This is a genomic window from Pseudomonadota bacterium (genome assembly GCA_013285445.1).
Lineage (GTDB): Bacteria > Pseudomonadota > Gammaproteobacteria > Xanthomonadales > Wenzhouxiangellaceae > Wenzhouxiangella.
Genome location: CP053448.1, coordinates 801,146 through 916,488, shown reverse-complemented (window position 1 = coordinate 916,488; position 115,343 = coordinate 801,146). Strand labels below are relative to the sequence as shown.

The window sequence follows — 115,343 nt, the reverse complement described above, 5'->3', positions numbered from 1 at the left end:
ACCTGGCCATAGGGCTGCCCGTCGCGCTGAACCACGCCGTTGGGAAGCACCTCCGCAATGACCCGATGACCGACCTTGACCTCGAGATGACCTTGCTCGTTGGAAACCAGGTCGAATCGATTGCCGTTGGTGTCCTGGTAACTGTGACCGGGGATGATCTCGCCCATCTTGACGATGCCCTGGAGGTAGATGTCGCCCCGAAAGTAGCCGACCCGCCCGCGCCCGTAAAAGGCCGGAACTTCTCCGGCCGTCAACCGCCCCAGGCTGACGGCAAAGTCGTCGGTGCGCATGAATGCATCCGGATGGGCGTCACTCTCGATGCGACCGTCAACCAGGCGAATGCCCTCGGGCGCTTCCAGCTCGTCGACTGGGCACTCCATCATGGTGTGGCCCGACGCGGAGGTCGTTTCCACGCAGCCCTCCATGGCTCCGGCCGGGCCGGTAAGCATCGTAGCCGTCCTCCCGCCCCCAACCAGCAGCGAGCCGGCCAGCACAATGGTCAGTCCGAAGGCCGCCGCACCGAGCGCGGGGCGCAGTGGCTGCAAGCGCTGGTGCCCGGCCTCGAACCGCTTGGCCAGCGGTCCGCTTGTGGGCAGGAAACCGCGTGCGGTGTCCAGGCCGAAACTCAGGCCCAGAGCGACCAGCGCCAGAGCCGCTGCCAGGCCCAGAAACCAGCTCAGCGGCGCACTGAACAGTCCGCCAATACCGATGATCAAGCCAATCAGCCCGAGCAGACCCCAGACCGCCGCGGCGAGCCCCAGCCAGCCGGCGATCGATTCGAGTTTCTCGACAACGGGCCCGAGCGCGTCGAACCGGGTCTTGATGGGCCCGGCCAGAGCGACCAGGCCCAGCAAAAGCAACAGGGCAAGGCCAATGAGTTGCAGCATCTTGATCTCCTTGACAGCTCAGGCTGGCTCTGTCTTAACGACGCTGGCGATCGTAGATTTCCCCCCAGCCCGGACGAATGCTTTCATCGATGGCCAGATATTCGATCTGGTGGGGCATGATTTCGACCGAGATGCAGCCTTCGATATTGCTGATCTGACAGCCCCACTGCATGATGTAGCCGTCATCCGCGTGCGGCTCGCCCCAGCGGGCGATGATCTGCGCGCGGGCATCGGCGGCCGGCTCGCCCTTGTCGACATGGCGAATGCGATAAATGCGGCCGTCGCCGGTCGCTTCAACCTGGGTGTGACCCGTATCGGTGACAATGCCGTTGTAGAACAGCACCGGATCGGGTTCGACCGCATCGGGCTCGTCCGCGCCGTTGAAGCGAAGCCGGTGGGTTCCTTCCGTGTTCAGGTCGGCCAGCCAGCCGCGGGCTTCGAGCGTGTCGAAGCGCCCGCGCTGGGCGCGCAGATCACCAAGCAAGGTGAAGCCATCGATGACGAACTTGTCGTAGTCGATCGCCGCCGGCGCCGCCTGGAGCGACTCGGCATAGGCCTCACTGCAGATTTTCCAGTTGTTTTCGACCGCAACCGGGATGACCGTCGATTTGGCCAGATGACTGCCAACCAGACGCTCGGCCGTGTCGCATTCAGACACGCAGCCGTCCGCCCCGGCCGCCGCGCAGGCCGAGCGCATGTGCTCGATGGAGGCCATGACCTGGTCGGCGTCCGTGAAGTCCGACGGGGTCTCGACGGCAAAGGCAGCCGTCACCGCAAGGGAAAGTACTGCGCCAATGGAGCGCTGTATCGTCTTCATGGTCAATCTCCTCTAGTCATTCAATGAATGTGCCGAGCAACAATGCACCGCGCACGCTGCCCGGGTTTCGTTGCGCTGCCCAAACCCTCTCACAACCTCGCCATTGCAAGCCTGACCGGCTTGTGACCAATCATGACCGCGGCCCTGAAAGCCCGGCCTGATACTGCTGTTCGGGAAAATCCGGACCAGGAGCGCCGCTCCGTGCAAGCCCGTTTCAAGCCCGACGGCCGGCCCCTGCATATGTATTTCACGGGTATCGCGAGACGTCTTTGATTCCGCGATTCGTTTGACTCGGAGAGTGACTGGCGTCGGCGACTCAGGGTCTGGATCAGCACCCGCTCAATGATGTGCTCCGACGCTCAACGCCGGGGCGATGCACACGTCCGGATCGGCGGCATGGTGACATCTTTCCGGGCCGGCACGGCGGGCCCGTTATCCCGTCTTGTTCACCACTCGTGCGTCGCGTTCAGTGGTCAGGATGTTGGAGGGTTTCAGATCGCGGTGTACGCCTGCCCGCGCTCACGCGCGGGCAGGGCAAAGGGTAAAAGCACAAAGTTCAAAGCGCTACGGACCTGGCGACACGGAAGCCGAGGCTGCCGTAGCGAAAGCCGCGGGGGCTCCAGTGGCGGTTGGCGGAACGAACGTCCCTGCCGTCGTAGCTCCAGGAGCCGCCGCGCAACACGGCACGGCTGCAATCGCCGCTCATCCAGGCACTCCCATCGGTGGGGGCGCCCTCGTAGCTGCCGTTCCAGCAATCCTGCACCCATTCCCAGACATTGCCGTGGGTGTCGTACAGACCAAAGGCATTGGGGGCAAAGCTGCCCACCGGCAGGGTCTGGCCTCGGTATTCACCGCTGGGGCAGCCCTGGGCCGGATCGGGCCCGTAGAAATTGGCCTGGTCGGTAGTGATGCAGTCGCCGGTATTGAAGCGGCCGGTGGTGCCGGCACGGGTGGCGTATTCCCACTCCGATTCGCTCGGTAGGCGATAGGTGTGGCCGGTCTTGTTGCTCAGCCAGGTGACGTATTGCTGGGCGTCGTTCCAGTTCACAGCGATCACCGGGCGGTCGCCGCGGCCCCAGCCTTGGTCGTCAGGGGTGTGCGTGCAGCCGCCGTCGGCCACGCAGGCATCCCACTCGTCGAAGGTCACCTCATGCTGGCCCATGGCGAAGGCCGGGACGTTGACCGTATGCTGCGGGCGCTCGTCGCTGTAGCTTTGGGGCTCGTCAGGCGGGCTGCCCTGGGTGAAGCTGCCGGCCGGAATGATCACCATGGTCGGGCAGTCAGTACAGTCGCTGAAGACATCGCCCGGGCCGGACAGCTGGAATCGATCGTGGAAAATCGCGTCCTCCTGGGCAGCGGGGCCGCCCAGGGCGCGCAAGGTCCAATTGCCGGGGAACCCGACATCATCTATTAGTGCCAAACCTACTGTTGTCGAGCTGCCGACAGGATCAGCCGGATCCAGGGCACCGGATCCCGCAGCCCCAATCCAACTCTGTTGCTGGCTGGCGGTCTCATCCAGGGCCGCCGGCCACTGCCCACCGGCGTGCGTCATCACCACACCCACAAAGAAACCGCCGGAGACGGTGGCCGGGCCGATGGTGATCGACTGAAACGTCTCCCCGGACGCGTCGGCCACGGTGACGTTCTGAGAGGCGAGCAGATCCAGTGTGCCGGTGGTCGGATCGCCGTCGTCGTCGGAGTCCTCGTAGACGTGAACAGAGAACCCCTGCCCTGCCGTCACTGTGCCGTTGCGAAAAGCGATCCGGATCTCCTCGATCAATTCGCCTCCGGCTACGGCCGTGAACGAATTCGCCCACCAAACGTCGCCGCCCTCGGGGAGGCCGACCGCGTTCTCCGTCGTCCCGTCGTCGACCTGGTAGGTCACCTGGCCCCAGGCCGGAGCACACAGCATCAGAGCACAGGCACACACAACCATTCTGTAATTCATCATTTCCTTCTCCTTTGTCCGAGACCATGCAGCACGGATCAGCGCCTGTCAGCATATCACTGACCTCGATCGCCGGCCCAGAAGGCTGCGCCGACGGCCAAAGCAGTACGCTGAATTGATCGCATCGACTCGCTCGGCCTCAGTGAGAACGACCCCTGGAATCGGTCCTGAAAGATCGGGCTGCTGTCGGTGCAGCTCCATTCGGCAAAGTGAGCGGATGGCATGCCCCCTGCTTCACGGAATCCACCACCCGTGAAGAGTCTTGGACTGGCGCCGTGAGGAAAGGCCTGCAGGGCATAAACAGTGTCGTCCATCCCGCTTCCGAGCCCACTCCAGTTCAAGCCGTCCCAACGGGCCAGATAATTGACTTCCGTCGAACCCGAGAAAGTGAAATCGCCGCCCGCATAGAGCGTCTCGCCATTGCCGTCATCGATCACACCGAGCGCCAAGACCCAATTGTTCATCCCGTCCCCCAGTGCGCTCCAGGTGTTGCCATCCCAACTCGCGATATGATTGGCAGGCGATCCACCCGCAGTCGTGAACGATCCACCAGCATACAGGTCCTGGCCCATTCCATCGTCATGGACGGCAAGCGCCAACACGCTGAAACCGCCAACCCCGCTGCCCAGGGCGCTCCAGGAGGTGCCGTTCCATTTCGCCATTCGACTGGCTGCAACGCCCCCGGCTGCGTCGAAGAATCCGCCGGCATAGAGCGCCTCTCCATTGCCATCGTCCCAGACGGCAAGTGCGCGCACGATACCGCTCAGTCCGTCGCCCAGAGCGCTCCAGCTGCTTCCATCCCAACGAGCAATGTAATTGGCCGGTGTGCCGTACATCGTCGTGAAGTTGCCGCCTGCATACAGGGCTTCACCACTACCGTCGTCCCAAACGACCAGTGAATAGACGTCGCCGATCGAGAAAGCACCCGGACTCGTCCACTGATCGCCATCCCATTTGGCCATGGTCTGTGCCCCAACAGCCCAGAACAGATTTCCGCCGGCGTAAAGCGCTTCGCCGTTGCCGTCGTCGTAGACCGCCAGTGCGCGGACGCCGCCGCCAATTCCATCGCCCAGCGCGCTCCAGGTCGCACCATCCCACCGGGCCACACGGCGGGCCAACACGCCCGGAGCGGTGGCGAAGCCACCGGCGGCATAGAGTGCTTCTCCGCTGCCATCGTTCCAAATCGTGAAGGCGGCCACGGCACCGTCGAATCCCTCGCCCAGGGGCCGCCAGCCGCTACCATCCCAGGCCCCGACAAAGTTCGCCGGAATATCGCCGATAACCGAGAAGTCTCCGCCCGCATAAAGCGAGGATCCGGTTCCGTCATCCCAGAACAGCAGGGCCAGCACCGGCTGATCCGCTCCCGTTCCCAGCGCGCTCCAGGCGCTGCCGTCCCAGCTGGCGATCCGGTTGGCCGCAGCCCCCCCCGCCGAACTGAAATTACCGCCGACGAAGAGCGTAGGCCCAGGATTTCCCGGCTCGACCGTCAATGCCTCCACGGTATCGTTCAGTCCGCCGCCGAGCGCACTCCAGGATGCACCATCCCAACGGGCAATGTAATTTGCCGGATTACCGCCGGCTGCTTCAAACCGCCCACCGACATAGAGCGCACTGCCTGCCCCATCGTCGTAGACGGCCATTGATTCAACGATATCGCCAACGCCGGTGCCCAGCGGGCTCCAGGCGGTGCCGTCCCACTGCGCGATGTAGTTGGCGTTGACGATGCCGGCCGCCTGGAACCAGCCCCCGGCGTAGAGTTTGGATCCGCTACCATCGTCCCAGACCGCCAGGGCTTCCACGACATCGGCGGTTCCGTTTCCAAGGCGATCCCAGCCGGATCCGTCCCATCGTGCGACGAAGCGCACCATCTGGCCGCCCGCCAGCTCGAACTGCCCGGCAGCGAAGAGCACTTCACCGGTGCCATCGTCGTAGACCGCCAGATCCTCGACCGTGTCATCGGTTCCCATACCCAAAGCGGACCAGGACGTGCCGTCCCACTTCGCGATATTGTTCGCCGCGACCAAATCCGCTTCCGAGAAGTATCCACCCACGAACAGTGCTGGCCCACCGCCATCGTCCCACACCACCACGGCCTCGATGCTGCCGTCGATGCCGCCGCCGGGAACGGTCCACTGGCTGCCATCCCATCGACTGATACCCGAATCACCGCCAAGATAGAGCGCCTCGCCGCTGCCGTCGTCGAATACGGCCATGGCATTGACGCTGTCGTCCAGCCCGTTGGCCACGGCACCGGGAGACCACGCGCAGTCGCCGCTTCCCTCCCGAGGAATATCGAGGATGACCTCGTGGCCTCCATCGGCTTGCACAATCAGCCCCTGGTTCCGTACGCGGGCAGGAAAGTCGATCTCGATCACCGACATGCCCGGCTTGATTTGCATGGTCTGGAGGACCTGGTCGGAAATCGCAAGCGAGAGTGTCGTCGACGTCCCGGCTGACCAGTTCACCGCCAGTCGGGCGGGCTTGCCAGGAACCGGCCTGTCGAGCAGCGTCGCGCTCAATGACGGCTCGGACCTTTCAGCGTTCTGGCCCATCGCTGGATTGCCGATGAGCGCAAGCACGAATACGACCAGGCATCCCACCACCCGGACTTTGCGACAGACACCCGCCGGGCACCGGGCTTCAGACCATTCGCATGTACTGCGATCGATTATCGATGACATGGGTGTCTCCTCGTCCTCTGAACAATTGGATTCCGTCATGTCCAATAAAGCGCAGAAACGGGTCCAAGCCTGTCATGGGTCATTACACCGGGAGGCTCCCGGTCGCCGGCATCATCGAAGAACAACACATGACAGCATGAATTCAGGGTGCCCTGGAACTTCACCCTGGGATTTGCTCTACCATATTTCCGATGCCGGGCTTGGCCAGGAAAACCCCGGCACGGAAATACCTGTATTTTCGGCAGGCGTTCCCATCTGGCGCTTATGCATGTCGTCAATGTGATTCCAATTGCGACGATTGAAGTACTTCGCTTACCGGCGGCTCACCTATGACAACGAAAGGCTCGACTCTCATGCCCAACTTGCTCCGCAAATCCAAGGTAAAGCGCGCTGTCGGCGCCTTGGTTCTGGAATTCCTGATCGTGTTTCTTGGCGTTTATCTGGCTTATGTTTTCAGCGATATGCAGGAGCTGCGTCGGGAAAGACACATTCAGATCAAATACTGCAGAACGTTGATTCACGAGTTCAAAGTACTTGATGCCTTACTTGCAGCTCAACAGCAGCAATTGGAGCAGGGCTTTTTGCCGGTCATTGCAGCGATTGACGCGGGACAAAAACCGGCGCTTCATATCGAGCCCATATTTTTCGACTTTCGTGGCCTGACCCTGGAATCAGCCTTCATGGCGGAGAATTTCGATGCCCTGGATGAAAGCATATTGGCCAACCTGGCAGGTGGACACTCCTCCATTCTCGGCATCCAGCATCGCGTGACGGCACTTCGAGCCCACCTTCGCACCTTGCAGCAAAGCTCTGAAGGCTCGACCTATCTCTATCACCCCGACGGACGTCTGCGAGAAACCTTTCATTGGTATGTCAGCCTTCCGCAAGAAATTTCGGATTTCACTCGACGATTGAGAGGGGCATTGACCGTCGCCACTGAGGATCTGGAGCAGCGAATAGAGACGTTGAACGAGCAGTGGCCCTGAACAGCTTCAGGAACCCAGGGCACCCGCAACCCATGGGGGTTTCCGACGGAAGAAACTCAGTGCTAGTGGGCCATGCGGCTAATTAGGTAACACTCAGCCGTCGCACAAGCGTTGTGGGCAAGGCGCGCGAGCGCAGGTCTGGCTGTCGCCAATTCAAGCGAGTGCAACGCCGCCCACGGCGCTTGTGCGGCGGCCCTTCGGAAGCCGCTGTGCTGGCGCGACTCGGCGTTGCGTTTCTTGGAAAGGGAACAACCATTCCCTGCGAAACGCGCCTTGATTCGCACCAGCACAGTGGCTCTGAGTGTTACCTAATTAGCCGCATGGCCCACTAGGCCGTCGGATTCTCTCCCCTGTGCGTGAGCCTGGCGCCGAGCGAAAGGATCGCCACAACAACAGCGCCGATCGCAACGCCGAGGAGTCCATCGAGCAACAGCAGCGTGACCGGCTCCAGCGGGCCGGTCAGTGCCGCCCGACCCTCGAAGAAATGCTCGATCCGGGGGATGTTGTGCGAGAAGATGCCGCCGCCGACCAGAAACATGGCGATGGTGCCCACAATTCCGAGGCCCTTCATCACCACCGGTGAGGCGCCGATGAGCCACTCTCCCAAGCGACCGATCCCGCCACCACGCTTCGACAGATGGACACCCAGGTCATCGATCTTGACGATGCCGGCGACCAGTCCGTACACGCCCACGACCACGAGCGCGCCGATGGCGATCAATGCGCCGAGCTGAACACTCAGCGTCGCCGCGGCAACCGCACCCAGCGCGATGACGATGATCTCGGCCGACAGAATAAAGTCAGTGCGAATGGCGCCCTTGATCTTCTTTTTCTCGAAGGCCACCAGGTCGACCCCGGGATCTCGAAACGCCCTCTTCAGCTGCTCCTTCTCCTGCTTGTCGGCCTGGCGGTGGAAGAGCTTGTGGTGGACCTTGTGGGCGCCCTCGTAGCAAAGAAAGGCACCGCCGAGCATCAGCAGCGGCACGATCGCCCACGGGATGAACGCGCTGATCAGCAACGCGGCCGGGATCAGGATGACCTTGTTGAGCGCCGCACCCTTGGCAACCGCCCAAATGACCGCCAGCTCACGCTTGGCAGAGATGCCGGTGACCTGCTCGGCGTTGACTGCCAGATCGTCAGCGACCAGGGTCGCGGTCTTCTTGGCGGCGACCTTGGTCATCACGGAGACGTCATCGAGCAAGGTGGCGATGTCGTCGAGAAGGCTGAGTAGGCTTGCTCCGGCCATGCAATATCCCGTTCGGCAATTGGATGATCAGTCTGTCACAGTCGGGGCGGCTTGTGGCTCGTGCCGGGGCAGCCACCAGCGATAACAAACTCGAATGCGGCGCCTTAAAGGGACCGAACGCTGCTTCTGCCGGGCAATCGTCCCGGCCCAAGCATTGATGTTGAAGGCCGCCGATCCACCGGAATGAGCCGGATGCCAACCCGTGCCTGGATTCATCCACAGACGACCGGCAAACCGTGCAACACGGGGAATCGGGCCAATTCACCCAACATTGAGCAGATGCTGATGTCCAGCCGACCGAATCACAAGACCCGTGCAGACGGAAACATCGCGCGCGACCCGGTTTCGCTGGTTCTGGTCCTGGAGTTTGCGCCTGCAACCTTTTTGGACACTGCCGCGTCTTGAAGACATTCCAGTGTCGAATCGGAGCTTGCCATACGCGTCTACCCGTCTCTTGCCGCTGCCGTCTGCTTGCTGCTGTTTCACTCCGTTTCGGCCTTCGACTGGCCGGACACGCCGGCCGCACGGCGCCTGAGCGAGCTGACCGGACTGATCAAACACACCACCCCTGAAAGCGTTTCCAGCTACATCGGGGAGCACTGCTCCGCCGAATACGCGAAACTCCGGCCACTCGACCATCGCATCGGGGCCTTCATGGACTGGCGCCGGCGAGGCCGAGCATCAGCCGTTCTATGCGGTGCAGTGGCTCGGGTGGCTTGCCCACAGGGCACGAAGTCCTGGAGTGGAGCCGTCGCGCGTGAGCTGTGCAAACGAACGCTCCACTTGAGCTAGTTGCAGGAGCTGCGTGCGGGAATGCGCCGGACCTTGATTCAGCTCTTTTTTCTGATCACCCCGATGATGAGCAGCAGGATCACCGCCCCGATCACAGCCGTGATAATGCTGTTGATGATGCCAGTGCCGATAGCCACACCCAGCTGGCCAAACAGCCAGCCACCGATGACCGCGCCGACGATGCCGACAACGATATTGATGACGATGCCCTGACCACCGCCTTTGACGATCAGCCCCGCCAGCCAGCCGGCGACGCCACCAACGATCAACCAGATCAGAATTCCTTCCATAGCAGTCTCCCAAGAAAAAAAAGTGAGTGGCATTGCCTAAGGAGCCTCTGAACAACCAACAGACTCCTCAGCAGGCCTTGTCACAGCTTAGTGGCCTCTGTTCCCGCGATCTACCGAGCTCGACCTAACGCCGCGCTGCGCCCTCGAAGCGGTCGGCGAAGATCGTTTGGGGGGCAGCACCGCCGACCGAGGCCACTGCGCCGGAGAACTCGCTGGTGTTGCCGTCGGCGTCGGTGGCCGTGGCCAGCACCAGATCGCCGTCCTGAACCGCCGAGACCGGGCTGAACATCACCGTGCCCTGCTGCCCAGCCTCGCCGGCGGCGTAGCTGTCCGCGCCGAGAAACCTTGCGCCTTCCTCTCCGTCCGCGTCGGCGAGGAAGAACTCGATGCGCAGCGGATAGGCTGAATTGCCAGTGTCCGATGGCACCAAGTAAGCGATCGCCAGCGTGGACGCGTCGTCGCCCGTCACCGACAGGATCTCGGGTGTGTTTTGCAGCCGGTTGGCTCCCTCGTCCGCATCGCCGGGATCATTCGCGGTCATACCGTCGTCGCCCAGGTCGATACCGGGCCCGGCGTTCGAGTGCACGATGTTGCGCAATATGCGGTTGCCAATACCGTCCATGGCGCCGCTGCGCACGATCACTCCAACGTCGCCGTTGTGGGCGATCCTATTGGCGGCTGCCGCGTCGATGCCACCCACGATGTTGTCATCGGCGCGGATGAGCAGACCCGTACCCAGGTTGGGCAGTGGCGCGGCGCCGGTCACGTCGGTACCGACGAGGTTGCCGGCAACAGTCACGCCCGACACGCTCGTGATCTCGATGGCCGTGTTGCCGTTGCCCGAGACCAGGTTGCAGGCGCCGGTACAGGGTCCGCCCGGGGTCGTTCCCTCGGAGCCGCCGAACGTGATTGCACCCGCCGCGCCCCCGATTGCAGACACGATCTGAACCCCTCGGAATGCGTTGGGCAGGCTGTTCATGCCGGTGACGTCGGTGCCGATGAAGTTGCCCTGCACCACGCTCCCCGACGAACTGATCCGCATGCCAACGCTCGTGTGGCCGGAGATCAGGTTGCGGTCGGTCTCGGAGACGCCACCGATCATGTGGCCCGACCCATTGACCGTGAACACGCCGCCTCCGAAGTCGGGGATCGGCGCGGTGCCGGTGGCCTCCGTGCCAACGAAGCTGCAGCGCACCGTGTGGTTGGTGCCGTCCAGAGAGATGGCGAACACCGAGATGCCGCGCACCAGGCTGGCGTTGCCCTCCAGAATCAATCGCCCCTCGATCTGGATCTTCAGCGTCGGCGGCCAGGCGTTGCACGACGCGCCCGGCTGGGTCAGGCCATCGACGATCACCGTGCTGGTGATCGTCGGCGGTTGAAAGCCCTGCAGGATGCACACGCCGGTGCTCACGTTGCAGTTCGGGTCGCTGGCCGCGTCTATGTCGAAGGAAATCACGTCCGTGCCGTTGCTGGTGTTCGCGAACCCGATTGCCGCGGCCAGCGAGCCGGGGCCATCCTCCGCAGTCGTCGTGACGACAGGGCTGCCCGAGAGCGGCGCGCATTGCGACAGCTCGCTGGTGTCGAGCGGTTCGCCGCCCAGGCCCAAGCGCGTCGCCGTGGAAGTCACGACCCAGCCGGCAGGAACGCCGGTGGTGACGAAGGTCTCGTCGAAGATCGCATCGCCGCTGCCATTGGTCGTGACCGTGCTCGTGCCGATGAGCGTGCGGGCCTCGCCGAAGCCTGACGGGTCGCAGGCTTCGGTGGCGAAAAACTCGAGCCGAAAGTCGGTGTTGGAAAGCGAGTTCAGGCTGCCGCTCACGCTCGTCGTGCCCGAGCCGGTGGTCGTCGGAATGTCGTCGAGTACCGGAAAATTTTGCAGATCGTTCTCGCCCGTATCGCCGTCGCCCGTGTCGTTGCCGGTCGGGCCGTTGAGGCCAAGATCGATGCCGAGCAGGCCATTGGCGTGGATGGAGTTACCGAGAAACGAATTGCGGGCGTTCGACGGCGCGCCGATGTTCCGCGTGTGACCGATGCCGTCCTTGAGGTTGTAGGCGATGATGTTCCCCTCGCCGGCGCCCGTGCCACCGACGAGGTGGCCGGACTCGGACACGCGCACCCCGGAATCCGAGTTGCCAAGCGGCGTCATCCCATCGATGGCGGTGCCGATAAGATTGCCCTGCGCGACGATGCCGATGCCCTGAAGCTCGACGCCGATGTCGCCGTTGCCCGAGATCAGATTGCCAAGGCCAGGTGCCGCGCCGCCGATGAGGTGGTCGTTTCCGTCGATCTTCAGGCCGCCGTCGCCGTTCGGGACGGCGGCGTCGCCCGTCGCATTGGTGCCAATGAAGTTGCCCTGGATGGTCACGTCGCGCAGGATTGTGTCGTCCACACGGATGGCGTGCTCGTCGTTGCCGGAGATGAGATTGCAGGGGCCGCTGCACACGCCGGCACCGGTTGCTCCCCCCACCAGGTGGCCGCCGTGCCCGACCGTCCCTATTCCCAGATCGATCATGATGCCGTCGTCCTCGTTGGGCAGGGCGACCGCACCGCTGATATCGACACCGATGAAGTTGCCCTGGATCACCGTGTCGTCGCCGCCGTCTTCGTAGATCTCGATGCCGTTGTCGTCGTTCCCCGAGATCAGGTTGCATGAGTTGTTGCACACGCCAGCGTCACGATCGTCCCCGCCGATGAGGTTCCCCGGTGCCCCCAGGACATAGACGCCGGAGTTGCCGTTTTCGATGGAGCCGTCGCCTGCCGCGTTTGTGCCGATGTAGTTGCCCGAGACAAGGTTGCCCGTGGCGCCGTTGCGTAGGCGCACCCCGTCTTCATCGCTGTTGGAGATCAGGTTGCGGGCAGCTGGCGTCGTGCCGCCGATGAGATTGTCGGCCGCGCCGTCGATGACGATTCCGAACTCGTTGCGCAGGGCAAAACCGCCAGAGGCGCCAGCAGGGTCGGTGCCGATGAAACTGCACTCGACCGTATTTCCGTCGGAGTCGATCAGGATGCCGGCAGCGTCGTTGGAAGCGTCGCGGAAGCTGTTGATGACCAGCCCGCGCACGGTCGAGGCTCCGCCTGAGAGCCGCAACCCGTAGATGACCCCGGTCAGGTTAGTGCCATCGAGCTCAACCTGCAGGGTTGGCGGCCAGCTCGAGCAGTCGGCGCCGGACTGGGTCAGCGCGTCGATGACCACCGGATCGGTCACCGCCGGCAGGGGCGAGGTCGGCAGGATCTGGTGCGGCCCCGCGCCCGGAATGGCGAAAGCGATCAGGTCGGCACCGGGCGCAGCGTTGGCCTCCAGGATGGCCTGCCGGAGCGAGCCGGTGCCGGCGTCACCGGCGTTGGTGACGGTGAACGTTGCAGCAGTGGCCGGGCCGATGGTGGCGCAGAAGATAAGCGCGGCAAGATAAAACGGCTTATCGGTTCCAGTATGGGATCGGAAAAGAATCATGTTGGGTTGTCCGCGGCCACGCCGCGCTTGTTGGCGTCACCGTATGAAGCGTAAAGCGCGGCGATTCACTATCACGGCGCCGCGACAGGCGGTCAGAACCCACAGACCCTTTAGCAAGCCTGGACCGTGTAGGGCCGGTACACCGGTGATTCTGCCCTCTAAACGACTGCTCAGGTTGCCCTCGATCCGGGTGCGCCCGATGACGACCCGGTCGCACCTTGATCGCCAGCCGAGGCGGTTGAGAAACTGACGGCCAGCCACGCCGCCGGCTTTTTTTGTCTGTGCTTTGGCGGCGCTCAGCTTGCGTCGTTGAGAAAGAACACGTCCTCCAGCGGCACCTCGAAGTAGCGCGCAATTTTCAGCGCAATGGCGGTCGACGGCACGAACCGTCCCACCTCGATAGTGCTGATGGTCTTGCGGGATACACCGATCGCTTCGGCCAGCTCGGCCTGGCTGAGCCTGTGTTCGGCGCGGAAAACCCGGATCCTGTTGCCCAGTTCGTCACTCATCGCTGCTGCCCGTATGCGTAAAGGACACAAAGGCAATGCTGAACAGCAGCAGCATGATGGCCAGAACGCCCTGGATGACGATTTCCAGCGGCATTTCCGGAAGCCGCCCGAGCAGCAGCTTGTCCAGGGCCTGCAAGATCACCAGCAGCAGGAAACTCAGCATCCACGACCGGGCCATGGCCGCCCGGAACGCCACCTGAAGAAAACCGTCTTCGGCCAGGTGGCGCCGGCGCTGGGCGGGGCTCATCGACGACATGATGTCGATGAATTGGGGCGCAACCGCCGCGATCCTTCATGACCTGGCCTGCCGGGCCTCCGGTTCCTGAGCAGCCGGCTTCAATCTTCCTCACGCAATCCGAACAGCAATTCGACGCCACGTTTGTCATCCGGCCTGACCATGACATGAACGTGGTCATTGGCCTGAAGGACCGTGTCCCGGTCGACCGGCAATACCTGATCGCCGCGAACGAGCAGGAGAATGTCGGCGCCCTCGGGCAGCGGCAGCGCGCCGGCCCGGTTGCCGGTGGCCAGGGCGGCCGGCTCAAGCCGGAAGGAAATGATCTGTACCGGTAGCGACTCGATGGCATTGATCTCCAGCACCGGGCTGGGTCGGTCGAGACCGGCCCGTTCCACGCCGAACAGCCACACGGCCCAGCGAATGGTCGCCCCGGGAATCAGGGCATTGACCACGACCACGAAAAACACCAGATGAAACAGTTGGTAAGCCCCCTCGACGCCGGCCAGAACCGGATAAGTGGCCAGCAGGATGGGTACCGCACCCCGCAGCCCGACCCAGGAAATGAACCCGGACTCGGTTGCCTTGTAGCGAAACGGCAGCAGACACAGCAGCACCATCACCGGGCGGGCAATCATGGCCAGCACCAGGGCCAGGGTCAATCCCTGCAGGCTGGACCGGGCCAGAATCTCGGGTACGGCCAGCAGTCCCAGCACCAGGAACATCGAGATCTGGGCCAGCCAGGCCATGGCATCATGAACACGCAAAATGCCCGAACGATAGGGTAGCCGCTGGTTGCCGAGCATCAACGCAGCCACGTAGACCGCCAGAAACCCCGAGCCCAAAAACAGTGTGGGCATGCCAAAGGCCAGCAACGCCAGCGCCAGAGTTAGGGCCGGGTAAAGTCCGGCTGCCGGCACTCGTATTCGGGCCAGCAACTCGCTGCCCAGCCAGCCGGTGATCAGGCCCGCAGCCAGGCCGATGGTCAGTTGCAATGCCACATCGCCGAGGAAGGGCAGGACGGCAAAGGTTTCGGCGCCCAGCAGTTGAGTCGTCAGCGTCAGGGTCAGGATGACGGCCATGGGGTCGTTGAGGCCGGATTCCAGCTCCAGGGTTGCGCCGACCCGCCGTCGCAATTGCACCCCCGAACCGCGTAACGAGGAAAACACGGCGGCTGCATCGGTCGAGGAAACGATGGCGCCAAGCAGCAGGGCTGCCATCCAGCCCAGTCCCAGCAGCCAGGCGGCAACCGCCACCAGCAGCGCGGTTCCGGCCACGCCCAGGGTGGCAAGTATGGAGGCCGGCGCCAGGTACTGGCGAACCTGTCGAAACGGCGTGTTCAGGCCGCCATCGAAAAGGATCAGCACCAGGCCGACGGTGCCAACCCGGAAGGCCAGATCGAAATCGACGAAGTGTTCCGGCAGGTAGGATCCAACCAGCAGGCCGATGAGCAGGAACACCAGAACCACCGGAATACCGATTCGTTCCGAGGGTCGGCTGAACAGGACGCTGAGCACCAGCAGCAGCCCGGCGGCGGTCAGCAGTAGTGCAGTTCTGGCGGGTTCTGTTTCGAACATACCTGTACTAACGAGATCAGGCTTCCATCATACTGCACTGCCAGGGGCTGGCCAGGTTGTCGTGGCGTCTTCCGGGCAGGGGGGGACGAGCCGGAATGGCTATCGGGTTGGCCGGGGACGAACGACCGAGATCAGCGGGTATTCGACTCCTTCACTGTCGAGCAGAGTGACCGGAATTTCATCACCCTGTGAGAGCCTTTCCCCGGGGCGCATCAACATCAGGTGCTTGCCGCCCGGTTCCAGTGACACGGTCTCCCCGGGTTCGACGGTCAGTTGTTCCAGGCGACGCATGCGCATCACGCCCCCTGGCAGATCGTCGAAACCCGCGCCATGGGCGCCGACGCCCTGCTGCTGATCGTTGCCGCACTCGACGACGACCAGCTTGCCGAGCTGTCCGAGCTGGGCAAGGAGCTGGGGTTGGCCATGCTGGTGGAAGTGCATGACGAGGAGGAGATGGAGCGGGCGTTGAAGGTGCCGGGGGATTTGGTGGGGATTAATAATCGGGACCTCAACAGATTTGTCACCGACCTGGAGACTACGCTACGGTTGGCGCCGATGGTGCCTAAAGATCGGTTGGTGGTTTCGGAGAGTGGGATTCATTCGGCGGAGGACATCAAAAAGTTGCAGGATGGGGGTATTGGGGCGTTTTTGATTGGAGAAGCGTTTATGCGTGAGACAGATCCCGTCGATGCGCTGCATTGGCTTGTCAGCGGCTAGGCAAACTGGATGAAAACGCAAGAGGAATGCATGGAGTCTCACCTTCGAGGTGTCGAGTCTGCATTGTTGCGCGCCGCACAGCGGCCGCGTGAGCGGGCGATAGCCACGGGGACCCGATTGGTGGTGAGCCAAAACGGCGTACTGGAGTTCATTCCACCTGACCGCCTGGAGTCAAGTTCAAGGCTGACCGACGTGCCTGAGGCCTGCAAGCGTTCGGATGACGAGGAAGGCGAGGAGGCGTAAAATGGCCAACATGTCAACGAGCGAATTCAAGCAACAAGCCCACCAACTAGACAAATTTGGGAGACCCCCCAGCTCTGCTGGGGAGGCATTCAATGTTTGACGATTCCGGAAATCTCATGGTAACTCCGAAGCGTGAGCCGCCAAGCACCACGCTAAGGAGAAACCATGAGACAAGTCAGCAGTTTACGACACACACGATGGGAGTGTAAGTACCACATCGTTTTCATTCCGAAGTATCGTCGGAAACGCCTGTATGGCGTGATTCGGCGGGAGTTGATCGAAGTTTTCCGGTCCCTGGCGAGGCAGAAGGAGAGCGATATTGAAGAGGGTCACCTGATGCCTGATCACGTTCACATGATGATATCGATCCCGCCGAAGTACGCTGTTTCTCAGGTGGTCGGGTTCATGAAAGGGAAAAGTGCGATCCATATAGCCCGAGTTCACGCCGGTCGTTGTAGGAACTACGTGGGCCAGCATTTCTGGGCCAGAGGCTACTTCGCTTCGACGGTGGGGCGAGACGAACAGGTGATCAGGGACTATATCCGCAGCCAGGCGTGAAAGCCCAACCCGGCCACCCACAATCCGAGCAGTACGGAGTCGATCTGCAGATTCAATAGCTCGGCACGCTTTGATTCGCGAGCGCGTGCCGCAGCCCGGTAAACCACGTGTGGGTACACCAGAAAGGACACGGCGGCCAGCAACAGCGTCCCGGGCGGCAATGACTACTCCAGATATAACAGAACCACCACCACGAAGTTGAAAATATACCCCAGAACACGGGGCCAGTAATTGAAGCGCACAATCCTGTGGGGTCGTCGTCTTGCGCCAGCTGCTGTCATTGGTTCGTATCTTCCCCCACGGCTCGTCATCAGGCAAGAGCAGCGTTGCGGCCGATCCCGAGCGCTCGTTTCAGCACGGCCGGCAGTCATCGGGATGAAGCGGGCATTGCTCTGCAGGGGGCGGCCCCGGTTGCAGGGTGAGTTGGTCGATATTGAATCGCTCAAGCAGCCGCGCGTTGAGGATATCGACCGTCTGCCATTCTCACCACGAGAGCCGGGCCGCTACACGCGCCTCATCAGCGTACAACGAAAACGACCAGCCGTTGCGCTCGCACAGCCGTTGAACGATACCCAGGCCCAGACCATACCCGTGAGACGACGACGCTTCGGTCGGCGTGTGCCCCTCATCAGCCTCACTGCTCACCTGATTGGTAACAAAGAGCTCGTGCTCTTTAATGCGAATCGTGATCCGACCCTCCCCGTCGAGCATGTTCTCGAACGCATTGCGCACCAGATTATTGACCGCAATAGAAAAAGCTTGTTGATGTCCGCAGACTCTAGGGTCTGCAAGATCATAAATATCCACCTCGACGAACTTTCCACTCACTATGTAGCGTTGGTGGTCTATCGCCTGACGGACCAGCGGAGTTACCAAAAACTGCTCCTCATACAACCCATCATCGATCTCTCGAGCGAGGCACAAAAACATTTCAATCGACGCCTTCATATCGAGCGTCGCACGCCGAACTTGATCCAATGCCTTCAAATCGGTAGCCGACAAATCGCTTTGCTCTAGAAGCTCAAGAGTGCTGGTTATGACCATGATCGGCGTCCGCAACTCATGACTGGCTGAACTGGTGAAGTATCGCTCCCTCTCGAGACACTCGCCGATACGCTCAAGAGTGTTCTCAATTGTTTCAGCGAGCACGCCAACCTCATCATTGCCGAATCGACTGGCCTGTATGCGTTTATGATCTTCATCCGATAGATGCGCTACATCGATGTCCGCGACAACTTCGGCAAGTTGGGCAACCGGGGCGACGGCTCTACGCATCACAACAACTCCCAGCCAGAAACCAAGCGATCCGAGAGTAACCACGACACCGGTGATGACGAGCAGCCACCACCAATCCTCTGACGACGAAGACTCAATGCCGCCAACATCGAATACCACAAATGCACGCTGCTGCTCGTTGTCAGTTGGTATTACGGCGACGTGCAACTCTTCGGCAGTAAATTCGTATAAGCCGCCACCGGGATTTGTCTGCGCCCACCCCCTGAGTGATGCCGGCAACCTACGAACGTCCTCATAGCCGCGAAGGTTGGTTGTCAGATTAGGATAGCTTTCAGCGGCACGCTGTAGCTGGCGCACAAGCACACGGTCTTCGCTCAACCTGATTGCAGCGAAGAAAGCGAACCCCCAGGCTACGCTGAGTACAGCGACACAAATCGCGAATGCAATTGCGACACGCGTGCGCAAACTGTACCGGTACATTACTCAGTATCCACTGCAATTCTGTACCCGATGCGATGCACTGTATGAATAAGCGGATGCTCGAACGGCTTATCAATAGCCTGCCGCAGCTTGTAAAAGTGCGAACGAAGCGCATCACCGTCAGGGCGCTCGTCTGCCCAAAGCAACGTTTCGAGATCGTCGCGGGCCACAACACACGGCGCTTCTTCCATCAGCCTCTCCAGTAGTCTCATGCCAGCAGGGGCAAGACAAATTCGCCGCCCGGCACGATGGACTTGCAAAGTGGCTCTGTTCATGGTCAGATCTCCGACCCTTAGAACATTGCCTGACTTTCGGTGAGTCCTTTTATACAACGCCTGCAGCCGTGCATGTAGCTCCTGCAATGCAAATGGCTTGACCAAATAGTCATCAGCCCCTGCCTTGAATCCCTCAAGTTTATCATCAAGCGTATCCTTTGCCGTAAGCATAAGCACGGGCGTTTGTACGTCGGCATCCGATCGCAGCTTTTGGCAGAACCTCAGGCCATCCATCCTGGGAAGCATCAGGTCCAGGACTATAATGTCGTACATATTCGATAGCGCCAGGTGCATCGCGCTTACACCATCATAGGCAAAATCAACCACATGCCGATGCTTCTCGAGATACGTGGCAATATTGCCGCAGATGTCACGGTTATCTTCAACAACTAACACTCTCATCGGCCCGGAATCAAGCGTAGGCGACATCTGTCTGCTACTCCTTCTTACCAGGCGTAATCCAGACGCAGACCAATAAGTGGCTCGGCTTCGCCATCATCCTTCACTTCAATGCCTCGGCGATAGTCAAACTCGGTGTCGTCGCTCGACGCCGCAGTTAAGTTGATAACATCGAGAAACGCGGTTACGTCTACGGGGCCAAATGCGCGCCGATAGTCGACGCGCACGTTCAACAAACTGTACCCGCTCTTGCGACCGACATTGCGCTCAGTAATCTCTTTCGAGAAGCGACGAGGCTCCCCTGGACCCAACACGTCTGAGTAAATCACGAAACTGTCATCTGGCCTGCCGGAAAGATATTTGGACTCTTCCCGGTTTTGTGTGGGCTGACCGGTTCGGATAGCCTACGGGCTGGCCCTGCTGAGAGTCCAGTCCCATGCACGACCGCGAGCTTTACCGTCAGATTTTGGGTATCCAGACGCCGTGGGAGGTTTCTGAAGTGCAAGTCGACCTGCCGGCAGCCGGTGTGACCGTCCATATCCGACATTCCGGAGAGGGCTTGGCCTGTCCGAAGTGCGCGCAGCGCTGCCCGGGCTACGACACCCGTGAGCGCAAGTGGCGACACTTGGATACCTGCCAGTACAAGACCTGGCTGGTCGCGCAAGTGCCGCGCGTTCGGTGTCCGGAGCACGGCGTTCACCAAGTCCCGGTGCCTTGGGCGGAGAGCAACTCTCGGCTGACCGCGCTGTTTGAGGCTTTGGTGATTGACTGGCTCAAGATTGGCACGATTTCGGAGGTGGCCGAGCAGCTGGGTTTGAGCTGGTCGGCGGTCAGCGGTGTCCAGGAGCGTGCGGTGGCGCGCGGCCTGGCGCGTCGCGGCCAGGCCTTTCCGGACTCGATCGGCATTGATGAGACGGCGTTTCAACGTCGGCACCAGTATGTGACCGTGATCAGCAGTGGCGATCGGGTGCTGCATGTGGCTGACGACCGCAAGCGCGAGACGCTGGGGGCTTGGTACGTCGAGCAACCGGCTGAAACGCTGGCCGGCCTGCGCACGGTCACCATGGACATGTGGGGCCCGTTCATTGACGCCACGATGGCGCATGTGCCGGGTGCTGCGCACAAGATCGCCTTTGACAAGTTCCACGTCGCCCAGCATCTCGGCGACGCCGTCGACAAGGTTCGCCGCAGTGAACACAAGGCCCTGCTGGCCGCTGAAGGTGGCTCGCTTCTGAGCAAGAGCCGCTACCTGTGGCTGCAGCATCCCGACAACATGACCGACACGAACTGGAGCCGCCTCAAGGAACTCAAGGCCGCCAACCTGAAGACGGCCCGGGCCTGGGCGATCAAGACCCACGCGATGTGCTTGTGGGGCTACAAGCGCCGAGGCTGGGCGCGCAAGGCCTGGATGAGCTGGTATGGCTGGGCCATCCGATCGCGCCTGGAACCGATCAAGAAGGTCGCCAGAATGGTCAAGCGTCATCTTGAGGGCATCGTGACGGCTGTGGTGACCGGTGCAACCAACGCCCGGGCCGAGGGCTTCAACACGAAGATCCAGAAAATCAAGCGTGATGCCCGGGGCTTCCGGAACAAGGAGCGGTTCAAGGCTGCCATCTACTTTCACCTGGGTGGCCTCGACCTCTACCCGGCGGCGGTCCAGAAATGAACGCCACCCACACGATTCAGTGAAGAGCCGATATTTGTAGCGACCGGAGACCTTCCAGCGGTCACTGATTTCCCAAGTTAGACCGAGGGTTGCGACATGCTCGCGATTGAAGTCAGCGGCAACGTCACCGCGGCCGTCTCGCCGGTCGATGACGGCATCGTTATAAGAATAGGTTGCGGCACCGTAGAGGCCTTCGCGGATCGTACCGTTGACCACGAGATCGACGCCGTACGACGCGCCGTCACCGATGTTTGCGAACGTTCCGCTTGTCCGGTCAAGGTCTACCACCAGATCGTCCAGGCTTTGATAATAGGCCTCTGTTAACAGCGACCAATTACTGTTCAGGAAGTACTTGAAACCGACGCTACCATGCGTGATTTTTTCCGTCTCAAGGTCGTTTGACTCGTTAGCCGCAAGGTCCAGGAATCGCGGTGACTGATGAAACAGTCCTGCTGTCGCAAAATATCTAACCGCTTTACTCGGTCGCCAATTGACGCTAAACCTGGGCGATGCAAAACTTTCGTCTGCAAAACCGTCTCGTTCAAAACGTACGCCTGTACGAATATCCCAATCACCAAGCTCAAAAACCTGATCTACATAACCCGCATAGTTCGTTTCTTTCCGATTAAGTGAAGAATTGATGTTCTCCGGAGTCAGTACAATAAAGCGTTGATCAGGGTCTGGTCTAAAGTCATCCCCGTCGTAGACAAATCTGATCCATTCACCATCCAGGACAGTATCATAGTCCAGTTCTATTTGGGTTGTCCGAATGCCAGCACTGAACACGCCCCAGCGATTCACTGTCTCAAAGTCGCTTCGCCAGCCCACCTCTGCCTCACTTTCACCAATCGTAATAATGTCTTCCCGTACCGGAAAACTAGATGCAGGCGATCCCTCAGGCACGAGATCAGGAAATGCTTCACCCTCTGAGCTTGTCTTATCGCTTGTGCGGTAGTAAGCCTTGTTGGTCCAGACTGCTGTTTCACCAATCAATGATCGCAATGTCAGGCCATACAAATCGCTATCTTGTTCAGAATCCTGAAGCGCGGTATCTTCGAAATTGGGGGATTCAAAAACATGAGTCACGTCGCGCGTATAGTCTTCGTGTGTGTCTATTAACAGGATTTCGAGCGTGTGGTTCGGGTTGATCGGCATGACTGACTTTATGATGATGTCTCTTAAGACGGGCTCCCCAATGTCGAGCTCTTCAATGGTTTCGAATAAATCGCCGAAATCCAGTCGTCGAGCCGAAAAAAGCATCGTTGAGTCTTCAGTGATACCGGTGGGGCCGTCGTAACCCACTTCATAACCGGCAAGGTCGAAGCGCAGACTTGCGGAAGGGCTTGGGTTGCCGTCGGCAACCTTCAGCCTGAGCAGCGATGCCGCCCGACCGCCATATGCTGCACTCCATCCACCGGGTGAGAACTCTGCTCCACTGATAACATTCGGTGCGAAAATCGAGAAACGGCCGCCACCGCCGACATCTTCTTCTTCACCCAGTGTCGCATCAAAGTGAACGGCTTTATCGAATGGAAAGTCATCAACGAATAACAGATTATCTCTCGGGCCGCGCCCGCGTACGCTAAAGTTCGCGAATTCACCGGTGGATGCCAAGCCAGGCAAGCCGTCCAGCGAGAGAAGCGGATCCGCGCCACCGCCAACAGCACTTCGCAACTCCTCTCTATTGCGATAAGTACTGGAACCCGATGCGAATACATCGGCCTGTTGTGCTCGAACCGCCATTTCTTCAAGAACCACCGGCTCTCTAAGCAGTTCGAACTCAATCTGTATGTTCTTGCGCGTTATCACGCGCACGCTTGGCTCATATGATGAAGCGAACCCGCTTTTGGCTACGTTGACCGAATAGAGTCCGGGGTCGAGTTCTTCGATAACGACGCGACCTTGTTCGTCGGTTTGAATTGACCGCGTGGAATCGGTTTCCCGTTCCGTGATTGTTATCTGCGCACTTGAAACTGGCCGGTCAGTAATCTGATCCTTTACAAGTACAGTCATTCCACCGGGCGCTTCTGCGGCGTGGCAAAAAAATGGAATGCCCATCAGGAGAGTCGATAGAACAAACCATGATCCCTGTCTCAATTGCCTGCCCATAATTACTATCCCTCCAATCATCGTTTTTAATTGTCTGGCTAGACTCCGAAAAACTAGCAAAGCAAATGTGACTAAAACGTCGCTGCAGTGTGAACGGAAATCCAGCGGCGGGATTGCGGGGAATTCACGGTGTCCTGGTTTTTGGTTGGTTGGTGGTTTTTGGTTGGTGTCCTGGTTTTTGGTTTCCTGGTTTCCTGGTTTCCTGGTTTTTGGTTTTTGGTTTTTGCGCACCGACGCCTTGCCACGCACGCCGAGAGACAAGCTGCATGAGGCAATACTTCTGATTGTATTAGTAATCCATTACTTGAAATGCGACTTGAAGTAGTTGAACGAATTGCCCAGCGCATTCCAAAGGTGCTCGGCTTCATCCTTGAGATGCTGCCACTTCTCGTCACCCGCTGCCTCGATCTCTTTGATCTTGCGACTGGCCTCCCGGCGCTTTTCGCGCAAATCATGAAGGCGGCTCTCGTACTCCTTGCGCGCTTCATCCTGCATTTTTTCGCCCTTGCCCTTAAGCTTCTCGATTTTCTGGTCGAGGTCGTCCAGGCGCTCTTTCAACTTGCCGATGAATTCGTTGCGGGTGGTCATGTCAATTCCTGTGATGGTTGGTTGGGCAATGGCGCGATCCGCTCGAAGCGGCGCTCACCTCCCGCTAATCTTCTTCCTCCCGAACGTTTTTTCAAGCTGCCGGCCTGCCGGCCATTAGGCGTGCTGGTGGCCAATCAGTCCTGTCCGAACGTGGAATTCGGGTTGCTTCGAAACGACTCGATGAAGCGGTCCCGCAAGGTTTGCCATTGACCGGGGACCGGACAGGTAAACAATGCATTGGCGCTGTAGAGCCGGTCACCGAAACCGATGTGAAACTGCAGACTGCCAAGCTGTCCGTTCGGATCGGAGCCTGGCGGCTCGAAGAACGTCACCGTGCGATTTCCGCACTCTGCCTTACCGACGACGGTCAGCAGACCAGACCAGATTTCCTCCATCGCTTCCGCGTTCCGGTTGCCTCGCACTGCGACACTGAAGGACTGAGCCGGTCCGACCGGGCACGCTGCACCGCATTGAGCACCAATGACAGCGCTGATCAAGGCACCATCGTTGCCGAAGCGCGCGTCCCAACCGGCCGGAATATTGAACAGGCACGGCAGCATCGGAGGCGCTTGCAGGGCCACCGTGTCCGTTACCTGGCAACTGCAGCAGTCTTCCGACGGCTCCGCTCCGGGCCTTGCTGCGGCGGACTCAGGCACGGTGGAAGATGCCAGGCTGACTTTCACAGCGGCACGCTCATCGGCGGAGCATACGGGATTGGCACTTGCCAAAACGGCGAGCAAGACAACCGCGTATCTAAGCATTTCGTGAGTCATGATTGAAGGCTACCATGGTGGGAGGGCAGATCGATCGCACGCCGGCCAAAATCGCTCACTCGAGCTCAGCCAAATCGCCATACCAGTAGGCGGCGTATAGATTCTATGTTACCCGTCAACCCGCCATATGCAAATTTGCGTCAAATTCGACGTTTTTCTGGAGTAGTGCGAAGGCCACTCGGGCGAGCTTGCGGCCCAATGCCCTCGAATGTTGATTTGCACTTAAAACTGACCCGGGATTTGCATCTAAAATTGACCCACCCGTTGTTGCCAGATTATGGCCCAGATTTCGGTTTCTTGCCCGCCTCGCTTCCCTCCTGATTCGTTGTTGAGTGTTTCAGCCGGTAACTGTCGTTGCCGGTTTCCAGAATGTGGCAGTGATGCGTCAGCCGGTCCAGCAGCGCGGTTGTCATCTTCTCATCGCCGAAAACGCTCGACCATTCGCTGAAGCTCAGATTGGTCGTGATCATGAGGCTGGTGCGCTCATAGAGCTTGCTGATCAGGTGGAACAGCAAGGCGCCGCCGGCCTGACTGAACGGCAGGTAGCCCAGTTCATCGAGTATGACCAGGTCGGTATGTATTAGTCGATTGGCCAGCCGCCCCTGTTGCCCGGCCTGCTTCTCCTGTTCCAGCGCATTGACCAGTTCGACCGTGGACAGGAAGCGTACCCGCAACCGGTGGTGCTGGATGGCCTGGATTCCGGAAGCTGTTGATGACCAGCCCGCGCACGGTCGAGGCTCCGCCTGAGAGCCGCAGTCCATAGATAATCCCGGTCAGGTTCGTGCCATCGAGCTCAACCTGCAGGGTTGGCGGCCAGCTCGAGCAGTCGGCGCCCGGCTGGGTCAGCGCGTCGATGACCACCGGATCAGTTACCGCCGGCAAGGGCGAGGCCGGCAGGATCTGGTGCGGCCCCGCGCCCGGAATGGCGAAAGCGATCAGGTCGGCACCGGGCGCAGCGTTGGCCTCCAGGATGGCCTGCCGGAGCGAGCCCGCGCCGGCGTCACCGGCGTTGGTGACGGTAAACGTCGCAGCGGCAGCCGGACCGATGGTGGCGCAGAAGATAAGCGCGACAAGATAAAACGGCTTATCGGTTCCAGTACGGGATCGGGAAAGAATCATGTTGGGTTTTCCTCGGCCACGCCGCGCTTGTTGGCATCACCGTATTAAGCGTAAAGCACGGCGATTTCCTGTCACCGCGCCGCGACAGGCGGTCAGAACCCACAGACCCTTTAGCAAGCCTGGACCGTGTAGGGCCGGTACACCGGTGATTCTGCCCTCTAAACGACTGCTCAGGTTGCCCTCGATCCGGGTGCGCCCGATGACGACCCGGTCGCACCTTGATCGCCAGCCGAGGCGGTTGAGAAACTGACGGCCAGCCACGCCGCCGGCTTTTTTTGTCTGTGCTTTGGCGGCGCTCAGCTTGCGTCGTTGAGAAAGAACACGTCTTCCAGCGGCACCTCGAAGTAGCGCGCAATTTTCAGCGCAATAACGGTCGACGGCACGAACCGTCCCACCTCGATGGTGCTGATGGTCTTGCGGGATACACCGATCGCTTCGGCCAGCTCGGCCTGGCTGAGCCTGTGTTCGGCGCGGAAAACCCGGATCCTGTTGCCCAGTTCGTCACTCATCGCTGCTGCCCGTATGCGTAAAGGACACAAAGGCAATGCTGAACAGCAGCAGCATGATGGCCAGAACGCCCTGGATGACGATTTCCAGCGGCATTTCCGGAAGCCGCCCGAGCAGCAGCTTGTCCAGGGCCTGCAAGATCACCAGCAGCAGGAAACTCAGCATCCACGACCGGGCCATGGCCGCCCGGAACGCCACCTGAAGAAAACCGTCTTCGGCCAAGTGGCGCCGGCGCTGGGCGGGGCTCATCGACCGGAATTTCCAGAAGTAGAGCAGCGCCATCAGTCCCAGGATGGCAATCCCCAGGCCTTTGACGGCGATGTCTATGATAGCGGCTGCCGACTCGCTTGCAAAGAATTCGGCGACGGAAAGGCAGAAGACAAGCGCGACCGCGAACATCGACACGGCCAGGAGTTGCACGGTGCGATCGGCGAGCTCCGCGGGGGAAGATGTGCTTGGTGCGTTCATGGTTGTTCTCCAATGGTGTAAATGAATGTTGTGAAAGCAATTCAAGGGTGTCACAAAGTAACTTAATGGTTACTTAGTGACACCTTCAAGTTACATAATGCCAGGGTTTTCAGATTTGTCAACCATTGGTTACGGACCTCAAACTGTTCGGCAAGCCAGCGGTAAAGGACAGTCCCGAACCAGCAAAAAATCAAAAATCAGGACACCCATCAACTTCATCAACTTTGTAGCCGAATCGGCTGCTTCCGGGTTTGGGGATCTTCGGATCAGCTGTGGAGGGGCGCAAAAGTGGCGCGAATTGGGCGGTCGGGCGCCGCGTTGGGGGTCAGTCTGGCGCTGAATTCGCGCACTGGCTGGTGGCCGGCGCCGCCGGGTCCGGGGGAGGTCTCGGTCAGGAGGACGTTACCAGGGTATTGGTTGTTCTCGCAGCTTTTTGAGCGCGTACTTCCTGGAAACGCCTTTCATCCATCGCTGACCCAGGTCGGCGGCTTTGAGCATGAGCGCCTCGGCTGAGCCAATCGCCCGGTAGTAGCGGCTTTCGGTTCCCTGGACGCGCCGCATCCACTCGCGGGGATGGCTGGCGACGCTCCAAAGTCCTTCAGGCGGTGATTCTCGGTGGTTGTCAAGATAGATGTCGCCTTATCCATGCTCTGCGCCACCTGTCGCCGAGGGCTTCTTGGCGATAATCCGCAGCCCAAGGCGGCGCTGGCCACGCTGGCCAAGCTCGAAGAGCAACTCATCATCGCAGCGCGGCCCCAGCGCAGGCGCTACGTGTTCGATATGTTCAAGGCGTTCGCGCTGGTGCTGGCATTGGTGTTGACATTGAGCCTGTTCTACTGGCTCCTGTCGTCCCGTATTCCGAAGCTCGATAGCCTCGATCTCATCCTTGCGGTCCAGGCCAATACGATCACCGGCCTCTCCTTTGGTGTGCTGTTCGCCGGTATCGTTCAGAACCGCGTCCTCACATTCGACGCCCTGGTGAACTTCGACCCGGATGGATTCAGTCCGATGGAGCGGTTGTTGTACGTGTGGGTGGTCGCCAGCACTCTGGAGGTCTTCATCTATTTCGACGTGATCGTATTGGGCATTGGCGGTACGTCTTTCCAGGACGTCTTCACCGGCAATGCCTCACCTCATCTCGGGATACTGATCGGCGTCGTCACCGCGATTTCGACCGAGGCCGTCTCCGGACTGATCAAGAAGTCGGCCACGCCTTCGGACGTAAGCGCCTACGAACCGACACTCTTCTCAACGACGCATAGATCACTATGCTGATTCCATCGATTTTCAGGATGGAGCAAGCAAGTGAGCAGACGTTACCTCAAAGCCGATCAGTGGCGAGAGCTGATCGCGCAGCAGGCTGCCGGCGCAGAGTCGGTGGCTGAGTTCTGTCAGCGCCATGGCCTGACACCGAAGTCCTTCTACCGGCGCCGCAAGGCGTTGCGCGAGGCGGATACGCATCAGGGCCTGGTCGCGGTCGCGCCGCCGATGCCGTCTCAGCTCACCGGCCAGATAGCGGTGTCGTGGCGCGGTGTCGCGCTGGAGCTTCCAAGCTCGGCTTGTCCGGCCTGGGTCGCCCAACTGATGCGGGAGCTGGCCGATGCGTCTGTTTCGTGACCTGCCCAAGGTTTACCTGCACCGCGACGTGGTGGACTTTCGCAAGTCCATTGACGGCCTGGCGGCCATCGTCGAGCAGCAGATGGCCCTGGATCCGTTCGCCGATGCGCTGTACGTGTTCTGCAACCGCCACCGCGACCGGCTCAAGGTGCTCTACTGGGACCAGACCGGCTTTTGCCTCTGGTACAAGCGCCTGGAGAAGGCGAAGTTCCAGTGGCCGCGCAAGCATGCCGACGGCGTGATCCGCTGGGGCGAGCGTGAGTTCAACTGGCTGCTCGAGGGTTTTGATGTGATGCGCATGCAGGGCCATCAACAACTGCACTTTTCGGCCACTAATTCGTTGATTGGTGGTGCTTCATGCTATTGATTATGCTATACTTTCTGCATGTCGTCGGCCGTCAACAAAGCCTCTGTTGCAGATCCCTCAACGGCCGATCAGATCGCCGCTCTCCAGGCGCAGCTGGCCAGCCAGCAGGCAACCCTCGAGGCGCGCGAAGCGCGCATTCATCAGCTCGAAGAGATCATCCGCACTTTCCAGCGCAAGACCTTTGCCGGCACCAGCGAGCAGGCCAGTGCAGATCAGCTGGGCCTGTTCAACGAAGCCGAGGAGATCGCGGCAAGCGAGCCCCCCGAGGTCGCTGTCAAGCCGCACTCTCGCCAGCGTCGGGGCCGGCCGGCCCTGCCGCCGGAGCTGCCGCGCGAGGAAGTCATTCACGACCTGCCCGAGGCCGACAAGGTCTGTCCGCACGATGGTGCGGTTCTGGAGCGCATCGGCGAGGAGACCTCCGAGCAGCTCGATATCATTCCGGCGAGCGTCAAGGTCATCCGCCACGTCCGGCTGAAGTACGCCTGCCCCTGCTGCGAAGGGCATGTGGCCACCGCCACCAAGCCCGCCCAGCCGCTGGGCAAGTCGATGGCCGCACCGGGCCTGCTGGCCTACATCGCCACGGCCAAGTACGTCGACGCCCTGCCGCTGTACCGACAGATTCAGCAGTTCGCGCGGCTGGGCGTCGAGCTCGACCGCACCACCCTGGCCAACTGGATGATCCGCTACGGCAAGCTGGTCCAGCCCCTGATCAATCGTCTGACCGAGCAGATCCTTGATGAGCCGGTCATCGGCATGGACGAGACCACCGTCCAGGTCCTCGACGAACCCGGCAAGCCGGCACGAAGCAACAGCTACATGTGGGTCATGGGTGCCGGCCCGCCGGGGCAGCGGCTGCGGGTCTATCACTACGAGGCCAGTCGTTCCGGCGATGTGCCCGTGGCGCGCCTGGAAGGCTTCTCCGGTGCCCTGATGGCCGACGGCTATTCCGGCTATGGCGCGGCCTGTCGGGACCATGGCATCACCCGCCTGGGCTGCTGGGCCCATGCCCGGCGCAAGTTCTTCGATGCCGCCAAGCTCCAGCCAAAGGGCAAGATCGGACGCCCGGATCAGGCCCTGGCGCTGATCGGCAAGCTCTACCGGATCGAGCGCGAAGCCCAGGCGCTGAACCCGACCGAGCGCCACCGCTTGCGCCAGGACAAGTCACAGCCCGTCATCGACCAGCTGAACGCCTGGTTGACCACGACACTGCCGCGTGTCGCCCCAAAGACCAAGCTGGGCGAAGCGCTTCAGTACCTGCACAACCAATGGCCAGCGCTGGTGCGCTACCTCGACGATGGCCGCTACCCGATCGACAACAACGCCATCGAAAACGCCATCCGGCCGTTCGCCATCGGCCGCAAGAACTGGCTGTTCTCCAAGTCACCAGCAGGCGCTCGCGCCAGCGCCAACCTCCACAGCCTGATCGAAACCGCCAAGGGCCACGCCATCGAGCCCTATGCCTACCTGCGTCAGGTTTTTCAAGAGCTGCCACTGGCCGAAACCATCGACGATATTGACGCATTACTGCCGGGCAACGTCAAGGGTGGGGATTTGTAGGCGCTTACCTTGCAGCTGAACGCCAGCAGGTGCTCGGCGTGGCAGGTATCGCATCGAAGACGCAGGAAACCGTGCTCCAGCCGACCGCATTGCAGGTAGGCATCAAACGCCTGACGAACATGGCCGGGGAGTTGCTTTCCGGCATCGGCCAGATGTTCGACAAAGGCCGGATAATGACGCTCGACGATCTGGTAGAGCAGCGTCTGCTCGGGGTAGTGGCGCTGATAGCCGACACTGCCGATTTCCACACCGCTTGTCCCCCGCTTGCATCAAGCAAAACGGCAGGGTAGAAACACAACCATCCAGGCCGTGATGAAGATGAGCAAGAAATAGATCCGAAGACTACGGTTGGCAACAAACCACTCCTCCAGCAACCCCTTGTAAGGCATGATCACGCGGTCGTACAGCTCATCGGCGTTCGCGCTGTCGCCCATCATCTGATCCTCGCCCCGGAACACCACGAAACCAACACCGGACAAGCCGGGCCGAACCTTGATGATTGCCCGCTGCGAACGCGCCGGAAAGGCCTCGAAGCAACGCCGAGTCTGCGGGCGAGGTCCGATGATGCTCATGTCGCCTTTGAGAATATTGATCAACTGTGGCAGCTCATTGAGCTTTGTCTTGCGAAGAAACTTTCCGAACGGCAAAACCCGGGGATCATCCTTCACCGTCACAGTCCCTGTCGCAAGATTTGGTGAATCCTTCAACATCGTCGCAAATTTCAACAAGCCGAACATCTCCCCGCCACGCCCAACCCGTTCCTGCCGAAAAAACACCTCCCCCTCCCCGCTCAATCGGAGACAAGGAATCACGATCAACCACAGCGGTGTAAGCGCAACAATCGTGATCAGCGAAAACAGAATGTCAAAAACTCTGGTCATGCGAAAATTCAGCGAATCCTCCTGAAAATTCTCCGCGCGTAAAGCCCAGCAAGACCGAATTTCGAGCCCTGCGGGTAACGCTCGCGCATATGTGCGACCGGCGGAAACAGCGAGCGCCGCAAGCGTTGAATACGCGCATACCAGTCGGGCTCGCTTCGCAAGGCAAACCAGAAGGAGCGATACCGATTCGAGCTGACCGAAATCAGCCGAGTAGCTGGTTCATGCCGACCTTTTTCGGCCAGTTCGGCGAGCGTGGAATCGGATACCGGGGTCTCGAAGACGGCCCGTGTTCGTTCCAGAACATCGGCCAGCAGGCCAGCAACGCCCCGCTCGCTGGCAAGGGCGATTGTCTGCTCTCGTTGACTCTCATTCATCGCACGCCAGAGCAGGTCATTGTCGAGCAACCAGATCAGAGGGCGGCGATGCTCGTAAAGGTCGTCATACCAGTGCATCACCGAATTCAGCAATGCGTGCACATGATCCTGACCCCAAACGCCAGCAGCCAGGGAAGACAATTCAACGGCTTCCCCATACTGCTCCTCGAACGACAATACCTCGCGTAGCAGCGGATGGTCCCGAAGCCCCCAGTGCACGTCAATGTATCGTCGCCCGGAAGTCTCGTCGAGCCGCCAGGTCTCCTGCCGGATCGGCGTCCCCCCGGGAACACTATGAATGGGGACATGCTGCGTCGCGCGGAGCACATCACGCGCGGCGTTCATGCTTTCCGGGCAGACCAGAATATCGAGATCCGCCCTCAAGCGCTGCCCCGGCCCCGGATAGACAAGGTAGTCCAGCAGGCAACCTTTGAGCACCAGGCAACGGACACTCGCATCACGGAAAGCCTCGAGCACCTGCTTTTCGTATGCAAGCACATCGTTGCCAAGCCCACCACGCCGTTCGACCAGCGGACCGGCCAGCGCCGCCAGCCATTCCGGAATGACCTGCCGTTCCTGAAGCAGTCCGACAACAGGCAAAAGCCGATTCTCTATCAACCACTCAAGCGCCTTGGCCGGCTGACTTGGAATGGGGATCACATCCTTGCATCCAAATACTTGCCCGTTTCCATGTGTTTGAACTCCGGGATCATCCTATTAAACAACTCCACGATCTCAGGCTTGTCCCATTCATCCCCGCCCCTAATTGTTGCGATCTCTTCCAGAAAATACTCCAACCGCTCCTCATCAGAGTATAGATTCTATGTTACCTATCAACCTGCCGTATGCAGTTTTGGGTCGAAATCGGCGTTTTTCTGAAGCAGCGCGAAGGCCACTCGGGCGAGCTTGCGGCCCAATGCTACGAAGGCAGCCGTGGTGCTGAAGCCTCGTTCTCTGAGTGCCAGATAGTAAGGCTCCCAGAGCGGGTTTCTTCGCGCCTGCATGGCAGCGTTGAACAATAGCCTGCGGACCTCCGGGTCCCCCTTTTTGGTCAACTTGCTCTTCCCTTTCCAGCGCCCGGACTGGCGGACCCGGACGTCCATGCCCATGAAGGCAATGAAGGCATCGGCATTGCGGTAGGTGCCCTGATGGAAGATCGCGGTCAGCGCCAGCGCGCTGAGCGGGCCGATACCCGGGATCGCCTGGCAGCGCAGGCGGGAACGCAGGGGCGGTTTGCCCACAAAGCAAAAAGCCCCGGAGTGGAGCCGTTGCGCGTGGTCCAGGTCGCGCTCCCATCCGAGCCTTCTCGCCTCCGACAGCAGCGCCCGCTCCATCTTCCGGATCAGTGTGTTGAACCGCTCCAGCAGCGCATCGACCTCGCTGTTTAGCGCCTCCAGGCCGGCCAGGGACTGCTGCAGCTGGATCCGTGCGCGAACCACTGTGGCGCGTCGTCTCAGAAGCCGCCAGAAACGCTGCTGCCCCTGCGACAGGGGCTTCCAGGGGGCCAGGTCGTCGCCTTCACGCGCCAGGTAGCGGGCCAGCAGTTGAGCGTCCTGGGGGTCGGCCTTGACCCGCTGCCCGACACCGCAGCGGTAATGGCTAAGCCGGTGCGGGTCGACAAGATAGACCGCGTGCCCACGCGCATGGGCGCGCTCGGCCAGCGCGATGTGATACTGATTGGTCGGTTCCATCGCAAAGCGAACCGGCAGGTTGAAACGGTCCAACCAACGATCAATTGCATCGATGTCGTTGGCCATGGAATCAGGACACTTCGAGTCCCAGTCATAAAGGTCGAGGCGATCTTTGGAAACATCGACCCCGACGATGCGTTCGTTGCCGAGCTGTGTCATGGTTGTCTCCGGTCTGTGAATCAACAAGCCGGGGACTCACCGGGCGCAACCTTGCCGATATCGGCCATAAAAGCGGCTGGATTCTTCATCGGCGCTCATGGTGAGGGGTGGGGACGATTTCTATACGAGTCGGTACGCAACGGTCCGAAGGAAGCATTAAGTCCCTCCCACCCCGGCATCCTCCATCTTGACGATGTTGGATGCCCAAAACCATACAAGGAAGTATAAGCGCCCTATTTCCTGATTTCCAACGGTATCCGGAGCCGTGCCAGGCTGGCCCCGGACCCTTACCAAAGTCCCCAGCACGCCGAATTCCGTCCGATTCCGCCCCGTCGGAGCCAATCGAGCAGCTCGTGTAGCCCCGTCTTTGCCAGCATTGGCTCATCCGGCACGAGCGCCATCGGGCCGCGCCCGGATGCAACGCGGCCTGAAACCGGTTTCCTGCGTTTCAGTGATGCAAGCCGGTACGCTCGGCCGGCCTGCCGGCGCGATGCACGCGGACAGGCGGCGCACGACTTTCCGTCCACAGGCCGGGCAGATCCTTGCTGGCCAGGTGATTCAGTATCCGCTCGATCACGCGCAACGGCATTCCGGCTTCGCTTCATTCCGCTGGCGCGGAAAGTCGCAAAGCCTCCATTGCCTGCGCTGGCGGGTCTTCGATGCTCGCGATGATCTTGACCGTGCCACCGCAACTCGGGCAGGTTTCGACGTCGATCTGAAACACTCGCTTGAGCCTTTGCGCCCAGCGCATCGCTGAGCGCTGCTCGGCCGGCGTGCGCTCCTTTTCTTGAGCCGGCTTGACCGGCCTGGCACCCCGGCCCCGGCGGGCCGGTGTGATCCGCGCCCGGTACGGGCTATTCGGCGCAAACACCCCGTGGAAGCGGGCCAGATTCAGGCGCGGCGGCGGGACGAGCGCGGCCAGCCGGGCGATGAAATCCAGTGGCTCGCATCACAGGCGCTGGGCCTGAGTCTGCACACCGTGACGGTTCGCGAGCGCATGCTCAAGCGCTTCATCTTCTGGTGCGATGAGCGCGGGCTTGATCGGGTGCAGGACATCACCCGGCCGATCCTGGAGCGGTATCGACGCTACCTGTACCACTACCGAAAACCCGACGGCGAGCCGATCCGCTTTGCCACCCAGCAGCAGCGCCTGGTGCCCGTGAAAGCCTTCTTCAAATGGCTGACGAAAGAAAACCACCTGCTCTACAACCCGGCCAGCGAGATGGAACTGCCCCGGGTCCACCGGCGTCTGCCCCAGCATGTGCTGACCCACGCCGAAGTCGAGCGCATCTGCGCCCAGACCCTGCTGCACGGGGAGTTGGGCATCCGCGACCGGGCCATCATCGAGACCTTCTACTCGACCGGCATCCGCCGGGCCGAGCTGGCTGTCCTCAAGCTCTATGATGTCGACACCCAGAACGGCACCCTGATGGTGCGCGAGGGCAAGGGCAAAAAGGACCGCATGGTGCCCTTGGGGAAGCGCGCCTGCGACTGGATCGAGCGCTACACCCGCGAGATCCGGCCAGGGCTGGTGGTCGAGCCCGACGCCGGCTGGCTGTTCCTGCACGAGTTCGGCGAGCCGTTCAGCCACAACCGCCTGACCGACCGGGTCAAGAAATACATCGACTCGGCCGGCATCGGCAAGCCCGGCGCCTGTCACATCTTCCGCCACACCATGGCCACCCTGATGCTCGACAACGGCGCCGACATCCGCCACATCCAGGCCATTCTCGGCCACAGCCAGCTCTCGACCACCGAGATCTACACCCAGGTCTCGATCCGCAAGCTCAAGGCCGTCCACGCGCTGACCCATCCGGCCGACCGCCGACCGGACACGGCGGGCGATTGGGGAGAGGCCGAATGACCCAACGCCTGCGCCTGGACCTGCCCCCGGAATACCTGGACCTGTGCCGGGACTACGGCCTGGACCCGGCGGCCCTGCTACGTGGCTTTATCGCCGACCTGTGCGAGATGCCGGACTGGGCCGATGATCCCCGGCCAGACGGCTACACCAGCCACGGGTCCGATGAGCGGGACCTGGCCTGGGCCTGGTTCGAGCGTTGCGGCTATGGGATACGGATGGAAGATGAGCGACGGGAGCAGTAGAATGGAGACTATGGCAGCGAAAGCAGACACCGTGAAGGCTAGGGCTCGAGAACTGATCGAGCAGTTGCCCGACAACGCGACCTGGGATGACGTGGCTTATGAAATCGCCGTGCGTCGATCCATCGAGCGGGGGCTGGCCGATCTTGACGCCGGGCGCACTTACACGAGCGAAGCCCTGCTGGAATCCCTTGGCCTTCAGTGAATGACCGTCATCTGGTCGGCCGAGGCGCAGGCTCAGCTTGCCGCCATCCAAGAGCATGTAGCCGAGAACGCCCCCCGAGATGCCGATGCGCTGATCAGGCGCCTGGTTGCCCGTGTTGTTCAACTTGAGACCGTTCCGCACAGCGGCCGCAGGGTGCCTGAGTATCCGGACGACGACTTGCGCGAGCTGCTGTCACGACCTTACCGAATTATCTACCGCCAACGCGATGAGCATGTGGAAGTCGTGACCGTGATGCACTATCGGCAGCAGTTGCCCGCCAACCCCCGCGACTTGAGCTGACTTCAGAGTCGGCGCCGCTAAGCTAAAGCTGTAGCGGACGCAGGTAAGCTCCTGGCCGCTTCTCCCTTAGTTGCCAGACCCGGACTCCGTCCGGCTTCGGATCGGCCGTCACGCACCTTGCACTGTGCGCTCGCCGCAGCGGCTCCAGCCCGACGGTCTTCCGCCGGCGTCGAGCGCACGCAAGCTGCGTGCCGGCCTCGCTCGGTGCCAACCGAGACTTGGTCGACTCCGTTAACCGTCCGGGGCAGAGGTCTTGTGCAACACATGCTGACGCAAGTGTTGCGGTGCTTGTTCACGCCCGCTCGCAGACTTGGCTGCGCCAAGACTGCGGCGGTCGCCCCCCATCCCCCAAAGGGGGCTTTGAAGCGGCCAGCAGAACATAATGCGGGGGGATTATGCGCACTGTCCAAGAGGCACTCTCCCTCATCGGTCGGCGCCCCTTGGCCAGAGTCCGGCTGACGCTCGCATAATCCGCATTATGTTCCACTGGCCGCGTCGCTTCGCTCCATAAGGTGGCGGCACTGACGTGCCGCGCTTGAAGTTGTTCCCCGCCCGGGCCGGTCCGCGCCGGCGGGCTCCAGCCGCTTCGCGGCTTCCACGCGCGACGGCTTCAGTCGGGCGCTTCTTGCGCCTGACGGCGCAAACCGCACCCTCTTTCTCGCCTGCGCTAACCGCCTTGAGCGGGCCGCCCGCCCTGAAAAGCGGCTAAAGCGAGGATGCAACCGGCGCCGCGCTCCCGTAAAATCGCCTCATGGCAGCCGTGTTGACGTCCAATCCACCCGTCCGGCCCAACGGTCGGCTAAGCCGAAACCCGCGTCGGGGCCAAAACCGGCCCAGGCCCCGCCTCGTCTGGGTGAATCCGGAGCTAAGTCCACAGAGGCGCAAGGAAAAATCGGAATCTAGCCCGGTGGGATCGTATGGGCGAGTTCTTTACAACTACTTCCGCGACTACGAGCCGCAGACTGGGCGGTATGTGCAGAGTGATCCGATTGGCATATATGGTGGTATCAATACTTGGATTTATGCAAAGGATTCCCCTCTTCTTCATACTGACCGATTCGGGCTATCACCTGATTTTCCAGACATGTCCTTCTCATCTCCTTTCCCGTAAGCGCCTACGAACCGACACTCTTCTCAACGACGCATAGATCACTATGCTGATTCCATCGATTTTCAGGATGGAGCAAGCAAGTGAGCAGACGTTACCTCAAAGCCGATCAGTGGCGAGAGCTGATCGCGCAGCAGGCTGCCGGCGCAGAGTCGGTGGCTGAGTTCTGTCAGCGCCATGGCCTGACACCGAAGTCCTTCTACCGGCGCCGCAAGGCGCTGCGCGAGGCGGATACGCATCAGGGCCTGGTCGCGGTCGCGCCGCCGATGCCGTCTCAGCTCACCGGCCAGATAGCGGTGTCGTGGCGCGGTGTCGCGCTGGAGCTTCCAAGCTCGGCTTGTCCGGCCTGGGTCGCCCAACTGATGCGGGAGCTGGCCGATGCGTCTGTTTCGTGACCTGCCCAAGGTTTACCTGCACCGCGACGTGGTGGACTTTCGCAAGTCCATTGACGGCCTGGCGGCCATCGTCGAGCAGCAGATGGCCCTGGATCCGTTCGCCGATGCGCTGTACGTGTTCTGCAACCGCCACCGCGACCGGCTCAAGGTGCTCTACTGGGACCAGACCGGCTTTTGCCTCTGGTACAAGCGCCTGGAGAAGGCGAAGTTCCAGTGGCCGCGCAAGCATGCCGACGGCGTGATCCGCTGGGGCGAGCGTGAGTTCAACTGGCTGCTCGAGGGTTTTGATGTGATGCGCATGCAGGGCCATCAACAACTGCACTTTTCGGCCACTAATTCGTTGATTGGTGGTGCTTCATGCTATTGATTATGCTATACTTTCTGCATGTCGTCGGCCGTCAACAAAGCCTCTGTTGCAGATCCCTCAACGGCCGATCAGATCGCCGCTCTCCAGGCGCAGCTGGCCAGCCAGCAGGCAACCCTCGAGGCGCGCGAAGCGCGCATTCATCAGCTCGAAGAGATCATCCGCACTTTCCAGCGCAAGACCTTTGCCGGCACCAGCGAGCAGGCCAGTGCAGATCAGCTGGGCCTGTTCAACGAAGCCGAGGAGATCGCGGCAAGCGAGCCCCCCGAGGTCGCTGTCAAGCCGCACTCTCGCCAGCGTCGGGGCCGGCCGGCCCTGCCGCCGGAGCTGCCGCGCGAGGAAGTCATTCACGACCTGCCCGAGGCCGACAAGGTCTGTCCGCACGATGGTGCGGTTCTGGAGCGCATCGGCGAGGAGACCTCCGAGCAGCTCGATATCATTCCGGCGAGCGTCAAGGTCATCCGCCACGTCCGGCTGAAGTACGCCTGCCCCTGCTGCGAAGGGCATGTGGCCACCGCCACCAAGCCCGCCCAGCCGCTGGGCAAGTCGATGGCCGCACCGGGCCTGCTGGCCTACATCGCCACGGCCAAGTACGTCGACGCCCTGCCGCTGTACCGACAGATTCAGCAGTTCGCGCGGCTGGGCGTCGAGCTCGACCGCACCACCCTGGCCAACTGGATGATCCGCTACGGCAAGCTGGTCCAGCCCCTGATCAATCGTCTGACCGAGCAGATCCTTGATGAGCCGGTCATCGGCATGGACGAGACCACCGTCCAGGTCCTCGACGAACCCGGCAAGCCGGCACGAAGCAACAGCTACATGTGGGTCATGGGTGCCGGCCCGCCGGGGCAGCGGCTGCGGGTCTATCACTACGAGGCCAGTCGTTCCGGCGATGTGCCCGTGGCGCGCCTGGAAGGCTTCTCCGGTGCCCTGATGGCCGACGGCTATTCCGGCTATGGCGCGGCCTGTCGGGACCATGGCATCACCCGCCTGGGCTGCTGGGCCCATGCCCGGCGCAAGTTCTTCGATGCCGCCAAGCTCCAGCCAAAGGGCAAGATCGGACGCCCGGATCAGGCCCTGGCGCTGATCGGCAAGCTCTACCGGATCGAGCGCGAAGCCCAGGCGCTGAACCCGACCGAGCGCCACCGCTTGCGCCAGGACAAGTCACAGCCCGTCATCGACCAGCTGAACGCCTGGTTGACCACGACACTGCCGCGTGTCGCCCCAAAGACCAAGCTGGGCGAAGCGCTTCAGTACCTGCACAACCAATGGCCAGCGCTGGTGCGCTACCTCGACGATGGCCGCTACCCGATCGACAACAACGCCATCGAAAACGCCATCCGGCCGTTCGCCATCGGCCGCAAGAACTGGCTGTTCTCCAAGTCACCAGCAGGCGCTCGCGCCAGCGCCAACCTCCACAGCCTGATCGAAACCGCCAAGGGCCACGCCATCGAGCCCTATGCCTACCTGCGTCAGGTTTTTCAAGAGCTGCCACTGGCCGAAACCATCGACGATATTGACGCATTACTGCCGGGCAACGTCAAGGGTGGGGATTTGTAGGCGCTTACCTTCGGACGTCGACTAGGGTGCGATGCGCCCACGTGAGCGCTCGCGCAGCTTCGCAGCCCTGATCCCGTCGAACCGGTCCGCATTCTCGAGGCACGTTCCTCGGTAAGCCTGCCTTATTCGTCACAGTAGCCCAGAAAGAGAAATGGGGATCGAGGAGCGGGGTCGGACCAGCATAACCGGCTGAATTTCAATTCGAATTGTCCCACCCGAACCCGTTTTTACCCCTTAAACGCCCCACTTTTCCAGCAGAATTGGCGCTATAGGCCGACGGCATCTCGCGCAACGCCCACCGCCCTTGCTGTCAATCAATGTCACGCTGCCGCGCATTGCCGACGGATTGCCGGAAGGCGTCATTATTCATCATTCATCGCTGCTCTTGAATGGCAGCAATTCTTGTTCCAGTTTCAACCGTTTGAATTCCGGGTCCTTGTGGATCAGTATCGCGTCGTGTTTGATTGCCGCCGCGGCGATCCAGGCATCGGCCAACGACAATGGAAATCGCGCCTTGAGTTCCGCGGCGCGCAGCAACAGGTCATTGGATGACTCGATCCACTTGATCGGAAGCGCCAGACATTGCTGCAGTGCAAACTTTCCGGCCAGCTCGCCTTCGTCCTTCCAGACGCGGTAGAGCACTTCCATGCGCGTCATGAAGCATGCAAGGCAATGGATTTCGGAGTTCCGTAGAAGCTCGGCAACGCGATCAGCGCCCGGCTCATCGTCTCTGAGCGTCAGCAAGGCTGAGGTGTCGAGGAGATAGCGCTTCATTCCAGCTTGGTATCGGCGCGGCGCTCGTCGACCAGACGACGCGTGCCTCCGCCGCGGCCGCGACCGCGCCAGGCGTCAATCGGATCGGCCTTGACCGGGATGACCTGAATGCCGTCACTCGTCACGACCCATTCGAGCCGGTCGGCGGGAGAAAGGCCCAGCCGGCGACGGATCGCCGCGGGAACAACGGTCTGTCCTCGTTCGGTGATCGTGCTTCTCATCGTTGGTGGCTCCGGTTGTGTGAATTACTTGACCAGCAATATTGTAATTCAGTTGAGTGCCGGCGACAACCACCGCACCCGGCGGCGCCGGATGCCTGCGCATCGGCAGGATAACGATCTAGGATCCAGTCGCTGATCACTTCCAGCGCCGCCGGGGCGAAGGTTTCCTCAATGTCGCGGTATTCGCCCAGCGCGCCGGTTGTCGCGGTCTGGAACAGGTGGTTGAGCCCGGGCAGTTCGATCACCGTGGCGTCGGGGTGGTCCGCCAGCGCGGCGCGGATGGCGGCGAGATTCTGGGCGGCCGGGACCTGCACGTCCAGACCGCCATTCAGCGCCAGGACCGGCACTTCAAGTGCGCGCAGATACGGGGCGGGATCAAAGCGAAGCAGGTAGCGCAGCCAGGGTCGCAGCGACGATTGGACGATGACCGGCTTTCGCTCGGGGCTGGCGCCGAGCGTTTCGAGCACCTCCGGCGTTAACGCGGCTTCGAGCCTGGCGCGCGCCTGTTCGGCGTCTGCGGTTTCGGCAACGATACGCCAGATTCGGCGATTGACCGGCATGACACGCTGGAGCTCCCCGGTGCTCACGCCCTGGGTCAGCGCCATCGCCTCGGTCTGGCTGGCGACCAGCTCGAGCATATCGATCCCCGGTGCGGCCAGTAGTACGACCCAGGCGACGTTCGGGTTGTCGCGCGCGGTGATCGGTGCGACAAGACCGCCCTCGCTGTGGCCGATCAGGCCGATCGCATCGGTTCGGATGTCGGGCCGTTGTGCCAGCCATTCGACCGCGGCCGCCGCATCGGTGGCGAAGTCGGCCGTGGTCGCGGCCCAGTGATCACCGCCGGATGCGCCAAAGCCGCGGTCGTCGTAGCGTAAAACCGCGACGCCATTGCGGGTGAGATGATCGGCCAACACCAGGAACGGTTTATGACCCATGAAGGACTCATCGCGGTCCTGCGGACCGGAACCTGAAATCAGCACCGCGGCCGGAAACGGACCGGGGCCGTCGGGGACGGTCAGGGTTCCGGCGAGTTCGATGTCGCCGGCGCGCGGATTGGCAAGGCGCACCTCGCGGCGTTGATAGGGAACATCGTCACCGGGTTCCTGCGGGCGATTGCGGGCCGGGGGCTGCGCCTTTTCACCGGACTCGAGTTGCAGACACACGGTGGCGTCAGGCTGGCCGGGAAGAAGCCATTTTCCGCACATCTCGGTCGACTCCGCGTTAAGCCGCGCCGAGTAGCGCACCGAAGCCACCGGGACGCCGAATTCGACCTTGTCGGCGTCGCGATTCAGGCCGTTAACCGGCAGCCCGGTGGCGCCCATGTCGGGCGAGTCCAGCGTGGCGACGGTACCGGCTTCGCTGGTCTTTACGTTCAGCGCCAGCCGCAGTCGCGCGCCGTTGGCGGCGAGAGCCGATCGCTGCGGGGGCGGATCCAGGACCGGTACCGACCCCTGAGCCCAGCGCGCCGCGAAACTCGACAGCGGCGCCCCGAGCCCGAACGGTTCACGAGACGGGGTCGACCCGGCAGACGAAAGGAGGCGAGCGATCGCCTCCTTTTTCTCGTCTCGGAGAACGTCCTCCCGCCCCGCCGGACCCACCGAACCACGTCGGGGGCGCCGGCTCCGGCGCCCCCGATTCCGTGATCGCGACCGACCCTGAGGGTCGGGCCGAGGTCAGGGTACGGTGGTGGTCCAGGCGCTGGTGTCGCCCGACTCGAAGCCATCCGTGAAGATGTCGTCGGCCGCGCAGGCGTCGAACTGGAACGACGCCACCCAGTTGGCCCACTTGCAGGTCCCGCTGCTCAGGTTGCCGCTGTAGTCACCGAGATACCAGAACGTGGAGCCGTCCGGAGCGATGGTCATGCCGGTGTAGTCGCCCCAGCGGTACGGCACGGAGTCGAAGCAGCTGTACTGCCCCTCGCCGGCGTGGATGAGGGCCTCGCTCTGCAAGGTCCCGGCCGGGTCGCCGCTCTCGCGCCCGGTGACGTAGATGCTCGGGTACATCGAGGTCGAGCCCTTCGTGAAGCCGATCGCCAGATCGCCGCACCGGTTGACGGCGATGCTGGGGAACTGTCGGTACTCGCCGTTGGAGGCGAAGACGCCGGAGTCGACCACGGCATCGGTCACCGGGTTGATCTCCGCCCACCGAACGCAGTTCACGGTGCCGGCGCCCAGGTTGCACGAGATGGCCTGCACCGTGTAGATGTTGCCGTCGTGGTACTCGGTCTGATGGCCGCGGAAGTCGTTGCCCTGGATCGACGACCCGGTCTGTTGCGGGAAGCTGAGCGGCTGGCCCGCGCCGACGCCCGTCGAGGCGCAGAGGTCGATGTTGGCGCCACGCGTGAAGGTGTTGGCGCCGAACGGGTCGGTCCACGTCCAGACGGCGTGCACGCAGCCGTCGTAGAGCTCCGTCATGATGTAGTGGTCGTCGGTGCCGGTGGGCCAGGTGCCCTGATCGAACCCGTGGAGGTTGGCCGGCTGCGGAGTCGACCAGTTCCCCGTCGTCGACTGCGTCGGCACGCCTCCGAGCGCCAGGCCGGCATAGGCGTTCGCCTTGTTGATGGCGAAGACCCGTCCTTCGAACGACGGCGAGCCGCCGAACTGGTTGGATCCCACGAAGATCGCCTGCTCACCGATCCCGGCGTGCGGGAACTCGAAGAAGATGTTGACGCCGATGTCGGTGGCGAAGCAGTAGCGGTTCCAGGTGCTCGTCGGATCGGACCCGGTGGTGACCGCGAAGCAGTAGTCCGTGCCGTTGGCGTCGATGCCGATGAAGTACCGGTCCGCCGACTCGTCGTAGAGGGCGTTCGGATCGAAGGAGCCGCCCGGGAAGCCCGGCGTGCCGGAGAAGAAGGCGTCGAAGTCCGTCGGGCCGACGAGCGACGTACCGTTCTTGTCGTAGACCTCGAAGTCGGTGTTGACGACCGCGATCACGTGCGAGGGCCCGACCGCGATCTCCGGGTCCGGCGGAGTGCTCCCCGGAACCTCGTCGTAGTTGAGCGACTCGAAGCTCGCGCCGGCCGGCGAGGGCGCCAGCGTCGACGGGCCGGCCTCGTCCATCCGGAAGACGTTGGCCTGCGGAGGCAGGCTCATCGCGGCCGCCTGCTGGCGCTGGAACTCGGCCTCGCTGATCGGCTTCTCGATGTACTTGGGGCCGGTGTGGGACAGGTCGGGCGTGCGCCGCGGGCCGGGAACGACCTCGCGCAGGTCGACCAGCGACGGCCCGGTGGCCTCGACCTCGACCGACGGGGCCCAGCCGTACCGGCCGGTATCGGTGTGGTCGATGGTCGGGCCGATGGGCGCGCTCGCTCCGATGGTCGAGGCGTCTCCGCCGGGACCGGTCGACGCGCACCCGAAGGCGGCGAGACAGATGATCGTCGTGAACACGAACAGGCTGGTACTCTTCATGGCGTCCTCTCTGGGCATATCAGGGCGCTCTATAGATTCTATGTTACCTGTCAACCTGCCGTATGCAGTTTTGGGTCGAAATCGGCGTTTTTCTGAAGCAGCGCGAAGGCCACTCGGGCGAGCTTGCGGCCCAATGCTACGAAGGCAGCCGTGGTGCTGAAGCCTCGTTCTCTGAGTGCCAGATAGTAAGGCTCCCAGAGCGGGTTTCTTCGCGCCTGCATGGCAGCGTTGAACAATAGCCTGCGGACCTCCGGGTCCCCCTTTTTGGTCAACTTGCTCTTCCCTTTCCAGCGCCCGGACTGGCGGACCCGGACGTCCATGCCCATGAAGGCAATGAAGGCATCGGCATTGCGGTAGGTGCCCTGATGGAAGATCGCGGTCAGCGCCAGCGCGCTGAGCGGGCCGATACCCGGGATCGCCTGGCAGCGCAGGCGGGAACGCAGGGGCGGTTTGCCCACAAAGCAAAAAGCCCCGGAGTGGAGCCGTTGCGCGTGGTCCAGGTCGCGCTCCCATCCGAGCCTTCTCGCCTCCGACAGCAGCGCCCGCTCCATCTTCCGGATCAGTGTGTTGAACCGCTCCAGCAGCGCATCGACCTCGCTGTTTAGCGCCTCCAGGCCGGCCAGGGACTGCTGCAGCTGGATCCGTGCGCGAACCACTGTGGCGCGTCGTCTCAGAAGCCGCCAGAAACGCTGCTGCCCCTGCGACAGGGGCTTCCAGGGGGCCAGGTCGTCGCCTTCACGCGCCAGGTAGCGGGCCAGCAGTTGCGCGTCCTGGGGGTCGGCCTTGACCCGCTGCCCGACACCGCAGCGGTAATGGCTAAGCCGGTGCGGGTCGACAAAATAGACCGCGTGGCCACGCGCATGGGCGCGCTCGGCCAGCGCGATGTGATACTGATTGGTCGGTTCGATCGCAAAGCGAACCGGCAGACTGAAACCGTCCAGCCAACGATCAATTGCATCGGTGTCGTTGGCCATGGAATCCGGACTCTTCGAGTCCCAGTCATACAGATCGAGGCGATCTTTGGAAACATCGACCCCGACGATGCGTTCGTTGCCGAGCTGTGTCATGGTTGTCTCCGGTCAGTGAATGAACAAGCCGGGGACTCACCGGGCGCAACCTTGCCGATATCGGCCATAAAAGCGGCTGGATTCTTCATCGGCGCTCATGGTGAGGGGTGGGGACGATTTCTATACGAGTCGGTACGCAACGGTCCGAAGGAAGCATTAAGTCCCTCCCACCCCGGCATCCTCCATCTTGACGATGTTGGATGCCGAAAACCATACAAGGAAGTTTAAGCGGCCCATTTCCCGACTTCAAGCAGTATCCACGGCCCTGCCAAGCCGTAGTCTGGCGCAGATTTGAAGCCTCTTTCGCGCGGGCTTTGCCAACTTTCGCGCTGTCTCAGTCAACCCAGCCCTGAATCGCCCTGATTTCCGGTCATCAGGCTGATCGGGCACGAGCGGCGCTGGGCCGCGCCCGGGCGGAACGCAGTCTTAGGTCGGTTTCCTGCGATTCAGTGATGCAAGCCGGTGCGCGCTGCCGGCGGCGCCCGGCTGTCCGGCCACGTCGGGCCGGCGTGATCCGGGCCCGATGGGGACTATTGGGTGCGAACACCCCATGGAAGCGAGTGAGATTCTGGCGCGGCGGCGGGACGAGCGCGGCCAGCCGGGCGATGAAATCCAGTGGCTCGAAGATTACATGCGTCGTCCCGTCCCGGTACGGGGTCTTTAGCGTGTAGCCGATCTCGCCGCGTGCGGTCAGGAACAGGCGCTTTTCGGAGACGGGAGGCCGGCAGATGTATCGGCACAGCCGCTCAAGCTTGTCGCGCTGGCAGGCTTTGACCGCGACACCGGCGTGCAGAGAGAAGCCAGCCATGTTGCCGGGACCGCCAGTTGCCCAGTCCTCCTCATCACAGATCGGAAGTGTCTGGAGGGTGAATACTTTGCGACCCCGATGCGGGCCGACGGCAATGCGGTAGGTGATGGAATGCCCGACCAGGTCGGGGATCGGGTCCTCCTCGTCGGGTGCTTCGCCCAGATCGAGCTGTTCGGTATCGCGCTCCAGTAACCCTTCGCGTTCCAGCAGCCGCCCTACCCGCCGAGCGATGGTGTGGACCAGTTGCGTCAGTTGGGCCGATGTCGGTTCGCGCACCCACTGGAAGCGTGGCCAGGTGCCGTGGTGCGTATCCACCACGTAGACCCCATCGACAAACAGCAACGAGGACGCGCTGGCACGGCTTCGATTCATCCGCAGGGCGCGATGGCTGGGATTCAGTCTGGAGGAAATCGGAGAACTGCTGAAACTCGAAGACGGCACCCATTGCGACGAGGCCAAAGCACTGGGCGAGCGCAAGCTGGGCAACGTGCGAGACAAGATCCGCAGTCTTCAACAAATTGAAGGCGTGCTCGACCAACTCGTCGAGGAGTGCTGTACCCAGAAGGACAGTGTCACCTGCCCGCTGATCGCATCCCTCCACGAGGGGTTTGATACAGCTACCAAATGATGGAACACATGACAAAAAGATCGTCGCAACTAGTCGGATGCGATGTGCAAGGTCCAAACCAAAAAAAACGAGACCAGCCTTTGGGCAACCTACCCCCCCAGCTGGCGAAACTCTATTTCGGACAATGGCCTGAGTTGATCGAACCTTGACTTATGTTAGACTTCGGATCTCCTTCTAACCGAGTCGCTAGATAACCGGGCTCTTCACTGAATCGTGTGGGTAGCAGTCATTTTCGAACTGCCTCCGGGTAGAGATCGAGGCCACCGAGGTGGAAGTAGATCGCAGCCTTGAAGCGCTCCTTGTTCCGGAAACCGCGGGCGTCGCGCTTGATCTTCTGGATCATGGTGTTGAAACCCTCGGCACGGGCGTTGGTCGCGCCGGTGACCACTGCTGTGAGGATGCCCTCGAGATGAGCCTTGATCGTTCGCGCGACCTTCTTGATCGGTGCCAGGCGCGAACGGATCGCCCAGCCATACCAGCTCATCCAGGCTTTGCGGGCCCAGGTTCTGGATTGGTAGCCCCACAGGCACATTGCGTGGGTCTTGATCGCCCAGGCCCGGGCGGTCTTGAGGTTGGCGGACTTGAGCGCCTTGAGGCGGCCCCAGCTCTTGTCGGTCATGTTGTCAGGATGCTGCAGCCAGAGATAGCGGCTCTTGATCAGGACCGACTCGCCCTCGGCCAGCAAGGCCTTGTGCTCGGCCCGGCGAACCTTGTCGACGGCATCGCCCAGATGCATGGCAACGTGGAACTTGTCGAAGGCGATCTTGCTCGCCGCCCCCGGAACGTGGGCCAGTGTCGAATCGATGAAAGGCCGCCACATGTCCATCGCCACCGTGCGCAAGCCTGCCAGCGCTTCGGCCGGCTGCGCCGCGTACCAGGCGTCCAGGCTCGCACGCTTGCGGTCGTCGGAGATGTGCAGCACCCGATCGCCGCTGCTGATCACCGTCACATACTGGTGCCGGCGCTGAAACGCCGTCTCGTCGATGCCGATCGCGTCCGGAAAATCCTGCGTCCGGCGCGCCAGGCCGCGTGCCACCGCACGCTCCTGCACGCCGCTGACCGCAGACCAGCTCAAGCCCAGCCGCTCGGCAACCTCCGAGATCGTGCCGATCTTGAGCCAATCGATCACGAGTGCTTCGAACAACGCCGTCAATCTGGAGTTGTTCTCCGCCCAGGGCACCGGCAGCTGATGAACGCCATGCTCCGGACACCGAACCCTCGGAACCTGCGCGACCAACCAGGTCTTGTACTGGCAGGTGTCGAGATGCCGCCACTTGCGCTCGCGGGTGTCGTAGCCCGAACAGCTGACCCCGCACTGCGGGCAAGCCAGATCCGTGCCGGAATGCCGAATATGGACGGTCACGCCGGTGCCGGGCAGGTCGACTTGCACGTCGGACACCTCCCAGGGTGCCTGAATGCCGAGAATCTGGCGGTAGAGCTCGCGGTCATGCATGAAACTGGACTCGAATCAGGGCCAGCCGGTAGCCTATCCGAACCGGTCAGCCCACACAAAAACGGGAAGAGCCGATAACCGAATGGCAAAAAACTGGACGCTAATACTGTTTGCGGTATTGATGGTAGTGCAATCACTATCCATCGCCGCCGATGTATTGCCCATCCATTCGGATCACCAACCCCATGAGTTGGCGGATATGTCCGGGGGAGACGGTTCAACCCAAGCGACAGACCCGTCACCGGGATCAGACCACAACACACCGCCCGGCCATTGCCACTCCTGCCATTGCCATGGCTCTCATATGCTGCTGTCCATGCAGCTGCCCACGCTGTCTACTGCCTCTTCCGGCCAAGTCACGCTGCGCTATACCGTCGACCACCCCTCTCCCCACATCGCTGCGATACTCCGACCGCCCATAGCCTAACCTCACTTTCCGGTCATCGACCGGCACCAGGATTTTTCAAAAATCTTTACGTGAGGTAATTCATGTCCATGCTATTCCGTTTGCGTCCGGATTCAGGCCGAAGCCTGATAATCCGGACAACGCGCCTGCTGATTTGCGGCGCGCTGCTAAGCCTGTCCGGGCTTATCCAGGCCGCCGACCGCGACCCGACAACACTGACCCTACCCGAGGCCTTCGCCCGGGTGCTAAATGACAATCCCGAATTGGCGATCTATCCCTACGATATTCGCGCGGCCGAGGCGCGGGCTCTCCAGGCCGGGTTTCGACCCAACCCACAGGTCTCCCTCGAGGTCGAGAATATTGCCGGCAATGGCGAGTTCTCGGGCACCGATGCCATGGAAACCACCCTGGCGCTCAGCCAAATCATAGAGATGGGCGGCAAGCGCCCTCTGCGCCGGGATGTCGGCCAGTGGCGTCGCCAAACCGTCGAGCGCGATTACGAACTGGCCCGCCTCGACGCACTGTCGGCGGCGGCCAGCCGCTACCTGGAGGTGGCACAAACCCAGCGCCTACTGGCCTTTGCCCGGCAAGTCGTGGAGTTTACCAGCACCGCAGAAAACGTCGCCCAAAGGCGGTTTGACGCAGGCAGCGCCAGTCGGGCGGAACTGAGCCGTGCCCGCACGGATCTGATGCAGGCCAAGCTGGCGGTGAGCAATCTCACCGTGCGCCTGGGCAATACCAAGCGGCGCCTGGCGAGTCTATGGGGCGAAACCTCGGCGGATTTTACCGGCGTCGAGGCCGAACTCTTTGCCTTGGCGCCGACGCCTGAGTTTGTCAGCATCCAACGACAGTTGGAACAGGCGCCGCAGCTGCAACGGTTTATGACCCTGGAAAGACTGCGTAAGGCCGAACTGGACCTGGCGATTGCCCGGGGCCGACAGGACATCGAAGTCGGCGCGGGCATCAGACGGGTCGAAGGCACCGGCGATACGGGTGTGGTTTTTTCGTTTTCCATGCCTCTTGGCGTCTCTAACCGCAACCAGGGCGACATCAGGGCCGCGCGGGAGGATCTGGCGAAACTGGATCTCGAAGAGAAAGCCACCCGGGTGAAGGTTTTTACGGAACTGCGCAATGCCTTCGCCCAACTGGAACAGGCTCGCGAGCGGGTTACCCTGTTACGTGAGCAGATACTGCCCGAGGCACAGCAGGCACTGGCGCTGATTCAGGAAGGCTACGGCGACGGGCGTTTTTCCTATCTGGAACTGGTGGAAGCCCGGCGCCAGTTGCTGTCCTTCGAAACCGAGGCGGTTGCCGCCGCCACCGATTTTCACCAAACCCTTATCACCCTGGAGACCTTGACCGGCCAGCCGCTTACCGGGGAGCGCCTATCACTCTACCCCACCGACGGGGCCAATGATTTCCGGTCCAATCTGCGTCTGCCCACACTGGACAGCATCGATGATGAAGGGTCTCTTTCGCCACAGGATGAATCACAATGAACAAGTTACTGAATTATTTAATGAGCGGCTTGCTGCTTGCTGCCATGGCATCTCAAAGCGCAATCGCCGCCCCATCGGATCAAGCCGCTCACACCGAAGAAGGGGCTCAGCACGCAGATGAAAAGCACCACTCGGAAGAGGAACATGCCGGGGAAGATCACGCTGAAGATGAAGGCGACCATGCCGAAGAAGCCGGTCATGAAGGCCATGAAGACGAAGAGCCCGAGCTGACTTTTAGCGCCGACCTGCTACGGGACTTTGGTGGTGAAATCGCCACTGCTGAAGCCGGTGTGATTCGCCAACAGGTCTCGCTGCCCGGCGAGGTGAAACTCAACGAGGAGGCCGTGGCCCATATCACGCCCCGCTTTGCGGCAAAGATCGTCGAGGTACAGGCAAAAACCGGTGACCGGGTCAAGGCCGGCGATGTGCTCGCCGTGGCCGAGAGTTCCGAGACACTGTCCCGCTTTCAGCTGAAATCCCTGATCGACGGCGTGGTTATCAAACGCCACGTCACCCTGGGAGAACACCTGGCGCCCGACGATACCGCTTTTGTCGTCGCGAACCTGTCCACCCTGTGGGTGGATATTGCCCTCTATCCCAAGCAGGTGCCGCTGGTAAAAACCGGACAGCCGGTGCGAATCACCACCAGCCATGGCCCCGCACCCGTGGAGACCAGCCTGGACTATGTGGCGCCGCTGGTAGACGAGGCCACCCGCACAGGCCTGGCGCGGGTCTTCCTGGCCAATCCTGACAATGACTGGAAGCCGGGGATGTTCATTGAAGGCCAAATTACTCTGGGTGAATTTCCCGCCGCGGTCGTGGCACCCAGGACCGCCGTTATCGACCTGGAGGGCCAACCCACAATATTCGTTCAGCACGACGGCAGCTGGGAACCCCGTCCGGCCAAGCTCGGTCGCGGTGACAGCGACGCGGTGGAGATATTGGCGGGCCTCGACGCGGGTGAACGCTATGTGGCCAAAGGCGGATTCGTGCTCAAGGCCCAGCTGCAAAAAAGCGAATTCGAATCCGGTCACAACCACTAATCGCGGGAGCACAGTATGCAAACTCTTATTCGTTTTGCGCTGGAGAACCGACTGTTAGTGGTCGTGATCTCTCTGGCGATGCTTATCGGCGGTTACTTCGCCTATCGCACCCTGCCGGTTGACGCCTACCCGGATATTTCACCGGCGTTGGTGCAGGTCTTTGTGGAAACCGAAGGCCTGGCGCCGGAGGAGGTGGAGAAATACGTCACCTACCCCATCGAAAGCGCCATGAATGGCCTACCGCAACTGGATCACGTGCGGTCGATCTCCAACTTCGGCTTGTCGGTGGTCAATATCTACTTCGAGGATGGCACCGATATTTACTTTGCCCGCCAGCTGGTGGGGGAACGACTACAGGTGGCCCGGGAGGCTATTCCCGACGGTTTCGGCGAACCGGTGATGGGCCCCATCACGACAGGACTCGGCCAGATTCTGTTCTACGTGCTGGAGGATACCAGCGGGCAATACAGCAACACCGAGCTGCGGGAAATTCAGGACTGGATCGTCAAGTTCAACCTACAGACGGTAAAAGGCGTTACGGAAGTCCTCTCCATCGGCGGTGAGGTCAAGCAGTTCCAGGTGCGTATCGACCCCGACGCACTGATCCGCTACGACGTATCGCTGCCCGACATCAAGGAGCGCATCGAGGCCAACAATGCCAACGCCGGGGCGCAGTTCATCGTCAAAAACGATGAGGAGTACATCGTCCGCTCCGTGGGTCTGGCCACGGATCTTGAAGCCCTGCGCAATATCGTGGTGAAAACCATCGACGGCACACCCGTTTACCTGCACCAGCTGGGCGAGCTGGACATCGGCGGCGAAATCCGCCGCGGCCTCACCACCAAGGACGGCGAAGGTGAAGTGGTCGTGGGCATGGTATTGAAGCTGATCGGCAGCAATACCTCCCAGGTGATCGGCGCCGTTAAGCAGGAGCTAGCCACCATCAATGCCAACCTGCCCGAAGGCGTCGAGGTGCAGCCCTATTACGACCAGGCGACATTGGTCAAGGCAGCGGTGAGCACGGTGATCAACGCCCTGTTGCAGGGGATTATTCTGGTGGCCCTGGTGCTGTTGGCTTTTATGGGCGGCCTGCGGCCCAGCCTGGTGGTGGCGCTGTCGATTCCGTTCTCCGTCGGCTTCACCTTCCTCGCCATGAAATTCTTCGATATCTCCGCCAACCTGATGTCGCTGGGCGGGATTGCCATCGCCATCGGCATGATGGTGGATGGCGCGGTGGTCGTGGTGGAGAACATCGACCGGATGTTGCGGGAATCCTCCCCGGACGAATCACGCCTGCACCTGGTGGCGCGGGCCTGTCAGTCAGTGGCGCGCCCGATTCTGTTTGCCATCAGCATTATCATCATTGTGTTCCTGCCGCTGTTCACCTTGCAGGGGGTGGAAGGGGCGACCTTCCGGCCACTGGCCTATACCGTAGCCGTGGCCATGCTTGGCTCGCTGTTCTTTGCCCTGATTGTGGCACCGGTGGCCTCCTCCCTGTTGATGAAGCGGCCGGACGCAGACCCCGACAAACCCCGCAAGGACATTGTCAGTTTACTGCTGAAAGGCTACCAACCTCTGGTTCAGGCCATAGTCGCGCGCCGCTGGATTGCCGTGACCCTGGCGGCAGTGGTTCTGCTCATTGGCGTTGCCGTCGCGCCGCGGCTGGGCTCGGAGTTTGTGCCGCGTTTCAATGAAGGGGATCTGCTGATCCGCGCCACCATGGCGCCGTCCATCTCGCTGGAAAAAGCCGAGACGACCATTGGCGTATTCGAGCGGCAATTGATGGCAGCGTTTCCGGAGGTCACCCAAGTGGTGTCGCGCATTGGTCGGGGTGAAGTCGGCGCCCATGCCGATCCGGTGAATAACGCGGAGATTTTCGTCGCCCTTAAGCCCCAGGATCAATGGCAGAGCGCGGAGACGCTGGATGGCTTGTATGCGGCCATGAGTGAAAAATTCGCGGATTTCCCCGGCGCGCAATTCAACTTCACCCAACCGATCGCCGCCGCCGTGGATGAATTGCTCACCGGTACCAAGGCCGAACTGGCCGCCAAGCTGTTTGGCGATGACCTGGATGTGCTGGTGGAGAAAGCACAGGCTATAGAAAAGGTGATGCGCACCGTGCAGGGCGCCCAGGACGTGCAGCGCGACCAAATCGGCGGTACGCCGCAGCTGCGCATTTCGTTGAACCGGGAGGCCATTGCCCGTTACGGCCTCAATGTCAGCGATGTGCAACGCACCCTGAGCGTGGCCGTGGGCGGCAGCGAGGCCGGACAGGTGTTCGAGGGCATCCGCCGCTTTGATATCTATGTGCGCCTTGAAGAACCCGCGCGCAACCGGGCCGATGTCATCGGGCAGCTCATTATCAAGAACGCCGCCGGGCAGCGCATTCCCCTGGAGGAACTGGCTGCCATCGAGGAGGTGGTGGGGCCGCGCCAGATCACCCGGGAAAACAATCAGCGCTTTATCACCATCCAGACCAACGTTCGCGACCGGGACATCGGTTCCTTCGTGGCCGAGGCCGATGCCGCCATTGCACAGCAAGTGGATTTGCCGCCGGGCTATTTTCTCAAATGGGGCGGGCAGTTCGAACTTCAACAACAGGCCAACAAGCGCCTGATGATCGTGGTGCCAATTACCCTGGCGCTGGTGTTCCTGATGCTGTTCGTCAACTTCGGATCACTGCGCAACGCCCTGCTGATCATGCTCAATATTCCATTGGCGCTGGTGGGCGGCATTGTCGCCCTGTGGCTAAGTGGCCAGAGCCTCTCGGTGCCGGCCTCGGTGGGATTTATCGCCCTGTTTGGCATCGCTCTGGAAAATGGTCTGGTGCTGGTGAGTTACCTGAATGAACTGGTCAAGGACGGGGTGTCCATTGCCGAGGCCAGTGTCCGGGCGGCTTGTGCAAGGCTGCGTGCGGTAATCATGACCGCCGTCACCACCGCACTGGGGCTGTTCCCGCTGTTGTTCGCCACCGGCACCGGCAGCGAGGTGCAGCGGCCACTGGCCACCGTTGTGGTCGGCGGCCTGGTCACCGCCACCATACTGACCCTATTGGTTATACCCGCACTGTATCACTGGTTTGCTGACAAGCCCGCTGATATGAGCGAATCCCATTAACCTGGAGTGACTGTCATGCAAGAGATCAAAGCCTATATCAAACACCGCAAACTGGAAGCCGTGACCCTGGCCCTGCACCGCGTGCAGGGCGTCACCGGCATGAGCGTCGCCCACGTTGTCGGCTTTGGCCGCAGCAAAGTCAATACCAGCGCTGCCAACCCAATCGAGGGCGCGGGGGATTTTGTCAAGCACGTGAAAGTGGAAATCGTCTGTCACGATCAGTACGTGGACGAGGTCGTACGGGTACTGAAAAGCGAGGCGCATACCGGACTGCGCGGCGATGGTCGTATTTTTATCAGCGATGTCAATCGTGCAATCCGGATTGAAGACGGTGCCGAGGACGATACGGTTGTCTGAGAAAAAAACCCGCCCTCTTCAGGCGAGCGGGGGTTCCATTTCAGCTTTCGCTCCCTCTGCGCCTGATGATTCATCTCCAACAGGAGCTGTGGCTCATGACCTTGTACAGTCAGTTCAAGCCGTTTTGGATGGCTTTACTGTGCAGGGTTATGACGACAGGACAAGATTATGAGTGATCCACCCAAGCAACGAAAAGATGACCCGAAGGAAGCTCCACACTTTCGAACACATCGTATCCACGCCATCAACAGTGACTGGTATTTTTTAACCCGTGAAGGTCAAAATATCGGGCCATTCCCGAACAAAAAAGCGGCCGAAGACAGCCTTGCGGAATTCCTGAAAACTGTCAAAAAGGATGAGTAGCCAATGGCCCAAAATCCACAAAGTCGCCAAGGCACAGGCGACCAGGCACAGAGTAAGCCGAATACAGCAGATGCTTTTTTATACATAGACACCAAACGAGGTTAACCAAATGAGCCACGACCATGTGCATATGGCCCCCGAGACCAAGGATAAACGTGTTGCCATCGCCATCTGGGCGAACGGGATCCTGACCCTGGCTCAGATTGGGGGCGGTATCTTTGCCGGCAGTCTCGCCCTTATCGCCGACGCTTTACATAACTTCTCTGACATGGCATCACTCGTCATCGCGTTCTTAGCGCAAAAAATTGCGCGCCGCCCGGCTGACGCAAGGATGACCTTTGGCTACGGACGCATTGAAATCGTTGCAGCCCTCATCAATTACACTACCTTGATCATTATCGGGTTCTACCTGATTTACGAAGGTGGCATGCGGATAATCGATCCTCCAGAGGTAAAGGGCTGGTGGGTCGTCGGGCTTGGAGGTATCGCTCTGGCCGTGGACGCCTTGACAGCGTTGCTTACCTATTCGATGCAGAAAGACAGCATCAATATCCGCGCACTGTTTCTTCACAATCTGTCGGATGCACTGGCGTCGGTCGCCGTGGTCATTGGCGGAACCCTTATTTTACTCTTCGACATGCGCTGGGTTGATCCTGCCATCACCATCGGCATCGCGGGCTACATTCTCTACCTGGGTCTGACAGAAATCGGCGGTACCATCAGAACACTCATGTTGGGTAGCCCGGTGGACATCGATACCGATGCCGTCATTGTTGCCCTGTCCAACATCGAAGGCGTTATCGACCTTCACCATGTGCATTTTTGGCAGATGGGCGAACACGATGCCTCGCTGGAGGCTCATGTGATTATCGAGGAAAGTGCATGGGATCAGCTTGAGAATATCAAGTACAGGATAAAACAGGCTCTGGCGCAGGAATTCAACATACGTCATTCGACACTGGAATTCGAACACCCGGACCACATGCACAAGAATGCCCACACCTATGGGCATGGTTAAGAGAGATGTTCTCCGCAAGCACCGGCGAGAGCGGAGACTATTTCGAAGTTAATAGATGAAACCACACGCTCCACTATTTCATGATGGAACGTGTTCCTACTTACCTCATTTCTTCGTTGTTATTACGGTTGCTGCTATCTCACCCATCATGGGCTGGATCATTTCTACGGCCTATGGTACCAACAATCAAAATACATACCCCTATGAATATCGCTGTATCAGCCAGATTGAATGCTGGCCAATGAGAATTGCTCCAGTGAAAATCAAGAAAGTCCACTACCGATCCTCGCCATACACGATCAACCATGTTGCCCAATGCACCACCAAGCACCAACGAATAGCTCGCCGCTTCAAGCCGGTTTGGACACTGCCGCATTGTCCAAACCAACCAAACTGATACGCCAGATGCTAATGCAATAAAGAAATAGCGTTGCCAGCCACCAGCATCAGCTAGCAAGCTGAATGCAGCGCCAGGGTTCATCATGTGCACGATATTATTAACCCGGCAATCAAATAGCTATGCCGCTGCGTATTGAATGGGTTCCGCTTGAAAGTAACTCATAACTCTCGCGGGCAACTTTTGCAGTTTCTGCAGGTGAGCCATTGCCTTGCTCTTGAGCTGCTTTTTGTTGCGCGCCGGAGTACCAGTGTGGACTCCGGCCTTAAGGTCGCAATTCAAATACTCGTCGGGATTGAGCTCCGGAGAGTAAGCCGGCAAGTAGAACACCTCAATTTCGTCGCTGTGCTCGGTCAGCCAGCTTTTGACGACCTTGGCATGGTGAACCCGCAGGTTATCCAGAATCAGAAAGACTTTGCGGTCGGCATCCTTGATCAGCCGCTTCATAAAATCGATCAAAATATCGGCGTTCATGCTGCCCTCGAAGAACCGGAATCGAACCTTTCCCTGGTTGGTGACAGTCGAGATCAGATTGATGGACTCGCGTTTCGCACTCAGGCGAATGACAGGGGTCTTTCCTTTCGGTGCGTATCCACGGGTATGCTGAGAGTCACTGCGCAGTCCCGTCTCGTCGCCCCAGTGAATCTCTGCCTTTTCTGCCTTTGCCCGGGCCTGTATAGCTGGATACTCATCGTCCAACCATCGCTGAACCTCAGCCGGGCGCTGCTCATAGGCCTGCTTCTTCGGCTTCTGAACCGTAAAGCCCCACCGCTTGAGGTATTCGCCCACCGAGCGGATCGGCACCCTAAGGCCAGTTTCTTGCTTGATCAACTGCTGCACAGCTTGGCGCGTCCAAAGCGCGTATTGAAGCTTGAGCTGATCCGGTGTCTTGTCGATCAACAACTGCTGAAGGCGTTGTTCTTGCTCCGCGTTCAGCTGTCGGCCCGAACCCAGGCGACGACCACGAACCTGAGACAGCAGGGCCTTCATCCCGCCTTCCCGATACTTCGCCAGCCAACGTCCCACCGTCAGGTAATGAACACCAACCTGGTCGGCAATGTCTTTGTGAGTGAACCCGCGCTTGGAAAGACGAACTGCTGTTTTACGCTTCTCTTCCTGCGCGGCCGGATCAAGTGTGCGAGCGTCTTCTTTATCCATGCTCGCATTATACCATAGCTATTTGGTTGCCGGGTTAATAAGAGAGTATAGGAAGTATAAGCGCCCTATTTCCTGATTTCCAACGGTATCCGGAGCCGTGCCAGGCTGGCCCCGGACGCTTGCCAAAGTCCCCAGCACGCCGAATTCCTTCCCATTCCACCCTGTAGGAGCCAGTCGAGCAGCCCCAGTAGCCCCGCTTTGCCAGCATTGTCCTATCCGGCACGAGCGCCACCGGGCCGCGCCCGGATGGAACGCGGCCTGAAACCGGTTTCCTGCGTTTCAGTGATGCAAGCCGGGACGCTCGGCCGGCCTGCCTGTGCCAGGCGGTGCCCGGCTGTCCGGCCACAGTCCAGGAGAGTATAGGAAGTATAAGCGCCCTATTTCCTGATTTCCAACGGTATCCGGAGCCGTGCCAGGCTGGCCCCGGACGCTTGCCAAAGTCCCCAGCACGCCGAATTCCTTCCCATTCCACCCTGTAGGAGCCAGTCGAGCAGCCCCAGTAGCCCCGCTTTGCCAGCATTGTCCTATCCGGCACGAGCGCCACCGGGCCGCGCCCGGATGGAACGCGGCCTGAAACCGGTTTCCTGCGTTTCAGTGATGCAAGCCGGGACGCTCGGCCGGCCTGCCTGTGCCAGGCGGTGCCCGGCTGTCCGGCCACAGTCCAGGAAGATCGTTTTTGGCCAGATGATTCAGGATCCGCTCGATGACCGGCAGGTCTTCGATGCTCGCGATGATCTGGACCGTGCCCCCACATTTCGGACAGGTCTCCACATCTACCTGAAAAACCCGCTTGAGGCGCTTCGCCCATTGCATCGCCGAGCGTTGCTCAGCCGGTGTGCGGTCTTCGGTTTGGGTTGGCTTTGTGGGCTTCGCGCCCCGGCCCCGGCGGGCCGGCGTGATCCGGGCCCGATGGGGACTATTGGGTGCGAACACCCCATGGAAGCGAGTGAGATTCTGGCGCGGCGGCGGGACGAGCGCGGCCAGCCGGGCGATGAAATCCAGTGGCTCGAAGATTACATGCGTCGTCCCGTCCCGGTACGGGGTCTTTAGCGTGTAGCCGATCTCGCCGCGTGCGGTCAGGAACAGGCGCTTTTCGGAGACGGGAGGCCGGCAGATGTATCGGCACAGCCGCTCAAGCTTGTCGCGCTGGCAGGCTTTGACCGCGACACCGGCGTGCAGAGAGAAGCCAGCCATGTTGCCGGGACCGCCAGTTGCCCAGTCCTCCTCATCGCAAATCGGCAGGGTCTGGAGCAACACTAATGCAACCGGTGGAATTGCCGCATTCAGCTTGTCTCTCGGCGTTCGTGACAAGGCGTCGGCGCGCCGGTGTAGCCCGGTCTACATCAAGCGCCGAGAACGCAGTCCACGGACGCCGAGAGGCAAGCCCAACGGGGGCTCCGGACGAATCCGCCTGCGGCGTTAAAGTGACTCGACGTAGGTCTACTATGCCTTCGTCACTTTGCCTTGCAGGCGAGTCCGTCCGTAGCCCTGAATGAGGCAATTCCGCCGGTTGCATTAGTGGCATACCTTGCGACCCCGATGCGGGCCGACGGCAATGCGGTAGGTGATGGAATGCCCGACCAGGTCGGGGATCGGGTCCTCCTCGTCGGGTGCTTCGCCCAGATCGAGCTGTTCGGTATCGCGCTCCAGTAACCCTTCGCGTTCCAGCAGCCGCCCTACCCGCCGAGCGATGGTGTGGACCAGTTGCGTCAGTTGGGCCGATGTCGGTTCGCGCACCCACTGGAAGCGTGGCCAGGTGCCGTGGTGCGAATCCACCACGTAGACCCCATCGACAAACAGCATGTGGAAATGAATGTTGAGGTTCAGGGCCGAGCCGAATCACGCGCGACGGCATTCCAAGCGCGCTTCTTTCCCTGACGGGAAAACCGCCCGCTTTCCATTGCCTGCGCTGGATGAGGGTCACCGCACCCGTGCGGGCCGACTGCTGCGTCAAGCCGGCCTGCCGGATCAGATGGCCGGCAATGACACGGTAGACGATGCCAAGCACCCGGCCAATCAGCATCGGGTGCGTGGCCAGCAGAAACCGCAGCGGGAAGGGGAGACTCAGAACCCATTGTCTGATCGGCCGCTCGGGAAAAACCTGGTCGACCAGCCAGGCTGCACCATCGGCCATCCGGCGAGCACCGCAACTTGGGCAGAATCCGCGGCGCTTGCAGCTGAACGCCAGCAGGTGCTCGGCGTGGCAGGTATCGCAGCGCAGGCGGGAGCGATGGGGCGGTTTGCTGAAGGCAAGAAGCCCCTGAGCGAAGCCGTCGCGCGTGAAGACGCAGGAAACCGTGCTCCAGCCGACCGCATTGCAGGTAGCCATCGAACGCCTGCCGCACATGACTGGGCAACTGTTTGCCGGCGTCAGCAAGGTGTTCGACAAGCCCCGATCCCTTGGCTAGGGCCATCGATGCTACCGATTTCTCGATGCCGGTCAGGTGAGGTTATGTGGCTCAGAGCAACATAGAGTACCTCCACGCCTAACCCGCCCATGAAACTTTCCTGGAGGCACCGCTGGTCCTGCCCTATCTCGGCGAGTGAAGACGGAATCTGAGGCTGGTTCGGAATCCGATTCTAGTTCCGAGACCGCTTCAGACGCACAGAAGCCAAGCGGAAGGGTACCTTAGACCCCCGTCCGGGGATCCGTTGACCGCATACGCCTTTGGGCGCGTGCGGTCTTCCCGCCCCGGCACTCTAGTCAGTGGAAGCGGCTCCTCCCAAACCGCGACGCCGCGTAATCCCTAGTATAGGGCGCGCCACAATCCGATGAGCCATCCAGGGGGTTGACATCGAAAACTTGATTTTTTTACCTTACTGTCAGGGAAGCGATATCAGAACAATTTGGCACATGGGAGGCTTAGCTATGAAATACTGGAATTTTATCCAGAAGTTGGCTGTTGGAATCCAATCATCGAGTACTACGCTGGCGGTTCTTGCGGCATCCGCCCTGCTTACCTTTGGGCTTGCAGTTCTTGAGTTAGGGGCGCTTGACAGCAATAAGGCGCTTGCCGGTTGCGCAGAGTGCACCACTGCTTGTAAGACTCAAGCTCGATTTGATTGTACCGTTGGCGGCCACACGTGTATAGATTGTGGCGATCATCCTGGGTTTGGATGCAGAGAAGTTGGATCGGGCTTTTTGACCGGCACAGTTTGCCGGTACTGTATAGGAAAATGCACCTATTCGACCTACGGCGTTGAAGACCGCGGATTTTCCCAAAAGGTATCCGAGCAATGGATGGGTCAGGCCACTGATACGCAGACTCCTGAGGAATTGAAAGACGGAATCGCGTTTCGTCTTGAATTTTCTCCGGCGGATGACACATTCGTGAGGTTATCACAAGAGTTCCCCACCCATGCCGCCGCACTTTTGGCGTACTGGTATGACGAGCAGTATCGCCCAATTTCATTGCTCAGGGAATCCCAAGCCATCTACCATGCTTCACCGGAACTCTCCGAGTTGTATACGTTGCGTGCTGTCAAGCATGCGAATAATCCCGCTCGAATTTCCGCGCTGCTTGACGATCCTCCGAGTAAGGAGTACCAGCTTGCTTTACCCATGACCGTTAACCTGAAAACGGAACTATTTCCCCTATCTGATGATGATGTTGGTCTCTTGATCTCCTCATACGATGCTGCTGACGAGCAGTTGCTTGGTCAAACCCTGATTATTGCGAATGAGACCGAGCGTGAAGGTCACTTCAGCATTGGTCATGTTCAATCAGCGGAAGATCTGATTATTGGCTCCGCAGAGAATTTAGAACTGGGGATTAATAACCAGCTTCTGCATGGTGGTGATTAATCGGATCCGTTTCTGAGCTGAATGCGCTTGAGTGTACCGGAGAGTCATGGGCGTCAACCGTTTGACGCCCTTGGCTCCCGGTCTCCAAGGTCGCTTCGTTCGAAACCCACTTTGTTGAGGATATCATGCGACCAATAGCTACCGAAGGAAGGTGCCCCTCTATCGTTCCGGGTTTGAGTCGACCTGAGAGCCGGGTTGCGCCTTTATCAACTACAGTCGCTAGCGCACTGGGATTGATCTTTCTGACGTTCGGGATTGCATCTGCTCAAGATGTACTCCAGGTCGCCACGGATCAAGCAACGCTACAGGACGGAATGGAAAAAACTTGCGCTCCCATACCGGGAGAGCCTGATCTAACAGAGAGACTTGCAGACGCGCATCGGTTCGCGATACCGCTTGCTGAGAATCTGAATTCCTTCGAGGAGTTGATCGGCAATAGAGCTCAGCACTTTTTCTCTGTAGCGCCGGCGCTTTCCATAAATGGTGAGTCCTTTCAGCGCTTCGATTTTAGGATGATTACATACACGGCTCCCGCAGACGTTAATGCGTCTCGGATTGCGGACGTGCTCACTGAATTTCGAGACGCATCTGGAACTCAGGGAAGTTCTGAATTTGATCTTACCTGGCTTTGGGGGCGTATCCACGAATCACACCCAATCGGCGAAGTTGACATTGATTGGGCGTGCATGCGCTCAAGCCCGCGTGCACGCCAGCATTTGGTAGTGCTGCTCGGATATGGTCAGGACGTATGCGGAATACTAGAGCGGGCGGCTGACTTGGAGGAGGCCAGATCGATGGCGAAGTCTCTAGGTCTAACTCAAATCAGCCTTGAACGACTCAAGGGTTCACGTGCGGCCATTCGTGGGACCGCTCTCGATGCGGCGCTCTACTCTATTCAGGACATTGCATACTTCGACTGATTAATGCGTTTCGCCTATTTGAATGCCATGAATTGGACGTCCGATGAGAGTTTTCGGACGACCTGCATCAATTCGGCTTTCGCAGCTGCCAACCAGGCGCTGGTTGGTTCGTCTCTCATTGGCGTACTAGGGCGGCTTTTTAGTAGTGCCCCTGAATTACCGATGTATTGTTAGTTTGAAGATGAATCAAATTCTAGTGCCTTTGTGAACAGGAGGTTACTCCAATGAGAATCATTTCTATCACCCTAAAGATTTTTACCGTGCTGTCTGCTTGCGTGATGTTGACAGTGACTCATGCAGACGAATGTACCTACGTGGATCATAAATTTTGGGACTGCTACGGTGATTTTATATGCCTGCCGTGTGGACAGAATCCACCCGGTAACTGTAGACAAGTTAGTCATGCGGAGAAAATGGTCAATATCTGTCGTTATTGCCCGGGTCCCTGTGACGTAAGCCCATATGGAATAGATGAGGGCGCGCAGGCCATGACCCTGTGTGTCAACATCTCTCCCAACAGCACCTGATCGGTTTTATCTGTAACATTCAGGGCGCTTACGGAGTGAATAGATGTCTGATTCCAACGAAGTTGTCACCGACCCGCGCCTTGAGAAGCGTACCCGACGCCGCTTCAGCGTAGCCGAGAAGAAGCGGTTGCTGGCCGAGGCTGATGCGTTGCCGCATGGCGAGAAAGGGGCCTGGCTGCGGCGCAAGGGCCTGTATGCCGGTCAGTTGTCAACCTGGCGCAAGGACCTGGCCGAGCATGGCGAAGCCGGCGTGGCCGCCCGTCAGCCGGGCCGCAAACCCGCCGATCCGCGCGACAAGGAGCTCGAGCGCCTGAAGAAGGTCAACGCCAAGCTGGAGAAACGTGCCTACGTGGCCGAACAACTGGTCGATCTCCAAAAAAAAGTCTTGCACCTGTTCGACAGCGACAACGACGGGAGCAGATCGTGAGCACCCTGGCCGCCCTGCCGCCGGATGTACCCAAGACACAAGCTTGCCGGGCCCTGAATGTTCCACGCCACTGGTGCTATCCAGACCGCCGGCGTCGGCGCCGGACCGCGGTGCCCGCGGGCACTGGTCGCGGACTATCGGAGGCCGAAGAGCAGCGCATCCTCGATGCGCTGCACTCCGAGCGCTTCCAGGACGCCGCCCCGCGCCAGGTCTACGCAACCCTGCTCAGCGAAGGCACCGTACTGGGCTCAATCTCGACCATGTATCGTCTGCTGCGCCGGCGAGAAGAGACGCGCGAACGCCGCAACCAGCGCCCGGCTCAGCACCACGTCAAACCGCAGCTGGAAGCGACGGGTCCGGACCAGGTCTGGACCTGGGACATCGAGCGCCACGAGGCGCTTTCTGACCGTGCGACGGTGAGAGACCATCGCGGCTCGGCAGTCGCAGCTGCCGGGTTCAAGCTGAGGGCAGCCCGACCTGGGGAACGCCAGCAAGGGTGGCAAGCAGCCCTGACAAAGCCGGGACATAGCAGCACTGTCAGATGCTATGGGTCCGGCGAGCAAACGAGGAAGGTGTAACGAAAGTGAACCCGTGGTGTAAAGCCTCTCAAGAGCGATCCACCAGCTCCAACCTGACGGATACGGGCTGGGTAGCAGCGCGCAACTACGGCTTGACCGTGGCGAACTCCCTTGTCGGTCAAGATGTCGCCGGCCGGGAGGCTGTCGTGAAGGGCTGCGGCGTAGCGGCAGCGAAGCTGCAGGGGCATAGCGGGGCACCTCACCTGGTGAGCGGCAGAAAGTGAACGTGGGAACCCTACAGGCAGTTCCGACCGTCGTTCGCGACGAAGGAAAAGCGCGTTGCCCGCTGATGCTGCCTGTAGGGGGCGGAGGAGCCGTAGTAGTCCGAGCACGGGAAAGCCGTGTACATGGCGAAGGGCTCCAGTGTGTTCGCAGCAATTTGCCATTGCAAGGAGACCGCTGGTGAATATCGGCGAACCGTATCCTGACCGGGTAACCGCCAAGGCACGGGTACTTGCGATGCAAACCAAGCTGCACCGTTGGGCAACGGCTGAATCTGGCCGTTGCTTTGATGACTTGTTCAACCTCGTCCATGACCCGGCGTTTCTCGTCACTGCGTGGCACCGGGTTAGAGGTAACAAGGGCGGACGTGCCGCCGGTGTAGATGGAATAGCACCTTGCTCCATTGAGTCACCGGAGGTATTTCTGGCCGAGCTGAGGGCACTGCTCAAAGCTCGATGCTATCGTCCAACCCGGGTTCGGGAGAAGTCGTTTCCCAAGGCGGGCGGTAAGACTCGTCGCCTGGGCATTCCGACCGCTTCGGACCGGGTCGTACAGGCATCCTTGGTGCTGGTGCTTGAGCCGATCTTTGAGGCCGATTTTCAACCGTGTTCGTACGGTTTTCGGCCCAATCGTCGCGCTCAGGACGCGATCAGTGAAGTCCGCTTTCTCGCTGCTCCAACTCGCAATTACCAATGGGTATTCGAGGCGGACATCAAGGCGTGCTTCGACAATATTGACCACACGGCACTGATGCGTCGTGTCGCTCGACGAGTCGGAGACAAGCGGGTACTGAAACTGATTCGGGCGTTTCTGAAGGCTGGCATTCTCGTGGAGGATGGTAAAGCCCGAGAAACGATCACCGGCACACCGCAGGGTGGCATTTTGTCTCCACTTCTCGCCAATATCGCCTTGTCGGTCCTCGACGAACACTTCGTTCAGAAGTGGGAAGCTCTCGGGCCTTCATGGCGACGCGCCAAGCTCCGCCGGACCGGTGTTCCTGCGATGCGGCTCGTCCGCTATGCGGACGACTTCGTCGTCTTGGTTCACGGTCAGCATGCGGATGCTGAAGCGCTGCGGGGGGAGGTAGAGACTCTTCTCAAGCCCATGGGGTTGTCCCTGTCGGCAGAGAAGACGCGGGTCTGCCATGTTGATGAAGGTTTTGACTTCCTTGGCTGGCATATCCATCGCCGCCGCTGGCAAGGCCGTGAAGGCAAGCGAGTGGTCTACACCTACCCATCGAAGAAGTCTTTGGCTTCCGTGATGGCAAAGGTGCGCTCGCTGACCCGTCGCGGCAAACATCAATCGCTCGGTGCCCTGCTGCAAGTGCTAAATCGCGTGCTGCGGGGCTGGTGTGAGTATTTCCGATACGGTGTGTCGGCCCGGACGTTCAGCTATCTCGACTACTTTACGTGGCATCGGGTGTTCCGCTGGCTCCGGAAGCGCCATCTCGGGATCGGCAAGAAGAAGCTCGTCCGACGCGAACTGCCTGCCTGGCGGTTCGCCGACGGGGCTACAACCTTGTTCAAGGCCCAGGAGGTCTCGATTGTTCGTTATCGCTACCGCGGGGCCCGAATACCAACACCCTGGGCGACGACGGCATGAACGCATGGAGAGCCGGATGCGGTGAGAGTCGCACGTCCGGTTCGGAGGGCGGGCCGGGGAGACCCACGCGCCGCAAGGCACGCAGGGCGCCCCGGTCCGACCCTACACGAAGCTGCCGACAGTCACACGCGGCTTCTACCTGTGCCTGTACGTCATTCTGGATCTGTTCAGCCGCTATCCCGTCGGCTGGATGGTCTCGCGCAAGGAGAATGCCGGACTAGCCTGTCACCTGTTCCGCGAGGTGCTGTCGCGTCGGGAGATCGAGCCGAACCAACTGATCGTCCACCAGGACCGCGGCTCACCGATGATCGCACACAGCTTCGGCGATCTGCTGTCCGACCTTGGCGTCGAGCGTAGCTTCTCGAGACCGAGAGTCAGCAATGACAATCCCTTCAGCGAAAGCCAGTTCAAGACCACCAAGTACTGGCCGAGCTACCCGGGCCGCTTCCGAGACGAGGACCATGCCCGGCAATGGTGCAGCGAGTTCTTCCCGGCTTATCGCCAAAGGCCGCATGAAGGCCTGGCGCTGTTTACCCCCGAGGATCTCTACACCGGCCAGTTCGAAGCACTCTGGCAAGTGCGACAGGCCGCCATGGATCAGCATTATGCCGTGCATCCCGAGCGCTACGTCAACGGGCCGCCCCGCGTCGCCAGACCGCCAGCGGTGGTCTCGATCAATCCGGACGACGGTCAGACTGCCGCGGAGCTACTCGACGATCCGAAAGCGTTCCACGTCTCACCAACACCGGTCAGCACCGAGCTGCCCGAGGTTGTTACATAGAAATCGTCGCCGATGTGTTGGGAATATGTTGACACGTTCCGCGCTGCTTCAGAAAAACGTCGAATTTGACGCAAATTTGCATATGGCGGGTTGACGGGTAACATAGAATCTATACTCGATGATTGGTAAGCCGAGAAAACGGAGACATCTCACCTCGCTGGAAAGGGGGCATCTGACGGTGGTGTTGACATTATTGCTTGCTGGCTCCTTCAGAGCCTGGTTGGCAATCCTCGACTTCCGATTGGGACAGAAAAGTGGCGAGCATGTCGCTCACCGCGGCGGGGGTTGAATCTGGCCGCCAGCCATGTACCGAGGAAAGGACCTTGTCGCCCTCCAAGAGGTAGAATGTCGGAGTTTCAGTGAAGTAAATTGGCTCCCATGCGGTTGGATTGTAAACCAGTTTCACCAGTGACTCTGGGTTCGCGGTATTCCAGCTTGAAATCGCTCGGCTCTCATCTTGGAAATGCATGGGTGCCAGCCAATCACCATGTCTGCTTGAAAAGCAATCAAAATGGTTAATTGATTGCAATTCTTTGGCCGCCTTGCGTGAAAAGTTGCAATGTGGGTGAAATATAAAAAGCAGCCTTAGCGTTCCATTGTCAAATGTAATGTTTGACGCAATGAGCGACGAATTGTTTCCATTGACATGGAGCACCGCGGGCAGGTCTTCATCAAAGTGCTCGTCGTATTCAATGGCAGGGAGCGTGTCAATGTTGAGTTCAGAATGGGTATTTATCAATTGATTAGCAAAAGCAAATTCACGAGCACCGATTGCCATTTCCACGATTCGACGAATATCAATAAGCTCTGCAGCGTCTCGAGATTCTAATTCACGAAACAAATCTTTGCCTTGCTTAAAAATGGTTGCGTTCAATGAATGAAAAAAAACTAGATAAGTAGATTCGAGCCAGAGCGAGACTGATTCACTATCCATGCTTTTTGCAGACCTTGAGGCGTCAACATCTATCCACTCTCCGTAAGCAGCGAGCATCGGGCGCCCAAATGGTGCATTATCATTACTATCTGCGCCAAGCTGGTCATAGAGTGCGTTTTCCCGCGCAATAAGAAAGTCTCGTAAGGCTTGTGCATTGTCGACGCCAAACCCGATATTGGCATGCACTTCCTGGTTGGCATGAAGAGTGAATGCAAATACGACCAGGCAAAGCGTCGCTCGGAACTGTATTAGGCGCATGGCTTTGATGTCCTATACTGGCCTGCGGTGTACATTAGGACGAGCCCGCCGCGCGAATAGCGCGGCGGGTTTTGAGGTCCTAAATTTGATACACAAAAGCCAACAGAACGGCCGGCGTTATTTAAGGAACGCCAGACCGAAGATGGTCAACAATTGGAGGTGCATATTGAACCACTACGGGTGCGGCAAGTTGCGCGACTGTGGCAGTAGTATTTCTCCCAACCAGAACCGTCGCAACCGGAAGAAATCGAATAATCTAATTCATCTATCTTCTCTAGCCCCGAGATTACGCCGGTTGTGCTTTGAGCGCCAAACAGAGAAAGTATGGAATATGCCTCAGAATAAGAAAGCCCATTCTTGACTAGGATATCGTAACGATAGCCAGTTAGGCCGTTTTCATTAAATGTTAAGCTTGTCAAAAATAGGCTAGCATCTTTCTTAGGCAGAAACTCCAATAGCCGTTCCATTGTAAGTTTTCGATTCTGCCGAAGGTCTTGTTCAGACTGCACCAAAGCTGAACGATAACCTGCCTCTAGTGAGAGGGCGGCAGATTCAGCGTCCCCTTCGCCCTGGATAATACAACTTTGAGAAAATGCCTGTTGAGAGAGTGCAAGGGCCAATACGATAACAAGATATTTGTGCATAACTGCCAATCTCCAAGTTATTAACCCGGCGGATAAGTAGAAATGCTCAAGCACAGGCTGCATATTGAATGGGCTCGGCTTGGAAGTACTTTATAACTCGCCCGGGCAGTTTCTGCAGTTTCCTCAGATGAGCGATTGTCTTTGCCTTCAGTTCCTTTTTGCTTCTGGCCGGCAGCCTACCATGGACGCCGGCCTTGAGATCACAATTGAGATATTCGTCTGGGTTTAGTTCCGGCGAATAGGAAGGCAGGTAGAAGACCTCGATTTCATCCTTGTGCTCGGCAAGCCAGGCTTTGACGACCTTGGCGTGATGAACCCGCAGGTTATCGAGAATCAGAAAGACTTTGCGTTTCGCGTCTCTAATCAGGCGCTTCATGAAGTCAATCAGGATGTCTGCATTCATGGTCCCATCGAACATCCGGAACCGAACCTTGCCCTGGTTAGTGACCGCAGAGATCAGGTTGATGGACTCACGCTTGGCATTCAGGCGAAGAACGGGTGTTTTGCCCTTGGGCGCATAGCCCCGAACATGTTGACTGTCGCTGCGAAGCCCCGTCTCATCGCCCCAGTAAATCTCAGCTTTCTCAGCCTTGGCGCGAGCATGAATGGCCGGATATTCGTCGTCCAGCCACTGCTTCACTTCAGCAGGACGCTGCTCGTAGGCCTGTTTCTTGGGCTTCTGGACCGTAAAACCCCAGCGCTTGAGATAGTCGCCCACAGTACGGATTGCCAGCCGGATGCCAGTCTCCTGCAAAATCAACTGTTGTACTGCTTCGCGTGTCCAAAGGGCGTAACTCAGCTTGAGTTGATCCGGCGTCTTATCAATCAGAACCTTCTGAATCTGGTTCTCTTGCTCCTCACTCATGGATCGTCCAGATCCAACCGGGCGACCCTGTGCCTTGGAAGCCCGCAGGGCTTTCATGCCTTCGGCTTGGTATGTTCGAACCCAGCGTCCGACAGTCAAATAGTGAACGCCGACTTGCTCGGCAATTTCACGGTGGGTGTAGCGGCGTTTCTGCCACATGCGGATGGCCTGTTTGCGTTTTTCTTCCTGGACCACCGCAGGAAGTGCGCGGGCATCTTCTTTCATAGCCCGATTATACCTTATCTACTTTCCTGCCGGGTTAATAAGTGTCACAATCCCTTCCCGCTTCCTATTTATCTTGACTCGAACCTAAAGTCAAGCCCTTGAACCATTTCGTTGGCGCGCGGAGCGTGACTCGGTAAATCGCCAGGATTCCAAAGGCGCTCTCGCGCCAGTTTCGAGTCGCCCAAGCCCTGTGTGTCAACATCTCTCCCAACAGCACCTGATCGGTTTTATCTGTAACATTCAGGGCGCTTACGGAGTGAATAGATGTCTGATTCCAACGAAGTTGTCACCGACCCGCGCCTTGAGAAGCGTACCCGACGCCGCTTCAGCGTAGCCGAGAAGAAGCGGTTGCTGGCCGAGGCTGATGCGTTGCCGCATGGCGAGAAAGGGGCCTGGCTGCGGCGCAAGGGCCTGTATGCCGGTCAGTTGTCAACCTGGCGCAAGGACCTGGCCGAGCATGGCGAAGCCGGCGTGGCCGCCCGTCAGCCGGGCCGCAAACCCGCCGATCCGCGCGACAAGGAGCTCGAGCGCCTGAAGAAGGTCAACGCCAAGCTGGAGAAACGTGCCTACGTGGCCGAACAACTGGTCGATCTCCAAAAAAAAAGTCTTGCACCTGTTCGACAGCGACAACGACGGGAGCAGATCGTGAGCACCCTGGCCGCCCTGCCGCCGGATGTACCCAAGACACAAGCTTGCCGGGCCCTGAATGTTCCACGCCACTGGTGCTATCCAGACCGCCGGCGTCGGCGCCGGACCGCGGTGCCCGCGGGCACTGGTCGCGGACTATCGGAGGCCGAAGAGCAGCGCATCCTCGATGCGCTGCACTCCGAGCGCTTCCAGGACGCCGCCCCGCGCCAGGTCTACGCAACCCTGCTCAGCGAAGGCACCGTACTGGGCTCAATCTCGACCATGTATCGTCTGCTGCGCCGGCGAGAAGAGACGCGCGAACGCCGCAACCAGCGCCCGGCTCAGCACCACGTCAAACCGCAGCTGGAAGCGACGGGTCCGGACCAGGTCTACACCTGGGACATCACGAAACTGCCGACAGTCACACGCGGCTTCTACCTGTGCCTGTACGTCATTCTGGACCTGTTCAGCCGCTATCCCGTCGGCTGGATGGTCTCGCGCAAGGAGAATGCCGGACTAGCCTGTCACCTGTTCCGCGAGGTGCTGTCGCGTCGGGAGATCGAGCCGAACCAACTGATCGTCCACCAGGACCGCGGCTCACCGATGATCGCACACAGCTTCGGCGATCTGCTGTCCGACCTTGGCGTCGAGCGTAGCTTCTCGAGACCGAGAGTCAGCAATGACAATCCCTTCAGCGAAAGCCAGTTCAAGACCACCAAGTACTGGCCGAGCTACCCGGGCCGCTTCCGGGACGAGGACCATGCCCGGCAATGGTGCAGCGAGTTCTTCCCGGCTTATCGCCAAAGGCCGCATGAAGGCCTGGCGCTGTTTACCCCCGAGGATCTCTACACCGGCCAGTTCGAAGCACTCTGGCAAGTGCGACAGGCCGCCATGGATCAGCATTATGCCGTGCATCCCGAGCGCTACGTCAACGGGCCGCCCCGCGTCGCCAGACCGCCAGCGGTGGTCTCGATCAATCCGGACGACGGTCAGACTGCCGCGGAGCTACTCGACGATCCGAAAGCGTTCCACGTCTCACCAACACCGGTCAGCACCGAGCTGCCCGAGGTTGTTACATAGAAATCGTCGCCGATGTGTTGGGAATATGTTGACACGTTCCGACACGTTCCGTTCCGGCTCTTGCAAAGGGCGATGGCCATTCACTGCGAGCCGCGCCTTGCCCTGAACGCTGACAGACCAACTGAACCCTAAATTATCAGGTTGAAGGACCACTAGCGATGGATGAAAGGCGTACACCGGGAAATTCGCGCCCGGGATATGAATATATTATTATAGATATTCGATCGTCTTTGATATGTTAAGGCTGCTCGATTTGTCCAGATCGAACAGCTTATTATTGAAAAATGATATGTTTTAATATATATTACCCAAATTATTATATACCCCAATAGATCATGAGCTATACTCTGGACGAAATCGCAACGACACTACGAACCGCTCGAGAGCAGAAAGGACTCTCTCAACGTGAGCTTTCCAAGCGCGCGGGCGTGCCGCAGAGCCATATATCCAAAATCGAGGGCGGAGCCGTTGACCTAAGAATCTCCAGTCTATTGGAACTCGCCCGCGCACTAGACTTAGAAATGGTGCTGGTTTCGCGCAAGGCAGTACCCGCCATCAAATCAATTTCGAGGAAGCTCGCCGCCAGCAACAACCATCCGGCAGAAACATCCAGGCTGGCGAGTGAAGCCCGCTCAGCCCAACGAGAAATTAGCCGCCTCAAAAGGACCATTAATTCAGCAATCGTTCAATACCCCAACGCAAAAGATCTAGATCATCTTAAGCGGCAAGCAGAAGAAATCCAACAACTTAAGGATGCATTACGGGAGCCTGAGGCAATTCGACACATAAGGGAGGCAACAAAAACCATCAGGAATCTGCAAAGCCAATATGGTTTAAACAGCACAATGGTCATAAGCGATTCCATAAAGCAAGCAACAAGAGAACTGGAGTCACTCCGAAAACATGCTATTAGCACTCCCAAAATAGAGCGCCCAAGATCAGCCTACAGTCTTGAGGACGATAGCAATGACTGATGTTTCAATCCTAGACGTATATCTCTATGACGAGCCAATTGCGACGATAACGCGTCTTCCCGGAGATAGAACAGTCTTCGCGTTCAATGATGAATACGTCCAGAACGAAAACCGGCCAACGTTAGGCTTGGCCTTTAAAGACACTACCGGCGACCTACTTACCGATTTCAGAACTTACCAGACGCGATTAATGCCCTTCTTTTCAAACCTTCTCCCTGAAAACGATCTGCGTAGGTACCTTGCTGAAAGAGCACAGGTAAATCCCAAAAGGGAGTTCTTTTTGCTATGGGTGCTGGGAGCCGATTTGCCAGGCGCTTTAACCGTGAAGCCTGCAGATGGAGACGAATGGCCAACTGATTCAGAAGATGATGTCAGTGAAGAGCAGGAGGAGGAGCAAAGGAAAAACGCTCTTCGGTTCTCCTTAGCCGGGGTGCAGCTGAAATTTTCCGCTGCGGAGAATGCATCGGGTGGCTTAACGGTACCTGCTCAAGGAATAGGTGGGTCATGGGTCGTAAAGTTTCCGTCTCCAAAATACGAAGGTGTCCCTGAAAACGAATACGCTATGATGCGCCTCGCTCAAAAGCTTGGTATGGATGTGCCGCGAACTGAGCTAATCGAGCTGAACGAAATAGAAAACATTCCTGCAGAATTCGCGGAACTAAGTGGGAAGGCATTAGCTATAGAGCGGTTTGACAGAGACGCCGAAGGTCACGCAGTTCACATAGAGGATTTCGCACAAGTTTTTTGGCTCTATCCCGACAGAAAATATGAAAGAGCGAGCTTTATGAATATCGCGGCCGTTATCGCAACAGAAGGCAATGAAGAGGATGCTCGAGAGTTCATTCGGCGACTGGTGTTCAATACACTAATCGGCAATGCTGATATGCACACAAAAAACTGGTCGTTAATTTATCCGGACCGACGAAATCCACATCTCTCACCAGCTTACGACTTCGTTTCGACGATCGCATACATAAAAGATGATTATGCTGCGCTGACAGTCAATCGAAGCAAACGTTTCGACGAATTCTCTCAGAAGGAGCTTTCTGGATTAGCAGATCGCTCTTTGCTACCAAAGGCGTTGGTTTTGGATGAGGCCGGGGAGATTATTGAAAAATTTCACAATTCATGGCAATGGGCTAAGCAAAAGTTGCCAATTAGCGAGAAAGTTGCTAAGGCTATCGAGAGCCACTTGAAAAACATCCCCATGATTCAAGAGATTACGCACTGAATCCTCAGATCCGTGTTATACCCGGAACTATTAACCCGGCGGATAAGTAGAAATGCTCAAGCACAGGCTGCATATTGAATGGGCTCGGCTTGGAAGTACTTTATAACTCGCCCGGGCAGTTTCTGCAGTTTCCTCAGATGAGCGATTGTCTTTGCCTTCAGTTCCTTTTTGCTTCTGGCCGGCAGCCCACCATGGACGCCGGCCTTGAGATCACAATTGAGATATTCGTCTGGGTTTAGTTCCGGCGAATAGGAAGGCAGGTAGAAGACCTCGATTTCATCCTTGTGCTCGGCAAGCCAGGCTTTGACGACCTTGGCGTGATGAACCCGCAGGTTATCGAGAATCAGAAAGACTTTGCGTTTCGCGTCTCTAATCAGGCGCTTCATGAAGTCAATCAGGATGTCTGCATTCATGGTCCCATCGAACATCCGGAACCGAACCTTGCCCTGGTTAGTGACCGCAGAGATCAGGTTGATGGACTCACGCTTGGCATTCAGGCGAAGAACGGGTGTTTTGCCCTTGGGCGCATAGCCCCGAACATGTTGACTGTCGCTGCGAAGCCCCGTCTCATCGCCCCAGTGAATCTCAGCTTTCTCAGCCTTGGCGCGAGCATGAATGGCCGGATATTCGTCGTCCAGCCACTGCTTCACTTCAGCAGGACGCTGCTCGTAGGCCTGTTTCTTGGGCTTCTGGACCGTAAAACCCCAGCGCTTGAGATAGTCGCCCACAGTACGGATTGCCAGCCGGATGCCAGTCTCCTGCAAAATCAACTGTTGTACTGCTTCGCGTGTCCAAAGGGCGTAACTCAGCTTGAGTTGATCCGGCGTCTTATCAATCAGAACCTTCTGAATCTGGTTCTCTTGCTCCTCACTCATGGATCGTCCAGATCCAACCGGGCGACCCTGTGCCTTGGAAGCCCGCAGGGCTTTCATGCCTTCGGCTTGGTATGTTCGAACCCAGCGTCCGACAGTCAAATAGTGAACGCCGACTTGCTCGGCAATTTCACGGTGGGTGTAGCGGCGTTTCTGCCACATGCGGATGGCCTGTTTGCGTTTTTCTTCCTGGACCACCGCAGGAAGTGCGCGGGCATCTTCTTTCATAGCCCGATTATACCTTATCTACTTTCCTGCCGGGTTAATAAAAGGCAGATTCCCCACCCTGCACCTAAGGTAAACCGAGGATCTTTCAAACCTATCGTGACGTAACGATTCGACTCAACGCCTCCCCCGGCTCCTCCGCCCGCATAAACACCTCCCCAATCAAAAACGCCCCAATCCCTCCTTCTTGAAGCTTTTTAATATCTTCCGGGCTATGAATCCCGCTCTCCGAAACCACCAACCGATCCTTAGGCACCATAGGCGCCAACCTTAGCGTAGCCTCCAGGTCGGTGACAAATCTGTGCAGGTCCCGATTATTGATCCCCACCAGGTCCCCGGGCACCTTGAGTGCGCGCTCCATCTCCGCCTCGTCGTGCACTTCCACCAGCACGGCCAGACCCAGCTCCTTGCCCAGCTCGGCCAGATCGGCGAGCTGGTCGTCGTTGAGGGCGGCAACGATCAGCAGCAGGGCGTCGGCGCCGATGGCGCGGGTTTCGACGACCTGCCAGGGGTCGATGATGAAGTCCTTTCTCAACACCGGCAGGCGGCAGGCCGCTCTGGCCTCGACCAGGAAGGCGGACTGGCCGCCGAAGAAGCCCTCGTCGGTGAGCACCGACAGGCAGGTGGCGCCGCCGGCCTGGTAGCTCTTGGCGATCGCTTCGGGGTCAAAGTCGGGGCGGATGATGCCGGCAGACGGTGAGGCGCGCTTGATCTCGGCGATGACGGCGTCTTGGGTGGCGGCGGCGCGGGTCTTGAGTTCGCCGGCGAAGTCGCGGCACGGCGGCAGGTCCTTGACGATGGCTTTCAGTTCTTCGAGCGGCCGGTCGGAGCGGCGGCGTTCGACTTCTTGCTTCTTGGCTTCGAGGATGGTCTTGAGGATATCCGAGCTCACAGGGCGTAGCTCCGGTTGGCGTATTGCTTGAGGCGTTCCAGGCCCACACCGGTGGCCAGAATGTCCTGGGCCTGGCGGATACCCTCTTCCAGGCTCTCGGCGCGGCCGGAGACGTAGATGGCGGCACCCGCGTTGAGTGCGACCATGTCGGCGGCCGGCCCCGGCTCGCCGCCCAGGGCGGCTTCGACGAGGCCTAAGCTTTCTTTTGCATCACTGACCTGCAGCGCGGCCAGGCTGTGGTGCCTGATGCCGTAGTCGTTGGGCTGGATCTCGATCTCGCGGATTTCGCCGTCTTTCAGTTCGGCGGCCTTGGTGGGCTCGACAATCGAGATTTCGTCCAGGCCGTCATGGCTGTGGACGACGATCACGTGCCGGCTGCCCAGGGCGTGCATCACCTCGGCCAGGGGCAGGACCAGCTCCGGGGCGTAGACGCCCAGCACCTGGTTGGGCGCGCACGCCGGGTTGGTCAGGGGGCCGAGCAGGTTGAACAGGGTGCGCAAGCCCAGCGCCTTGCGCGGGCCGATGGCGTGCTTCATGGCCGTGTGGTGCTGCGGCGCGAACAGGAAACCCACGCCCAGCTCGTCGATGAGGGTGGCGACCTGTGCGGGCGTGAGGTCGAGCCGGCAGCCGGCGGCCTCGAGCACGTCGGCCGCGCCGGACTTGCTGGAAACGGATCGGTTGCCGTGCTTGGCCACGCGCACGCCGGCGGCGGCCGCGGCGAAGGCCGATGCGGTGGAGACGTTGAACAGCGAGGCCCCGTCGCCGCCGGTGCCGACGATGTCGGTCAGGCCCTCGCGGTCGATGTCGACGCGCTGGGCGACTTCGCGCATGACTTCGGCGGCAGCGGCAATCTCGACGGGGGTCTCGCCCTTGACGCGCAGCCCCATCAAAAAGCCGCCGACCTGGGCCGGGTCGGCTTGGCCTGCCATGATCTCGTGCATGGCCGCGCGCATGACATCGCCTTCGAGGTCGTGGCCTTCGGCCAGTTCGTTGAGGGCCTGTTTGATGGCGGTCATGTGTTCATCTCCAGAAAATTCTTGAGCAGGTCGTGGCCGTGCTGGGTCAGGATCGATTCGGGGTGGAACTGCACGCCTTCGATGGGCAGTTCCTTGTGCCGGAAGCCCATGATCTCGTCGCGTTGGCCCTCTCTTTCGGTCCAGGCGGTCTCTTCCAGGCAGTCGGGCAGGGACTCGCGCGCGACGATCAGGGAGTGGTAGCGGGTGGCCTCGAAGGGGTTGTCCAGGCCGGCGAACACGCCCTGCCCCGTATGGTGCATGGCCGAGACCTTGCCGTGCATGACTTCCCTGGCGCGCACCACCTCGCCACCGAAGGCCTGGCCGATGGCCTGGTGACCCAGGCAGACCCCGAGAATGGGATACACGCCGGCCAGTTCGGCGACCACGTCCAGGCGCACGCCGGCCTCGTTGGGCGTGCACGGGCCCGGCGAGAGGACGATGCGGTCGGGGTTCATCTCGCGGATGCCGGCAATGTCGATGGCGTCGTTGCGCACGGTGTGCACGTCCGCGCCCAGCTCGCCCAGGTACTGCACGAGGTTGTAGGTGAACGAGTCGTAGTTGTCGATCATCAGCACCTTCATCGGTGCAGCCCTCCGGCCAGGGTCATGCATCCTCCCGCGGGCGGATGCGTTCGAAGACATCATCGGGCAGTTCTAGAAATCTCATGTGGGAATTGTCCGAAATGCTGGAGATGTCGGTTTCGGTATAGCCATCAGGAACGTCAACATCCTCGAGCCCAAATCGGGCCATGTCCTCCGCCGACAGCGCCCACGTGCACTCACATCCCAGGTCCTGGCCGACAATGGTGATACGTTCGTCCACCCCGGTCCGTTGGAAGAATTCGCTCTGACGCTCCTTCCACTCCTGAACATATTGCCGCAGAGACGGCTTTAACGGCCGTCCGTCGCGCATCGACAAATTACGCTGCAGCGCCGACCCATGCCAGGTGACGAGCGCGCCATCCTCAATAGCGCGCTCCCGGCCCGCGGTGAAGACGTAGTTCGCGCAGGTCGAGTGGCAACCCGTATTGAATGCTCTCACCTTGAGTTCATGCTCAAGCACCAGTTCACCGAGATCCAACCCCCACATGACTTCGCCGCCGGGGGACTCGATATCCAGCCACTCGATCATGTCGCCATGTTGCTCCAGCAGGCCGGCGACTTCCTCGATCGCCAGGCCCGACATTTCTCCCCGGTAGACAATGCGATTGCCCTCGTGGCGGACGTCGTAGCGTTCGGGCTCTTCCGGCGCCGGTCGGGAGCTCGCACAAGCCCCCAGCAGCATCGCAAGGCTGACTACCAGCAATACACGGGGCCTCACCGGTGCAGTCCTCCGCCGGCCTCGGCCACGGCGCGGATCAGCGCGCGGCCCTTGTTCATGGTTTCTTCCCATTCGGCCTGCGGGTCGGAGTCGGCGACGATGCCGGCGCCGGCCTGCAGGTGCAGGGTGTGGTCCTTGACCAGCGCGGTGCGGATGGCGATCGCCAGGTCCGCGTTGCCGTGCCAGTCCAGGTGGCCGACCGCGCCGGCGTAGACGCCGCGGCGCACCGGCTCGAGTTCATTGATGATTTCCATCGCGCGGACTTTCGGGGCGCCCGAGAGCGTGCCGGCCGGGAAGGTGGCGCGCAGCACATCAATCGCGCTCATGTCCGTGTCGAGCTGGCCGTGGACTTCCGAGACCAGGTGCATGACGTGCGAGTAGCGCTCGATCACCATGCGGTCGGTCAGCTCGACCGTGCCGGTGGCCGCGATCCGGCCGATGTCGTTGCGGCCCAGGTCGATCAGCATCAGGTGCTCGGCCAGTTCCTTGGGGTCGGCCTTGAGTTCTTCTTCCAGGCGGCGGTCTTCTTCGGCCGTCTTGCCGCGCGGGCGGGTGCCGGCGATGGGGCGCACCATGGCCTCGCGGTCGGATACGCGCACCAGCACTTCGGGGGATGAACCCACCACCTGGAAGTCGCCGCGCTGGTCATGAAAATCGAAGAAGTACATGTAGGGCGAGGGGTTGAGGCTTCTTAAGGCCCGGTAGACGTCGAGCGGCCGGGCGGCCAGGTCCACGCTCATGCGCTGGGAGAGCACCACCTGCATGGTGTCGCCGTCGAGGATGTATTCCTTGATGCGCGCCACGGCGTCCTTGAAGTCGTTTTCCGAGAAGCCGAACCGGAAATCCTCTTCGCCGGGCGGGTGGGCCGGCGCCGGCGGGTAGCCCGGCGAGCCGCAGCGCAGGCGATGGGTGAGCTGGTCGAGGCGGCGGCAGGCGGTGTCCCAGGCGCGCGGTTCTTCGGGGTCGGCGTTGACGATCAGGTAGAGCCGGCCGGCCAGGTTGTCGAACACGGCCAGTTCCTCGGCTTCGAGCAGCAGGATCTCGGGCACGCCCAGCTCGTCGGGCTTGGCCGAGAAATCCAGCTTCGGCTCCAGGTGGGCGACGGTCTCGTAGCCGAAGTAGCCCACCAGGCCGCCGGCGAAGCCGGGCAGCTCGTCGAGTTCGGGGGCCTTGCGGCTGGCGACCAGGGCATCGATTTCGGCCAGCGGGTCGACGTCGTCTCTGGAGCCGATCACGCGGCCGTACTCCAGCGCTTCGAGCCTGCGGCCGGTGGCGCGCCAGGCGCGGCGGCACGGCAGGCCGATGATCGAGTAGCGGCCCCAGTTCTCGCCGCCCTCGACCGATTCCAGCAAAAAGGCATTCGGCCCGTCGGCCAGCTTCAGGTAGACCGACAGCGGCGTGTCCAGGTCGGCGGCGATCGAGCGCCAGACCGGGATGCGGTTGTAGCCCTCGCGGGCGAGTTGTTCGAAGCGGGTGCGGTTCACGCTGCAGCAGGCTCGTATGGAATCGGGGAACGGCCGGCTATTGTATCGAGCCGGCCGTGCCGGGACCACAGCCGGCGCCAATCACGCCCCGGCACCCGCTCAGGGTTCGAAACGATCCCTGAACAGCTCGTCGGTCACGGCTTCGAAGCGATCCCGGAGCAGCTGGTCATCGCGCACGCGAAACGCAGCGCCAGTGGTCGGCGTCAGACCGATGTTCGGCGTTCGCGCTTCAAGCTGGTAGCCGTCGCCTGCCCGGTCGATGCTCAAGTCCTCGAAACGTGCCACGCCCTGGCTCACGGTTAGCAGCAGGGTGCCCGACAGGGACCCGCCGGCAGGCGCGGCGGCAAGCCGGACCTCGACTTCGGTGCTGTCATCGTCGATTACCAGCTGCCCCTGACTGTCGACCACGTACACGACCACCCGCGGCAGCAGGGGGCCGTTGACCACGCCATAGTCGGGTTCGACTGCAAACGCCAGCGCCACCGGCCCGCTGCCGATGATGTCGTAGCTGCGCTGATCCTGGCTCGGCGCGTTGAACGCATCGCCCGGATAGCTGGCCGTAAGGGTCCGGGTTCCGACCACGCTGGAGACCAGTTCGCAGCTGATCTGACCGAGGTCCAGATCGACCAGGCACTGTTCGCCCTGGTCATCACTGACCGTGACTTCACCCCCCGGTGATTGACCCGATACGGACACGAAGACGGTGTAGGGCTCGTCGACCTGCTGTTCATCCGGCGGATTGACGCCCAGGATTTCGGTTGTGGTTTCGGCGCGGACAATCTCGTAGGCCGCGCTGTCGCTGGCGCCGAGGTTGTTGTCGTCACCGGGATAGCTCGCGCTGATTGTCACCGGCCCGACCGAACCCGAGACCAGCTGACAGCTGGCGTCGGGCAGGTTGATCTGGCAGTCATTGCCCTGCCCGTCATCGACAAGTACTGCACCGCCCGGACTGAAGCCGGTCACCGAAACCTGCACGGTATAAGGCTGGTTGACCACCTGCTCGCTGGCGGGCACCAGACCGTCAATACTGACGATCGACTGTACCGGGTCGATCGTGTAGCCGGTCTGGTCGCTGCTCGAGGCATTGTTCGCGTCGCCGGCAAAGCTGGCCGTGATCGTGCGCAGGCCGGCCTGGCCGGTGGTCAGCGCGCAGGAATCGCTGGTCGGAAAATCGATCAGGCAGCTGCCACCAACCCCGTCGCTGACGGTCACCGGACCGGCCGGACTGGCGCCGTCGACATCGACCTGCACGGTATAGGGCTGACCGACGGTCTGCGAACCGGCCGGGTTGATCGCCAGGATGCTTGTGGTGCTGGCGGTGCTGACGATATTGAACAGGTCGCTGAGATCGCCAGCCAGCGGGCCGGAGGCATCATCGGCGCCGAGCTGATAATCCAGGCCGGTCAGGTCGACGCTGAGCGCACCGAAATTGGCCAGGCCGTTGATCACGGTTTGCGGCCCGCCGTTGCTCAGCGTTGCACCCGGCGTGCCGCCGCTCAGGCTCAGCTGGACTTCGGTCGTGTTGTCGCTGTCGACCAGGTTGCCGGCCTGGTCGCGCACGCTGACCGTCACCGCCGGCGTCATCACCCCGCCGACCAGCGTGGTCGTCGGCTGGCTGTCGAAACGCAGCTCGACCGCTGTGCCGGGACCGACTTCGAACGGGTCGCTGGTCGCCGATGACAGCCCGGCAGCCTGCGCGCGAAGGCGGTAGCCGCTGCCGACCAGATCGACGGTCAGGCTGCCGAATCCGGCCTGGCCGGCGCTAACGGTCGCCGGATCGCCACCACTGAGCTGGGCGCCCGGCGTGCCGTTTTGCAGCAGCAGTTCGACTACGGTGGCATTGTCATCGACCACCGGGTTGCCCCAGGCATCCTGTACCTGCACCACCACCGGCGGCGTGATCGGCTGACCGGAGCTGGTATTGCCGGGCTGTATCGTGAATACCAGTTGATCAGGTGCCCCGGCAACGATTTCGTAGCTGGCGCTGGCGCTATCGGGCGAGTTGTTGGCATCGCCGGAATAACTGGCAGTGATGGTGCGCGGCCCGACGCTGGTCGAGACCAGATCGCAGTCCGGATCGGGCAGCACGATCGTGCACACAGCGCCCTGGCCGTCGTTGACCGACACCGTCCCGCCGGGGCTGAAGCCGTCGATGCCGACCGTGACCGTATAGGGCGCGTTGACCGACTGCGACCCGGCCGGATCGATGGCCGTGATCTCGAGCGTCGTGCTGGCCGGATCGATCTGGTAGCCGGCGCTGTCCTGGCTGGCGGCGTTGTTGGCGTCACCGGGATAGACCGCGGTAATGGTCCTGGCGCCGGCGCTGGTCGAGACCAGCTCGCAGCCCGTCTGCCCCAGATCCAGATCGACCACGCAGCTGTTGCCGTTGTCGCTGATCGTGACCTCACCGCTCGGCGCGGCCCCGGCAATGCTGATCGACACGGTATACGGCTCGCCCACGGTCTGCGATGCAGCCGGATCAAAACCCGTGATCTCGAGCGTCGAATCACCCGGCGTGATATCAAAGGCGGTGCTGGTGGCGGGCACCAGGCCACCGCTGGCGGTCGCTTCCAGCACGTAGCCGGACGCCGCCTGGTCTACGGTCAATGCGGAGAAGCTGGCCACACCGGCACTGACCGCTTGCGCGCCCCCGCCGCCGAGCACCGCCGCCGGGTTGCCGCCGGACAGCGCCAGCCCGACGCTGGTCGTATTGTCCCAGTCGACCCGGTTGCCCCAGGCATCGAGCACCTCGACCGTGACCGGCGGACTGATGGTGGCATTGACCTGCGTGTTGCCCGGCTCGACGCCGAATGCCAGCGCTGCCGGCGCACCGGCGATGACATCGAACGGTGTACTGACGTCGCTGTCGAGCAGGCCGGCGCCGTCAACCGCCCGCAGCGTGAATCCGGCGCCGACCCGATCGATGCTGATATCGTCAAACGTGGCCTGTCCCCCACTGACCTGGCGACTCAACGTACCGTCCGCTGTGGCCTCACCACTCGGATCGCCGGCAATCTCCAGCTCGACGATGGTGCTGTTGTCCAGCGTCACCAGATCACCCGAGCTGGTTTGCACCTCGACGACCATGGCCGGGGTGATGACCGAATTGACCGAGACGTTGGACGGCTGGACCACAAAGGCCAGCTGAGCGGGAATCTGGGTGGCGCCCTGGATCTGCGCCGCCACGCTGCCGGCATCGGAGTCGACCGTCAGCTGGCCGGCAAAGGCGCCGTCGCTGGCGGCATTGAAACGAATCGTGACGGTGCAGCTGTCGCCGTCGAACAGCACGCTGCCGAGACAGTTCTCGCTGAGGATGGAAAACTCGCTGTCTCCGGTCAGCTGCAGGTTCGAGACCGTCAGCGAGGTGCCGGGATCCCCATTGTTGCTGACCGTAAAGCTGTCATCAATGGGCAGATTGGCCGCGGCCACCAGTCCGAAATCAAGCGGATCAGGCGTAATGGCCAGCTCCGGTGTCGGGCCGGGAACGCCGGTGCCCTGCAGGGTCACGATATCGTTGGTCACCTCCGGCGCATCGCTGGAGACCACCACGGTGTCGGTATGCTCACCATTACTTTGCGGGTCGAAGACCACCCATTGGGTGCAGCTCTCGCCGCCGTCAAGCGCGAACGGCGGCGCCGGGCAACTGCCGCCGGAGACCAGCGCGAAGTGCGTGCCGTTGCTCATGGTAATGGCACTGACCATCAGCGTGGACGCCCCGACCCCGTCATTGGAAATGGTGACCGTTTGCGGGTCCGAAACGCCTGCGCTGGCGGAATCCGTGCCAGCGGCCAGCGCGCCGCATACGACAGCGGCCGCGAGCAAACTGCGCCCTGCGGCAAAGCGCCGAGCCTGATTTTCCATCATCGTGCTCCCTTGGCTTGCACGGACCTCCCCGTGCCCGCAACCCACAGTATGTCGACGCCTATCGGCCGGCGCAAGCCCGGCCCGCTCATCCGCGCAGCGCACGGACAACCGCAGCATAGTCCTCGGCGCCGAAGATGGCCGACCCGGCCACCAGCGTGTCCGCCCCGGCCTGGCGGATTTCGGCGGCGTTGTCGGGCTTGACCCCGCCGTCGATTTCCAGACGGATATCGCGGCCGGAGTCGTCAATGATCCTTCTGGCCTGACGCAGCTTTTCGAGCGCGGCGGGAATGAATTTCTGACCGCCGAAGCCGGGATTGACCGACATGATCAGCACCAGGTCAACCTTGTCGATGACCCACTCGAGCCGGTCGAGCGGCGTGGCCGGATTGAACACCAGACCGGCCTTGCAGCCCTGCTCGCGAATGAGCGCAAGCGTGCGGTCGACGTGTTCGCTGGCCTCCGGGTGGAAGCTGATCACGCTCGCGCCGGCCTTCGCGAAGTCCGGGATGATGCGGTCGACCGGCTTGACCATCAGGTGCACGTCGATGGGCGCGGAGATGCCGTGGTGCCTCAGCGCCTGGCAGACCATCGGCCCGATGGTCAGGTTGGGGACATAGTGATTGTCCATCACGTCGAAGTGGATCCAGTCGGCGCCCGCTTCGAGCACGGTTGCGACTTCCTCGCCCAGGCGGGCGAAATCGGCGGACAGGATGGACGGTGCAATGACGGTCGATTGCTTCATGGAAACGGACTCACGCGTATAATCCGGGACTGGCTGAATATTGTACCCGCCAAAAGTGAGCCACTATCCCGCGCCACCGCTGGACCTGCTGCACCAGGGCAAGGTGCGCGACATTTACGCCGTCGATGACGAGCGCCTGCTGATCGTTGCATCCGACCGCCTCTCGGCATTCGACGTGGTCCTGCCCGACGCGATTCCCGACAAGGGCAAGGTCCTCACGCGCATCTCCAGATTCTGGTTTGCCCAGTTTGCCGACCATGTCGCCAATCATCTGCTCGACGACGATCTTGCCGGCGTTGTCGGCGATCGCGACCTCGCCGATCAGCTTGAGCCGCGCAGCATGCTGGTCCGGCGTCTGCGCCCGCTGCCGATCGAAGCGGTCGTGCGCGGCTATCTGGCCGGGTCTGGCTGGAAGGAATATCAGGCCACGGGCGCGATTTGCGGCATTGCGCTGCCCGCCGGCCTGGAGCAGGCGGCCACCCTCCCCGAGCCCATCTTCACGCCCTCGACCAAGGCAGCCGCCGGCAGTCACGACGAGAATATCGATTTCGCCGCGACGCAGTCCATCGTCGGGCCGGAGCTGGCCATTCGCGTGCGCGACATCAGCCTGTCGCTGTATCGTCGCGCAGCGGCCTATGCGCGGGACCGCGGCATCATCATCGCCGATACCAAGTTCGAGTTCGGCACCGACAGACAGGCCCGGCTCTACCTGATCGATGAAGTCCTGACGCCCGACAGCTCGCGCTTCTGGCCGGTGGACTCGTGGCAGCTGGGCATCAGCCCGCCGAGTTATGACAAGCAGTTCGTGCGCGACTACCTGGAAACACTGGACTGGGACAAGACCGCGCCGGGACCGGCGCTGCCGCCGGAGATTGTCGAGCAGACCCGCCAGCGCTACCTCGAGGCCGAGCGACGACTGATCGGTTCGGATGTCTGAGCTCGACTGCGCGGCTCCTCGGCCGGGAGGACGGGTGTCGCAGATCACCGCCGGCGTGATTCTGGTCACCCTGGCGACCGGACTGATCGTCCCCAACGCACAGGACACCGGTTTCCTGTTGCTCAGTCTGCTCGGCCTGTGGTGGCTGGCCGGCAGCGGCGGCTGGCGTCGACCCGGGCTGAGCCGCGCGGAGACTGCGTTCGTGATCGTCTCACTGGCGCTGGTCCTTGCCTGGTGGGCGGCCTGGTGGCTGCACGGCCTGCCCGATGCCGGCGAGCGCAGCGCCCAGCGCGTGCCGAAACTGCTCGGCGCCATTGTGGTCCTGTTGCTGGTCCGACGCTGCCGGAATCTGGCGCCGGCCTGGTGGCACGGCCTGACCATCGGCGCGTGGGGCGCCGGTATCTACGCGCTGTGGTATGTGCTGTCGGGCCAGGTCGGTCACTATGAGGGCCGCGTCGAGGGCCCGACCAACCCGATCTATTTCGGCGGCCTGTCCCTGGCCTTCTGCCTGATGCTGTTGCCCCGCATCGCCGATCCGGAACAACCCCCGCACATCCGCGGTCTGGCGGCCGGGGGTGCTGGCCTGGCGCTGCTGGCCAACGCGCTGTCCGGATCGCGCGGCGCCTGGATTGCCATACCCGTCATGCTGCTGGTTTACGTGCCGACCATCGGCCGACGCTACCGGCCCGCCTGGCGTCTGGGCGTGCCTGTGGGTGCGGGTGCGCTGTGCCTGCTCGTGCTGCTGACGCCGCTGCTGCCAACCCAGGAGCGCCTGGCCGATACCGTCCAGGAATTACACCAGATCGGGCAAGGCGTTCAGGCTGACGGCGCAATCGGCCGGCGCATCCAGATGTGGCAGATTGCCGTCTCGCTGATCGCCGAACGGCCCTGGCTGGGCGTCGGACCGCAGGCCTTTCGGGATGCGCTGGAAGCAGGCGTCGCCTCCGGTCGGTACAGTCCGTTCCTGCTCGACTACACGCACCCGCACAATGCCTTTCTCTCGACCATGCTGATGCTGGGCATCCCCGGGCTGGTGCTGCAGATCCTGCTCATGTTCACGCCGATCATGACCGCCTGGTCGAGGCTGCGCTCGGAATCCTTGCAGCAGCGCCAATTGGCCTGGTGCGCGCTGGCCGTGGCCACCGTCATGGCCTCGATGGCGCTGAGTGAATCCGTTTTCGAGCGCAGCGCCGGCGTCGTGTGGTTTAGCCTGCTGATCGGCCTGACGCTGGGGCTGTCGGCGCGTCCAGGCGATCAGGACGGCGGCAGCGGCTGATCGCCGGTTTCGGCCAGCAGATCGACCAGGCAGTCGACTGCCAATTCCCGATCGTTCCTAAACCCGCCCGACTGTGCGGCCTCGACCAGCTGTCTGGCCAGGTCGGGTTGTCGCAACAGCTGCAAGGCGCTGTCGGCCAGCGTCCCTGCCTCCAGCCTGCTGCCGACGACCAGACCGCGACGTGAATAGTCAGCCACGCGATGCGGCTGATCGCTGCCACCAACTGCCGTCATCACGCATGGCGTGGCCGCGGTCAGCGCCTGCGCGCTGAGCATGTTGCCGGCGCCGACGACCGCCAGCCGGGCGCCGCTCAGAATGCCGGCCAGCTGCGCCGGCGTGACCTGGCCGATGATCTCCACCTCGTCATGGCGGCGCACGGCTCCCCGATACTGGGGCCCCATGACGACAACGGCCTGCATGCCGCTGGCGCGGTGAAAACGCACGGCTGCATCAACCAGGATCTCTGGAACCGGCCGATTGTCGTGCGACCAGCCGCCGCCACCGGCGGCAAACACCGCGTAGTCACAGTCTGCAAGTCGCGCCAGCCGAGCACTCGATTCGATCGACGCAGGTTCCGGCGCAATCAGATTGATGAACTCCACCCGCGTGCGGGGAAACACGGCCAGCAGCAGTTTTTCAAGCGGCCCCAGTCGCGGCATCGGATTGCCCGAATCCATGATCAGATGAAGATCCAGCACGCGCAGACGCCTGGGCCGGAAACCGCGCTGACGCTGCGAGGGGCGGTTGCTGATCCAGGCCGTGCGCCCGCCGGTTGCGCGCACCTCCGCGAGATGGCGCACGCGCCCGGAGCAGTCGAACACGCCCAGGGCCGGCCGCAGGCGGCGAATCGTCTCGGTTGCCTCATTGCCGGCCAGGGAAGGAGTCGCCTGCAGTTCATGGTAGGTCAGGTCAGGGTCATGCTCGAGTCTGGCCTCGCGATGGAGCAGAAAATGTACGTCGAGCCCGGGCAAGCGCCGTTTCATGGCTTGGGCCAGGCACAGGCACCGGAAGTACTCACCGGATCCCGCGGGCCCGCTGGCGGGCGCGAACAGAATGCGTTGAACAACAGTATTCATGCGTCGATCAGCACTCCGGGTAGCGCGACGGCACACCGGCCGGCGTGGTCTTGAAGCGCCGGTGCACCCAGTAGTACTGGCCCGGTGCCTGCCGAATCCAGCGCTCGAGGAAGGCGTTGAATCGCCCCAGATCGGTGACGGCATCGTCGCCGGGGAAATGATCGAAGGCCGGTTCAACGTGTATCGTCAACCGGCCGCTCTGCTCATCCTTGACCGGATACATGGGCACCACCCGGGCACGCCCCAGCCGGGCCAGATCGAGAATGGCCCGGGCGGTCGCCGTCTGATGGCCGAAAAACGGCGCGAAAACACTGCGCTCGGGACCGAAGTCCTGGTCCGGCGCGTACCAGAGCACGCCGCCGGCGCGCAAATGGCGAATCATGTCGCGCAAGCGGTGGCGCGGGAACATCGCGATGGTGTAGCGACTCCGACCGCGATTCTGAAACCGCTCGATAGCGGAATTCGACAGGGGTCGATAGACACCGGCAAGCTCGACCCGCTCGGCCACCAGGCGGCCGGCCAGCTCCAGGCAGGTGGCATGCCCGGTAATCAGCAACACGCCGCCGTTTTCGCGGGCCGCGTGGAGGTTGGCCAGGCCTTCAACGGCACCGAAACGCCGGTCCAGGCGCCCGGGTCGGCTCCAGGCCATGGACATCTCGGCCACCATTTCAGTCAGGTTGCGAAAATGCAGCCGAAGCAGCCACCGGCGTGCGCTGTCATCAAGCTCAGGAAAGCACAGGACCAGATTGCGTTCGGCAATGCGCCGACGTCGGCGCATGGCCAGGCGCAGCAGCGGGGCGAGCGGGCGCACCAGCCAGCGCGCTGCTGTCGGCGGCAGCCGGCCCAGACCTCGGGCCAGGCCCAGCAGCAGCGTGGTCAGACCGTGCTTGACGCGTGACACGCGGCGGCCCCCGACTGGATTTGCTTTACACTCGGCAGCATGCTTCAAGTCTACCGTGTGTTGACCACTGCTGCCGGCCCGCTGGCCCTGTTGCTGCTGCGCTGGCGCGCAGCCGGGCCGGTCCGGCTGCGTTCACGATGGAAAGAGCGCAGCGGTCGCTTCGAACGGGCACCGGGCAAGCCGGTCATCTGGATTCATGCCGCCTCGGTCGGGGAAGTCAACGGGGTCCAGGGACTGGTCAGGACGCTGGCCCGGCGCAACCCGGAACACCGGGTAGTGGTCAGCACGCTGACTGCAACCGGCCGCGAGCGCGCCGAAAACCTGTTTGGTGAACAGGTCCAGACGCTGTTCGCCCCGATCGACAGCTACGCCCGCGTGCGCCGCTGGCTGGATCGGCTCGACCCGGCTATGGGTCTGATCGCCGAAACCGAACTGTGGCCCGAACTGCTGATTGCCTGTCAACAACGGGCGCTACCGCTGGTGCTGGTCAATGCTCGGCTCGCGCCCCGTGCCATGCGCCTGTACCGTCGTTTCAGACCGTTGTTTCGGCGAGCCCTGGAGGGTGTGTCACGGGTGATCTGCCAGACCGAGGCCGACGCGCGGCGCTTTGCTGAACTGGGCGTTGCCGATGACCGACTGCGCGTTGCCGGCAATCTCAAGTTCGACATGCCGCTCCCCGCCGATCTCGGCGAGCAGGTGAGAAGCCTGCGCGCTCGCTGGGGCGAACGGCCGGCCTGGGTGGCGGGCAGCACCCGATCGGGCGAGGAGGCCCTGATCATCGACGCCCACCGGCAAGTGCTTGCTGCACGTGCCGATGCGCTGCTTGTGCTGGCACCGCGTCACCCCGAACGCAGTGATGAGATCACCCGGTTGCTGAACCAGGCCGGGCTGGCCTGGCAGACCATCGAGCAGGCGATAGCCCCGGCAACCCGGGTCGTCGTGGTCGACCGTATCGGCGCCCTGCTTGCCTGCTACGCGGCCGCTTCGGTGGCTTTTGTGGGCGGCAGCCTGGTCGACATTGGCGGCCACAACCTCATCGAGCCGGCCGCCTGCGGCAAGCCCGTGATCGCCGGACCTTTCCTGCACCAGCAGGCCGAAGCAGCCGACGCGCTGATTGCAGCCGATGGGCTGATGCGGGTTGAAAACGCGCAACAGCTGGCCGCAGCGGTCATCGAACTGTGGCGCTCACCGGAACAGGCGCTGCACTACGGCGGCAACGCGCTGGAAGTGGTCGAGCAGGGCCGCGGCAGCCTGCGGCGCACGGTCAGGCAGCTCGAGGACCTGCTCAGCGCAACAGCTGATTGATACGCTCGAGATCGGCTTCCTCCAGCCCGCCGGCCGCCCGGTTCAGCTGCAGCTGGCTGAGGATGAACTGGTGGCGCGCTTCGGAATAGTCGCGCTCGGCCTGGAACAGGCGCTGCTCTGACTGAAGTACGTCGACAATCGTTCGGGTACCGACCTCGAAGCCGGCATTGGTCGCTTCCAGCGCGCTTTGAGCAGACACCAGCGCCTGGCGCCTGGCCTCGACCTGTCGCATTCCGGCCACGATGGCGCGAAATGCGTTTTCGGTCTGACGCACAACCGCGCGCTCGGTCTGGCTGAGCGTCTGATCGGCGGCGCTGAGCGAAAAACCGGCCTGACGTCGACGCGACTGGACGGCAAACCCCTGGAACAGCGGCACGGACAGCGTTACCCCCAGGTTCCAGCCGGTGTTTTCCAGCTCCGCGGACGTGATCGGCTGCTGCGTGGCCGGATCGCGACCAATCCACTCATTGTTGATGAACCGGCTGTATCCGCCCGACAGCTCCAGCGTGGGCAGATGGCCGGCACGCGCAATCCGCACGTCGGCCTGGGCCACGTCGACCTGGGCCCGCTGGGCGAGGACTTCGGGGTTGAATTCCAGCGCCATGGCCACCCACTCCTGCACATCGTCGGGCTCCGGACGGTACAGCGGCACCTCCTCGATCAGGCGGGCAAAATTCTCGAACCAGTTGCCGGCCACTTCACGCAAGGCCTCGCGCGCATCCTCGAACTGATTCTCGACCGAAATGACGCGGGCACGCGCCGCATCGTAGACCGCGCGCGCCTCGTGCACGTCGGTGACCGCTGACAACCCGACCTCAAATCGCTGCTCGGCCTGCTCGAACTGGCGCTTCAGCGCGGTTTCCTCGGCACGCGCGAAGCGCACCGAATCAAGCGCCGTAAGCACATCGAAGTAGCGCTGCGACACGCGCAGCAGGAAATCCTGCCAGGCCGCCTCGTAGCGGGCCTCCGCCGCGTTCAGCTCGGCCCGGCCGCGCTTGAGCCGTCCATAGTTGGCGTCGTCATAGATCGTCTGGCGCAGGCTGATTCCGAAGTTCTCGGTATCACTATCCGACGAGTCGATACGCATGCCGGCGATATCGGTCTGCGACTCACCGATATCCCTGCCCGCGCTGGCGCTGATTGACGGCAGCAGGCTGGCCCGCGCCTGGCGCGGAATCTCGCCGGCCGCTCGCAGCTGCTGCTCGGCGGCCAGAAGTTCGGCATCGTGCGACTGGGCCAGCTCATAGACACCGAGCAGATCAACGGCGTGAGCATTGGCAACCAGGCCAGCGGTCATCGCGACGACCGCCAAGGAAGAGTACTTGATCATCAGATTCAGCTACCTTTCAGAGATCCTCAAAAGCGAAAGACCGGTTTGTCCTCGGCGCCAACCAGACGCGGAAGATCGGTCTCGAACAGACTGTCCTCGTACCAGTGCTGTTCGCTGATGCGGGTCAGACATACGGCTTCCATCACCGGACTGAATCCACGCACCGCGAACAGTCTTCCGCCAACCCCGACCCACTGGCGGAAACGATCAGGAATGGCCGCGGCCGAACCAGTCGAAACCACGGCGTCAAAGGGGCCATCCGGGGCCCATTCTCCCAGCGCATCGGCCTGGCAAACCTCAACGCCTTCGACGGCCAGCTTGCCCAGCCGACGACGGGCAGCCTCGGCCAGCTGCTCGCTGATCTCGACCGAGACCACCTGAGCGCCGAGATGCACCAGGCAGGCCGCGGTGAAACCGGAGCCCGTGCCGATTTCGAGCACGCGCTGGCCCGGCTCAATTTCAAGCGACTGCAGCATGCGGCCTTCCTCGATCGGGCGCATCATCACCTGGCCTTCGCCGATCGGTACTCGCAGGTCGGAAAAGGCGAGCCGCCGGTACTCGGCCGGCACGAAGTCCTCTCGCGGCACGGTCCGCAACGCGTCCAGCACCCCGGGGTCCAGTACCTCCCAGGTTCTGACCTGCTGCTCGACCATGTTCTCGCGCGCTTGCTCAAGACGGGTTGACATCGAATTCACTATTGTCGGGAATGGGCACAATGCCGGCATATTGTAACGCCCCCGGCTGCGTTTCGACCGTGCCGGAGGTCACAGAAGCCACGCGACGGGTCTGTCGATCGGTGCGGCGAATCCGGGTCTGGCCGGGCCGGATATGGCAGTATGATCGGAAACTGAAAGACAATCCGGATCGCGGAGGTCATATGATGCGAATCATCCTGGCAAGTGCACTCCTGGTGGCAGCCCTGCCGCTCGGCGCAAGGACGCTGGTGTTCGAGGAGGTTCGGCTGGTGGATATCGCCGGCGCCAGCGTATCGGAGCCGCGGCGCGTCGGCGTTCGCGATGGATTTATCGTCGACCCGGACCAGGTCGATGTACCGGATCAGATCGTTGCAGAACCCGGCTTTCTGATTCCCGGCCTGGCGGAGATGCATGCCCACGTGCCGCCAATGCGCGTCGGGGAGCTGCTGGTCCACGATACGCTGATGCTGTGGCTGGCCCATGGCATCACCACCATTCGCGGCATGCTCGGAGAGCCTGGCCACCTGGATCTGAAGCAACGGCTGGCAGCCGGCGAGATTCCCGGGCCACGGCTGATCACCTCCGGGCCCTCATTCAACGGCAGTTCGGTGAGCTCGCCGGACGGCGCGCAACGCATGGTGCTGGCCCAGCAGGAGGCCGGCTATGACCTGCTCAAGCTCCACCCGGGCCTGTGGCCGGAGGCCTTCGACGCGATCACCCGGGCCGCCGATCACCTGGGCATCGATTACTCCGGTCATGTCTCCGTGGCGGTCGGGCTCGAGCGGGTGCTGGCCTCGAACCAGGGCACCATCGATCATCTCGATGGTTATGCGCAGGACATGGTGCCGGAAGACCACGCGCTGTTCGGCACGGACCCCGGCCTGTTCGGGGTCAACCTGATTGCCGGCATGAACGCGGATCGCATTCCCGGTCTGGCGCAGCGTACCGCCGAGGCCGGTATCGCCAACGTGCCGACCCAGAGCCTGATCGAGAACTGGGCGGCCGGCGACATCGACGCGCTGATGCAGCGCGACGCAATGCGCTGGATTCCGGCGGAGACGGCCAGGCAGTGGCGCGAGCGCGCCGGTCAGCTCCGTGAGCAGTTTCCGGAAGGTGCCGGCGAGCGGTTCGTGAGCATCCGGCGAGAACTGATCGGCGCCCTGCACCAGGCCGGCGCGCCGATTCTGCTCGGCGCCGACTCACCCCAGATTCTGAGCATTCCCGGCGATGCGATTCACCACGAGCTGGCCACCTACGTCGCCGCCGGCCTGACGCCAGCCGAGGCGCTGGCTACCGGCACGCTCAACGTGGCGCAGTATCTGGGCGAATCGAACCGGGGATGTCTTGAGCCCGGCTGCGTGGCCGACCTGGTGCTGCTGGCGGCCAATCCGCTCGAAGACATCGGTCATACCCGCTCGATTGTGGGCGTGATGCGCGCCGGCACATGGTTCGACCGCAAGCGACTCGACGAAGCGTTGGCGGCCATCGCCGAACGAGCTGACGGCGACGACTGACCGATTGCGCAAGGCCGACATGTCGTCCGTCGGGGACGCGGCCCCGACCTACAGGCAGGCGCCCGGTTTGCGTTGGCATCATTCATCGGGGGAGGCCGGATGCGCAGGTTGCGGTCGCATCCGAGACGGTTCGGAGAATGTCCCGCCGCGCGTGCCGGATGCGAACCTCGTCCGTCGGGGACGCGGCCCCGACCTACGGACGGGCACCCGGTTTGCGTTGGCATCATTCATCGGGGGAGGCCGGATGCGCAGGTTGCGGTCGCATCCGAGACGGTTCGGAGAATGTCCCGCCGCGCGTGCCGGATGCGAACCTCGTCCGTCGGGGAGGCGGCCCCGACCTACAGGCAGGCGCCCGGTTTGCGTTGGCATCATTCATCGGGGAGGGCGCCGTCCCGACCTGCGATAATGAAGCCTGCGTAGGTCGGGGTCGCATCCCCGACGGACGAGACAAAGCGCGCCCCCATGCATATCGATGCGTGTCGATCGCGCTAAGTACTTTCATCGCCCTGACGATCACCGTCTGCTCAATGCCCATGACCGTTCCGCACATCCACGACAATCCACTGAGCTATGTCGACCGGCTCGACGAACGCGCCGTTGAATCGATCGAGCTGGTGGTCATCCACGCCACCGAGCTGCCCGACCTGGGCACGGCCCGGGACTATGGTGAGCGGATCCATCACCCGAATTCGAAGACCGGCAACAGCGGTCATTTCTACATCGACCGTGATGGTTCGATCGAGCAGTGGGTACCGCTCGGGCGGGTGGCTCATCATGTCCGCGACCACAACGCGCGATCCATCGGCATCGAGCTGGTCAATCGCGGCCGCTGGCCCGACTGGCTCGACAGCCACCACCAGCAATGGCAGGAAGACTACAGCCGGGCGCAGATCGAATCACTGGTCGCGCTGCTTCGGGACTTGAAGAACCGGCTGCCCAACCTTGGAACCATCGCCGGCCACGATGAGCTGGACACCGGCCTGATTGCGGCCAGCGACGACCCGGCAATCCAGCTGCGGCGGAAAGTCGACCCCGGGCCGCTGTTTCCGTGGGACGAAATCGAATCCAGAGTCAGTCTGGAGCGCTCCGGGATGACAAGCCCTTAAACCCAAAGACGCAAAGCAACCTTTTTTCTCAGCGTGCTTTGCTGCGTCGCTGCGTCTCAATAATCTTGTGAGCACTCAACTCCCACTGCGATCCTTGAGCGCCGCGGTGACGATTTCTTCGATGTCGGGCGACAGGCCCTTCTTTGCGGCCAGCTGTTCGAGCTGTTCTTTCATCATCGCCGAGCGCTGATCGTCGTAGGCACGCCAGCGGTTGAAGCAGGTCGCCAGGCGGGCTCCGACCTGGGGATTGATATCGTCGAGCTGGTCGAGCACACCTCCGACCAGGCGGTAGCCGGCGCCGTCGGCGCGGTGGAAGGCGACCGGGTTGTGCATGGCCAGCGAGCCGATCAGTGAACGCAGCTTGTTGGGATTGGCCAGGCGGAAGGCGCGGTGGTCCCTCAGCCCGGCGACGGTCTCGACGGTGGATGGATCCGGGCGCATGGCCTGAACGGCAAACCACTTGTCCATGACCAGCGGGTCCGAGCCGTAGCGTGCCTCGAAATCGGCCACGGCCGCCGCGGCACCGTCAAGATCGGCGTGCACCAGCGCCCTGAAACCGGCCAGGCGGTCGGTCATGTTGTCGGCGGACTGGTATTGCGCCGAGGCCAGTTGAGCGGCCCGCTCAGCGCCGGCCGCCGCCAGCAACGACAGCGTGACGTTGCGCAGCCGGCGGCGGCCCGCGTCGGGGCCGTTCGGGGACCACTCGCCGCGTGGCGCCAGCGCCCGATAGCGGGCCAGCAGGACCGGTTCCAGGCGGCGACCCAGGGTTTCGAGCAGCTGCCGCCGGGCAGCGTGAATGGCATCGATATCGACCGGGTCGCGATCCTGGGCCAGCTCATCCTCGTCGGGCAGACTCAGCAACTCCGCGGCCAGGGCCGGGTCGGTGTCCGAGCCGTCCAGCACGGCCGCCCAGGCGTCGGCCAGAAGACCGACATCGTCGTGTTTGCCGACCTGGATCAGGCCGCCGAGCACGCGTTCGCTCAAGCCGCGCATGGCACGCCAGCGGCTGTAGGGGTCAGGGTCGAAGCCGGCCAGGCGGGCCAGTTCATGGCTGGACCCGGCATGGTCGAGTCTGACCGGTGCAGAGAAGTCCCTGAGCAGCGAGATCAGGGCGTCGGCCGGCAGATCGCGAAAGCAGAACTCGGCCTGTTCATCGGCGAGCACCAGCAGGCGGGTTTCAGGGCCAGGCTCGCTCTCCCCGGCCAGGGTGACCGGCAGCGGGCGGTTATCGCCATCGAGAAAGCCGACTTTCACCGGAATGATCAGCGGCCCGATACCCCGATTGCCCGGCTGATCGGGCAGACGCTGACGCAGCTCGAGGACGAGCTCGTCGGCGTCGGAATCAAAGCGCGTGCGTGCTTCAAGCGTTGGCGTGCCCACCTGCCGGTACCAGCGCTCGAACTGCTCGAGGTCGGTGTCGTTGGCGTCGGCCATGGCGCGACGGAAGTCGTCGCAGGTCACGGCCTGGCCGTCATGGCGCTGGAAGTACAGGTCCATGCCGCGGCGAAAGCCCTCGCGGCCGAGCAGCGTTTGGTACATGCGCACGACCTGCGCACCTTTTTCATAGACGGTGGCAGTGTAGAAATTGTTGATCTCGACATAGCGCTCGGGTCGGATAGCGTGCGCCATCGGCCCGGCATCCTCGGGAAACTGGCGCGCGATCAGGTCGGACGCGTCCTGGATGCGCTTGACCCCGCGCGAGCGCATATCAGCGGTGAATTCCTGGTCGCGGAAAACGGTCAGGCCTTCCTTGAGGGTGAGCTGGAACCAGTCGCGGCAGGTCACCCGATTGCCGGTCCAGTTGTGAAAATACTCATGACCGATGACCGCTTCGATGGCCTCGAAATCGGCGTCGGTGGCAGTATCGCGGTCGGCCAATACGTAACGCGCGTTGAAGATGTTGAGACTCTTGTTCTCCATCGCGCCCATATTGAAATCGTGCGTGGCCACGACGTGGAAGACATCGAGGTCGTATTCCAGCCCGAAGCGCTTTTCGTCCCACGCCATGGCGCGCTTGAGGCTGGCCATGGCATGTTCGAGCCGGTCGATGTTCTCCGGCTCGGAGTAGAACTTCAGCGCCACCTCACGCCCGGAGCCGGTGGTGAAGGTATCGGCCAGTTCAGCCAGATCGCCGGCCACCACCGCAAACAGGTAGCTCGGCTTGGGAAACGGGTCATCCCAGACGGCAAAATGCCGGCCATCGTCGAGCTCGCCGGTCTCGACACGGTTGCCGTTGGACAGCAGCACCGGGAAGCGTTCGCGATCGCCGATCAGGCGCACGCGATAGGTCGCCATCACGTCGGGCCGGTCGATAAACCAGGTGATCTTGCGAAAGCCCTCGGCCTCGCACTGGGTCAGCAGCATCGTGCCGGACTGATACAACCCCTCCAGCGCGGTATTGCGGTCGGGGTGAATGCCGACCTCGATGGTCACCACGGCGCTGTCTGGCACGGCGTGGATGATCAGGCGCTCGTTGCCGGTCTGTTCCTCGAATTGCCCGGCAGGGCGGCCGTCGATTTCGATGCGGACGGTGGTCAACCCGGCACCGGACAGCGTCAGTGGTTCGGCGTCGACCTGTGGATTGCGCCGCACGCTCAGATGGCTGACCACGCGCGTTTCGGACGCATCCAGCTCGATATCCAACTCGACGCGGTCAATCCACCAGGCCGGTGGCCGGTAATCCTGGCGCAGGACGGGGGTACGGGGCTGATCACCACGTGCGGACATGAATCACTCCTCGAAATTCCACTCGGCGTATCATTGCCGGATGCTTGTTGATACCAGGCTGTCACCGGAAGACGTTGTGCGTGCGCGCAGGCGGATCCAATCGCTGGTCCGCAGAACGCCGGTCATGACATCCGACATTCTGGATGAAATGACGGGGGCCCGGCTGTTTTTCAAGTGTGAACAGCTTCAGATCACCGGTTCGTTCAAGCTGCGCGGCGCCAGCCATGCCGTCTCGCTACTGCCCCCGGACTGCCCCGGCGTGGCGACTCACTCTTCGGGCAATCACGGTGCCGCCCTGGCGCGGGCGGCCGCATTGCGGGGTCTGCGCGCCGAAATCGTGGTGCCCGAAGGTGCGGTTGAAGCCAAAGTCGACAATATTCGCCGTCACGGCGGCAGCATCCACTTTTGCAAGCCCGACCAGGCTGGCCGGGAAGCGGCCCTGGCGCGGCTGGTCGAACGCGGTTTCGAGCCGGTACCGCCCTACGATGATGATCGCATCATTGCCGGCCAGGGCAGCTGCGCACTCGAAATGATGGACCAGATCGAGGCCCTCGATATCATGGTTGCGCCGGTCGGCGGCGGCGGCCTGATCGGCGGAACGGCGCTGGCCGCCCGGACGTCGGCTCGTGCGCCAAAGGTCGTTGGTATCGAACCGGCCGGCGCCGACGACACCATGCGTTCGCTCAATCAGGGCCGACGGGTCGAGGATCACCACCCGCAAACCGTCGCCGATGGCCTGCGGGCACTGGTCGGCCAGCGCAATCTGGCGCTGATTGCGCAGTGGGTCGAATCGGTTTTACCGGCCACCGAAGACGACATCACCCGGGCCATGGGCCTGTTGTGGACGCATCTCAAACAGGTCGTCGAGCCATCCGGCGCGGTGGCGCTGGCCGGTATTCTGGCGCACCGGGAACAATTCCGCAATCAGCGCATCGGCATCATCATCTCAGGCGGCAACCTGGACCTGGCGCCATGCCTGGAGGGTTGGAGCCGTCGATACCACACTTACTAATACAATCAGAAGTATTGCCTCATTCAGCTTGTCTCTCGGCGTGCGTGGCAAGGCGTCGGTGCGAAGTCTGTAGCCGAGCCTACATCGAGCATCGACAACACGTGCAACGGCTCCGCTCCAGGGCTTTTTCGCTTCGCGAAGCCGCCCTTGCGCTCCCGCCTGCCCTGTCCACGCGCGCTTAAGAGGCAAGCCCTGCGGGGGCTACGGACAAATCCGCCTGCGGCGTTAAAGTGGCTCGACGTAGAACAGCTATGCCTTCACCACTTTGCCTTGCAGGCGAATTCGTCCGCAGCCCTGAATGTGGCAATACTTCTGATTGTATTAGTAAGAAAACCATAAACCGTGCCACATTCATGGTTTTCTTAGTAAGATGGCGATCCGATCCGGAATTCGGGGGTAAGGACCTCATGCAGATCTGGCTCTTGCGCCACGCGCAGGCACGCCCTGCACGTGCCAACGAACCCGACCGCGAACGGCCGCTGACCGAATCCGGGCGGGAGACGGCGGTTCAACTGGGCCGGTGGCTGGCGGACCGGCAGTCCACGCCGCCCGATCTCATTCTGGTCTCACCGGCGCTGCGCACCCGGCAGACGGCTGATGCCGTGCTTTCGGCGATGAACGCATCTACGCCACGGATCGAAGAGGCGCTGTGGGAAGCGCTCGAAGAAGATCTGGTCGGCATTCTCAATGCACATATCGAGTTACCCGGTCTGATGCTGGTGGGCCACAATCCCGGCATGGAGTGGCTGGTTCAGTGGCTCAGTGGCCAGCGGCCCCGGCTCGGCATGCAAACCGGCACGCTGGCTGTGCTGTCGGCCGACATGCCACCCGGACCCGGCTGCGCCCGGATCACGCAAATGATTCATCCAAGCGATTTGACATAGACCGCTGCCAGGCGCCTGAGCCCACGCTCATCCTCGGTGCTGAAGCGGTCGGGGCGCGGACTGTCGATGTCGAGTACGCCAAAGACATGGTCGTCTAGCGACAGCGGCACAACGATTTCCGAGCGCGAATCCGGATCGCAGGCAATGTGGTCGTCGATTGCATGGACATCGGCAACCCGCTGCACCTGCCCGCTTGCGGCGGCGGTTCCGCACACGCCCCGCCCCATCGGAATTCGCACGCAGGCCGGCTTGCCCTGGAACGGGCCGACGATCAGCTCATCTCCTTCGCGAAAGTAGAACCCGGCCCAGTTGATATCATCCAGCGACTGGTAGATCAGTGCACTGAGATTGGCGGCGTTGGCGACGCGATGGCGTTGTCCGCCCAGCAGCGCCTCGGCCTGCTGAACCAGCGTGTCGAAGTCAGTCATGTGGGGTTCCTCCTTGCTTGCAGAAGATCAGAATACGATTGTTGGCCGGCATGGTCAGGTCGGCCTCGGCAACCAGTCCACGCTCGGCGGCCAGGTCGGTCAGGCTGATTGCGTCGCGAACTCCCATCTCCGGATCGCGACTGCGCAGGCTGTGGTCAAAAGCCGCGTTGCTCGCTGCGCTGTGCCGACCGCCGTCGCGAAACGGCCCATAAACGACCAGGCAACCGTCCGGTCGCAGACAGGTGGCAGCGCCGTCGAGCAGTGCCGGCGTTCGGGACCAGGGCATGATGTGCAGGGTATTGGCAGTGTAGACCGCGTCAAACGGGCCGGGCGGCCAGGTATCCAGGCCGACGGTCAGTGCGCGCGGCGGCGCGAGCGCGGGCGCTTCCAGCGACAGGCGCCGTGCCAGGGGCTCGAGCACGTGGCCGACGTCGGTCGCCAGCCATTCCAGGTCCGGCCTGATGCGGTGAAAATGAACGGCGTGCTGGCCGGTACCCGCCCCGATCTCGAGCACCCGGCCGCCCCGAGGCAGCCAATAGGTCAGCACATCACCGATCGGCTCGCGGTTGCGTTCACTGGCCGCCGACCAGGGCAGATCGTCGTACTCAGTCATGAATCACTGAGCGCCAGCGCGCGGCGCAGATCAAGGAAGGCCGGACGCAACGCGTCACGGTCCAGATGGCGGCCTTCACTGACGCGCAGGCAGCCGCCGACCCAGACCGACTCGATCATGCCGGGCATGCCGGCGGTCACCAGGACATCGAGCTGCTGCTGCGGAGTCAGACCTGCAAGCAGCGGGTGTTGACCCTGCAGCACGACGAAGTCCGCGCGGCGCCCCGCTTCCAGGCTGCCGGCAGGCAGGCCCAGCGCATCAGCGCCGCTCCGCGCGGTGTGGCGCCACAGTGCTGTTCCCAGGCCGTCCTTGTCGGCGGCGAGGACATTCCGCTGGCCCAGCCGAAGGCGCTGGCCCCACTCGAGCAGGCGCAGCTCGGCGGCAGCGCTGGTTTCGATATTGCTGTCGGAGCCGATGGCAACACGACCGCCCGCAGACAGAAATTCGGCCACCGGAAACAGGCCGTCGCCGAGATCGGCCTCGGTGCTTGGACAGATACCGAGGACGGCGCCGGTGGCGGCCAGGGCGTTTAGGCGGGCAGCGGGAACGTGTGTGGCGTGGATCAGGCACCAGCGCCGGTCAAGCTCAAGATGTCTTTCCAAAAGATCGAGTGGTTCCAGTCCGCTGTGCTCACGACAGGCGACCACCTCGTCTGGCTGCTCGGCAATATGCATGTGAATCGGGCCGTCACCGACCCGTTCCAGAAGCGCCGGCAGGTCGGCCACGTCGACTGCGCGCAGCGAGTGGGGTGCCACCCCGATCCGGCAGACATGATCGTCGACGCCCTCGCGCAGTTCGATGATCAGATCGATGAGCTCATCACGGCTCAGGACAAAACGCGCCTGGGCGGCGTCGGGCGGCTGGCGGCCGAAACCCGAATAACGATACCACACCGGCAGCAGAGTGAGGGCACACCCGGCTTGTGCCGCCGAAGCCAGAATTCGGCGCGCACTCTCAGCTGGCGTCGCCGCGGCGAGATGATGAGGGTAGTGGAATTCGCCGACGGCCGTATAGCCGCCTTCCAGCAGCTCCATGAATCCCCAGGCGGCCAGCACCCCGAGTCGCTCATCGTCGAGCAGCTCGAGCGTTCGGTACATCTGTCGGCGCCAGGTCCAGAAGCTGTCGCTTTGATCCGCGCGGCGCGCCGAAAGTCCGGCCATCAAACGCTGGTGAATATGCGAGTGGACATTGACCATGCCGGGAATCACCGCGCCGGGCAAGGTGACCTCCGCCGCTTCTCCCGTGCCCGCCGTGAGCTGTTCGATGCTGCCGTGAACGTCAACCCGAAAGCCGACATCCTGGCGCCAGCCTGCGGCAGTCAGCATGGCCGGTGCGCGAAACAGACGTGGACGATTCAGGGTCGCCATTGCCGCAGGGCCGCGATCAGCTCCCGCAGCCGGCTGGCGAGCGGTTGCGCACGGCGCTCATCCCAGTAGGCTGGCCGGGTTTCATCGAGGTAGCTGGATTGTGCGATTTCAAGCTGGATGGCATGCAGCCCGGAACCCGGATCACCGTAGTGGCGGGTATTGTAGCCACCCTTGAAGCGCCCGTTGATCACGCTGGAAAAGCCGGTTGCACTCTCAAGCCACTCGGCAATTAGCCCCTGCAGCGAGGGGGCACAGCTGCCGCCGTCGAATGTTCCCAGGTTCAGATCCGGCAAGGCACCGTCGAACAGGCGGGGCACTCGAGACCGGATCGAGTGCAGGTCCAGCAGGACGGCGTGGCCGTGACGCTGCCGGAGCGCATCCAGTTCCTGCGCCAGGCGGCCATGGTAGGGGCGCCAGTAGCGTTCCACGCGCAACCGGATTTCCCCGGCACCGGGCGGTGTGTCTGCGTACAGCGCAGCGCCGCCAAACGTCTGAACCGGCACCAGCCCGGTTCCCTCGCCAGCATACAGCGGGCGATCGTCCGGGGGGCGATTGAGATCAACGACATAGCGCGACCAGCGCGCCTGGAGCAGGTTGATCGGCCCGTCGTCCTGAGCCAGCGCAAGCAGGCGGTCGACCTGCCAGTCGGTATCGGGCAGCTGCCGCGCTGCCGGCGTCAACCGGCGAGACAGCGCGTCCGGCAGCTCGGTGCCGGCATGCGGAATATTGATCAGCAGGGGCACCGACCGAGCAGTGCTGGCCCGGCTCCACAGATCAGGCTGGGGCTGATTCAAGACCTCATGCGCATCAGTATTGCCAAGCAAGCGGCCCCCTTGTATGTGACAAGAGGGCCGCGTCCATATCCGGTGTCAGCCGCCGCTCCCGGAGAAGCGGCGGTGCGTTGGGTCAGTCGCAGGGCGGCGAAATGATTCCGATGTCTTCCGGCGCCAGTCCAACTGCCGTGAAGGTGCCAGTCGGCGCACCGGACTCGGTGGTAAAGACACACTGGAACTCTCCGACAACCGGCACGTCGCAATCAAACAGACTGATCTGGACAATGGCCTCGGCCAGGCCTTCTGAATCGGTCAGGCCAGGCTGATTGAGGATTCTCAGCACGCCACCAGCGGGGTCGTCGCATTCACCGCTCAGGGGCACCGAAGAAATCGGGTTGCCGCTGGCGTCGGTGAGCCGAAGAATCAGGCGGATATTGATCGGACCCTGAACATTGTCCACGACCCGTGACGGCGTCACCGACAGTGCCGCACTGCCCGGGGCAACCACGGTGACCGTATCCTGGGCACTGCCAACGAAGAAGACGATGATCAGATCGTCCTCGTCGGGGATCAGACCCTGAGTGGTCAGTTCGGTCACGACACAGCCGTTGCCGCTGGTCGCGTTGGCGGTCTGGTCAGAGCCGACACCGAGCGGGACACCGTCGATCGCGGCACTGCCGGTGCCGCCGCCAACCGCAGCATTGATAAACACGCCATTGATGGGAGTACCGATACCATCGCGCAGGCACAGGGTGATATTGACCGACTGGTTGCCGGCAACCTGGTTGGGCGTGGCAGTCAGCTGCAGCGGGGCAATTCCGGGGAACACCATCGATTCCACCTCTGCGACGGTCTTGGTGTCCTGATCGAACTCCTGGCGCGTGCCCTGGGTCCACAGCACGATCGGTCGACCGACCGCATCGATGGGATAGGTCAGCTGCACCGAGCCGCGGCCGTCCTCGCCGAGGTTGACCAGTTCATCGATCACGCCAACCCGGGAGCGTCCGATCACCCAGGGGATGACGGCTCCGTCGTCGACGATCTGACCCGTCGCATTGTTGGGGTTGAACGCTTCGGTGACCAGCAGCGTGTCTTCGTCGACGACCGAGTCGACGATTCGCGATGCCTCATGCTCACGATTACCGGCCACTGACTTGCCGAACAGGGCCAGCGTATCGCCCGGCTCGACGGCTTCCTCGGCAAAGTCGAGATCATCCAGGAACCCTTCGGTCGTATCAAGCGCGTCGAACAGGAAGCCGGCTTCTTCCGGATCCCCTTCGATACCCGAGAAGACGAAGAACGGTGGATTGTCCGGCGTCAACGGCGCATCGATCTTGCCGAAGTTGACCTGCGTGCCCGGCAGGACCGGGTTGCCGACCTTGTCCGAACCCTGGGCGGTAATGGTCAGCGAATAGGTACCGTCCGGATCCGGCGGCACCAGAATCCCGGTATCGGGGTCGCGGATCGGCTCCTGATCGGTGTCGATACCGGTCGTGACACGATTGATACGAATGGCGTTGAGAATCGGGTTGACCAGCTCGACGCTGAACAGGCGACCATCACCCACGGCAATGGTGGTTTCCGCGGTGAGGGGATCCAGGAGATCGTTATCGACATTATTGTCGGCACGATCAACGGTGGCCACGATCCGGTGGGTGCCGGTCTCGGTGCCGGCCTGCAGCGAGAATTCGGCAATGCCATTGACCGTCTGGACGGCAATCTCTTCGCCATTGACCGAGCCTTCAGCGCCAGTGCCGGACAGCCGTGCGCCGCTGCCCTCCGGGGCGTCCAGGGTCAGCACGACGTTGTTGTAGCTGAACCCGTTTCCTTCCGGGTTCGGCACTGCGTTGTCGCCAGCATCGCTGACCAGCAGTTGCATGGGTTTGGCCGTCGCACCTCCCGAACCCTGGATGTAGACCGGGTCGGTGCCGATGATGTAGTCCAGCTGCGCCGGCAGGAAGTTGGCGGCACCATCAACCACCTCGACGTTGAACCGGGCCGAGAACAACTCACCAGTCCCTGCATCCGTTGCCGTGACCGTTACAACCGCCTCGCCGGGCAAATCGAAGCTGTGAATGAAGATGGTCGAAACCCCGGCGGTCATCCCAACCGGAGCACTGCCCATGAGTACCACAAATTCGTTGACATCCTCGGTCTCGGGATCGTCCAGCGTCGAGAATGCGGCCACATTGACCGGGGCAATGGCCACCGCAATCTCACTTTCAGCCACCTGGCCGGGTTGACCGTCTGGCCCGAGATATTCGATCGTCAGCTCATTGATGAACGGCGACCCGAAGAACGGCGCCACGCCATCCTCGTTGCTCGGCAGCGTGGCGGGACCACTGACGCGCAAGCGTGACTCGTCTGCCTCGTTGGGCAATATCGTCAGCGATACCGGATCGCTGAGGATGGCCTCGCCGCTGTCGCCATCCGTACTGGCCACCAGCACGATGGATCCGGTCTCCCGACCGGCGGTAAAGATGAACCGGGCAGTCCCTGCCTGGGTCTGCGTCTCGGCCGAGGCACTGGTTTCGAGGGGATCCTCAAACGTTGAGACCACACCCTTGCTGGCATCGTCGACGCCTATGACCACCGAAGTGCCGTCGGCAACCGGGTTGCCGTCAGCACCGATGACGCTGACGTTGAGCTGAGTGGAGAACTGGCTGTTGACCGATGGCTGGATATCGAGCACGTTGGCCGGCAGTTCCGCCTCAACGGCGCTGATCGAGATTCGGTCCGAACCGCCATCAAACGGCACAATCTGGATGACCAGGGGTTGGCTGGTTATGGCACCGCCGCCCTGGTCGTCCGGGCTCGAGGCCGTCAACGCCACGGGGCCGGTATTGCTTCCGGAAGTCACCAGGAAGCGGGCAAAGCCGCCGCTGACTGTCGCAACGGCGTCGGCCCCGGCCTGCAGGACGTTGCTGAGAGGCGACACCATCGCCCGGCCGGCATTGTCGACGCCCAGATTGACCTGGGTGCCGTCGGCGGCCACATCGCCTGCGGAGTTGAGCACTTTCACATTGATCTGGGTCGAAAACTGGCTGTCGGGCGCCGGCTGGAAGCCCAGAATGTTCTGAGGTAGCTCGCTGTCGTTGATCGTCAGGGTGACACGCTCCGAGTCGTCGCTTGCCTCGACCACCTGAATCGTGATGCTGCTCGATATGCTGCCGCTGCCGCTGGGGTTGGAGGCCGAGGCGGAAAGATTGACGCTGCCGGTCTGGGCACCGCTGGTAAAGAAGAACCGCGCGACCCCTCCGGACGTCGATGATGATGCCGTGCTGCCGGTTTGATTGGGTGTGCTGGTCGAAGATACGACGCCGCGCGCATTGTTGCTGGACGACAGCGTCACCGATGTGCCGTCAGTGACGATCGTGCCGTCGGCACGGGTAAAGCGAACACTGACCTCAATGGTGAAATCCCGGTCAGGATTCGGCTGGAAACCCTGCGGATTGGCCGGCACCTGACTCGTTTCGACCGTGATCGCCAATCGTGCCGTTCCGCCGGTTTCGAAGCTGCCGGACGAACTACCGCCGCACGCGGCGACAATCAGGGCGCTGGCAACCAGAATTCCGTACTTGAGTGCTTTCATGAATGAATACCCCGACAAATGTTTAATTGACTCGCAAAATTTCTGGCATTGATGATGTTCCGCATCATTCCGACGTCACTCGTTCGTCCAGTATCGAGGGCGTGACGAAAATCAGCAGTTCGCGTTTCTCATCGGCCGTGCTCCGCTGGCGGAACAACCGCCCCAGCACGGGCACATCGCCGAGCACCGGCACTTTTTGCTCCTGGAAGTTCCGCTCCTCCTGGAATATACCGCCAAGGACGACGGTCTGCCCGTTATCCACGAGAATTCGCGTGTTGAGTTCACGTGTGTCAATCGACGGGATGAAGCCGCCACGTCCGTTGGGAAAGAGCTCGCCAACGGTATCCTGCTTGACGTTGAGCTTAAGCTGTATGCGGTTGTCCGGCGTGATCAGCGGGGTCGTGCGCAATTCCAGTACCGCATCCTTGAATTCCACGTTGATGGCACCGGCCAGCGACCCGCCCTGGGTCGACTCGAACGGGATCTCCACACCCTGCAGCACGTAGGCCTCGGCCTGGTTGGCAGTGATCACCCTGGGCGTCGAAATGATCTCTCCGCGCCCTTCGCTTTCAAGCGCGCTCAGTTCAAGGTCGAGCAGCAGATCGGCCGCCAGTACGCTGAACCCGATGCTGCCGGTGGGATTGGAGACCGGCATGTTGACGTTCAGGCGATCGCTGAGCGAGGGCAGCCCGATGGGCGTGCTCGAGCCGCGGTCGTTGCGGCGGTTGGCCAACCCGTCACGAATCATCTGATCGGTCGCCTCGGAACTCGATGACAGGGTGTAGAGATTGCCCCGCGAATCCTGTCGCGCTCCCGTCACGCCGAAGCGCACCCCGAGTTCGTGGTTGAAATCGCTGCGCGCGATCACGATGCGCGATTCGATCAGCACCTGACGCACCGGTCGATCCAGCTCGGCGACCAGCTCGCGCACGCCGTTGATCTGATCGGTCGTATCACTGATCAGCAAGGTGTTGGTTCTCCGGTCGATCGAGACCGAACCCCGGTCGGACAGCAGACTGGTTCCGGAGGCATCCTCGCCCTGCGAGGCCGATTGAATCAGCGCCGCCATCTCTTCAGCATCGGCATAGCTCAGCGGAATGATGGCCGTCTGCAGCGGTTCGAGCGTCTGGCGCTCGGCGCGCGCGCGCAGAATCTGCTGCTCGCGCTCGGCGATTTCGCGCACCGGAGCAACCCAGATCACGTTGCCGGAACGGCGCATATCGAGATTCTTGGTTTCCAGCACGATGTCGAGTGCCTGGTCCCAGGGTACGTTGGTCAGGCGCAGCGTCAGGTTGCCGGACACCGAATCGGATACCACGATATTGAGATTGGAGACATCGGCAATCAGGGCCAGCACCGAGCGGACCTGAATGTCCTGGAAGTTGAGCGTGATGCGCGAACCCTCGTACTCGCGTTCCTCGAAAAAGGTCAGCTCACGATCAGCCGGTCGTTCTTCCTGAGCCGGGCGCGCCACCTCGACAACCAGCTGCCCGTCGGACTGGTAGGCCAGGTGCTCGAAGGCACCGGCGACATCCAGATTGACGCGCACGTTTTCACCGCGCTGTTCCGGCGTGATCATCTGAACCGGCGTGGCAAAATCCGAAACATCGAGTCGCTGGTACAGATTCTCGGGCAGGCGGGTGTTGAACAGATCCACCCGCAGCCCGCCAGTGCGCTCGTTGACCGACATGTTGACGCCGGGCTGATCCAGATTGACGAACACGCGGCTCTCACCGTTCTCGCCCCGCCGGAAATCAAATCCCGTGACCTGGTGCTGACCGGAACCGGTAGAACGGACCGACGCGACCCGCCCCGCAGAGGCCGAACCCGTGTCGACGATCAGCGCAATCCGGTTGCCTGTGACTTCGACTTCGTACGGCGCGGGACGCGCCATGTCGACCACCATACGCGTCCGTCCGCCGGCGCTCAGCGCCATATAGCTCTGGGCCGGACCGACTCCGACGGGCACCCGCCCGCCATCGACCGCCGATGTGGTATCCGGCAGTTCCAGCACGATCCGGGGCGGTTGCTCGGTCGTGAACACCGATGGATTGGCCGCCTCGCCATCCAGGCTGATCAGGAATCGAACCTCTCCCGAACTGCTTTCCACCTGGATATCGGTCACCTCCGCGGCCTGGGCCACCGAGACCATCCAGAACAGCCCCACCATAAGCGTGACCGCTTTGCTACCGCTGTTCATCATCCATCTCCCGTTCATCGCCCAAGAAGAGTTCATCATGATGTTCAATTCCTTGCCGGTTCTTCAGTATTCGTCATTCGGCCATGGTTACGCGCACACGGCGTTCCATCCAGTTGCCACGGCCATCCTGGACCAGCTCGCGCACTTCCACCCGGTCGGGCTGAACCGCCACAACAAGTCCGTGATTCTGCCCCATGTAATTGCCCTCGCGTACGCGATGAACAACGCTTTCGTTATCCTGAATCAGCGCATACTCTGCGCCTTCGATTTCCAGAGTGCCAACCATCGACAGCGTGTCGAGCGGAAAGCCCTCCAGGTATTCCTTGCGCCGATCGGGGTCGGGCCGCGGACCCTGGCCTTCGCCCTCATCGACCGATTCCTCGTCTTCCTCGTCCGCGGCTGTCGTCTGACGCTGAAACGGATCCCGCTCCTCCATGGCCTCGTAGGCCACCACCTCGGCAGTTCGAATCGGCGGAATGGGTTCAATGCCCTGCGCGGGGCGCTGTCGCATTTCCTCAACCCAGTCGCGCAGGTCGCTCATGCCCCGTTCACAGCCGGCCAGCACCAGCGTCAGGGCCAGACAGCCCAGAATATGCGTCATGCGCATCATTGGCTCCCTCCTGTCGCGGCTGCCATGCCCTCAGCTTCCGACTGGTCCAGGTAACGGTAGGTCGTTACCACGCCCTCCAGGCGCAAACGGCCGGAGCCACCTTCGATCGGCACCAGGGAAATATCGCGCATCGTGAGAATCACCACGCGTGAAAGCGAGGCGACGGCGCTGACAAAGTTTCCGAACTGGTGATAGGTGCCCACCATGCGGACATTGATCGGCTGTTCTGCATAGAAGTCGCGCATGACCTCCGCGCGCGGCTCGAACAACTCGTTGTCGATGCCCGCCCCTAGAGCGGTCTGCGAAATATCGATCAGCAGTTCCGGCATTTCGGTTTTCGACGGCAGCTGGCGAAGCATGACCTCGAGCATCTCTTCCATCTGCGCGAGCTGCTCCTCATAGGCCGGCAGGTTGGCAGCCTTTTGCTGCTTGACCCGAAACTCCTGCTTGAGCTCCTCTTCCACGCCGACGCGCGACTCCAGGGTCTCGCGCTGGTCCTTGATGATGTACCAGTAGCCGCCGGCAAGGATCAGGACCACCACGATCGCCAGCAGAAACGCCTTGACGCCCGTCGACGCGGAACCGATATTGTTGAAATCGAGATCTCTGAGTTCCGAAAGATCCATGACGTCAAGACTCCTCGTTCTCGTCTTCAACCACGTTCGGCGAGGCCACGCGTGCCCTGAGCTCGAACCGGAACGGCTGTTCGCTTTCGTCAACGGCCTCGATAATCCGTAGATCCGGGTCGTGCAGCCACTCGGCCCGTTCGATGTTGCGCATGTAATCCGAGACCCTGGTTTCCGACTGGGTCACGCCCTCGATCGTCAGCTGTTCACCGGTCTGACGCACCGAGGTCAGGCGGATACCTTCGGGCACGGTCTGCGCCAGATAGTTGAACAGGTGAACCATCATCGAGCGGTTTTCCTGCAGCCGTTCGATGACGTTCTTGCGCGCCAGCAGGTTGTCTCGCACCTGCTCGAGCTCCTCGATACTGGCGATATCGCGATCGAGCTTGGTGATTTCGGCGCGCAGGAAGTTGTTACGCGCTTCCTGGGCCGATATCTGGCGGCCGAACAGGTGACTGACCAGAAAGACCACCGCAATGGCCAGTACCGCCGTCCCGATCAGTGCACCGATGAAGTTGCGCTGTCTTTCCTGTCGGAGATTTTCCCGCCAGGGCAATAGGTTGATTCTGGCCATCAGTCGAATCCCCGCAAAGCAAGTCCACAGGCTGTTGTCAGAGCCGGACGAACGCGCTCCAGACGAGCCGCGTCGATGCTTGGCGCCAGCCGCAGCCCCTCGATCGGGTCGGCCATCTCGCAGGAAATGCCCACCTCATCGCCAACCGCCTCGGCCAGGCCCGGCGTCAGCGCCGCACCTCCGGTCAGAAACAGCGTGCTGATTCCGGTGTAATCGCTCGACGAGGAATAGAACTGCAGCGCCCGGTTGATCTGCTGGATCACGTTCTGGCGAAACGGCTCGAGCAGTTCATCCTCGAACCCGGCCGGCGGTGTCTCTCCGCGCTGCAGGAAATTGGCCTGTTCGGCGTCCATGCCGTAGCGCCGCATGCACTCCTCGGTCAGTTCCTGGCCACCAAAGGCATGCTCGCGGCTGTAGATGCCGCGGCCGCCCCGAAGCGCAATCAGCGTGGACGTCGAAGCGCCCATGTTCAGGACCGCGATCGCCTCGTTTTCGTCGATACCGACGCGACGGCGCACCAGCTCGAACGCGTTGGCGATGGCATAGGACTCGACGTCGACGACGCGAACAGTCAGCCCGGCCAGGTCGCCCACTTCCCGACAGCGGTCAACATGTTCAGTCTTGGACGCTGCCAGCAGCACCTCGGTCAGATCTGCATTGCGCGCGGACGGACCCAGCACCTCGAAATCCAGACTCACTTCCTCGCGCGGATAAGGAATGTACTGCCCGGCCTCGACTTCGATCTGCGCCTCGATATCGTCATCTGACAAATCGGCCGGCAGATTGATCACCTTGGTGATGACCGCCGAGCCGCTGACGGCCAGGGCGCAGGCCTTGGCCTTGCTGCCGGAACGCTTGACCGCACGCTTGACGGCTTCGGCAACGCGCTCGATATCGGCAATATTGCCTTCGCTGATCGCGCCTTCGGGCATGGTTTCGACGGCATACGCCTCGACCCGGTAGCCGGAACCACCGTTTCCGAGCTGCAGCACCTTGATGCTGCTGGAGCCGATATCCACGCCCAGCAACGGCGGCGGCGCCGCTCCCAACAGCTTTCTCAACAGTTCGCTCATCGTTATTGCTTGCGCCCTCTGTTCGGCATTGCCAATCGCCGGTTTCACTCGTCCTTGCCCAGAGCCCGGCAGCACCCCTTGTCTGGCCGGGCCGACACAGTATAGGACTGTGCTACCCTCTTCTCCAAGCCCTGGCCCGGAATGCGTGCCGGGGCACTTTTGACTCTGCGTCACGTCCAAGACGTGAGTCAACCCGACTTGTCAGTGCCTACATTTACCATAACTCATGGTTCGAATAAAGCCTTTAATAGTTTTTTCTATCCGTCTGTTTTTTCTGTTGTTCGCATTGGCATGTATCGGCGTCCTCGTGATTTGGCTGACAATCGTGCCCTCGCTGCCGTCCGTCGAGTCCCTGCGGGACGTGCAGCTGCAGGTACCACTGCGCATCTACTCAGCCGACAGCCAGCTGATGGCCGAGATCGGCGAGCAGCGCCGCCAGCCGGTCACCCTCGACGAAATCCCATCGACACTCAAGCTGGCTTTTCTGGCTGCCGAGGACGATCGCTTCTACAGCCACCCGGGGATCGACTGGCGCGGCACGATGCGGGCCGTCTGGCTGTACGCGCTGAGCATGGGCCGAGGACGCGTGCCCGGGGGCAGCACCATTACCCAGCAGGTCGCGCGCCGATTCTTTCTGTCGACCGACTACACCATTACCCGCAAGCTGCGCGAAATGCTGCTGGCGCTGAGAATCGAACGCGAACTTGACAAGGACGACATTCTCGAGCTCTATCTCAACAAGGAATTCCTCGGCCACCGCGCCTATGGTGTGGCCGCCGCCGCTCAGGTCTATTACGGCAAGCCGCTCGAGGCCCTGACCCTGGCCGAAGCCGCCATGATCGCCGGACTGCCCAAGGCACCGTCGCGCGACAATCCCATCACCAATCCACAACGAGCCATGGTTCGGCGCAACTGGATTCTGGAGCGAATGCGACACCTCGGTCACATCGACGAGATTCAGTACCGGCAAGCACGGACTGCGCCGAACACCGCCAGTTACCACGGCCCGAAAGTTCAGCTCGACGCGCCCTGGATCGCCGAAATGGCACGCCAGGAAACGGTTGACCGGTTTGGCAGCAACACCGCCTACTCGGCCGGACTGACCGTCTGGACGACGATTGACTCACGGCTGCAGCGCAGCGCCGATCGAACGGTGCGCAATGGGCTGCTTGCCTATGATCGTCGCCACGGCTGGCGCGGCCCGGAGCAGCGCGCCTTCATCGCGCCCGAACTGATTGAGGATGGTTGGCAGGAAGCGCTTGGCGAGCGCCTTTCGGAAATTCGCAGTGTGGCCGGTCTGATGCCGGCGGTGGTGCTCGAAACGACGCCGGAACAAGCCGTGCTGGTCACCGGCGAGGACGAGCAGGTTACGCTGACGCTGGAAGATCTGACCTGGGCACGACCGTTTGTCGATCGTGACTCCGTCGGTGCCGAACCGGATGCCGTCTCCGGCATGCTGGAGCCCGGGGACCTGGTCCGCGTGTATCGGCATGACGAGCAGTGGCAACTGGCCCAGCTGCCGGAAGCCGAAGCCGCCCTGGTCGCGCTGGAAGCCGATACCGGCGCCATTCTGGCAATGATCGGAGGCCTGGACTTCACGCTCAGCCAGTTCAACCGCGCAACCCAGAGCCGGCGCCAGCCCGGTTCGGCGTTCAAGCCGTTCATCTATGCTGCAGCGCTCGACCACGGCTTTACGCCCGCTTCACTGGTCAACGACGCACCGGTCGTGTTCGACGATCCGTCCATGGAACGAGTGTGGAAACCAACCAACTTCTCGCGTCGTTTTTTTGGGCCGACCAGACTGCGCGAGGCCATGATCCATTCGCGCAACCTGGTCAGCGTCCGCCTGCTCATGGCGATGGGCGTCGATCAGGGGCGCGATTACGTAACCCGCTTCGGATTTCAGCGCGAGGATCTGCCTGCCGGACCCTCCCTGGCGCTTGGCTCTGCCTCGATGACGCCACTGCGACTGGCTGCCGCCTACGCCATCTTCGCCAACGGCGGCCATGCCGTTCCCCCCCGCTTTCTCTACAGCATCCGCGATGCTGATGGCGAGGCGCTCCACGAGCCCCAATGGCGCACGGTCTGTCGGCGCTGCCCGCCCATCCCGCCCCCGACCGCACCTGCGCCAGAGGCGGGTCCGACCCCCGAGGCGACGCAGCCGGCGCTGCGTCGCCTGCAGCCGGAAACACCGGCCGATGCCAATATCGACGAACAGCCGCTGATCGGGCCACCGAGACCGCAGCATGCCGAACGGGTCATCAGCCCGCAGACCGTCTGGCTGATCGACTCCATGCTGGCGGACGTCGTTCGCCGCGGCACCGGTCGGCGGGCGCTGGCGCTGGAACGCAATGACCTGGCCGGCAAGACCGGCACCACCAACGATCAGCGCGACACCTGGTTTTCGGGCTATGCCGGCGGCATCGTGACCACCGTCTGGCTCGGCATGGACGACAATCAATCGCTGGGACGCCAGGAACAGGGCGGACGCACGGCGCTGCCGCTGTGGGTGGAGTTCATGGCGACCGCGCTCGAGGGACGTCCGGAAACCCGCCAGCCGGCGCCGGTTGGCATCACACGCGCACCGATCAATCCTGAAACCGGGTTGCGCACCCGTCCCGACACCCCGGGCGCCATCCAGGAGTGGTTCCACAGCGACAACCTGCCACCGCTCGAATCGGCCGGCAACACCCAAACCCAGACAGACCCCTACGAGATCTTCTGACCGATATGGCTTCCCGGCAAGCATCGAAGACCAGCCGGCTGCGCCGCGAAGTGGCCGCCGAGGCCGCCCGCATCATGGCCACCGAAGGACAGCGCAGCTTTCTGGCCGCCAAGCAGAAAGCCGCGCGTCGCATGGGCATTTCACCGCGCGCAGGCCTGCCGTCCAACAGCGAGGTGGATCAGGCGCTGCGCGACTGGCAACAGCTCTACGGTGGCGACGCGCATGCCGCCAATCTCTATGAGCTGCGCCGTTCTGCCCTGTCGGCCATGCGCCTGTTTGAGTCGTTCCGGCCGCGTCTGGTCGGCCCGGTGCTCGACGGCACCGCCGACGAGCACTCGCGAATCAGTCTGCACGTGTTCGCCGACGATCCTGACGCGGTGGTTCGGTTTTTGATCGAACGCCACCTGCCGTTCCAGCAGGAAAGCCGGCGCATCCGCTGGCACGATGGCTGCCACCGCGAGGTCGATGTACTGGTCATCGAAGGCGGCGGAAGCACGGTTGAGCTTTTGCAGATGATCGGACGCGACGCCCTGCAGGCCCCGCCCAGCCCGGTCGACGGCCGCAGCCAGCGCCGTATGGCGGCATCGGAGCTCGAGCGCCTGCTGGCGAGCTCAGACCAGGCGCCGGGGACCTGAGCCGGTTCAGGATGGATTCATGCCGATGGTGTAGGCTGTCTATCATGATCAGACCAACTGTCATCGCGAAACTGCTGCTGGCCTGCTCAGCTCTGGCCGTGCTGAGCGGCTGTGTGACCTACTACCAGTACCCGTCCGGGGACGGCGTCTATTACGAGCGCGGCCATACTTCCGGCCGGGTGTCGACAAGCGTATCACTCAACCCGGCGCTGTATCCCTACTGGTCTCTGGATTATTTCTATTTCAGCCGGCACTATCATCCCTATTCGGTTGCGGTTCACTACTACGATCCCTGGTATTACCCCTATCCGGGCTGGTACTACGGCCATCGACCGATTCGCACCACCGTGGGCATCCGTTTCGGCTACAGCTATCCCTGGCATCGCTACGCACACCACTACGACCGCCCGTGGCGGTGGTCTGGATACCTCACGTACCGATACCGGCATGTCGGCCGTCATGACGCCCACACTCGCGTCCGCCAGATCGATCAGCGGCTGTACGCACTCGAGCGGCGGCAATCGCTGACCGCACGCAGTCAGCGGCCGGATCGCGCTGCGCGCCGCTGGTCGTCGTCCCGGCTGCCGGCCGCATCCCGGCAGCCCGACCTGCGCCAGCAGTCGATTCGCGGCGCGAGCCGGGCCAGCTCGCGTTCGGACGTCCGGCAGCGAGCCGCCAGCCGACGCAGTGCGCCGGCAGCGCGTTCGACGCCGCGACTCGAACGCCAGCGGCAATCGCCATCGTCGGCACGATTCAACCAGCCGCGCCGCGCCAGGCAGCCAGTCAGCGAAGCGCCGCGCATGCCGACCATCCGGCTGCGTGACGTCACCCGCCGGGTCGAGAGCCCCCCCTTCGATGGCAGACAGACCACGGCAACGGGCGGTGCCCCGATTCGACCCCGCGGCTTCCCGTCAAGCGCCGGAGGCCGCGCGCCGGCGCGCGCCATCAAGCGATCACGCCAGCGCGCCGCCGGCTGGCCGAATACAGCCGCCGATCCAGCAGCACGAGCGTCCCCGCAGCTCGGGGACCATCCCGTCGCGCAGCGAATCGGGGCGATCCGGGCGGCGATCATCCATCGACCGATCGAGCCCGCGGCAAACAAGCCCGAACAGGCGAGACGGCTCAGGTCAGCGCGATCGCTGAGACGCACCACCTTTCCCCGGATCCCCGGCGGGGGATAAAATAGTGGCTCTCCAAAGGCTTGCAGTACAGCATGCGGTTTTCCGAGTCGTTTGATGTCATCGTGATCGGTGGCGGCCACGCCGGCACCGAAGCCGCGCTCGCCGCGGCGCGGGCGGGGGTGCGCACACTGCTGGTCACGCACAGTATCGAGACGGTCGGGCAGATGAGCTGCAACCCGGCCATAGGCGGCATCGGCAAGGGCCACCTGGTCAGGGAGATCGATGCGCTCGGCGGCACCATGGCGCAAGCCGCCGATGCCGCCGGCATTCAGTGGCGCCGGCTCAACGCGCGCAAGGGCCCGGCGGTGCGTGCCACGCGCGCCCAGGCCGACCGCGACCTCTACCGTCGCGCCATTCGCAGCGCCATCGCAACCCAGGCCAACCTCACCATTTTCCAGCAGCCGGTCGATGACCTGCGGGTCGAAGGCGAACGCGTCACTGGCGTGCGCACTGCCATGGGGCTGACCTTTGAGGCCGGCGCCGTGGTGCTGACCACCGGCACCTTCCTTGGCGGACGCATCCATATCGGCGAGACCCGGCTGGACGGCGGACGGGCTGGCGATGCGCCCGCCAACGCACTGGCTGCGCGCCTGCGCGAGCTGCCGTTTGCGGTTGACCGACTCAAGACCGGAACCCCGCCAAGACTGGACGGTCGCAGCATCGATTTCTCGCGTCTCGAAGAACAGCCGGGCGATGCGCATCGCCCGGTATTTTCATTCCTGGGCCGGCGCGAGCAGCACCCGCGCCAGGTGTCGTGCTTCATGACCCGCACTGCGGAGTCGACGCACGATATCATTCGCGCCAATCTCGACCGCTCGCCGATGTATTCCGGCCGCATCGAGAGCACCGGCCCGCGCTACTGTCCGTCGATCGAGGACAAGGTCGTGCGCTTTGCCGACAAGCCCTCCCACCAGATTTTTCTTGAACCGGAAGGTCTCGACGTCAACGAGTGGTATCCCAACGGCATATCGACCAGCCTGCCGTTCGATGTCCAGATCAAGCTGGTGCGCTCGATCGCCGGGCTGGAAAACGCGCATATTACCCGCCCGGGCTATGCCATCGAATACGACTTTTTCGACCCGCGGGACCTCCGGCCCAGCCTCGAGACACGCCA

At 61.6% G+C, this 115,343-nt stretch carries 103 protein-coding genes and 6 pseudogenes (2 of these 109 running past the window's edge); 46 read left to right on the top strand and 63 right to left on the bottom strand.

The window, feature by feature from the left end; all coding sequences use genetic code 11:
* From HND55_04295 to HND55_04280, 4 genes are all read right to left on the bottom strand, one after another.
* Nucleotides 1-887: the 5' portion of a hypothetical protein gene (locus tag HND55_04295; GenBank protein QKK01945.1), read on the bottom strand. It extends 88 nt beyond the left edge of the window; 887 of the gene's 975 nt are visible here — the first part of the coding sequence; it begins with the start codon at nt 885-887; the stop codon falls past the left edge of the window.
* Nucleotides 888-921: 34 nt separating this feature from the next.
* Nucleotides 922-1,704 (bottom strand): hypothetical protein, encoded by a 783-nt coding sequence (locus HND55_04290; GenBank protein ID QKK01944.1) that lies wholly within the window; start codon nt 1,702-1,704, stop codon nt 922-924.
* Between the two features lie 556 nt (nt 1,705-2,260).
* Complete coding sequence (locus HND55_04285) at nt 2,261-3,256, bottom strand: formylglycine-generating enzyme family protein (protein QKK03982.1); 996 nt, start codon at nt 3,254-3,256, stop codon at nt 2,261-2,263.
* Between the two features lie 452 nt (nt 3,257-3,708).
* On the bottom strand, nt 3,709-6,333 hold the full coding sequence (locus HND55_04280) for a hypothetical protein (GenBank protein ID QKK01943.1): 2,625 nt from the start codon (nt 6,331-6,333) through the stop codon (nt 3,709-3,711).
* Between the two features lie 353 nt (nt 6,334-6,686).
* On the opposite strand from HND55_04280, the gene HND55_04275 reads away from it, so the two are divergent.
* Entirely contained in the window at nt 6,687-7,319 is a 633-nt protein-coding gene (locus HND55_04275; GenBank protein QKK01942.1) for a hypothetical protein, read from the top strand.
* Nucleotides 7,320-7,647: 328 nt separating this feature from the next.
* On the opposite strand, the gene HND55_04270 is transcribed toward HND55_04275, so the two are convergent.
* The 7 genes from HND55_04270 to HND55_04240 form a co-directional block, all read right to left on the bottom strand.
* Nucleotides 7,648-8,565, bottom strand: coding sequence for a DUF808 domain-containing protein (locus HND55_04270; GenBank protein ID QKK01941.1), 918 nt, complete (start codon nt 8,563-8,565; stop codon nt 7,648-7,650).
* Nucleotides 8,566-9,395: 830 nt separating this feature from the next.
* A complete protein-coding gene (locus HND55_04265; protein ID QKK01940.1) occupies nt 9,396-9,647 on the bottom strand; it encodes a GlsB/YeaQ/YmgE family stress response membrane protein in 252 nt (83 codons plus the stop codon).
* Nucleotides 9,648-9,771: 124 nt separating this feature from the next.
* Entirely contained in the window at nt 9,772-13,098 is a 3,327-nt protein-coding gene (locus tag HND55_04260) for a hypothetical protein (GenBank protein QKK01939.1), read from the bottom strand.
* A 296-nt stretch (nt 13,099-13,394) separates the two neighbouring features.
* Nucleotides 13,395-13,607 carry a helix-turn-helix transcriptional regulator gene (locus tag HND55_04255; protein QKK01938.1) on the bottom strand — a complete coding sequence of 71 codons (213 nt, stop codon included), beginning with the start codon at nt 13,605-13,607 and terminating at the stop codon, nt 13,395-13,397.
* Nucleotides 13,600-13,863, bottom strand: a complete 264-nt coding sequence (locus HND55_04250; GenBank protein QKK01937.1) for a hypothetical protein — start codon at nt 13,861-13,863, stop codon at nt 13,600-13,602. Before HND55_04250 ends, HND55_04255 begins: the two co-directional genes overlap by 8 nt.
* 80 nt (nt 13,864-13,943) lie before the next feature.
* Entirely contained in the window at nt 13,944-15,419 is a 1,476-nt protein-coding gene (locus HND55_04245) for a potassium/proton antiporter (protein ID QKK01936.1), read from the bottom strand.
* Nucleotides 15,420-15,518: 99 nt separating this feature from the next.
* Complete coding sequence (locus tag HND55_04240) at nt 15,519-15,860, bottom strand: copper chaperone PCu(A)C (protein ID QKK01935.1); 342 nt, start codon at nt 15,858-15,860, stop codon at nt 15,519-15,521.
* Between HND55_04240 and HND55_04235 the strand changes: the two genes are divergently transcribed.
* From HND55_04235 to tnpA, 3 genes are all read left to right on the top strand, one after another.
* Nucleotides 15,750-16,136: an indole-3-glycerol-phosphate synthase gene (locus tag HND55_04235; GenBank protein ID QKK01934.1), complete on the top strand. Its 387-nt coding sequence runs from the start codon at nt 15,750-15,752 to the stop codon at nt 16,134-16,136. The genes HND55_04240 and HND55_04235 overlap by 111 nt on opposite strands.
* Nucleotides 16,137-16,145: 9 nt before the next feature.
* Nucleotides 16,146-16,379, top strand: coding sequence for a hypothetical protein (locus HND55_04230; protein QKK01933.1), 234 nt, complete (start codon nt 16,146-16,148; stop codon nt 16,377-16,379).
* Between the two features lie 165 nt (nt 16,380-16,544).
* On the top strand, nt 16,545-16,937 hold the full coding sequence (gene tnpA, locus HND55_04225) for an IS200/IS605 family transposase (GenBank protein QKK01932.1): 393 nt from the start codon (nt 16,545-16,547) through the stop codon (nt 16,935-16,937).
* Here tnpA and HND55_04220 read toward each other — a convergent pair.
* The 4 genes and pseudogenes from HND55_04220 to HND55_04205 all read right to left on the bottom strand — a co-directional run bounded on the left by HND55_04220 (nt 16,916) and on the right by HND55_04205 (nt 19,689).
* Nucleotides 16,916-17,098 carry a hypothetical protein gene (locus HND55_04220; protein ID QKK01931.1) on the bottom strand — a complete coding sequence of 61 codons (183 nt, stop codon included), beginning with the start codon at nt 17,096-17,098 and terminating at the stop codon, nt 16,916-16,918. The genes tnpA and HND55_04220 overlap by 22 nt on opposite strands.
* A 322-nt stretch (nt 17,099-17,420) precedes the next feature.
* Complete coding sequence (locus tag HND55_04215; GenBank protein ID QKK01930.1) at nt 17,421-18,653, bottom strand: HAMP domain-containing histidine kinase; 1,233 nt, start codon at nt 18,651-18,653, stop codon at nt 17,421-17,423.
* Nucleotides 18,653-19,330 (bottom strand): response regulator transcription factor, encoded by a 678-nt coding sequence (locus HND55_04210; GenBank protein ID QKK03981.1) that lies wholly within the window; start codon nt 19,328-19,330, stop codon nt 18,653-18,655. Before HND55_04210 ends, HND55_04215 begins: the two co-directional genes overlap by 1 nt.
* Nucleotides 19,331-19,374: 44 nt before the next feature.
* A pseudogene (locus tag HND55_04205) lies at nt 19,375-19,689 on the bottom strand (TonB-dependent receptor).
* Nucleotides 19,690-19,763: 74 nt separating this feature from the next.
* Here HND55_04205 and HND55_04200 point away from each other — a divergent pair.
* Entirely contained in the window at nt 19,764-20,993 is a 1,230-nt protein-coding gene (locus HND55_04200; GenBank protein ID QKK03980.1) for an ISL3 family transposase, read from the top strand.
* Between the two features lie 30 nt (nt 20,994-21,023).
* Here the strand turns inward: HND55_04200 and HND55_04195 are convergent.
* From HND55_04195 to HND55_04170, 6 genes and pseudogenes are all read right to left on the bottom strand, one after another.
* Nucleotides 21,024-23,102: pseudogene (locus HND55_04195) on the bottom strand (TonB-dependent receptor plug domain-containing protein).
* Nucleotides 23,103-23,402: 300 nt separating this feature from the next.
* Nucleotides 23,403-23,690, bottom strand: a complete 288-nt coding sequence (locus tag HND55_04190; protein QKK01929.1) for a hypothetical protein — start codon at nt 23,688-23,690, stop codon at nt 23,403-23,405.
* A gap of 134 nt (nt 23,691-23,824) precedes the next feature.
* Nucleotides 23,825-24,373 (bottom strand): hypothetical protein, encoded by a 549-nt coding sequence (locus tag HND55_04185; protein ID QKK01928.1) that lies wholly within the window; start codon nt 24,371-24,373, stop codon nt 23,825-23,827.
* Between the two features lie 365 nt (nt 24,374-24,738).
* A pseudogene (locus HND55_04180) lies at nt 24,739-25,176 on the bottom strand (ATP-binding protein).
* 702 nt (nt 25,177-25,878) lie between these two features.
* Nucleotides 25,879-26,091, bottom strand: coding sequence for a helix-turn-helix transcriptional regulator (locus HND55_04175; GenBank protein ID QKK01927.1), 213 nt, complete (start codon nt 26,089-26,091; stop codon nt 25,879-25,881).
* Nucleotides 26,084-26,557 (bottom strand): hypothetical protein, encoded by a 474-nt coding sequence (locus HND55_04170; GenBank protein QKK01926.1) that lies wholly within the window; start codon nt 26,555-26,557, stop codon nt 26,084-26,086. Before HND55_04170 ends, HND55_04175 begins: the two co-directional genes overlap by 8 nt.
* Before the next feature lie 645 nt (nt 26,558-27,202).
* On the opposite strand from HND55_04170, the gene HND55_04165 reads away from it, so the two are divergent.
* The 4 genes from HND55_04165 to HND55_04150 are packed head-to-tail and all read left to right on the top strand — an operon-like array spanning nt 27,203 to nt 30,098.
* Nucleotides 27,203-27,832, top strand: a complete 630-nt coding sequence (locus HND55_04165) for a hypothetical protein (protein QKK01925.1) — start codon at nt 27,203-27,205, stop codon at nt 27,830-27,832.
* A 30-nt stretch (nt 27,833-27,862) separates the two neighbouring features.
* Nucleotides 27,863-28,174, top strand: a complete 312-nt coding sequence (locus tag HND55_04160) for a hypothetical protein (GenBank protein ID QKK01924.1) — start codon at nt 27,863-27,865, stop codon at nt 28,172-28,174.
* Entirely contained in the window at nt 28,158-28,541 is a 384-nt protein-coding gene (gene tnpB / locus HND55_04155; protein ID QKK01923.1) for an IS66 family insertion sequence element accessory protein TnpB, read from the top strand. Before HND55_04160 ends, tnpB (HND55_04155) begins: the two co-directional genes overlap by 17 nt.
* Before the next feature lie 18 nt (nt 28,542-28,559).
* Nucleotides 28,560-30,098, top strand: a complete 1,539-nt coding sequence (locus HND55_04150; GenBank protein QKK01922.1) for an IS66 family transposase — start codon at nt 28,560-28,562, stop codon at nt 30,096-30,098.
* Here the strand turns inward: HND55_04150 and HND55_04145 are convergent.
* From HND55_04145 to HND55_04130, 4 genes are all read right to left on the bottom strand, one after another.
* Nucleotides 30,020-30,346: a hypothetical protein gene (locus HND55_04145; protein ID QKK01921.1), complete on the bottom strand. Its 327-nt coding sequence runs from the start codon at nt 30,344-30,346 to the stop codon at nt 30,020-30,022. The two genes, HND55_04150 and HND55_04145, sit on opposite strands and share 79 nt — an antisense overlap.
* Before the next feature lie 21 nt (nt 30,347-30,367).
* Nucleotides 30,368-30,979: a sugar transferase gene (locus tag HND55_04140; protein ID QKK01920.1), complete on the bottom strand. Its 612-nt coding sequence runs from the start codon at nt 30,977-30,979 to the stop codon at nt 30,368-30,370.
* A gap of 8 nt (nt 30,980-30,987) precedes the next feature.
* On the bottom strand, nt 30,988-32,013 hold the full coding sequence (locus tag HND55_04135; protein ID QKK01919.1) for a hypothetical protein: 1,026 nt from the start codon (nt 32,011-32,013) through the stop codon (nt 30,988-30,990).
* 173 nt (nt 32,014-32,186) lie between these two features.
* A complete protein-coding gene (locus tag HND55_04130) occupies nt 32,187-33,203 on the bottom strand; it encodes an IS110 family transposase (protein ID QKK01918.1) in 1,017 nt (338 codons plus the stop codon).
* Nucleotides 33,204-33,618: 415 nt separating this feature from the next.
* On the opposite strand from HND55_04130, the gene HND55_04125 reads away from it, so the two are divergent.
* Nucleotides 33,619-33,960, top strand: coding sequence for a hypothetical protein (locus HND55_04125; GenBank protein QKK01917.1), 342 nt, complete (start codon nt 33,619-33,621; stop codon nt 33,958-33,960).
* On the opposite strand, the pseudogene HND55_04120 reads toward HND55_04125, so the two are convergent.
* Nucleotides 33,853-34,149 (bottom strand): annotated as a pseudogene (locus HND55_04120) (IS91 family transposase). The gene HND55_04125 and the pseudogene HND55_04120 overlap by 108 nt on opposite strands.
* On the opposite strand from HND55_04120, the gene xerC reads away from it, so the two are divergent.
* The 8 genes from xerC to HND55_04080 all read left to right on the top strand — a co-directional run bounded on the left by xerC (nt 34,078) and on the right by HND55_04080 (nt 39,238).
* A complete protein-coding gene (gene xerC, locus HND55_04115) occupies nt 34,078-35,067 on the top strand; it encodes a site-specific tyrosine recombinase XerC (protein ID QKK01916.1) in 990 nt (329 codons plus the stop codon). The pseudogene HND55_04120 and the gene xerC sit on opposite strands and share 72 nt — an antisense overlap.
* A complete protein-coding gene (locus HND55_04110) occupies nt 35,064-35,309 on the top strand; it encodes a hypothetical protein (protein ID QKK01915.1) in 246 nt (81 codons plus the stop codon). Before xerC ends, HND55_04110 begins: the two co-directional genes overlap by 4 nt.
* Nucleotides 35,310-35,319: 10 nt before the next feature.
* Nucleotides 35,320-35,511, top strand: coding sequence for a hypothetical protein (locus HND55_04105; GenBank protein QKK01914.1), 192 nt, complete (start codon nt 35,320-35,322; stop codon nt 35,509-35,511).
* On the top strand, nt 35,512-35,811 hold the full coding sequence (locus tag HND55_04100; protein ID QKK01913.1) for a type II toxin-antitoxin system RelE/ParE family toxin: 300 nt from the start codon (nt 35,512-35,514) through the stop codon (nt 35,809-35,811).
* Between the two features lie 751 nt (nt 35,812-36,562).
* Nucleotides 36,563-36,922, top strand: coding sequence for a hypothetical protein (locus HND55_04095; GenBank protein ID QKK01912.1), 360 nt, complete (start codon nt 36,563-36,565; stop codon nt 36,920-36,922).
* Between the two features lie 80 nt (nt 36,923-37,002).
* The gene (locus HND55_04090) at nt 37,003-37,314 is read left to right on the top strand and encodes a hypothetical protein (protein QKK01911.1); all 312 of its coding nucleotides are present in this window, start codon (nt 37,003-37,005) and stop codon (nt 37,312-37,314) included.
* Nucleotides 37,298-37,681: an IS66 family insertion sequence element accessory protein TnpB gene (gene tnpB, locus HND55_04085; protein ID QKK01910.1), complete on the top strand. Its 384-nt coding sequence runs from the start codon at nt 37,298-37,300 to the stop codon at nt 37,679-37,681. Before HND55_04090 ends, tnpB (HND55_04085) begins: the two co-directional genes overlap by 17 nt.
* 18 nt (nt 37,682-37,699) lie before the next feature.
* Nucleotides 37,700-39,238, top strand: a complete 1,539-nt coding sequence (locus tag HND55_04080; GenBank protein QKK01909.1) for an IS66 family transposase — start codon at nt 37,700-37,702, stop codon at nt 39,236-39,238.
* Nucleotides 39,239-39,607: 369 nt separating this feature from the next.
* On the opposite strand, the gene HND55_04075 is transcribed toward HND55_04080, so the two are convergent.
* The 6 genes and pseudogenes from HND55_04075 to HND55_04050 form a co-directional block, all read right to left on the bottom strand.
* The gene (locus HND55_04075; GenBank protein QKK01908.1) at nt 39,608-40,012 is read right to left on the bottom strand and encodes a PIN domain-containing protein; all 405 of its coding nucleotides are present in this window, start codon (nt 40,010-40,012) and stop codon (nt 39,608-39,610) included.
* Nucleotides 40,009-40,233 (bottom strand): AbrB/MazE/SpoVT family DNA-binding domain-containing protein, encoded by a 225-nt coding sequence (locus HND55_04070; protein QKK01907.1) that lies wholly within the window; start codon nt 40,231-40,233, stop codon nt 40,009-40,011. Before HND55_04070 ends, HND55_04075 begins: the two co-directional genes overlap by 4 nt.
* Nucleotides 40,230-41,831, bottom strand: a complete 1,602-nt coding sequence (locus tag HND55_04065; protein ID QKK01906.1) for an alpha/beta hydrolase — start codon at nt 41,829-41,831, stop codon at nt 40,230-40,232. The genes HND55_04070 and HND55_04065 overlap by 4 nt, the downstream gene beginning before the upstream one ends.
* 75 nt (nt 41,832-41,906) lie before the next feature.
* On the bottom strand, nt 41,907-43,640 hold the full coding sequence (locus HND55_04060; protein QKK01905.1) for a hypothetical protein: 1,734 nt from the start codon (nt 43,638-43,640) through the stop codon (nt 41,907-41,909).
* 50 nt (nt 43,641-43,690) lie between these two features.
* Entirely contained in the window at nt 43,691-44,707 is a 1,017-nt protein-coding gene (locus tag HND55_04055) for an IS110 family transposase (GenBank protein QKK01904.1), read from the bottom strand.
* Nucleotides 44,708-45,173: 466 nt separating this feature from the next.
* A pseudogene (locus HND55_04050) lies at nt 45,174-45,857 on the bottom strand (IS91 family transposase).
* Between the two features lie 10 nt (nt 45,858-45,867).
* Between HND55_04050 and HND55_04045 the strand changes: the two are divergent.
* Nucleotides 45,868-46,143 (top strand): MerR family DNA-binding protein, encoded by a 276-nt coding sequence (locus HND55_04045; protein ID QKK03979.1) that lies wholly within the window; start codon nt 45,868-45,870, stop codon nt 46,141-46,143.
* A gap of 226 nt (nt 46,144-46,369) precedes the next feature.
* On the opposite strand, the gene HND55_04040 is transcribed toward HND55_04045, so the two are convergent.
* Nucleotides 46,370-47,596 (bottom strand): ISL3 family transposase, encoded by a 1,227-nt coding sequence (locus HND55_04040; GenBank protein QKK01903.1) that lies wholly within the window; start codon nt 47,594-47,596, stop codon nt 46,370-46,372.
* An 82-nt stretch (nt 47,597-47,678) separates the two neighbouring features.
* Here HND55_04040 and HND55_04035 point away from each other — a divergent pair, with 82 nt between their 5' ends.
* The 7 genes from HND55_04035 to HND55_04005 all read left to right on the top strand — a co-directional run bounded on the left by HND55_04035 (nt 47,679) and on the right by HND55_04005 (nt 55,399).
* Nucleotides 47,679-48,023: a DUF2946 family protein gene (locus tag HND55_04035; GenBank protein QKK01902.1), complete on the top strand. Its 345-nt coding sequence runs from the start codon at nt 47,679-47,681 to the stop codon at nt 48,021-48,023.
* Nucleotides 48,024-48,103: 80 nt separating this feature from the next.
* Nucleotides 48,104-49,501, top strand: a complete 1,398-nt coding sequence (locus HND55_04030) for a TolC family protein (GenBank protein ID QKK01901.1) — start codon at nt 48,104-48,106, stop codon at nt 49,499-49,501.
* Nucleotides 49,498-50,544 carry an HlyD family efflux transporter periplasmic adaptor subunit gene (locus tag HND55_04025; GenBank protein QKK01900.1) on the top strand — a complete coding sequence of 349 codons (1,047 nt, stop codon included), beginning with the start codon at nt 49,498-49,500 and terminating at the stop codon, nt 50,542-50,544. Before HND55_04030 ends, HND55_04025 begins: the two co-directional genes overlap by 4 nt.
* A 15-nt stretch (nt 50,545-50,559) precedes the next feature.
* The gene (locus HND55_04020) at nt 50,560-53,661 is read left to right on the top strand and encodes an efflux RND transporter permease subunit (GenBank protein ID QKK01899.1); all 3,102 of its coding nucleotides are present in this window, start codon (nt 50,560-50,562) and stop codon (nt 53,659-53,661) included.
* 15 nt (nt 53,662-53,676) lie between these two features.
* Nucleotides 53,677-54,018 carry a P-II family nitrogen regulator gene (locus HND55_04015; GenBank protein ID QKK01898.1) on the top strand — a complete coding sequence of 114 codons (342 nt, stop codon included), beginning with the start codon at nt 53,677-53,679 and terminating at the stop codon, nt 54,016-54,018.
* A gap of 168 nt (nt 54,019-54,186) precedes the next feature.
* On the top strand, nt 54,187-54,381 hold the full coding sequence (locus HND55_04010) for a hypothetical protein (GenBank protein ID QKK01897.1): 195 nt from the start codon (nt 54,187-54,189) through the stop codon (nt 54,379-54,381).
* A gap of 109 nt (nt 54,382-54,490) precedes the next feature.
* On the top strand, nt 54,491-55,399 hold the full coding sequence (locus HND55_04005) for a cation transporter (protein ID QKK01896.1): 909 nt from the start codon (nt 54,491-54,493) through the stop codon (nt 55,397-55,399).
* A gap of 139 nt (nt 55,400-55,538) precedes the next feature.
* Here HND55_04005 and lspA read toward each other — a convergent pair whose 3' ends face one another.
* The 4 genes from lspA to HND55_03985 all read right to left on the bottom strand — a co-directional run bounded on the left by lspA (nt 55,539) and on the right by HND55_03985 (nt 59,343).
* Complete coding sequence (gene lspA, locus HND55_04000; protein ID QKK01895.1) at nt 55,539-55,883, bottom strand: signal peptidase II; 345 nt, start codon at nt 55,881-55,883, stop codon at nt 55,539-55,541.
* 33 nt (nt 55,884-55,916) lie between these two features.
* On the bottom strand, nt 55,917-56,954 hold the full coding sequence (locus HND55_03995) for an IS630 family transposase (GenBank protein ID QKK01894.1): 1,038 nt from the start codon (nt 56,952-56,954) through the stop codon (nt 55,917-55,919).
* 591 nt (nt 56,955-57,545) lie between these two features.
* Nucleotides 57,546-58,208 carry an IS91 family transposase gene (locus HND55_03990; protein ID QKK01893.1) on the bottom strand — a complete coding sequence of 221 codons (663 nt, stop codon included), beginning with the start codon at nt 58,206-58,208 and terminating at the stop codon, nt 57,546-57,548.
* The gene (locus HND55_03985) at nt 58,180-59,343 is read right to left on the bottom strand and encodes a hypothetical protein (protein QKK01892.1); all 1,164 of its coding nucleotides are present in this window, start codon (nt 59,341-59,343) and stop codon (nt 58,180-58,182) included. The genes HND55_03990 and HND55_03985 overlap by 29 nt, the downstream gene beginning before the upstream one ends.
* Before the next feature lie 480 nt (nt 59,344-59,823).
* Between HND55_03985 and HND55_03980 the strand changes: the two genes are divergently transcribed.
* The 6 genes and pseudogenes from HND55_03980 (at nt 59,824) to HND55_03955 (ending at nt 65,816) form a co-directional block, all read left to right on the top strand.
* The gene (locus tag HND55_03980; GenBank protein QKK01891.1) at nt 59,824-60,759 is read left to right on the top strand and encodes a hypothetical protein; all 936 of its coding nucleotides are present in this window, start codon (nt 59,824-59,826) and stop codon (nt 60,757-60,759) included.
* 233 nt (nt 60,760-60,992) lie between these two features.
* Entirely contained in the window at nt 60,993-61,679 is a 687-nt protein-coding gene (locus HND55_03975; GenBank protein QKK01890.1) for a hypothetical protein, read from the top strand.
* A 570-nt stretch (nt 61,680-62,249) separates the two neighbouring features.
* Nucleotides 62,250-62,402, top strand: a pseudogene (locus HND55_03970) (transposase).
* A 227-nt stretch (nt 62,403-62,629) separates the two neighbouring features.
* Nucleotides 62,630-63,211: a hypothetical protein gene (locus tag HND55_03965; protein QKK01889.1), complete on the top strand. Its 582-nt coding sequence runs from the start codon at nt 62,630-62,632 to the stop codon at nt 63,209-63,211.
* A gap of 459 nt (nt 63,212-63,670) precedes the next feature.
* Complete coding sequence (gene ltrA / locus HND55_03960; GenBank protein QKK03978.1) at nt 63,671-65,035, top strand: group II intron reverse transcriptase/maturase; 1,365 nt, start codon at nt 63,671-63,673, stop codon at nt 65,033-65,035.
* A 112-nt stretch (nt 65,036-65,147) separates the two neighbouring features.
* Nucleotides 65,148-65,816, top strand: a complete 669-nt coding sequence (locus HND55_03955) for a transposase (protein QKK03977.1) — start codon at nt 65,148-65,150, stop codon at nt 65,814-65,816.
* 190 nt (nt 65,817-66,006) lie between these two features.
* On the opposite strand, the gene HND55_03950 is transcribed toward HND55_03955, so the two are convergent.
* The 3 genes from HND55_03950 to HND55_03940 form a co-directional block, all read right to left on the bottom strand.
* Complete coding sequence (locus HND55_03950) at nt 66,007-67,008, bottom strand: hypothetical protein (protein ID QKK01888.1); 1,002 nt, start codon at nt 67,006-67,008, stop codon at nt 66,007-66,009.
* A gap of 146 nt (nt 67,009-67,154) precedes the next feature.
* Nucleotides 67,155-67,652 carry a hypothetical protein gene (locus HND55_03945; protein ID QKK01887.1) on the bottom strand — a complete coding sequence of 166 codons (498 nt, stop codon included), beginning with the start codon at nt 67,650-67,652 and terminating at the stop codon, nt 67,155-67,157.
* Nucleotides 67,653-67,698: 46 nt separating this feature from the next.
* Nucleotides 67,699-68,742, bottom strand: coding sequence for an IS630 family transposase (locus HND55_03940; GenBank protein QKK01886.1), 1,044 nt, complete (start codon nt 68,740-68,742; stop codon nt 67,699-67,701).
* Between the two features lie 264 nt (nt 68,743-69,006).
* Here HND55_03940 and HND55_03935 point away from each other — a divergent pair, with 264 nt between their 5' ends.
* The 3 genes from HND55_03935 to HND55_03925 all read left to right on the top strand — a co-directional run bounded on the left by HND55_03935 (nt 69,007) and on the right by HND55_03925 (nt 72,654).
* The gene (locus HND55_03935) at nt 69,007-70,449 is read left to right on the top strand and encodes an IS3 family transposase (protein QKK01885.1); all 1,443 of its coding nucleotides are present in this window, start codon (nt 69,007-69,009) and stop codon (nt 70,447-70,449) included.
* A gap of 335 nt (nt 70,450-70,784) precedes the next feature.
* On the top strand, nt 70,785-71,423 hold the full coding sequence (locus tag HND55_03930) for a helix-turn-helix transcriptional regulator (GenBank protein QKK01884.1): 639 nt from the start codon (nt 70,785-70,787) through the stop codon (nt 71,421-71,423).
* The gene (locus tag HND55_03925) at nt 71,416-72,654 is read left to right on the top strand and encodes a type II toxin-antitoxin system HipA family toxin (GenBank protein ID QKK01883.1); all 1,239 of its coding nucleotides are present in this window, start codon (nt 71,416-71,418) and stop codon (nt 72,652-72,654) included. The genes HND55_03930 and HND55_03925 overlap by 8 nt, the downstream gene beginning before the upstream one ends.
* A gap of 56 nt (nt 72,655-72,710) precedes the next feature.
* Here the strand turns inward: HND55_03925 and HND55_03920 are convergent, their stop codons facing one another.
* The 8 genes from HND55_03920 to rpe all read right to left on the bottom strand — a co-directional run bounded on the left by HND55_03920 (nt 72,711) and on the right by rpe (nt 83,069).
* A complete protein-coding gene (locus tag HND55_03920; protein ID QKK01882.1) occupies nt 72,711-73,754 on the bottom strand; it encodes an IS630 family transposase in 1,044 nt (347 codons plus the stop codon).
* A 91-nt stretch (nt 73,755-73,845) separates the two neighbouring features.
* Entirely contained in the window at nt 73,846-74,643 is a 798-nt protein-coding gene (gene trpC / locus HND55_03915) for an indole-3-glycerol phosphate synthase TrpC (protein ID QKK01881.1), read from the bottom strand.
* Nucleotides 74,640-75,659: an anthranilate phosphoribosyltransferase gene (trpD, locus tag HND55_03910; protein QKK01880.1), complete on the bottom strand. Its 1,020-nt coding sequence runs from the start codon at nt 75,657-75,659 to the stop codon at nt 74,640-74,642. The genes trpC and trpD overlap by 4 nt, the downstream gene beginning before the upstream one ends.
* On the bottom strand, nt 75,656-76,228 hold the full coding sequence (locus HND55_03905) for an aminodeoxychorismate/anthranilate synthase component II (GenBank protein ID QKK03976.1): 573 nt from the start codon (nt 76,226-76,228) through the stop codon (nt 75,656-75,658). The genes trpD and HND55_03905 overlap by 4 nt, the downstream gene beginning before the upstream one ends.
* 34 nt (nt 76,229-76,262) lie before the next feature.
* The gene (locus tag HND55_03900) at nt 76,263-76,964 is read right to left on the bottom strand and encodes a hypothetical protein (GenBank protein ID QKK01879.1); all 702 of its coding nucleotides are present in this window, start codon (nt 76,962-76,964) and stop codon (nt 76,263-76,265) included.
* An 11-nt stretch (nt 76,965-76,975) separates the two neighbouring features.
* On the bottom strand, nt 76,976-78,463 hold the full coding sequence (locus HND55_03895) for an anthranilate synthase component I (protein ID QKK01878.1): 1,488 nt from the start codon (nt 78,461-78,463) through the stop codon (nt 76,976-76,978).
* Nucleotides 78,464-78,562: 99 nt separating this feature from the next.
* Nucleotides 78,563-82,327 carry a choice-of-anchor D domain-containing protein gene (locus HND55_03890; protein QKK01877.1) on the bottom strand — a complete coding sequence of 1,255 codons (3,765 nt, stop codon included), beginning with the start codon at nt 82,325-82,327 and terminating at the stop codon, nt 78,563-78,565.
* Nucleotides 82,328-82,412: 85 nt separating this feature from the next.
* Nucleotides 82,413-83,069, bottom strand: a complete 657-nt coding sequence (gene rpe, locus HND55_03885; protein QKK01876.1) for a ribulose-phosphate 3-epimerase — start codon at nt 83,067-83,069, stop codon at nt 82,413-82,415.
* 55 nt (nt 83,070-83,124) lie between these two features.
* Here rpe and HND55_03880 point away from each other — a divergent pair, with 55 nt between their 5' ends.
* Both HND55_03880 and HND55_03875 read left to right on the top strand, forming a co-directional pair.
* Nucleotides 83,125-84,006 carry a phosphoribosylaminoimidazolesuccinocarboxamide synthase gene (locus HND55_03880; GenBank protein ID QKK01875.1) on the top strand — a complete coding sequence of 294 codons (882 nt, stop codon included), beginning with the start codon at nt 83,125-83,127 and terminating at the stop codon, nt 84,004-84,006.
* 34 nt (nt 84,007-84,040) lie between these two features.
* The gene (locus HND55_03875; protein ID QKK01874.1) at nt 84,041-85,282 is read left to right on the top strand and encodes an O-antigen ligase family protein; all 1,242 of its coding nucleotides are present in this window, start codon (nt 84,041-84,043) and stop codon (nt 85,280-85,282) included.
* On the opposite strand, the gene HND55_03870 is transcribed toward HND55_03875, so the two are convergent.
* Both HND55_03870 and HND55_03865 read right to left on the bottom strand, forming a co-directional pair.
* Nucleotides 85,261-86,358, bottom strand: a complete 1,098-nt coding sequence (locus tag HND55_03870; protein QKK01873.1) for a hypothetical protein — start codon at nt 86,356-86,358, stop codon at nt 85,261-85,263. The two genes, HND55_03875 and HND55_03870, sit on opposite strands and share 22 nt — an antisense overlap.
* 7 nt (nt 86,359-86,365) lie before the next feature.
* Nucleotides 86,366-87,259 carry a lipid A biosynthesis lauroyl acyltransferase gene (locus HND55_03865; GenBank protein QKK01872.1) on the bottom strand — a complete coding sequence of 298 codons (894 nt, stop codon included), beginning with the start codon at nt 87,257-87,259 and terminating at the stop codon, nt 86,366-86,368.
* A 39-nt stretch (nt 87,260-87,298) separates the two neighbouring features.
* Between HND55_03865 and HND55_03860 the strand changes: the two genes are divergently transcribed.
* Nucleotides 87,299-88,564: a 3-deoxy-D-manno-octulosonic acid transferase gene (locus HND55_03860; GenBank protein QKK01871.1), complete on the top strand. Its 1,266-nt coding sequence runs from the start codon at nt 87,299-87,301 to the stop codon at nt 88,562-88,564.
* On the opposite strand, the gene HND55_03855 is transcribed toward HND55_03860, so the two are convergent.
* The gene (locus tag HND55_03855; GenBank protein QKK01870.1) at nt 88,545-89,894 is read right to left on the bottom strand and encodes a TolC family outer membrane protein; all 1,350 of its coding nucleotides are present in this window, start codon (nt 89,892-89,894) and stop codon (nt 88,545-88,547) included. The two genes, HND55_03860 and HND55_03855, sit on opposite strands and share 20 nt — an antisense overlap.
* Before the next feature lie 26 nt (nt 89,895-89,920).
* The gene (locus HND55_03850) at nt 89,921-90,580 is read right to left on the bottom strand and encodes a protein-L-isoaspartate O-methyltransferase (GenBank protein QKK01869.1); all 660 of its coding nucleotides are present in this window, start codon (nt 90,578-90,580) and stop codon (nt 89,921-89,923) included.
* Between the two features lie 191 nt (nt 90,581-90,771).
* Here HND55_03850 and HND55_03845 point away from each other — a divergent pair, with 191 nt between their 5' ends.
* Nucleotides 90,772-92,103 (top strand): amidohydrolase family protein, encoded by a 1,332-nt coding sequence (locus HND55_03845; GenBank protein ID QKK01868.1) that lies wholly within the window; start codon nt 90,772-90,774, stop codon nt 92,101-92,103.
* Between the two features lie 527 nt (nt 92,104-92,630).
* Entirely contained in the window at nt 92,631-93,209 is a 579-nt protein-coding gene (locus HND55_03840; protein ID QKK03975.1) for an N-acetylmuramoyl-L-alanine amidase, read from the top strand.
* Between the two features lie 75 nt (nt 93,210-93,284).
* Here HND55_03840 and pepN read toward each other — a convergent pair whose 3' ends face one another.
* A complete protein-coding gene (gene pepN, locus HND55_03835; protein QKK01867.1) occupies nt 93,285-95,936 on the bottom strand; it encodes an aminopeptidase N in 2,652 nt (883 codons plus the stop codon).
* A 40-nt stretch (nt 95,937-95,976) separates the two neighbouring features.
* Here pepN and HND55_03830 point away from each other — a divergent pair, with 40 nt between their 5' ends.
* Together HND55_03830 and HND55_03825 are read left to right on the top strand one after the other, a co-directional pair.
* Entirely contained in the window at nt 95,977-96,948 is a 972-nt protein-coding gene (locus HND55_03830; GenBank protein ID QKK01866.1) for a pyridoxal-phosphate dependent enzyme, read from the top strand.
* A 407-nt stretch (nt 96,949-97,355) separates the two neighbouring features.
* Entirely contained in the window at nt 97,356-97,832 is a 477-nt protein-coding gene (locus HND55_03825) for a histidine phosphatase family protein (GenBank protein QKK01865.1), read from the top strand.
* Here the strand turns inward: HND55_03825 and HND55_03820 are convergent.
* The 10 genes from HND55_03820 to HND55_03775 form a co-directional block, all read right to left on the bottom strand.
* Entirely contained in the window at nt 97,811-98,260 is a 450-nt protein-coding gene (locus HND55_03820) for a GAF domain-containing protein (GenBank protein QKK01864.1), read from the bottom strand. The two genes, HND55_03825 and HND55_03820, sit on opposite strands and share 22 nt — an antisense overlap.
* Nucleotides 98,253-98,873, bottom strand: coding sequence for a DUF938 domain-containing protein (locus HND55_03815; GenBank protein QKK01863.1), 621 nt, complete (start codon nt 98,871-98,873; stop codon nt 98,253-98,255). Before HND55_03815 ends, HND55_03820 begins: the two co-directional genes overlap by 8 nt.
* On the bottom strand, nt 98,870-100,240 hold the full coding sequence (hutF, locus tag HND55_03810; protein ID QKK01862.1) for a formimidoylglutamate deiminase: 1,371 nt from the start codon (nt 100,238-100,240) through the stop codon (nt 98,870-98,872). The genes HND55_03815 and hutF overlap by 4 nt, the downstream gene beginning before the upstream one ends.
* On the bottom strand, nt 100,228-101,013 hold the full coding sequence (hutG, locus tag HND55_03805) for an N-formylglutamate deformylase (GenBank protein ID QKK03974.1): 786 nt from the start codon (nt 101,011-101,013) through the stop codon (nt 100,228-100,230). The genes hutF and hutG overlap by 13 nt, the downstream gene beginning before the upstream one ends.
* A gap of 133 nt (nt 101,014-101,146) precedes the next feature.
* Nucleotides 101,147-104,605 carry a hypothetical protein gene (locus tag HND55_03800; protein QKK01861.1) on the bottom strand — a complete coding sequence of 1,153 codons (3,459 nt, stop codon included), beginning with the start codon at nt 104,603-104,605 and terminating at the stop codon, nt 101,147-101,149.
* A gap of 64 nt (nt 104,606-104,669) precedes the next feature.
* Entirely contained in the window at nt 104,670-106,844 is a 2,175-nt protein-coding gene (gene pilQ / locus HND55_03795; GenBank protein ID QKK01860.1) for a type IV pilus secretin PilQ, read from the bottom strand.
* Between the two features lie 34 nt (nt 106,845-106,878).
* Nucleotides 106,879-107,415 (bottom strand): pilus assembly protein PilP, encoded by a 537-nt coding sequence (locus HND55_03790; protein QKK01859.1) that lies wholly within the window; start codon nt 107,413-107,415, stop codon nt 106,879-106,881.
* Complete coding sequence (gene pilO / locus HND55_03785) at nt 107,412-108,041, bottom strand: type 4a pilus biogenesis protein PilO (protein QKK01858.1); 630 nt, start codon at nt 108,039-108,041, stop codon at nt 107,412-107,414. Before pilO ends, HND55_03790 begins: the two co-directional genes overlap by 4 nt.
* A 4-nt stretch (nt 108,042-108,045) precedes the next feature.
* On the bottom strand, nt 108,046-108,615 hold the full coding sequence (locus HND55_03780; protein ID QKK01857.1) for a PilN domain-containing protein: 570 nt from the start codon (nt 108,613-108,615) through the stop codon (nt 108,046-108,048).
* Entirely contained in the window at nt 108,615-109,688 is a 1,074-nt protein-coding gene (locus HND55_03775) for a pilus assembly protein PilM (GenBank protein QKK01856.1), read from the bottom strand. Before HND55_03775 ends, HND55_03780 begins: the two co-directional genes overlap by 1 nt.
* A 226-nt stretch (nt 109,689-109,914) precedes the next feature.
* On the opposite strand from HND55_03775, the gene HND55_03770 reads away from it, so the two are divergent.
* The 4 genes in view from HND55_03770 to mnmG are tightly spaced (at most 44 nt apart) and all read left to right on the top strand, a layout consistent with a single transcriptional unit that may run on beyond the window.
* Entirely contained in the window at nt 109,915-112,413 is a 2,499-nt protein-coding gene (locus HND55_03770; GenBank protein ID QKK01855.1) for a penicillin-binding protein 1A, read from the top strand.
* 5 nt (nt 112,414-112,418) lie between these two features.
* Nucleotides 112,419-113,048 (top strand): hypothetical protein, encoded by a 630-nt coding sequence (locus tag HND55_03765; GenBank protein ID QKK01854.1) that lies wholly within the window; start codon nt 112,419-112,421, stop codon nt 113,046-113,048.
* Nucleotides 113,049-113,092: 44 nt separating this feature from the next.
* The gene (locus HND55_03760) at nt 113,093-114,229 is read left to right on the top strand and encodes a hypothetical protein (GenBank protein ID QKK01853.1); all 1,137 of its coding nucleotides are present in this window, start codon (nt 113,093-113,095) and stop codon (nt 114,227-114,229) included.
* A 32-nt stretch (nt 114,230-114,261) separates the two neighbouring features.
* A protein-coding gene (gene mnmG, locus HND55_03755; protein ID QKK01852.1) for a tRNA uridine-5-carboxymethylaminomethyl(34) synthesis enzyme MnmG crosses the window boundary here: on the top strand, nt 114,262-115,343 show its 5' portion. Its footprint extends 799 nt past the window's final position; 1,082 of the gene's 1,881 nt are visible here — the first part of the coding sequence; the start codon lies at nt 114,262-114,264; its stop codon lies beyond the right edge, outside the window.

Bases quoted from the DNA above. Each gene is read 5' to 3' on its own strand.
- HND55_04245 (QKK01936.1), bottom strand. From the start codon at position 15,419: ATGTTCGAAACAGAACCCGCCAGAACTGCACTACTGCTGACCGCCGCC.
- HND55_04260 (QKK01939.1), bottom strand. From the start codon at position 13,098: ATGATTCTTTTCCGATCCCATACTGGAACCGATAAGCCGTTTTATCTT.
- tnpB (QKK01923.1), top strand. From the start codon at position 28,158: ATGCGTCTGTTTCGTGACCTGCCCAAGGTTTACCTGCACCGCGACGTG.
- HND55_04070 (QKK01907.1), bottom strand. From the start codon at position 40,233: ATGAGAAGCACGATCACCGAACGAGGACAGACCGTTGTTCCCGCGGCG.
- HND55_03890 (QKK01877.1), bottom strand. From the start codon at position 82,327: ATGATGGAAAATCAGGCTCGGCGCTTTGCCGCAGGGCGCAGTTTGCTC.
- HND55_03935 (QKK01885.1), top strand. From the start codon at position 69,007: ATGTCTGATTCCAACGAAGTTGTCACCGACCCGCGCCTTGAGAAGCGT.
- HND55_04235 (QKK01934.1), top strand. From the start codon at position 15,750: ATGGGCGCCGACGCCCTGCTGCTGATCGTTGCCGCACTCGACGACGAC.
- HND55_04255 (QKK01938.1), bottom strand. From the start codon at position 13,607: ATGAGTGACGAACTGGGCAACAGGATCCGGGTTTTCCGCGCCGAACAC.
- HND55_04170 (QKK01926.1), bottom strand. From the start codon at position 26,557: ATGAACGCACCAAGCACATCTTCCCCCGCGGAGCTCGCCGATCGCACC.
- HND55_03765 (QKK01854.1), top strand. From the start codon at position 112,419: ATGGCTTCCCGGCAAGCATCGAAGACCAGCCGGCTGCGCCGCGAAGTG.
- HND55_04105 (QKK01914.1), top strand. From the start codon at position 35,320: ATGGCAGCGAAAGCAGACACCGTGAAGGCTAGGGCTCGAGAACTGATC.
- HND55_04230 (QKK01933.1), top strand. From the start codon at position 16,146: ATGAAAACGCAAGAGGAATGCATGGAGTCTCACCTTCGAGGTGTCGAG.
- HND55_04020 (QKK01899.1), top strand. From the start codon at position 50,560: ATGCAAACTCTTATTCGTTTTGCGCTGGAGAACCGACTGTTAGTGGTC.
- HND55_03930 (QKK01884.1), top strand. From the start codon at position 70,785: ATGAGCTATACTCTGGACGAAATCGCAACGACACTACGAACCGCTCGA.
- trpD (QKK01880.1), bottom strand. From the start codon at position 75,659: ATGACCGCCATCAAACAGGCCCTCAACGAACTGGCCGAAGGCCACGAC.
- tnpA (QKK01932.1), top strand. From the start codon at position 16,545: ATGAGACAAGTCAGCAGTTTACGACACACACGATGGGAGTGTAAGTAC.
- HND55_04015 (QKK01898.1), top strand. From the start codon at position 53,677: ATGCAAGAGATCAAAGCCTATATCAAACACCGCAAACTGGAAGCCGTG.
- HND55_03790 (QKK01859.1), bottom strand. From the start codon at position 107,415: ATGATGCGCATGACGCATATTCTGGGCTGTCTGGCCCTGACGCTGGTG.
- HND55_04210 (QKK03981.1), bottom strand. From the start codon at position 19,330: ATGAGAGTGTTAGTTGTTGAAGATAACCGTGACATCTGCGGCAATATT.
- HND55_04270 (QKK01941.1), bottom strand. From the start codon at position 8,565: ATGGCCGGAGCAAGCCTACTCAGCCTTCTCGACGACATCGCCACCTTG.
- HND55_04055 (QKK01904.1), bottom strand. From the start codon at position 44,707: ATGACACAGCTCGGCAACGAACGCATCGTCGGGGTCGATGTTTCCAAA.
- HND55_03855 (QKK01870.1), bottom strand. From the start codon at position 89,894: ATGATCAAGTACTCTTCCTTGGCGGTCGTCGCGATGACCGCTGGCCTG.
- pepN (QKK01867.1), bottom strand. From the start codon at position 95,936: ATGTCCGCACGTGGTGATCAGCCCCGTACCCCCGTCCTGCGCCAGGAT.
- HND55_04275 (QKK01942.1), top strand. From the start codon at position 6,687: ATGCCCAACTTGCTCCGCAAATCCAAGGTAAAGCGCGCTGTCGGCGCC.
- HND55_04125 (QKK01917.1), top strand. From the start codon at position 33,619: ATGCAACGCGGCCTGAAACCGGTTTCCTGCGTTTCAGTGATGCAAGCC.
- HND55_04075 (QKK01908.1), bottom strand. From the start codon at position 40,012: ATGAAGCGCTATCTCCTCGACACCTCAGCCTTGCTGACGCTCAGAGAC.
- HND55_04095 (QKK01912.1), top strand. From the start codon at position 36,563: ATGGCAGCCGTGTTGACGTCCAATCCACCCGTCCGGCCCAACGGTCGG.
- pilO (QKK01858.1), bottom strand. From the start codon at position 108,041: ATGGATCTTTCGGAACTCAGAGATCTCGATTTCAACAATATCGGTTCC.
- HND55_03945 (QKK01887.1), bottom strand. From the start codon at position 67,652: ATGCACAAATATCTTGTTATCGTATTGGCCCTTGCACTCTCTCAACAG.
- HND55_04130 (QKK01918.1), bottom strand. From the start codon at position 33,203: ATGACACAGCTCGGCAACGAACGCATCGTCGGGGTCGATGTTTCCAAA.
- ltrA (QKK03978.1), top strand. From the start codon at position 63,671: ATGCAAACCAAGCTGCACCGTTGGGCAACGGCTGAATCTGGCCGTTGC.
- hutF (QKK01862.1), bottom strand. From the start codon at position 100,240: ATGGCGACCCTGAATCGTCCACGTCTGTTTCGCGCACCGGCCATGCTG.
- HND55_03920 (QKK01882.1), bottom strand. From the start codon at position 73,754: ATGAAAGAAGATGCCCGCGCACTTCCTGCGGTGGTCCAGGAAGAAAAA.
- HND55_03830 (QKK01866.1), top strand. From the start codon at position 95,977: ATGCTTGTTGATACCAGGCTGTCACCGGAAGACGTTGTGCGTGCGCGC.
- HND55_04175 (QKK01927.1), bottom strand. From the start codon at position 26,091: ATGAGTGACGAACTGGGCAACAGGATCCGGGTTTTCCGCGCCGAACAC.
- HND55_04040 (QKK01903.1), bottom strand. From the start codon at position 47,596: ATGCATGACCGCGAGCTCTACCGCCAGATTCTCGGCATTCAGGCACCC.
- HND55_04290 (QKK01944.1), bottom strand. From the start codon at position 1,704: ATGAAGACGATACAGCGCTCCATTGGCGCAGTACTTTCCCTTGCGGTG.
- HND55_03925 (QKK01883.1), top strand. From the start codon at position 71,416: ATGACTGATGTTTCAATCCTAGACGTATATCTCTATGACGAGCCAATT.
- HND55_04215 (QKK01930.1), bottom strand. From the start codon at position 18,653: ATGTACCGGTACAGTTTGCGCACGCGTGTCGCAATTGCATTCGCGATT.
- HND55_04140 (QKK01920.1), bottom strand. From the start codon at position 30,979: ATGACCAGAGTTTTTGACATTCTGTTTTCGCTGATCACGATTGTTGCG.
- HND55_04150 (QKK01922.1), top strand. From the start codon at position 28,560: ATGTCGTCGGCCGTCAACAAAGCCTCTGTTGCAGATCCCTCAACGGCC.
- HND55_03760 (QKK01853.1), top strand. From the start codon at position 113,093: ATGATCAGACCAACTGTCATCGCGAAACTGCTGCTGGCCTGCTCAGCT.
- HND55_04080 (QKK01909.1), top strand. From the start codon at position 37,700: ATGTCGTCGGCCGTCAACAAAGCCTCTGTTGCAGATCCCTCAACGGCC.
- HND55_03820 (QKK01864.1), bottom strand. From the start codon at position 98,260: ATGACTGACTTCGACACGCTGGTTCAGCAGGCCGAGGCGCTGCTGGGC.
- HND55_03770 (QKK01855.1), top strand. From the start codon at position 109,915: ATGGTTCGAATAAAGCCTTTAATAGTTTTTTCTATCCGTCTGTTTTTT.
- HND55_04285 (QKK03982.1), bottom strand. From the start codon at position 3,256: ATGACGCACGCCGGTGGGCAGTGGCCGGCGGCCCTGGATGAGACCGCC.
- HND55_03995 (QKK01894.1), bottom strand. From the start codon at position 56,954: ATGGATAAAGAAGACGCTCGCACACTTGATCCGGCCGCGCAGGAAGAG.
- HND55_03815 (QKK01863.1), bottom strand. From the start codon at position 98,873: ATGACTGAGTACGACGATCTGCCCTGGTCGGCGGCCAGTGAACGCAAC.
- lspA (QKK01895.1), bottom strand. From the start codon at position 55,883: ATGATGAACCCTGGCGCTGCATTCAGCTTGCTAGCTGATGCTGGTGGC.
- HND55_03870 (QKK01873.1), bottom strand. From the start codon at position 86,358: ATGAATACTGTTGTTCAACGCATTCTGTTCGCGCCCGCCAGCGGGCCC.
- HND55_04280 (QKK01943.1), bottom strand. From the start codon at position 6,333: ATGTCATCGATAATCGATCGCAGTACATGCGAATGGTCTGAAGCCCGG.
- HND55_03775 (QKK01856.1), bottom strand. From the start codon at position 109,688: ATGAGCGAACTGTTGAGAAAGCTGTTGGGAGCGGCGCCGCCGCCGTTG.
- HND55_04060 (QKK01905.1), bottom strand. From the start codon at position 43,640: ATGAAGAGTACCAGCCTGTTCGTGTTCACGACGATCATCTGTCTCGCC.
- HND55_04025 (QKK01900.1), top strand. From the start codon at position 49,498: ATGAACAAGTTACTGAATTATTTAATGAGCGGCTTGCTGCTTGCTGCC.
- HND55_04005 (QKK01896.1), top strand. From the start codon at position 54,491: ATGAGCCACGACCATGTGCATATGGCCCCCGAGACCAAGGATAAACGT.
- HND55_04190 (QKK01929.1), bottom strand. From the start codon at position 23,690: ATGACCACCCGCAACGAATTCATCGGCAAGTTGAAAGAGCGCCTGGAC.
- HND55_03845 (QKK01868.1), top strand. From the start codon at position 90,772: ATGATGCGAATCATCCTGGCAAGTGCACTCCTGGTGGCAGCCCTGCCG.
- HND55_04265 (QKK01940.1), bottom strand. From the start codon at position 9,647: ATGGAAGGAATTCTGATCTGGTTGATCGTTGGTGGCGTCGCCGGCTGG.
- HND55_04240 (QKK01935.1), bottom strand. From the start codon at position 15,860: ATGCACTTCCACCAGCATGGCCAACCCCAGCTCCTTGCCCAGCTCGGA.
- HND55_04010 (QKK01897.1), top strand. From the start codon at position 54,187: ATGAGTGATCCACCCAAGCAACGAAAAGATGACCCGAAGGAAGCTCCA.
- HND55_03860 (QKK01871.1), top strand. From the start codon at position 87,299: ATGCTTCAAGTCTACCGTGTGTTGACCACTGCTGCCGGCCCGCTGGCC.
- HND55_03940 (QKK01886.1), bottom strand. From the start codon at position 68,742: ATGAAAGAAGATGCCCGCGCACTTCCTGCGGTGGTCCAGGAAGAAAAA.
- HND55_03800 (QKK01861.1), bottom strand. From the start codon at position 104,605: ATGAAAGCACTCAAGTACGGAATTCTGGTTGCCAGCGCCCTGATTGTC.
- HND55_04110 (QKK01915.1), top strand. From the start codon at position 35,064: ATGACCCAACGCCTGCGCCTGGACCTGCCCCCGGAATACCTGGACCTG.
- HND55_03840 (QKK03975.1), top strand. From the start codon at position 92,631: ATGCCCATGACCGTTCCGCACATCCACGACAATCCACTGAGCTATGTC.
- rpe (QKK01876.1), bottom strand. From the start codon at position 83,069: ATGAAGCAATCGACCGTCATTGCACCGTCCATCCTGTCCGCCGATTTC.
- HND55_03980 (QKK01891.1), top strand. From the start codon at position 59,824: ATGAAATACTGGAATTTTATCCAGAAGTTGGCTGTTGGAATCCAATCA.
- HND55_03850 (QKK01869.1), bottom strand. From the start codon at position 90,580: ATGTCAACCCGTCTTGAGCAAGCGCGCGAGAACATGGTCGAGCAGCAG.
- HND55_03950 (QKK01888.1), bottom strand. From the start codon at position 67,008: ATGCGCCTAATACAGTTCCGAGCGACGCTTTGCCTGGTCGTATTTGCA.
- HND55_04100 (QKK01913.1), top strand. From the start codon at position 35,512: ATGACCGTCATCTGGTCGGCCGAGGCGCAGGCTCAGCTTGCCGCCATC.
- HND55_03825 (QKK01865.1), top strand. From the start codon at position 97,356: ATGCAGATCTGGCTCTTGCGCCACGCGCAGGCACGCCCTGCACGTGCC.
- HND55_04165 (QKK01925.1), top strand. From the start codon at position 27,203: ATGCTCTGCGCCACCTGTCGCCGAGGGCTTCTTGGCGATAATCCGCAG.
- pilQ (QKK01860.1), bottom strand. From the start codon at position 106,844: ATGATGAACTCTTCTTGGGCGATGAACGGGAGATGGATGATGAACAGC.
- HND55_04035 (QKK01902.1), top strand. From the start codon at position 47,679: ATGGCAAAAAACTGGACGCTAATACTGTTTGCGGTATTGATGGTAGTG.
- HND55_04200 (QKK03980.1), top strand. From the start codon at position 19,764: ATGCACGACCGCGAGCTTTACCGTCAGATTTTGGGTATCCAGACGCCG.
- tnpB (QKK01910.1), top strand. From the start codon at position 37,298: ATGCGTCTGTTTCGTGACCTGCCCAAGGTTTACCTGCACCGCGACGTG.
- HND55_04250 (QKK01937.1), bottom strand. From the start codon at position 13,863: ATGTCGTCGATGAGCCCCGCCCAGCGCCGGCGCCACCTGGCCGAAGAC.
- HND55_03905 (QKK03976.1), bottom strand. From the start codon at position 76,228: ATGATCGACAACTACGACTCGTTCACCTACAACCTCGTGCAGTACCTG.
- HND55_03780 (QKK01857.1), bottom strand. From the start codon at position 108,615: ATGGCCAGAATCAACCTATTGCCCTGGCGGGAAAATCTCCGACAGGAA.